Below are 104,302 nucleotides of genomic sequence, written 5' to 3'. Positions count from 1 at the left end.
GCGACGGCATCCGCGCGACTCAACTCCACAGCACTCATCAGGTCCCTCCGCCAAGTCACCCTAACGGAACCCGTGATCGCCCGGACAGCTCCTAGCTGAGCGCGAACGCGATCCTCCACACGGCCTGCGGCGGGGTAGGCAGCTTCCACCTGGCATGGGCACGGCCCCGAAGGTCGAGCAGCCGAGCGAGGACGCCGTGCACGGCCGCGGCTTGGGCATGGTCAGCGTCATCGCACACCGGGTCGTCGTCCACGGCAGCCACAGCGACTACACCGTCACCGCCGAACTCTTCACGGACCCCCAGCCGGGAGGACACCCGTGCTGATGGACAAGCCCCAGCGGGGATTCTGGTGCGAGTGCTGGACGCAAGACGTCAACGACCAGGCAGGGTTGCCGGCACGCAGGGTTGCCGGCAGTCCGAGCATCCTTCGACGGCCGCATCGATACGCGACTGGCCGCACGCACGGAAACTAAGAAAGCCATTTTTTAATTGCGGCGACTTGCCGATTGCTCGGATTCGCCACGCTATACAGTCTCTTAATCGTCCACGTCGAGTAGATAGACTTCACCTCATCTTCCGACAAGGGGCGTCCAAGGTTTCCAGAGAAGAGAAGCGCCTTCGCAATATAGTCAAGATGAGTTCGCGAGATAGCAAGATCTTCCGAGTTCAACTCCCGAGCTCTACGGGTCATCTCATTGAGACGCCCAATATCATTTGTAGTCTCATCGCCCCAATTGACGCTTTGTGACGCTTCCGCAAGCTGCCTATAGGCCGCATTCAGGCGAGCCGAATCAAGCAGCGGGAAAGACCGGTCCAGATCCCTGAGGGTCGTTGCGGCAGCCGGAATCCCGGGAGGAGTCGAGGCTTTGGTAGTCACCCCGCTCTGATAATCTCCCGGCAGAACGTAAGACGGCGGCTCATCCGTCACCCTGACATTCGGAATCGACTCCTTGAGGAAGCTCTTAAAGTTTCCGAGGCCGAACCACCCCTGACTCACCTCTTGACCAAATTTTCTGCTCAATTCCCATGCCAGGCTGGCCAGGTCCATAGGCCTTTGAAGCTGAGCTACGCGGGCACGCAAATACTCCGATGCCGCGTCACGGATGGCGGGCTGAAATGCGACTTCATCGAGCCTCCCAGCCGCTGAAGCGGGTACGACGGTGCCACTTTCCGGGGAAGTCTCAATATCTTTCGTGGACAGGCGGTCCAGTTCCTGCCTTAGATCTTGCGCAATGTCATCCACTGCGGCCAGCAGGTCAGCCATCCGGCGACTCAGGGTTTCAACGAGTACAGGCGGAGTACTGCCGGGCTTGTAGGTGTCCTCGTGCGTCAGTTCACCCCAACCGTCCTGAAGGAGAGTTCGAATCTGGAGTTCGCACGTAATAACCTTCCATTTCAATCCGGCAGGCACTGATGTACATAGATTGATGTGCATAGCCCGATAACCGCTGGACTTTGGCTGTTCCAGGTAGTCCCGAAAAGACCCTTCCTGCTGCTCCAATACAGGCTCCTGGCCCACTTGGAATGTTTTCAGCGCTCTCACAATATCCACTACTCGCTGAACGTCAGATTTATTGTTGCACGTAACTCTCAGTCCAACGAGGTCGTCAATTGCTTTGGGAATCTCCTCAAGGGACGTCACCTTGCCCCTGTACTTCTCGAGCTCAAGCTTCTTCCAGGTCCTCTCTTTCCCCTTGACCCGTCCGGGGGAGACCTTCATTCGCACTCGTTCAATTTCCGGTAGCTCCGCGTCCAGGTGTTCACTCAGGGCTCGCGATGCGGAGTCTTTCGCCGGTTCAAGATACTTCTTGCAATAGGCGTCGAACCAGTCGCTGAATTCTTCGTACGTGAAAGGAAGCCCGCTCACTGATCCCCCTTGCAGAGAGTTAGCCACGAAGGTTGTACGGAGTGTAAGGGTATGGGAAGAGAGTCCTGCATCGCTACAACTTCGGGGACATCCGCCGTACAGGGGCAGCGACTTGCTACCCCTGAGTAATGCGCGTCAGGAGCACTCAGGGGGAGATAGGCTTCGAGTGGTCGAAATCTCTTTCGAAGTCGACCAGTGTGAGGACCTGTCCCACGAGATCGCCCAATCGCTGCGGCGCCGACCAGTAGCCTGCGACCGTCAACCGTCACGTCTGGAGGCTTCATGGACGCGGCCGCTCTCATCAGTCCGGACCGGCTGTGGTCGGCCCGGGAGGTCTTGTTGCGCCCGAGCCCTGTACCGGCGGCGGCAGGTGTCTACGGTTGGCACTTCGAGCAGGCGCCCCACGCGGACCTGGACGCCGGGCGCCTGCTCTACGTCGGCATAGCCCCGCGGTACATGGCGAACCGAACCAGCACGCAGAACCTGCGCAAGCGGGTGCGCTACCACTTCCGAGGGAACTCGGCCGGTTCGACCCTGCGGCTCACCCTCGGCTGCCTGCTCGGGCTTGAGCTGCGCCGCGTGGGTAGTGGCAAGCGGATGACCTTCGGCAAGGCCGGCGAAGCCACCCTGAGCCAGTGGATGGCGGACAACGCGCGAGTGTGCTGGATCGAGCAAAGCGAACCGTGGACCCTGGAGTCACAACTCATCTCCCGACTCGACCTCCCCCTGAACCTCGACCAGAACCGTCACAACGCGTTCCACAGCCGCTTGAAGGAACTACGGGCCCAGGCACGCCGGCGAGCGCGGGAGTTGCCCATCAGCTCGTAGGCCGGCGGATGGGTCGACGGACCGTTGTCTGGGCCGTCTCTGGGCCGTCCGAGGCCGCCCAACAAGGACCACCAACGACCAATGAGCCCTTTCGATGTGGCATGGGTGCCGTCGTCGGCCGTGGAGAGCGCCAGAGCCGTACGGGAGCCGGCGCGTTTCCAACCACGTCCTCGACACCCCCGGCCAACCAAACGCGCGTCCTGGTCCAGCCGCTGACTCGTCACCCGCACCGTCAGCTCCCGACCCCGTAGGCTGAACCGCATGACGCGGCTGATGGTCGCAGCAGGAGGAGGGGGCGACGCAGTCGCCGCCGCAATGCTTCACGCCGCCCTCTACGGCGGCGAGGACCGGGCGGTGATCCTCACGTACGCGTGGGACCGCCTTCTGATCGATCCCGTTCCGGGCCCACGAGGTCCCGGCAATTTCACTGGCCTCCGCCCCCTCACCCCAGCGGTCTGGGTAGTGCCGGCCGAAGCTCGCCCGATCGCTCCGGCAGGAACCACCCTCCCCCGACTCGCGGCAGAGCTCCCACACACCTTCGCGCTGATCGACCCGCGCCATGGAGTCGAGGGCATCACACACCAACTCGAAGAGCTCGTGGACCACTTGGCACCGGAATCGATCGACCTCCTGGACGTAGGCGGCGACATCCTCGCCCGAGGAGACGAGCCGACGCTGAAGAGCCCACTCGCCGACGCCGTCACGCTCGGGGCGTGCTGCCAGGTGAACGCACCGATCCGTCTCTTGGTGGCAGGTCCCGGCCTGGACGGCGAACTGCCTCTCGACGGACTGCGCAGCACGCTTGGCCCACTGGTCCTTACCTTCACCGCGAAGGACGCTGAGCCGATCAGCTCGGTCCTGGAGTGGCACCCCTCCGAGGCAACCGGGATGCTCGCGGCGACAGCCCGAGGCGTACGCGGCACGTGCGAGATGCGCGACGCCGGCCTCCCCGTCCCCCTCAGCGACGAAAGCCCCACCGTCCACGAGGTCGACTTGGACGAGGCTCTGAACCGCAACCAGTTGGCCCGCGCCATTCTGACGACCGCCGCCTTGGACGAGGTCGAGGCACACAGCCGCGAAATCTGCGGCTACTCGGAGATCGATTACGAGCGCAACAAGGCCGCACGTCTCAAAGACCAGCCATCGGTGCCGCTCGACCCTGAGGCCGTACTGTCCCGACTCGACGAGTTCGAAGCCGAAGCCCGGAACCGCGGAGTCACCCACACGACGTTCCGCCGCATCACCGAGGCGTTGAATCTCAACGGCTCCCTGCGCGAGGACCTGCACCGACTGCTCATCGACAGCCGTCCGGAGCAGTACGAAGCGCCTCTGTGGCGCATCACGGCCGAGGGCGTCGAAGGCCCGCACACCCGCTCCTAGGCGCCGAAGACCTCTCCCCACCGCGCATACCCGCCGCCTTCCCAGCCGCCAGGCCGCTGACCAGGACAAACACAGAAGTCCAGGTGGAGTGCTAGCCACTGTGCGGAGTGATGTCAACGCACGACACTCCAGCAGCAGCGTGAAGGAGCGTCAGCCCGATCCCTCGGGCGGCCCAACCTCCTCAGCAACGGGCTTTTAATCGCATGTTTTTGACTGATCATCACAACAGGATCCTGACGCCTTCGAACACCCGATCGGCCCCTTTTCGGCACCCCTCCGACTTTCCTGAGGTGGCGACAGAAATAGGCATGAGTAAGTTCATTCATGGTCGGCGCCTCAGCCGGCATCCCTGAGAGATGGAGAAGCGGAATGTTGGAGAGAAGGAGAAACGGAATGCGTAGGCGTACCGTTATCGCGATCGCAGCGTCGGTGGGCATCACGGCCCTGGCTGCAAGCAGTGTGAACTACGCCTCGGCTTCCAGTTCCGTCCCGCAGTCCGCCCGGTCGGTGCAGGATGCCGCTGCCAATGCTCCCCTCGGAGGCGACGGCCGGACGGACTACAACTACAGGAACGACGACGACGGACGGATCCACGTCAACGAGCGGACGTATTCAGCCGAGCCGGGTGTGTGCACCGCTGTGGTCAGTAGTCCCGCCACCAGCTTCAACGTCCGAAACGAGAGTGACAGGACCGTCGAATTCTTCAGCGGGATCACCTGCGACGCCGGCGCTGCGATTGCGACGATCGGGCCCCGAAACTCCAGCAGCGCAATCCCCGGCACGACGGTCTTCGACGGGGCCGCGGCGCCATTCGCGCTCGTAGGCAGCTTCCGAGCATTCGACAGTCGCCACTGACCCCCACGCGGACCAAGGGCAGCGACAAGCTTGCCCGTGTGGCACCTGGACCCCGGCCCGACGCAATCGGGCCGGGCCCGTGCCGCTCCGTTCAAGTAGTGGAGTGGTAACGATGCTCATCGACCTTCTGCGCGAGCTGATCGACGGCCGGGGCGGGGCGGGGGACCTCAGTGCCGGTCAGCCGCTCATTACCCCTCGGGTAATCGACCGCTCTTCCCTTCTCCGGCAGGATCGGACACGTCCCCACGAAACCCGTCCGGGACCCGGCCGCAGTCGCGAGGAGAGTGCCATGTCCGTCAAGTCCAGCCCGGTGAAGCCGGCTTCCGTCGCCGAGTCCACCCGGGCCGTCGTGCAGGAGTTCCTCACCGCCCGGCTCGCCGGGGACACCGAGCGGCTCGTCGAGCTGTTCGCCGACGAGGTCGACTGGGTGCTCGCCGAGAACCCGGGTGTCCCGTGGATCCGGCCCCGGTCCACCGCCGCCGAATGCGCCGCGCAGTTCACGGAGTTGATGGAGCACACCGTGCCCGAGGACGCCCGCGCCTCCCTCGACGCCTTCCTAGTCGACGGCGCCGACGCCGTGCTCATGGGGCACCTGTCGGGGACCGTACGGGCGACGGGGAAGTCCTTCGAGGGGCCGTTCGCGCTGCGCCTCACCGTCGAGAACGGCCGTATCACCCGGCACCATCTCTACGAGAACAGCCTGTCCATCGCCGAGGCCTGCACTCCCTGAGCGGTGCGGCCGCGTCAGTTCTGCCGGGCCGGCCGCCAGTACTGCCGCTTCTCCTCGTCCCGTACGACCACGCCGAGCCGCAGCAGCTCGAGGCGCAGCTCACGGGCGTCCTCGGCGTCGTCGTCGCTCTTCCGGGCCTGGGCGCGGGCCCGCAGGAGGGCGTCCGCGCCCTCCGGGAGGCCCGGGGTGCCGGGGACCCAGCGGCGGAACTCGGCGCGGTACGGGTCCTCCTCCACCCAGCGGTAGCCGTGCTCGGCGAGGGTGTCGGCCAGGCGGGGCCAGGGCAGACCGCAGTGTTCCCGGGCCAGTTCCATGCCGTCCGGGGCCAGCACCACGAGTTGCTTGCCGTCCCTGCACAGCAGCGCGATCTCCTCGCGGGTGAACTCCTGCGTGCTGTCCCTGATCGTCAGGGACAGGTGGGTGTCGGAGACGCGGACCGACAGCGACTCGTGCACGGCGGCGAGGCCCAGGAGCAGGCCGCCGAGCGCGCCGACCGCGACCGCGCCGAGGGTGAGGGCGGGTTCCGGGACCGAGGTCAGCAGTTCGGCCGGGCCCTCCAGCGGTGCCCACGGCAGCTTCAGCAGCAAGCGGGCGACGAGCGGGAGCACCGCGCCGATGCCGGCGCCGCAGGCCACGCAGAAGAGTGTGATCACCCAGGCCGACTCGGCCAGTTCCGTGTCCTTGCCCGCCTGCGGCACCCGCTGCTTCCCCATCTGAACGTTCCTCGCGTCCTCCATGAGGCGAGCCTCGGCGGGCGGGGCATGCGCTGTCATCAGCCGTTGGTCTACGCGTCCGCGACTTTGGTCGCCGCCACGGTCACGCCCGCCTCACGGGTGCATCCGCGCCCCCTTCACCACCTTGTCCACCGCGTTCTTCGGGCCGTGGACCGCGAGGCCGACCAGATCCAGGTCCGCCGTCGGCACCGACCGTACGGCCGCGCGGTTGTCGCGGTCGTTGCCCGTGGTGAAGAGATCCGAGGTGAAGATCGCACGGGGCAGGGCGCGGGAGAGAGCACGGGCGTGGGCCGTGGTCAGGGTTTCCTTCGTGGCCTCGAAGACCATGACCGGCTGGCGGAACATCGGCAGGTAGGGCACGCCGTCCGCATCCTCGTACGGTTCGCCGATCACCTCGGGGATCTGCGTTCCCAGGCCGCTGACCAGGAATGACGTCACGTTGAGGCGCTGCCAGGGCTCCAGGTCGGCGCGCAGCAGTACGGCGATCTTCGTGTCGAAGCGGATCGGCTCAGGAGCCGGTTCGGTGTGCGTGTTCATGATGCGAGCGTGCCCGGCGGTTCTCGCCAGGGTCTTGTACGTTCTTTGCATGGCCTCACAGCCCGTCGGCACGAACCGGCCGGACCAGCCGGACCGGCAGCGGATCGTCTCGGCCTGGCAGCCGGCCGTTCCGGGCGTCGTCGAGGTCTTCCACGCCCGCTTCACCGAGTACGCGTATCCGATGCACGTCCACGAGGCCTGGACGCTGCTGATCGTCGACACCGGCGCCGTCCGGTACGACCTCGACCGGCACGAGCACGGCACCCCGCACGACACCGTGTCGCTGCTGCCGCCGCACGTGCCGCACAACGGCTCCCCCGTCACCCCGGAGGGCTTCCGCAAGCGGGTGCTGTATCTCGACGGGACGTATCTCGGGGACGAGCTCATCGGGGCCGCCGTCGACCGGCCGGACCTGCGTGATCCGCTGCTGCGGCAGCGCGTCGGGCAGTTGCACGGCGCGCTGGTGCGGCCCGGTGAGGAGCTGGAGGCCGAGAGCAGGCTGATGTTCGTAGGGGAGCGGCTGCGCGGCCATCTGCGGGCCGACAGCGACCGGACGTCCTCTCGTCCCGCCGACCCCGTCCTCGCGCGCCGGCTGCGGGAGTTGCTGGACGAGCGGGTCGTGGAGGGGGTCGGGCTCCGGGAGGCGGCCGGACTCGTGGGGGCCCATCCCGCCCATCTCGTACGGGCGTTCAGTGCCGCTTACGGCATCGCACCGCACCAGTACCTGACGTCCCTGCGTGTGGGCCGCGCCCGGCGGCTGCTGCTCGAAGGGCGCTCGCCGGGAGAGGTGGCGGCCGAGACCGGGTTCTACGACCAGTCGCACCTCACCCGGCACTTCCGCAGGCTGGTTGGTGTGCCGCCGGGGCGTTACCGAAGGGGACGGCCTGGTGTCCCGCGCCAGTAGTCGATCCTTGGTTGTGGTGTGACCTCTGCTGCCGGCGCGTCAGTTCCTCGTCGGGGGCCCGAAGCTGGATCCGTTGCCGCTGTCCGCTGATGAGCGACGGTGCCGGCGCCGCAGACAGAACACCGGTCACCGTCGGCATCGCAACGGTCAGCAGCCCAGCCGCACCGACGGCGGCCAGGGCTGCCGGCCCACCCTGTCGGCGCCGAGCGCGCTGGATCAGGGGTTCCTGCGGCTTCTCCTGCCGACGAGTGCGGCGGCCGCTCCGCCCACGGTGACCAGCACCGCTCCGCCTGCCAGGAGGTACGGCGTCATGGGGCTGCCACCGGTCTCCGCCAGATCGGTCTTCCGGGAAGGCGCGACCGACTGCGTGCCCGACTGCGTGCCCGACTGCGCGAGGGGTGCCGACCTGCCGGACGTTGCCGGGGAGGCCGACTGCCTGTCGGACGGTGCCTGGCTCTCGGAGGCCGGCTGAGGAGACCGGCAGGTGGCCTGCGCCAGGGTCACGGTGCCTTCCACCTTCTCGACGCCCAGCCGCAGGGGATCCACGGACACCTGCAAGCGCAGTGCCGTAGCGGCGGCCGTGGCATTGGTCGTCTCCCTCTGGGACAGGGAAAGACGGACCGTGCCGACACCTGGGACCTCGACGGTGGCGGTGCCGTCGGCTGCCAGCGGCACCCGCTTGCCAAGAACGGTGACGGGGCCCAGTACCTGGGACTCGGCGACCGGTTTCCGTCCGGCGACACACGTTGCCGTGCCGGTGACCTGCTCGACCTCCACCAGGGACAACACAGGCAGCCCGGGCACATGGACTCGCGCCCGTACGAGACGGGACGTCCCCTCGGCTCGGCCGTCGGCGACTTCGGCTTTTGTCCTGGCGACGTCGGCCTCAAGCAGACGGACCGGTCGGTCGCCGTTGACGTGGTCGAGGGTGACGTCGAGGGTCTTCTTCTCCGCGGTCCCCGGAGCTCGAACCTCATTGAGCGTGGCCCGCAGAGGCGTCGTTCCGGCCGACTCGGCCCGGGAGACGTCCAGCGCTGCGCGGAAAGCCACTGCCGTGGCGCTGCCCCGGGAAGTGTCGGCCGCGGGAACCGCAGTGGCGTCGGCGGCGAGTGCTGAGCCGGCCAGGAGAAGGCCAACGGCCGGCACGGCAGCGAGGCGACGGGCGTATGCAGTCCGAGGCGAAATTCTGGTCAACGCGGTGTCCTTGCGTACGGAGAGATGGGGGCCACCCGGAACCAGCCGGTGACCGGCCGGCCGGGCAGCAAGGCTCCATCCTGCTCGGGCGAAAGCCGCCAGTCAGGTGCAACACGGATTCTTCACTACAAGGAAGACGTTTACGGTCAAGAGTTCTAACCATGGCTTTCCGGGCCGGGCTACCACGGCGCGGCGAAGTCCGCACGGGTCATCGCATCCACGACGCCCTGGTCCTGCTCGGGCCCCAAGACGTCCCCCGGCCCCCGGCACCGGCCTCCGGACCCCTCTTTGGGGCACAGCAGCCATGCGAGTAGCGCGTGGCGTCGTGTTCCCCGGCGCCACGCGGGTGAGCATGTGCGGACTCAGCCCTCCTCCCGCACCGAGGCGATGCGATGTCCGACCGCGCCGACCAGGTCCGCCCCGAGAGCGCCGCCCGACGGTGGATCATGCGGCATCGGCCGCCGGAGCAGTCGCTGTTCAGCGGTATCTACGGACTGGTGCTGGCCAGTGCCCTGGTGGCCGCCCTGGACGCGACGAGCGAGAAGGCCGAGCCCGGCCAGGACGCGCTGTGGGTCCTGCTCACCGCGCTGGCGTCGGGCGCCGCCCACGGGTACGCGCACGTCATCGCCCAGCGTGCGTCCGACGACGGAGCTGCCACCAGCAGACTGCGGTCGGTGCTCGCCGAGTGGCCACTGGTCGCCGCCGTGCTGCCCACGGCGGCGATCCTGCTCGCCGCGGCAGCCGGGTGGTGGGCGGAGGCCACTGCTGTGGACGCGGCCCTGCTGTTCAACACCGTCGCCTTGTTCGGCTGGGGCGCCTGGGCCGCCCGCATTGCCGGGCACGGATGGCCGTCCTCGTGCCGGGCAGGGGGCATGGACATGCTGATCGGCCTAGTGATCATTGTCTTGAACGCCCTGATCAAGTAGCCAGGCCGTCGGGTTCCGTGTCGGCGGGAAAGGCCGCACTTCCCCCGACCGGACCGCCTAGCTGTCGGGGCGTTGCGTGAGGTGGGCGAACGCGTCCAGGTTGCTCGTCGGCTCCCCGCGGGACACCCGCCACTCGTACTCCTTGCGGATCGCCGAGGCGAAGCCCAGCTCCAGAAGGGTGTTGAAGCTGCCGTCCGCGGCCTCCAGGACCTGGCCGAGCAGGCGGTCGATCTCGTCGGCGGTGACGGCGGACAGGGAGAGCCGACCGGTGACGTAGACGTCGCCGTGCTGGTCGACGGCGTAACTCACGCCGTAGAGCTTGAGGTTGCGTTCCAGGAGCCAGCGGTGGAAGGCCGGTTCGTTCTCGTCGGGGTGACGGATGACGAAGGCGTTGAGCGAGAGGGAGTGGCGGCCGACGATCAGGGAGACCGTCGTCTTGAGCTTGCGGGTGCCGGGGAGCTGCGCCACGTAGGTGCCGGGTTCGGGGCTCTCCCACTCCAGGTCGGCGTCCTTCAGCACTCCCTCGATGACCTGTGCCGCACGCTGTTCCAGATCGGTTTCACCCATGCTGCGAGCGTACGCGACGGCGGTGTGCCTGCATCGCGGCCGTGTAGACGTCCGCCGTGGTGGCGGCCGCGGTGTCCCAGCCGAAGGACTGGGCGTGGCGGGCGGCCTGCCCGCCCAGCCGGGGCGACAGCCGCGGGTCGTCGGCGAAGTCGCGCAGCACGCGCGCGTAGTCGGCGGGATCGTGGCCGCGTACCAGGAAGCCGGTGTGTCCGTCGCGCACGGCGACCGGCAGGCCGCCGACCGATGCCGCCAGCACGGGGGTGCCCGCCGCCTGCGCCTCTATGGCGACCAGGCCGAACGACTCACTGTAGGAGGGCATGACCAGGACGGAAGCGGCGCGGAACCAGTCCGCCAGCTGCTCCTGGCCGACCGGCGGGTGGAACCGGACGACGTCCGCGATGCCGAGGCGTGCGGCCAGCTTCTGGAGGCCCTCGGGCTTGGCGAGGCCGCTGCCGCTGGGGCCGCCGACGACGGGGACGAGGATGCGCGAGCGCAGCTCGGGGCGCTCGTCGAGGAGGGCGGCGACGGCGCGCAGCAGCACGTCGGGGGCCTTCAGGGGCTGGATGCGGCCCGCGAAGAGCGGGATCAGCGCGTCCTGGGGCAGGCCGAGACGGGCCCGGGCGGCGGCACGGCCGTCGGCGGGCGAGAAGCGGCTGAGGTTCACGCCGGGGTGGACCACGGCGACCTTGTCGGTGTCGGCCGCGTAGTGCCGCACCAGTTCGTCGGCCTCTTCGGTGGTGTTGGCGATGAGGCGGTCGGCGGCGCCGACGATCTGGGTCTCGCCGATGACGCGGGCGGCCGGTTCGGGGGTGTCGCCGTCGGCCAGGTTGGCGTTCTTGACCTTGGCCATGGTGTGCATGGCGTGCACCAGGGGGACGCCCCAGCGCTGGGCGGCCAGCCAGCCCACGTGGCCGGAGAGCCAGTAGTGGGAGTGGACCAGGTCGTAGTAGTCGGGGCGATGGCCGGCCCAGGCCTGCATCACACCGTGCGTGAAGGCGCACAGCTGGGCGGGGAGGTCCTCCTTGTTGAGGCCCTCGTAGGGGCCGGCGTCGACGTGCCGGACAAGGACGCCGGGGGCCAGCTCGACGGTCGGCGGGAGGGCGGCCGAGGTCGCGCGCGTGAAGATCTCGACCTCGATGTTGATCGCGGCGAGGCGCTGCGCCAGCTCCACGATGTAGACGTTCATGCCGCCGGCGTCGCCGGTGCCCGGCTGGTGGAGCGGGGAGGTGTGCACGGAGAGCATGGCCACCCGGCGGGGCCTGCGGTGCAGCCGGAGGCGCGCGGGCGCGGACGCGGAGCGCCGCCCGAGCCTGCCGATGTACTGGCTCACGTGGCGTTCCTCCTCGCTCCGGGCATGCCTTTGCAGGGCTCACGTGCCCTTCAGGGGTGGAACACCGGAGGGGCAGCCTCCATTTCCTGATTCGCGACTTTTACCGAATCATTACCGCTTCTCGCTCAACTGTTCGAGAGCGTGGGGCGTAGGCCGGGGGTACCGGGGTTCTTGGACGTACGGGGCCGGGGCCCAGGGAGCCGTTCGACGCCGGGGGCCGCTTAACCTCGTACGCATGACATCCCGCGCGGCGACCCGCCCCCTGGGAACGGTGACGCGCGGGACGACCAACCCCAACCGCCTGCGCCGTATGGACCGCTGGATCGCGGCCACGCACGGCGCCGAGCTGCGCCGTGCCGCCGACCCGGTGGCGGTCGACCTCGGGTACGGCGCCGCCCCCTGGACGGCCGTCGAGCTGCTGCACCGCCTCCGTACGGTCGCGCCACGCGCGCGCGTGGTGGGCGTCGAGATCGAGCCGGCCCGGGTCGCGGCGGCGCTGCCGTACGAGCGGGCGGGGCTCGTCTTCCGGCACGGCGGTTTCGAGGTCCCGATCCCGCAGCGGCCCCTGCTGGTCCGGGCGGCGAACGTGCTGCGGCAGTACGAGGAGGGCGAGGTCGCGGCCGTCTGGCACCGGCTGTGCGGGCGGCTCGCGCCCGCCGATCCGGCGACCGGTTCGCGCGGCGGACTGCTGGTCGAGGGGACCTGCGACGAGATCGGGCGCCGGCACGTGTGGGTCGCGCTCGGCCCGGAGGGACCGCGCACGGTCACCTTCGCGACCCGGCTCGGCTCCCTGGAACGCCCCTCGGACCTGGCGGAACGCCTGCCCAAGGCGCTCATCCACCGCAACGTCCCGGGCGAGCCGGTGCATGCCTTCCTGCGCGACTTCGACCGCGCCTGGGCGGCCGCCGCGCCCTATGCGTCCTACGGCACCCGCCAGCGCTGGATCCGGGCGGTACGGGACCTGACCGCCGACTGGCCGGTGGCGGACGGGCCGGTGCGGTGGCGGCAGGGCGAAGTGACGGTGCGGTGGGAGGCGTTGGCGCCGCGGGACTGACCTCCGGGGCCGAGCGGCTGAAACTCCTCGGCGGGGCCCGCAGGGAACGATCTCTTTGAGTCGTTCGTCACACAGGTGGGGAGATCATCATGCCGGGGGCATACCGGGGAGGGGGCCACGGGAAAAACTACCCCTGTCGCTTCGCGCGCCGACGTGGCAGCATCCCCAGGCGAACCGTACATTACTGACGGTTAATCAGTTTGGGGGCTGAAGTATGGGAACGGGCAAGCGTGGCCTGATCGCGACGGCCATGGCCGTGATCTGCGCGGTCACCGTGCTGGCGGCACCGGGCACGGCGTTCGCGAACCCCAGCCCCACTCCCACCCCGAGTGCGGGCCCGACGCTCGGGTCCGGCAAGGACCTCGAGGCCGTACGCAAGAAACTCGACAAGCTCTACCGCGCCGCGGCCCGCGCCACCGACGAGTACAACGCCGCCGAGGAGAAGGCGGACAAGCAGTCCGCCGAGATCGTCAAGCTGGCCAAGAAGATCGTCAAGGGCAAGGAGAGACTGGCGAAGCTGAAGGACCGGGCGGGCGCCTCGGCCGCCGCCCAGTACCGCGGCGGCGGGCTGCCGCCCGAGGTCCATCTGATGCTCAGCGACGATCCGCAGGAGTTCCTCGACGGGGCCGGCCGGGTGCGCCAGGGCCAGCACGCGGCCAAGGGCCTGATCGGCGAACTTGCCCGCACCCAGGAGGACTTGGAGCAGTACGCGCAGGACGCCTCCGCCCAGTGGAAGAAACTGGAGGCGGGCCGCAAGGCCAAGGCCGCCGCGCAGAAGAAGATCGAGAAGCAGATCGCGCAGGCGGAGAAGCTCGAATCCGAGCTCCAGAAGGAGGAGCAGGAGCGCCTCGCCGAGCTGGAGAAGGAGGCGGCCGGCAAGGCGCAGACCGCCTGGCTCGGCTCCGGCATCCTCGACGAGATCAACGGAAAGGCCTCCGAGCAGGGCAAGAAGGCCGTCGCGTACGCCACGGCCCAGATCGGCAAGCCGTACCAGTGGGGCGCCGAGGGCCCGAAGACCTACGACTGCTCCGGCCTGACCTCACAGGCCTGGATATCCGCAGGACGCGGCATTCCGCGCACCTCGCAGGAGCAGTGGAAGCGGCTGCGGCACATCGACGTCCAGGACATGCGGCCCGGCGACCTCATCATCTACTTCGACGACGCCAGCCATGTCGCCATGTACGTCGGCGACGGGGCGATCGTGCACGCGCCGCGGCCCGGGCGGACGGTGACCATCGCGGGGGCGGGGACGATGCCCATCCTCGGGGTGGTTCGGCCGGACGCCGACGCCGGCAACGACTGAGCCGGGTGCCGGCACCGACCGAGCGGCGCCGACCGAACCGAATATCGGACAACGGGTCGCAGTGGCCCTGCCGGTGACCTGGGCCACGTGAGCCAGTCCACCCCGAACCCGCCGCCAAACCGCGTGCTGACGTGACGTTCGTCATCCCCGCAGCATCCCGGCGGTGTCCAACTGGGGGGCATATCGCGGCATATGACACTGGCCGATGGCGCAGCGGCGTGGCTCACACCATTCCAATGCGGCGCCGACACCCGCTATGGTCCCCGTCGGTGGGTCGAGGTCCCTCGCCCCCGCCATGCCCTCGGGGGGAGGGAAGGAACCCAAGACGATGCCCGTACCCATACCGCGGCAGAGAGCGATCCCGGCCGTGGAGAGTGGTCAGGCGCAGGCCGAGTCCCCGTGCGACGGCCCCGCCGAGCAGTCCGTCACGGACGCCTCGGCAGCGGCCCCGCGCACGCCGGGCCCGGCCGGGAACACCACGGACAAGGTGGAGAACAACACCGCCCACACCAACCTGACCCTGCTGCTGATCGAGGACGATCCGGCCGGTTCGCCGATCGTGCCCGACATGCTCGACCAGGCAGGCAAGCCGATCCGCGTCCGCACGGCCCGCAACCTCACCGAGGCCGGGCGGCTGCTGACCGACGACGTCCACTGCATCCTGCTGGACCTCGCGCTGCCGGCTCCGGGCCGCAGCGACACCGATGACGAGCTCGCCGTGCTCAAGCACGTGCTGGAGCTCGCCCCCCGGCACGCCGTCCTGGCGCTGACCGCCTCGGGCGACGCCGAGCGCGGCGCGGAGGCGGTGCGCGTGGGCGCCCAGGACTATCTCTTCCGCGACGAGCTGGACGGCCGGCTGCTGAGCCGGGCGATCCGCTACGCGGTGGAGCGCAAGCGCTCCGAGTCGGCCGAGCGCCGGCTCGCCGAGGGCCGGCTGCGCGCCCAGGAGAACCGCCGCCTGGAGCGCGGTCTGCTGCCGACCCCGCTGCTGGACGGCTCCCCGCTCCGGTTCGCCGCCCGCTACCGCCCGGGCCGCTCGCGCGCCCTGCTCGGCGGCGACTTCTACGATGTCGTGCGCACGCCGGACGGCACCGTGCACGCCATGATCGGTGACGTCTGCGGGCACGGCCCGGACGAGGCCGCCCTGGGCGTGGAGCTGCGGATCGCGTGGCGCGCGCTGACGCTGGCCGGCCTGTGCGGGGATCAGCTGCTGGGCACGCTCCAGCAGGTGCTGGAGCACGAGCGGGCCGACGACGAGATCTTCGCGACCCTGTGCACGGTGGACATCGCGCCGGACGGCCGCCGCGCCGGCCTGTGCCTGGCGGGCCACCCCTCGCCGCTGCTGGCCCGCCCGGGCAAACCGGCCCGCCTGCTGCCGTACGACAACAACGGGCCGGCCCTCGGGCTGCTGCCGGGTGCCCGCTGGCCTCGTATGCAGGTGGAGCTGGGTGCCGAGTGGAGCCTGATGCTCTACACCGACGGCCTGATCGAGGGGCATGTCGGCGAGGGCCGGGAGCGGCTCGGCCAGGACGGCATGACGGAGATGGTGCGCCGCCAGATCGCCGAGGGACTGCGGGGCGAGGAGCTGCTGCGGGCGGCGGTGAACGAGGTGCGCAAACTCAACGGTGGCGAGCTGACGGACGACGTGGCGGTACTGCTGCTGGACCGGGTGCCGTAGCCCCGGATCCAGTGCTGCCAGGGGGTCTTACCGGCCGCCGTTCCAGGGGCCGTACGGACCGTCGCTGCTGGAGCCGCGCCGGCTGCGGCCGCCACCGGGGAGAGCCCGGATCGCGGGACGGACGTCGACCATGTACACGATCGTCGCGATGAGCCCGATGATCGGCAGGAACGACAGGATGTCGAAGATCAGGTTCACCACGAAGGCCAGCCCGAGGATGATCAGCCAGAACGGCTTGGTCTTCTTGTCGGCCGCGCGGTAGGCGTCCTCCCGCCGCACGGCGGCGTCGAACAACGCGAAGCCGCTGAAAATGACCAGGGCCATGTTCAGAAGCCACAGGAACCCTTGGAAGCCCTGCATCAGCACTACGGTCCACCACCTGACTCGGCTCGTCCCTACGCGGTCACCGTACCCGTACAACGGGCCGGACACCCCCAGGGTGCCCGGCCCGTGTGCTCGCTCTGCGCCCTCTGCCGTCCTACTTGGCCGGCGGGGTGGTCTTCTTGGCGGTGGGCTTGCGCGCCGGGGCCTTCTTGGCGGGGGCCTTCTTCGTCGGGGCGGCCGTGGCGGCGGCGGGCTTCGCCGACTCCTCCTTGACCTCGACCGGCTCGGCCTTCGGCTCGACGGCCACGGCCAGCTCCTCCACGCCCTCGGCGACGTCCTCGATGCCCTCGGCGGCCTCGCCGCGCCAGGTGCGCACGGCCTGCTCGCCGTGCTCGGCGACCTTCTCGTAGGTCTCCCGGGCCTTGACGGCGTACTCGGCGGCCACGCCGACCCCGCGCAGCGCGAAGTCCTGGGCGGTCTCGCCGACCTTCTTCAGGTCCGCGTCGATCGTGCTGCCGAGCTTCTTGATGTCGACGTCGATGGAGCCGATGAACTCCGTGACCTTGTTCTGGAGGGTCTCCTGCGTCTCCTTGACGCGGGCGGTGGCCTCCTTGGCCCGGGCGGAGGCCTTCTCCTGGACGGCCTTGGTGTCGGTGTTGCGTACGGCCTCGATCCGCGCGGGGGCCTCGGAGCGCAGCTGCTCCACCAGGGCCGGCACCTTCTTGGCCTGCTGAAGGGCGAGGTCGGCGGTGCCTGCGGCGAAGTAGAGCGGCGTCGGGTCGCTGAGGGTCTTGCGCAGGTCGTCGGTGATGGCCATGGTGATGGTCCTCCCGGATTCTTTTCGCTTGAGGGTTCGGCTGAGGGTTGTGTGATCCGCGGCGGTACGGCCGGTGCCCTGGTCCGGCTCAGCCGGCCGTCCGCTGCGGGTCGGTGTCACTGCCGCCGGGGTCCTTGCGGGCCCGGCGGGTGGCGGACGTACCGCCGTTGTCCTTGCGAGCACGACGGGCGGGCGACGGTGGCGTACCGCTGTCGTCCTTGCGCGTACGGCGGGTCGCCGACGGTGACGCGGACGCGCCACCACCGTCACTGTCGCGGGTACGGCGCTCGGCGGGCCGGCCGCCGTCGGCCGTGCGGGTCCGTCGTATCCCGGTGCCGCCGTCGGGAGCGTCCCCGTCCCCGTCCGCCTCGTCTTCTGCGACCACGAGGTCGACGATCGCGGAGCCATCGCCGGTCCCGAACCCGTTCTCCTTGCGGAAGGACTCGTAGATCTGCAACAGCACCTGCTTCTGCCGCTCGTTCAGCGTCGGGTCCGCGAGGATGACGGCACGCGTCTCGACCTCGTCCCGGTCCCGCTCGGCGTCGAGGATGCCGGCCCGGACGTACAGCGTCTCGGCGGAGATCCGCAGGGCCTTGGCGACCTGCTGCAACACCTCCGCACTGGGCTTGCGCAGCCCGCGCTCGATCTGGCTGAGGTACGGATTGGACACCCCGGCGGCGTCGGCGAGCTGCCGAAGCGACAGCTGCGCGTTGCGCCGCTGTTCGCGCAGGTAGTCACCGAGATTGCCGACGTTGAGCGTTGCCATGCCTCCACAGTGCCGCACCCCGCTAACTATTGCAAGCACCTGCTTGCAATAGTGCGCCACACCACGCGCCCCGGCGTCACACCAAGTGCCCGTTCCCGCGCCCCGCACAGCGCTAGCGTTGGGCCCATGATCGTATGGATCAACGGCACCCACGGCGCGGGCAAGACGACGACCAGTGCACTCGTGCAGCAGCTGATCCCGGACTCACGGGTGTTCGACGCCGAGAAGGTCGGCGAGACACTCATGGACATCAAGCCCGGGCTGCCAGGGACGGACAACTTCCAGCACTGGCCACCGTGGCGGCCGCTCGTGGTCGAGACCGCCCGCCGCGTACTCGACTACACCGGCGGCACCCTGGTGATGCCCATGACCGTCCTGGTCGAGCAGTACTGGCGCGAGATCAGCACGGGCCTCGCCCGACACGACATCCCGGTGAGGCACTTCGTCCTCCACGCCGACCAGGACACCCTCCGCGGGCGCATCTTGGGGGACACCGTTCTCGGCCCCTCCTCATTCCGTCTCGAATACCTCGAGCCCTACGCCGAGGCGGCCCGCACGTGGCTGCACACCGAGGCCGAGGTCGTCGACACCACGCACATCACGCCTGCCCAGGCCGCCCAGCGGATCGCAGAGGACGTCAAGGGCTGAGGCCCGCCCGCCACTCGAACAGCCCACGGGGAGCTGGCATGATCGCGTCTCATGGATGGGTTGCCGTTCGACGCGGTGCTGTGTGACTTCGACGGCGTCGTGCACCTGTGGGACCCCGACGGAATGAACGCGCTGGACCGGTCCTGGGGACTGGCCGAGGGCACGCTGGCCGGCGCGGCCTTCGACGGCGAGCTTCTTCAAGCAGCCGTCACGGGCCGGCTCAGCGACGAGCAGTGGCGGCACCGGGTCGCGGAGGTCCTGGCACCCGCCTGCGGATCGCTCGCCCGGGCCCAGGACCTGGTCGGGGCGTGGAGCGGGCTCACCGGCCGGATCGACGCCGATGTCGTCGAACTGCTCGCCGCACTCCGCGGCAAGGTGCCGGTGGTCCTGGTCTCCAACGCCACCACCCGGCTGGAGACGTATCTCGCCTCAGTGGGGCTGGCGGAAGCCTTCGACGCGGTGATCAACACCGCCCGGATCGGAGTCGCCAAACCCGACCCGCGCGTCTTCGCGACAGCCGCCCAGCGGGTCCGGGCCGACGTGAAGCGCTGCCTGTTCGTCGACGACACCCTCACCCATGTCGACGCGGCCAGGGCGGCAGGCCTCACCGGCCTGCACTACCAACGCTTCGACCAGCTGCGGGACATGGTCGCGCCGCTGCTCGGCTGACGTCACCGGACCCCGGCGGCGAGCACCGTACGGCAGTCCGACCACGCGGGCCGGCTCAGCAGGGGCCGGAATCGGGTGAACAGGGCGAGGAGTTCGGCTCCCCACTTCTCGCGGAACGCGGAGTCGACGCGGGCGAGGTCGAGTTCGTTGGCGGCGGACAACTCGGCGAAGTCCCGCCGAAGTCGCGGCTCCGGAGTGTGGAGACGGCCCGTGAACCGATTCCGGAAGGCCCCGTCGGCATCCGCGAGCGTCGGATAGGTGGCCTTCCGGTCACACGACGCGTAGAGATGCACGATGGCTTCAGCCTCGGCACCGATCACCCCCGCGAGTTCGGTGCGGCTGTCCGGAGACAACAAGGCGGTGGGGAAGCCGTCGGTGCCGTAGAAGGCGTGACACAGGCCCGCGACCTGGAGGGCGGGCCGGGCGCCCCATACGGCGAGTTGTCCCCGGACGCGCTGGAGGTGGGCGAGGAGAGTGCCGCCCGGATGGGCGACGTCCGCGGCACCGAGCTCGCGCAGTAGCACCATGGCCTGGTCGGCAGCGGCAGAAGAAGCAGGCACAGGGTGGTGTCCTTCCGTCGCTACGGCGCCGGCACGCGGCCCGAGCAGCAGCAGGCCCGGCCCCATGCCCCTCTACCCCCTCACCCCCCGACAATGCAGAAGGGATGCCCCGCAGGATCCGTCAGCACCCGCCACCTGCCCTCGTTCGGCTGCTGCTCCGGCCTGCCCGCCCCGAGCTCCAGCAGCCGGGCCTCGGCCTCCTCCAGGTCCGTGACCCTGAAGCAGCAGTGCAGTTGCTGGGGCACGTCCTGGCCGGGCCAGCTCGGAGCCCGGTGGTCGGCGACCCGCTGGAAGCCGAGGGAGAGTTCGTCCCCACCGCCCAGCGAGGCGAATTCGGCGTTCGACTTCGGGTGCGGTTCGAGGCCGGTGGCCGCCTGGTAGAACGCCGCCAGTGCGAGAGGGTCAGGGCAGTCCAGGGTTATGGCGCTCAACTTCATCTGCACGGACATGCCGCCTCCAGGCCGATCATCGGTGGACACTCGCGATCACCCTAGAAGTGCCCCGGCCCAAAATTGTTCGACTGACAGGCCGAACGCGGCCATGATCCGCACTCGTGACGACTTCGCAGCAGGTTCTGGTCCGGGCCGCCGCCCGCAACAACGCCGGGTGGTGTGCGGCGATGTGCCGGGCGCACGGGGTGGCGGGCGAGTTCGGGAGCGAGGCGTGGGCCGCTGCGGGGCGGCCGCCGCCCTACTACCCCGACGCGGTGACGCTGGAGCCGGGCGCCGACCCGGACGCGCTCGTGGCGCGGGTCGACACGGACTCGCCCGGTGCCTCGGTCAAGGACAGCTTCGCCGATCTCGATCTGACGGGGGCCGGGTTCCGGGTGCTGTTCGAGGCGCGGTGGATCCACCGTCCGGCGGGTGCGGCCGCGCCCGCCCGCGCCCCCGGGCCGACGGATCTCGCGTGGGAGGTGGTGCGCGATCCGGACACGCTGCGCGCCTGGGCACTGGCCTGGGACGGCGGCGCGGGGAACGCGGACCTGTTCCGGAACGGGCTGCTCACCGACCCGGAGACCTTCGTGATCGCGGGGCGGTCCGGCGACGGGCGAGTCGTCGCCGGAGCGGTGGCCGGCCGCAGCGAGCACGTGGTCGGCGTATCCAACGTCTTCGGGCGGGACGGCGGGCCCGACGCCGCCTGGCCGGTCGTGCTGCACGCGCTCGACCGGCTCTTCCCCACCCTGCCCGTGGTCGGATACGAGAGCGGCGACGACCTGGAGACCGCCGTCCGGCACGGCTTCGAGCCGGTCGGCCCGTTGCGGGTGTGGCTGCACGGCGGGTAAGCGGCGGGGCCCGCCTCCGCTACTGCGGCTTGTACGCCAGGAACGTGCCGATCTGCCTCTTGGTCCCCTCGTCCGGCTCCTGCACCACCCGCGTCGTGACGACCAGTCCGGCCCGGTGGAGCAGTTCGGCGATCCGGTCCGGCGGCAGCAGGTACGACTCGTAGGACACCGGATGGTCGCCGTAGGCGTGCGACGGGCGCAGGTGCTCACCGGTGCCCACCGGGCCGGCCAGCATCAGCCGGCCGCCGGGTGCGAGGGTGCGGTGGAACTCGGCGTACACGGTCGGCAGCCACTGCGGCGGGGTGTGGTGGGTGGCGTAGTAGGCCAGGATGCCGCCGAGTTCGCCGCTGCCCATCTCCAGCGCGGTCATCGAGCCGACGGTGAAGCGGAGATCCGGGTACGCCGCCCGGGCCAGCTCGACCATCTCCGGCGACACGTCCACGCCGAACACCGGCACTCCCAGGGCGGCCAGGTGTGCCGTCACCTTGCCCGGGCCGCAGCCCAGGTCGGCCACCGGCCCGGGGTGAGGCGGCCGTACGAGCTCGACGAAGGCGGCCAGCATCGCGCGGGACACCGGGTCCAGCTCGGTCGGTTGCTTGACGAGTCGGGCGTAGTCGGCGGCGACGGTGTCGTAGGACTCTCGGACGGCTGTGAGATGGGAGGGTTCGGTCATGCCGTGAAGCTAGACGACGGCACCGACAGGGCCGGTCCGTCACGCCGAGGGAGTACATCCCGGTGCCCCGCCCGTACGCCGACGCCGGTACGCCGGTCTACTCCCGCCGTAAGACGCCTTCGCCACCCCCTCCCGGCACGGTGGCAGCGTGAAGCCGAAGCAGAAGTCCCACCCGATTCCGAAACTCGGCCGCCCGGCGCGCCGGGCCGTTCTCGTCGTCCACGTCACCGCCTCCGCGAGCTGGCTCGGGCTCACGCTCGGGCTCCTCGCGCTCGGGATCACCGCGGCCACCACCGGGTCCGCCGTGACCGTGGAGGCGTCCGTCCGGGCGATGAAGCTCTTCGCCGACCGGCTCCTGCTCCCCGCCGCGTTCCTCACGCTGCTCAGCGGACTGGTGCTGTCCCTGGGCACGCCGTGGGGACTCGCCCGGCACCGCTGGGTCTACGTGAAGTTCTGGCTGAGTCTCGCCACGACGAGCGCCACGGTGTTCGCCCTGCGCCCCGGGGTGAACTCCGCGGTCATCGCCGTCGCCGCCGGCGGGCCCCTGCCCGATGCCGGTGACGTGCTGTTCGGGCCGGTCGTCTCGCTGTCCGCCTACGTCTTCATGACGGCGATCTCCGTCCTGAAGCCCTGGGGGCTGACCGGGCGGGGAAGGAGGCTGCGGGCACCAGCCCGGCGTGCTCTTCAGGATGCCTAAGGCCATACTGGATTTGCCTAATACCATTAGGCAGATGCACACTCCCTTCTGGCAGAAGGGAGTGTCCGTATGGCACGCGTAGGACTGACACCGGAACGTCTGACACAGGCAGGTGCCGAGCTCGCCGACGAGGTCGGCTTCGAGCAGGTGACCGTCTCGGCGCTCGCCCGCCGGTTCGACGTCAAGGTCGCGAGCCTGTACTCGCACGTGAAGAACTCCCAGGACCTCAGGACCCGGATCGCCCTGCTCGCGCTCACGGAACTCGCCGACCGGGCCGCCGACGCCCTGGCCGGCCGGGCGGGCAAGGAAGCCCTGGCCGCCCTCGCGAACGTCTACCGCGACTACGCCCGGGAGCACCCCGGCCGGTACGCCGCGGCCCAGCTGCGGCTCGACCCGCAGACGGCGGCCGCGAGCGCCGGGGTGCGGCACGCGCAGATGACCCGGGCGCTGCTGCGCGGCTACGACCTGACGGAACCGGACCAGACCCACGCGGTCCGGCTGCTGGGCAGCGTCTTCCACGGGTACGTCAGCCTGGAGATGGGCGGCGGGTTCAGCCACAGCGCCCCCGACACCGACGACACCTGGGCCCGGATCCTCGACGCCCTCGACACGCTGCTGCGCAACTGGCCCGCGCCCCCTACCGACCCCCGAGGCTGAACACCATGCACACCGAGCACGACTGGATCACCACCCCCCTCACGGCGGACCTGCTGCGCGGCGCCCTCGACCTGGAGCGCACCGAACAGGGGCTGCTCCCGCACCGGCTGCCCGCCCGGGCCCGCGCGCAGAACACCAACGCGCAGCTGGCCATGGCCGAGGCCCAGCCCTCCGGGGTGCGGCTGGCGTTCCGTACCGCCGCGACCGCCGTCGAGCTGGACACGCTGCGCACCAAGCGCGACTACGTCGGTTTCCCGCCCCGCCCGGACGGCCTGTACGACCTCCTCGTCGACGGCCGTCCGGCCGGCCAGGCGGCGGGGACCGGTGGCAACGTCCTCACGATCGACATGGCCACCTGGGACGGCGAGGTGACGCAGGGCGCGGTCGGTACCGTCCGCTTCACCGGCCTGCCCGCGCGCGAGAAGGACGTCGAGATCTGGCTGCCGCACAACGAGACCACCGAGCTCGTCGCCCTGCGCACCGACGCGCCGGTGGAGCCCGTGCCGGACCGGGGCCGCAGGGTGTGGCTGCACCACGGCAGTTCGATCAGCCACGGCTCCGACGCCGCGAGCCCCACGGCCATCTGGCCCGCGATCGCCGCGTCCCTGGGCGGGGTGGAACTGGTCAACCTCGGTTTCGGCGGCAGCGCGATGCTCGACCCGTTCACCGCCCGTGCCATGCGGGACGCCCCAGCCGACCTGATCAGCGTCAAGTTGGGCATCAACATCGTCAATGGGGACGTGATGCGGCTGCGCGCCTTCGGTCCGGCCGTGCACGGTTTCCTCGACACGATCCGCGACGGGCACCCCGACGCACCCCTGCTGGTCGTCTCCTCCATCCACTGCGCCATCCACGAGGACACGCCCGGGCCCACGGCCCCGGACGTCAGCGCGCTCGGTGAGGGCCGGCTGCGGTTCGCCGCGATGGGCGACCCGGCGGAGGTGCCCGCCGGGAAGCTGACGCTCGGCGTCATCCGGGAGGAACTGTCCCGCATCGTCCGGCAGCGCGCCGCCGACGACCCGAACATCCACTACCTCGACGGCCTCGACCTCTACGGCGCGTCCGACGCGGCCCGACTCCCCCTCCCCGACGAGGTCCACCCGGACGCCGCCACCCACCGCCACATCGGCGAACGCTTCCACGAACTGGCCTTCACCGGAGACGGCCCCTTCACCCCGGGCTCCTGACTCGTGCGGCGGTGTCCACACCCTGTGGACACCGCCGTGACTGAGGGCAGGACCGGCCCCGACTACGACCGGCTCATCGACACGCTCGCCGACACCTGCGCCGGTGACGACCAGGCGGCCCTGGCCCGGCTGTTCGCCGACCCCCACCTCGCGGTGCCGGGGCATCTGACCGGCTGACGAGCCGGACAGGGCCGAACACCCACTTTTTTGTGGGTACTTGGCAGCGGGCCGACGTGGGGCGAACCTGGTGGTGGGCGTCGGTGAGGGCCGGATACCGAAGGGACGGAGGTGACGTGGACGTCAGGAGGCCGAGCGGGCGGCCTGCGTCTCGGCCAGGTTCTCCAGGCGCCGGTGGCCCCAGTCGGACAGCGGAGCCAGTGCCTCGGCGAGTTCACGGCCGAACGGGGTCAGGGAGTAGACCGTCTTCGGCGGCAGCACGTCGTACACCTCCCGGCGCACCAGCCCGTCCGTCTCCATCTCCCGCAGCGCCTCGGTCAGCACCTTCTCGGTGAGGCCCGGCAGCCGCCGGCGCAGTTCCGCCGGGCGGTGCGGGCCCGACTCCAGCAGCCAGATCAGGGTCGTCTTCCACTTGCCGTCGATCACGGCGATCGCGGCGGTCACTCCGCAGACGTTCAGGTCCTGGCGCCGACGCGTCATCTTTTAATCCCATTCATCATCAATTGTTCATGCCAGCAAGGAAGTTCAACCGTGTCCACGTACAGCACGCCCTCGTCCCCGGAACATTCCGCCCGGCCCGCCGTCACCGCCCTCGGTCTCGGCCCGATGGGCCGCGCGCTGGCCGGTGCCCTCCTGGACGCGGGGCTGCCGACCACGGTCTGGAACCGCACCCCGGGCAGAGACCGGGAACTCGTCGACCGTGGGGCGGTGGGCGCCGGCTCGGCGGCTGAGGCAGTCACCTCCGGTGAGGTGGTCGTCGTCTGCGTGGTGAACTACGACGCCGTCGACGCCGTCCTGCGCCAGGACGACGTGGCCGCCGCCCTCAAGGGCCGTACGGTGGTGAACCTGACCGCCGACACCCCGGCCCGGGCCCGCGACACCGCCGACTGGGCCGCCGCGCACGGCGTCCGCTACCTGGACGGCGCGATCATGACCCCGACGACGACCATCGGCACGCCCGACGCCGTGTTCCTGCACAGCGGACCGGCGGACCTCTTCGAGGAACTGGCGCCCGTGCGCCAGGCGTTGGGCGGCACCCACACCCACCTCGGCGAGGAGACCGGCCGGGCCGCGGCCTACGACATCGCCCTGCTGGACATCTTCTGGACGGCGATGGCGGGCTACGCGCACGCCCTGGCGGTGGCCCGCGCCGAGGGCATCACCGCCGGCGAGCTGGCGCCCTTCGCCCAGGGCATCGGCGCGATCCTGCCGCCGCTGTTCGCTGAGACCGCGGCGGACATCGACGCCGGCACGTACTCCGGCGAGGGCAACCCGCTCACCTCGGCGGTGTCGTCCATGGCCCACGTCGTCCACGTCTCCGAGGCCCACGGCATCGACGCCGGCGTCATGCGCGCGGCCGAGGGCATGGCCCGCCGCGCGATCGGGCTCGGGCACGGGACGGACGGTTTCATCCGGATCGCGGAGGTCATCGGGCGAGGGTGAACCCTCAGGAGGGCCGGACCTCCTCGGCCGGCTCGGCCCGGGCGGCGCCGCGCAGGGCATGATCCGCCGGACAGGCCCTGATCCTCCCGGCCTAGAACGGCAACGGCCTCCCCCGCACCACCTCCAGCCGTGACACCGCCCGCGTCAGCACCACGTACAGCCGGTGCAGCCCCCGTTCCTCCGCCTCGGCGATCGTCGCCGGCTCGACGGCCACGACATGGTCGTACTCGAGGCCCTTGACGACGCTCGCCGGTACCAGGGACACCCGCGCGCCGAGTTCCTCCGGGCCCGCCGCCTCGATGCCGGCCGCTTCCAGGGCCGCCCGCATCCGGGGTACGTCCGCGTCCGCCGCGACGATCCCGACCGATCCCTCCCGCGCCAGTGCGTCCCGTACAGCCTCCACGACCGCTCCGGGCACGCCGTCCGGGGGCGTCTCCCGCATCCGCAACTCCCCGTCGACGCGCAGCGAACGGGCCGCCGGAACGTCCACGTCCAGCCGTTCCAGCAGCCGGTTGGCGAGGCCGACGACCGCCCGTGGCACGCGGAAGCCGGTGGTCAGCTCGACCACGGCCGCGTCCGGTTTCCCCAGGTGCGCCAGGACCGTCCGCCACGACCGTGCCGCCCACGGTGTCGTCCCCTGCGCCAGGTCGCCCAATACCGTCAGCGAGCCGAAGGGGGCCCGGCGGGCGATGGCCCGGCACTCCATCGGGGACAGGTCCTGCGCTTCGTCGACGACGACGTGCCCGTATCCCTCCGGGTGCTCGATCAGCCCGGCGACCTCGTCGAGGAGTACCAGATCGGCGGCCGACCAGCGCGCCGACTTCCACGACCGGGGCGGCTTGCGCCACAGCAGCGCCCGCTGCTCACCGGGGTCCAGCAGCCCGTCGGCGGCCTCGGCCAACACCGCGGGATCGCTGAGCAGTCCGGCCACGACCTCCTCGGGCCGCACCCGGGGCCAGACGGCGTCGACGTACGCGGACAGCGGCCGCGCCCGCTCGACCCGGCGCACCCAGGCGTTGCTCTGCGGCCCGGCCCGCCGCTCGGCCTGCTCGCGTACCGACCGCACGATCCGCGACCGCACCCGCTCCCGTCCGACCCCGTACGGCGGTTCCTCCTCCCGCACCCGGGCCACGATGCGCGCCAGCTCCGCCGCCGGCACCCGCCACCGATACGCCCCGTCGGGCACGGCGAGCCCTTCGCCGCCACCGCCGTCGGCGCGCACGCGCGCGTACAGGGCCCGCCGCAGCACCTCGGCCGTCCGGGCGTCGTGCTTGACGGCGGCAGCCGCCGGCTCGTCGCGGCCGCCGACCGGGTGCCGTGCGATCTCCTCGGCCAGGGTCGACTGCCGCACACCGGACTCGCCGAGGGACGGCAGGACCTCCGCGATGTACGACAGGAAGGTGCGGTTGGGCCCGAGGATCAGCAGACCGCCGCGCCGGATGCGCTGCGGGTGCGTGTAGAGCAGATACGCGGCCCGGTGCAGCCCGACGGCGGTCTTGCCGGTGCCGGGCGCCCCCTGCACGCACACCGACACCGCCAGGTCCCCGCGTACGAGGTCGTCCTGCTCGGGCTGGATGGTCGCGGCGATGTCCCGCATGGGCCCGACCCGGGGCCGTTCGATCTCCCGGGCGACGATCTCACTGGTCCGCGCATCGCCCTCCCCGAGGTGCTCGTCCTCCAGGCCGGTGAGGTCGTCGGAGTCGCCCCGGCTGCCGGGCGCCCACCCGAACCGCCGGCGCACGGCGACGCCCTGTGGATCGCGTGCGGAGGCCTGGTAGAACGCCCGCGACACGGGGGCACGCCAGTCGACGACGAGAGGCGGTTCGGCCGGATGCTCGGTGATCCGCAGCCGCCCGATGTGCAGCGCCTGCCCGGCGGCTTCACCACCGTCGTAGTCCAGCCGTCCGAAGAACAACGGGCCCTCGGGCAGTTCGCGCAGCGCCTTGGACCGGCTGCGCAGCCGGTACCCGAGAACCTCGGCGTCGGCACCCGACGCGGAGACGTCCTCGCCGATGACGACCTGCTCGTCGGCTCCCTCGACCATCGCGGCGAGGGCGGCCCGGCAGCGGTCGTGGTGGGCGCGTTCACGGCTGAGAGTGTGCTGAAGGTCGGGTTCGGTCGACGTCATTCCACCGAGCGTACCGAAAGAATGTAACCGAGTTAAATTTATTACTCAGTATCGCTACCGAGCCGGCCCGCCCGGACTCGCGGCGGCAGCCCCGCCGCCAGCCATCCGAAGGCCCGCTCCGCCGCCGCCACCGCGTCCGCCCGTACGTCCGCCACCCCCTCCCCCGCCGCGATCCGCCGCCAGTTCTCCATCGCGAGGATCCGCCGCACGGCCATGATCTGCCCGGCCGCGAGCCGCGCGTCCAGATCACCCCCGAGCACCTCGGCGAGCGCGGCCTCGGCCCGCTCCTGATGCGTGTGCGCCCGGGCGACCAGGGAGGGCGTCCCGTAGAGCAGTCCGTGGAAGGCGAGCACCCGCGGATCGTCGTTCAGCCCGGTCACGGGATCGCACCGCTCCAGCCCCTCCAGAAAGTGCCGCCGCAACGCCTCCACGGGCTCCCCCTCCGCCTCGGCAACCACGCGCGCGGCCTCCCCCTCGTGGTCGGCGATCCGGTACAGCACCAGATCCTCCTTCGCCGGGAAGTACCGGAACAGCGTCGGCTTGGAGATCTCGGCCGCCGCCGCCACCTCGGCGACGGACACCGCGTCGAACCCCTTCTCCAGGAACAGCCGGATCGCGATGTCCGACACGACCTGGTACATCCGCTGCTTCTTGCGCTCACGCAGCCCGATCTCACTCATGCGGCGAGCCTACGCAGTACGGCGAGGCGGGAGTCCGCGTCAGGAAGCGCCCGACTCGGTGAGCACGGGCCGATCCTCCTGCGCCGCCTCCCGATCCCCCTCCACGGCCTCCCGTTCGCCGCGCCAGCGGATCAGCGCGGCCATGATCTGCGAACGGCTCGGCACCTGTGCAAGGCCCAGCGGTTGTGCGGCGGCGGCGAGGATCTTCTGCAGCTTGCCGGCGGCCACGGGCAGCGCCACCCAGTTGAAGCCCGCGTCCTCGCGCAGGGACAGCGACACCCGGATGACATCGGTGAAGACCGACTGCGCCCGCTTGAAGTCCAGGATCAGTGACAGGTCCCTCTCCCACCCGGACGAGCTGCCCGGCCGGATCCTCTCGGCCAGGTCGCACCATTCACGGACCATACGGCTCTCCTGATCGCCCGGATAGCGCATCAGGTAGAGGTGGGTGGCCAGGTCGTAGAGCGGATCGCCCAGCATCGCCAGCTCCCAGTCGATGGCCCAGAGCCGGCCCTTCGGATCGAGGACGAAGTTCTCACGGTGCAGATCCGCGTGCAGGAGACAGAACGGACGCTCCTCAAGCCCCAGCACGTGCTTCTTCAGCAGGGTGAACGATTCGTCCGAGAGACCGAGCGCGCGGAAGAGGCCGGCGAACGCCGTGTGGTTCTTCCTGTAGACCTGTTCCTCGACGAAGACGATCAGACGTTCCAGAAAGCCGTCGCTGTCCCCGTCCTCGGCGCGGTCCCGGTCCTCACAGCGCCGCTCCACGCTCAGCATGTCCGGCGTGACCCGCACCATCTCCCGGAAGAGGTCGACGATCTGGTCGAACGCCGCCTCGGGAACGCGCCGCCCCGGCCGCCGCTGCTCACCGAGCGTCCGCCCCTCGATGAAGCCCTGAAGTGCCATGCCGGCGACATCGACGATGCCGGGGACACGGCTGATGTGCCCCTGGAGGGCGCGCAGCAGCTCCTCCTCCGACCTGAAGCACCTCCGGTCGAACCACAGGATCTCGGAGCGCGGCTCACGGACCTTGACGGTGCGCGTCCCACCGGGCAACGCGAGGACGTAGGTCTCGTGGTGGTACCCCTTGAGCGGCCCCTCGACCAGGTTCGGGTCGCCGCTCATCTCGACTGCTCGCTGCCGAGCACCGGAGACCGATGGGGGTGTCATTGGGTGGTTCAGCCTGCCCCGGTGGTGCGGATGGTGTAAGGGGGAAGGCACGTTACTCCACCGGACGCCGTGATCAGGGGAGAACCCGGCCATCGAGCCGAACTCGTCCCCTCCCGGGTGACCCGGGCGCCCGCACGAACAGCGGGCCTAGCCGCGCAGCAACTCCAGGAGTGGCTCCAGGGACTCGACCACGGTGTCGGCTCCCGCTTCCCTCAGGCTCTTGGCTTTTCGGGGGTTGCTCGCGTACCCGAGGAACGGCACCCCGGCCCGTGCCGCGGCCTCGCGGTCCGAGGGGGTGTCGCCGATCATCAGGGCGTCGGCCGGGGCGGCACCCATGGCGTTCAGCGCCCGGTTGAGGCAGTGAGGGTCCGGCTTCAGGTGGCGGAGTTCCTGCATGCGGCCGTAGATATGGGGGGCGAAGCAGCCGACGAGGCCCCGGCCTTCGAGGTACTTGCGCACCACCCGCGGGGAGTTGTTGGTGGCGATCGCGAGGCCGGAGCCCACCGCCGACCAGGTGCGTATCAGCGGATCCGCGTACGGGGTCGGCATCGCCGAGGACGCGGCCCGCAGCTCCTCCTGGGTAAGGCGTTCCTCCAGCTCCGCGACGAGATCGCTGCCGGGATGTCTGCGGTCCACGGCGCGCAGGACGACCTGCGGGTCGAGCGACTCGCGTTCCGTCTCCGTCAGCAGGCCGTGCAACCCCCGGCTCTCCAGCCAGGACACCAGGTCGCTCGCCACCCGGTCCGCCGAGTGCCCGGCGAACAGCCGGCAGATGGGCCCGTCGAAGTCCCAGAGCACGACACGGGCGCCTTTGATCAGAGTCAGGAGGTGGTGCTGATCGTTCTCGGTGTCGACTGTCACCGAACCAGTCTGCGTCGTATCAGAAGTCACTAGGAGAGTGTCAGGTCCGTGGTGATGGTTTCCCAGAGGGCGTCGAACCACTTCTGGGATTCCTGCACGAACGCCGCGTCCCGCAGGCCCGCCTGTTTCACGAAGGAGAAGAGGAGCGACTGGGAGCCGAGGACGTCGTACATGTCCAGGGTCTGGCTGCCCCACTCCTCCGCGCGCCTGGTCAGCATGTAGTAGCCGATCAGTGCCTCCTCCTGGTTGAGCAGGTACAGCTTCACCGGTGGGGTGAAGGGCAGCGCGCGGAACGTGACGTGGACGTCGATGCCGTGGGTGGAGCGCAGGGCGAGCAGGTTGTGCTGGAGGACCTGGCCCTGGGCGTTGCGCATGGACAGCCAGCGCTGGTGGACGGGGTTGTCGTCCCCGTGCGCCTCCACGGGGACGGGGAAGGCCAGCTCGATGTCCCGGGAGGGGACCAGGATGCGGACGTCGATCGACTCGGGGTGGATGCGGCCCTCGTGGATCAGGCGGAGCGGCTCGCCGATGGCGACCATCAGGGTCTCCGCGGTGTGGCAGACGACGTCGACGCGGACCCGGCGGGCCGAGAACGCCTGGGTGAGCCGCGGTGCCAGGCCCACCATCGTCGGCTGGGGCTCGCCGCGGGCCGGGGCGGGCGCGGCGATCCGCGGCGGACTGCCCTTGCTGACGTTGGTGAGGAGGCCGTCCTCCTGGAGCGCCCGCAGGGCCTGGCGGACGGCGCCGCGTTCCACGCCGAACTCCTCCGCCAGTTCGGCCTGGGTGGGCAGGCGGTCGCCCGGCTTGAGCTCACCGGCGCGGATACGTTCCCGCAGGATGTCGGCGATCTTCTGGGGCGAGAGCCTGCTGCTGCCGTTCACTGCCACGTTCTCCTGGGTCACGACCAAACGCTACAACTCTGATCCATCTGACGGGAGTTGTTTGAAAGTTGTTTATTACTAGCGACCAAGTGGGGACAACTTAATCAGAGTTGGTTGCCAACTTACCCGAGTTGGCGGAAGTTTTGCTTCCGAAGGGGGAACTCCGATGCCCGCCCTCGCTCTCCTCTCCGCCGCCTTCGTCGTCGCCTTCGAGCAGCTCGTCCAGTGGAAGTACGGTCCGGCCGGAATCGTCGGCCTGATCCTTCTCACCGTAGGCATCAAGGCCAAGAGCCCGGCCGTCAGCTCCGCCGGAGCGGTCGTGCTCGCGCTGCTGATGACGGGCCCCGCCCGATGAGTCACCGCGCCACCCCGGATCAACCACCGTGGGAGACGTCAGCTCGTGAGCACCAGCTCCGAACTGATCGTCTCCCACAGCGCGTTGAACCACAGGTGCGACTGCTCGACGAGCGTCGTGTCGCGCAGGCCGGGCCCCTGCTGGAAGGAGAACAGCATCGACTGGGTGCCCTGGGCGTCGTACATCTCCAGGTGCTCGTGGTCGATCTCGGCCTCCCGGCGCATCAGCGTGTAGTACGCGAACAGCGCCTCGGTGTTGTTGAGCAGGTACAGCTTCACCGGCGGGGTGAAGGGCAGCGCCCGGAACGTGACGTGCACGTCGATGCCGTGCGTGGAGCGCAGGGCCAGCAGGTTGTGCTGGAGGACCTGCCCCTGGGCGTTGCGCATCGCCAGCCACCGCTCGTGCACCCAGTCGTCGTCGCGCCCCTCGACCGGTACCGGGAAGGCGAGGTCGATGTCCCGGCTCGGCAGCAGGACCCGGACGTCGACCTTGGCCGGTTTCAGCCGTCCGGCGTGGATCTGCCGGAGCGGCTCACCGATGGCGAGCGTGAGGGAGATGGAGGTCAGGCACACGGCGTCGATCTCGACGTGCTCCGCCGCGAAGGCCGCGGCGATCCGGGGCGCGAGGGCCACCGTGGTGGGCAGCGGCGGGGCTTCCGGGCCGGTCAGCGCCCTGGCGGGGTCGGGGGCTACGGTCGCCGGGCTGCCCTTGGACACGTTGGTGAGCAGCCGCTCGGACTGGAGGGTGCGCAGGGCCTGGCGCACGGCACCGCGCTCGACTCCGAACTCGTGGGCCAGCTGGGCCTGGGTGGGCATGCGTTCGCCCGGCCGCAGTGCTCCTGACCTGATCCGGGCGCGCAGTTCGTCGGCCACCTCGTGATGTGTTCTCTGTGGCCGTTGCGACCTCTTCCGTCCATGGACGGGGGTGTGTTCCGGGTCCACATCCAAACAGTACAACTTCCCGCCATCTTCCGGCAGTTCAGCACCAGGTGGTTATGAGCCGCTTCCAAGCGGAGATAAGTACAGTGAAGTTGGTCGCCAACTTGAGCGACATGGTCAGACCTTCAAGGGGTTGGCCATCCACCGTGGGGCTCCCTTCCGGAGGGGAGCCGGGAGCCCCGGCCGGCCGGCGTCACCGCCGGTCGACACCACCGCACAACAACCACAACCGAACAGCTCGCTACGGATGCGGGATCCCTGTCGTCGGCGGAAGGGGGCGGCTCAGAACACGTCCGGGCACCAAGGCCGCCTGGACGTACGCAGCAGGGCGTCGGCCTTCCGGGCGGCGCCCGCTCGTTCTTCCTGGACCCGGCCCAGCGCCGCCAGCCGCACCGCCGACTCGTCCCCGAGCCACAGCGCCCCCAACTCGGCCGGCCCGAGCGTGATGTCCGCACTCTCGGTGGTCGGCGTGCAGGACGCCCCGTCGGCCGAGGCCTCCAGCCGGTAGCGCCCCCCGGTCAGACCGTCCACACCGGCGACCTCCAGCACCAGCGTCCCCTCCCCCTCGTACGTCCGCGCCTCCAGCGCCCGTACGACGTCGAGGATCCGCACCCACAGCCAGTCCGCCAGCGAGGTGATCCTGGCCGCCCGCGGATCCGGCAGGAGGAACGGGAGCAGGTCGTCGGGCGCCCGCCAGCCGCTCTTGACGTTCACGACCCAGTCGATGGAGCACAGGTACTGCCACAGGGCGCGCTCCGCGGCCGGTGTCGCGCCGAGCAGCCACTTCACGGTGGCCGTGTTCAACGGCTGCTTGGCGTCACCCCAGTTGTCGTCGACCTCGTAGGCGGCCATGCCCTCGACCTCGCCTGACGCCGAGCGGTACACGGCGAAGAAGGGCAGCTTCCATGTCGGGTCGAACCGCAGGACGCCGGTGTTGAGCTTCCACCACACCTCGTCGCGGGTGATGAGGCCGGGCTGGGTGCGGCGCAGCCGCTCGTGCAGTTCCGGGCCGAGCTTGCGGACGTCCTCGCCGTCCACCAGGTCGATCCGCCCGCCGTCCGCCGGGCCCGCCCAGCGGGCGTCGAGACCGGCGCGCGGCACGTCGACCGTCCACTCGGACATCCAGGTCGCCGGCCCGAAGCCGTACCGGCCGTAGATCGGGTACTCGGCGGCGATCAGCGTCGCGACGACGTCCCCGCGCTCCTTCGCGGCCGCCAGGTCCCGCGCCATCATCCGGCTGAGCAGCCCGCGGCGCCGGTGCGTGGCGGTGACGGTGACGCCCGAGACGGCGTCGGCCGGGACGGTCGCCCCGCCCACGGCCGTGAGCTCCTGGCCGAAGGACCGGAAGGTCGCCACACACCGGCCCCCGTCGAAGGCACCGAGGTAACGGCCGGGGACGAACTGCCCGCGACGCCCCTCGATCTCCTCCTCGGACAGGACCGGCACCCGCAGGAAGCCGGTACTCACGGCACGCAGCCAGTCGGCGAACTCGGCTTCGGTGATCGGGCGTACGTCGATGCCGTCGGCACGGGAAGTGGGGGCCATGGAATCACGCTAGGCGGAGGGCCGGTCGGTGTCGCGCAAATATCCGACCCGCCGGCCCTCCCCCTGGGCCCTCGGAGCGACTCACACGAGCAGGTCGTCGACCTGAGCCTCCCCCTCGCGGTACCGGCGCGCGATCTCCGCGCTGCACTCGTCGGCCGTGCGCTGGAGCCGCTGCCGCCGCCGGGAGACCTGCTGCTCGTAGCGCACGAGCCGCGCCATCGCGGTGTTCAGCTCCAGGTCCGTCCGGGCGTCCAGGTCGGACAGCTCGACCTCGGCGAGCATCTCCGCGGCCAGCCGCCGGTACTCCTCGCCCTGCGGTGTCCCCAGGGTCACGTGGCGGGCGGAGGAGCGGTGCCGGGCCGGGGCGTCCCGCAGGATCTCCGCGAGCCGCTCCACGACGGACGCCTCCGCGGGTACGGCGACGGAAGCCGCGTCCACCGGGGTGCGCCGCGTCAGCTCCGCCCGCAGGATGTCGATCCGCCCCTGGAGCAGCCGCCGTACGTAGCTGAGGTCGGCTTCGTCGCGCTGGGCCTCGCGGCGCAGCCTGCGCAGCTCGGGCAGGCTCAGCGCGGCCAGACCGGGTTCGGGTGCGTCGGAGGGCAGCGGCGGACTGTCGGTGCGCTGTGTGGGCGGCCGGTGGTACTCCGACGCCCCGATCCCCGTGTGGCTCGTCCAGACAGCCCCCAGCGGATGCCCGGTGCTTGATGTGCTCATGTGCCTCAACCGTCCCCTCGACCGGTGTGTGAAAGCATCGTGCCACCCCAAGTGGCCGCTATGGGAACGAGTGCCCCCGATAGACCCCAGATGGGCTGTTAAGCAGCAAAATACGGCCGTGCGCGGCCTGTTGGAGCCTCGCGCAAACCACCCTTTAGGGCCATGCGCGAACCACCGGCGGCCGCGCGTTCACCGCCCTGCATGATGGACCTATGCGAGCAGTGGTGCAGAGGGTCGACGGCGCGAGCGTCGTCGTGGACGGCGAGACCGTAGGGGCGATCGAAGGCGAGGGACTGTGTGTCCTCGTCGGCGTCACGCACGAGGACACCAAGGAGAAGGCGGCCCAGCTGGCCCGCAAGCTCTGGTCGATCCGCATGCTGCACGACGAGAAGTCGTGCAGCGACATCGACGCCCCGCTCCTGGTGATCAGCCAGTTCACCCTTTACGGCGACGCCCGCAAGGGCCGCCGCCCCACCTGGAACGCCGCCGCCCCCGGAGACGTCGCCGAACCGCTCGTCGACGAGGTGGTCGCCCAGCTGCGCTCGCTGGGCGCGACGGTGGCCACGGGCCGCTTCGGCGCGGCGATGCGGGTGTCCCTGACGAACGACGGCCCGTTCACCGTGCAGATCGAAATCTGACCCGAAAGGTCTACAAGTCCTACGGCTCGACGACGACTTCCTGGGCCGCGGCGGTGTCCCCGGCCACCAGGCGCGCGTCCACGGCCACGTTCCGCTTCACCAGCGCGAGGGCGACCGGGCCGAGCTCGTGGTGGCGTACGGAGGTCGTGATGAAGCCGACCTTCCGGCCATCGGGACCGTCGTCCGCGAGCCGGACCTCGGTGCCGGCCACCGGCAGGTGGACCTCGCTGCCGTCCAGGTGCAGGAAGACCAGCCGACGCGGGGGCTTGCCCAGGTTCTGCACCCGGGCGACCGTCTCCTGGCCGCGGTAGCAGCCCTTCTGGAGGTGCACCGCCGAGCCGATCCAGCCCAGCTCGTGCGGGATGGTGCGGTGGTCGGTCTCGAAGCCGAGCCGGGGCCGGTGCTGCTCCACGCGCAGCGCCTCGTAGGCCAGGATCCCGGCGGGCGGCCCGGCCTGCTCGGCGTACGCCTCCAGGTCGGCGCGCGGCAGGAACAGGTCCCGGCCGTACGGCGTCTCCCGTACGGCCACGCCCTCCGGCACCTCGGCGATGGAGCCGGCCGGCAGGTGCACCACCGCGATGTCGGCCGTCCGGTCGGCGACCTCGACCTTGTAGAAGAACTTCATCGACTCCAGGTACGCGATCAGCGCGTCCTGGGTTCCGGGCTCCACATGGGCCCAGACCGTCTCGCCGTCGTCGACGAGATAGAGGGCGTGCTCGATGTGGCCGTTCGCGGACAGGATCAGCGCCTCGGTGGCCTGGCCCGCCGGGAGGTCGCTGACGTGCTGGGTGAGCAGCAGGTGCAGCCAGGCGAGGCGGTCCTCGCCGGTGACGGTGACGACGCCCCGGTGCGAGAGATCCACGAAACCGGTGCCGTCGGCGAGGGCACGCTGCTCGCGGAACAGATCGCCGTAGTGGGCGGCGACGCCTTCGTCCACGCCCTCGGCGGGGACGGCGCCGGGCAGGGTCAGCAGGGGGCTCTTCATATCCGTAAGCCTACGACTCGGTAGTTGAAGCCTTGAGGGTGCAGTCCTCGCACCGGCCGAAGATCGCGAAATGCTTCATGTCGGTGTCGAATCCGAACGTCTGCCGCAGCTTCGCGGTGAACTCGGCGGCCACGGAGACGTCCGCCTCGATGACGTTCTGGCAGTCACGGCAGACCAGGTGGAGGTGGTGGTGCCGGTCCGCGAGGTGGTACGTCGGCGCCCCGTGTCCCAGATGGGCGTGGCTGACCAGGCCGAGCTCCTCCAGCAGCTCCAGCGTCCGGTACACCGTCGAAATGTTGACCCCCGACGCCGTCTTCCTCACTTCCACGAGGATGTCGTCGGGGGTCGCGTGCTCAAGTGTGTCCACGGCTTCGAGCACGAGTTGCCGCTGCGGGGTCAGCCGGTAGCCGCGCTGCCGCAGATCGCTCTTCCAGTCGGTGCTCACCACACCGGCCAGTCTAGAACTACTTGAAGAAGGCGATGCCGTCGTCCGGCATGTCGTCGGGCAGGGCCTTGGCCCAGCGCTCGACCTCTTCCGGGGTGACGACCTTCTTCAGGTGGGCCGACATGTAGGGGCGCAGCTCGACCTCGGGGGTCTGCTTCTCGCCGACCCACATCAGGTCGCTCTTGACGTAGCCGTACAGCCGCTTGCCGCCGGTGTAGGGCTGGGAGGCGGCGGTGCGGGCCACCGCGTCCGTCACCAGGTCGATCTGCGGCTTCTTGTCGGCCAGCTCGCCGTACCAGATCTCGATGACGCCGTCGTCACGGGTCATCGTCACCTCGACCTTGCGGTCGGCGTCGATCCGCCAGTAGCCGTGCTCGGACTCCAGCGGCCGGACCTTGTTGCCGTCCTTGTCCAGCACCCAGGCGTGGGAGCTGTACTCCAGGAAGTCCCGGCCGTCGTGGGTGAAGGTGACCTCCTGCCCGAAGTTGCACTTCTCGGAGCCGGGGAAGTCGTGCACCCCGGCGCCGGCCCAGTTGCCGAGCAGGAAGGCGAGCGGGACGAGGTCCTTGTGGAGGTCGGACGGGATCTCGATCATCAGCAGCTTTTCGTCGTGGAGGTACGTCGGGTCTCGGGGGTCAGCGCTGGCCCTGGTACAGCTTCTTCACGGTGAGCCCGGCGAAGGCGAGGACGCCGACGGCGACCAGGACCAGCAGGATTTCGAAGAAGAGTTCCACGGGTGCTCCTTGAGCGGGGTGCGAATGGGTGCGCAGGGCCGGGCCCCAGCTTACGCGGCCGGGGCCCGGGCCTCTGTGTGAGGTAAGCCCGGACCGGAGTCAGCCGAGCAGTTGGCTCTGCAGGGTCACCGTCTGCTGGAAGGGCACGGCCCGCGCACCGCCCTTCCGGGACTGGACGACCAGCGCGAGGGTGTCACCGGCGGAGAGGTAGGCGTGGCGGACCTGTTCGCCGCCGTACGGCCTGGCCTCCTCGTAGACCACGCGCTCGACGTCGTCCACCACGGCGTCGTCGGGGAACGTCTTGTCGTTGGCGGACGTCTCGGCGCCGCGCAGGGGGAACTTCGGCGCGCTGTAGGGGGCGAAGTAGGGCGCGAGCAGTTCGTCGACGACGGCCGCGGTGTCGAACCGGAGCAGGTAGATCCGTGTGCGGGTGCCGTCCGGCATGGTCCAGCCGCGGGCGGCGATGTGCCGCAGACCGTGGTCGGTGAGCTGCTGCCCGAGTTCTTCGCGGTCGTCCTTCGCGGCGTACTCCGCAAGGAAGTCCTTCTTCGCCAGCCAGCCGTCCGCGCCCCGCAGCGCCTTGTCGTCCCTGGCGCCCTCCGGAGCAGGCAGGAGGAGGGCACGCGGGTCGGCGTAGTGCGCGCCGGCCGTGTTCGCCTCGGCGAAGGGGCCCGGGCTGCCGGAGGGCAGCGGCGGTCTGGTGAGCACCGGGTACTCCCAGCGCCCGTCCGGCTCCGTCGCGAGCCCGGGTAGGTCGGTTCGCTCCATCCGTGTGATGCCGAACGCCGTGGCCGCGCCGACCGCCGCGCAGACGGCCACGGCGGCGGTCCAGCGCAGGACGGCCCGCTGCACCCGGCGATCCTTGCGCACCGGGTCCGGTGGCACGTCCGGCTGCATTCCGGGCACGGCCGGCACGGCTGTCTGCTGCTGCTGCTGCTGCTGCTGCTGCTCGGTCATACCGCTTCCCCCGGCTCGGCGATACGGTCGAGCTGCTCGCGCAGCAGCATCGCGACCCCCTTGGTGTCGAGTGGCCTCGCGCCGTCCGCGACAGCGGTGACCAGGACGTTCCCGACGTAGGCGGAGCAGTACATCGTCTCCAGGTCCCCGTCGGCCTCCTTCGGCGGCAGGAAGCAGTGGGCGTTCTTGTGGCCCTTGATCTTCGGGCCCTTGCGGAAGACGTCCAGGGCGTCGAGGACCGCACTCCGGAAACGCGAGGCGTCCCGGACGGCGGCCCTGTTGTCCATCTGGGAGAGCTCTACGCGCACCGTGAAGGCGTCGTCGGTGTAAGCGTCGGAGAGCTTGGTGGTGCTGAGATAGCTGCGCATGGCGATGCCGGTGATGCGCTGCTGGTCGACCGCCTTCTCCAGCCGCTTGCGCTGGCTGCGCGGCAGGCCGCTCAGGGACTCCTTGCGCAGGGCCGTGGCCTGCTCCCCGCTCAGCGCGGCGTCCGAGCCGTACTCGCCGAGGTCCGGGCCGCGCCCCCACCCGTTGGCTCCGTAGGTCCCGTACGGCACGAGCATGCCGGCGAGCCCGGAGGGGGCGGCCTTCTTGTCCGCCTCGGCCTTGGTCTTGTTCTTGGGAAACGTCCAGACGGGTGCGCCCGCGTCCCGGTCGGCGCCGTTCACGGCCACGACGGTGTAGCCCGCGCCGCCGACGACGGCGACCGCCAGCAGCGCGGACGCGGTGACGGCGGCGACACGACCACGGCGTACGGGCTGCTTCTGCGGCTGGGGGGCGGGCTCGGACACGGCTCCCGGCTCCACGTGGTTGTCGCTCACAGCCGCTCCATCTGCCGCTCGGCCAGGTCCATGATCTTCGCCTTGGGAATCGGCTTGGTGTCCTTCACCCAGATCTCCACGGCGATGTCGCCGCGCCAGGCGTGTGCCTCGGCGGAGTACACCGGCACGTAGCCGGGCTCGGTGTCGGGCCGGTTGTGGACGTAGGCCCGGCCGTCCCCGGTGCCTGGCACGGCCCAGCTGTCGGTGCCGTCCTCGTCCTCGGCCCAGTACTGGCTGTTGCCGGCCCTGTCGGCGGCGGCTAGCACCTCTTCCTGCCGGTACTGCAGCAGGCGGATCTCCACCTGGTACGTGCCGTCGACACGCCAGCCGGTGACGGCCGCGCGCCGGAACTCGTCGCTGACGATCTTGCCGAACATCTTGCCCGGCTCCTTGTAGTACTGCGCGTAGCCCGCCAGGTCCAGCCAGCCGTCGTCGCCCATCTGGTACTCGGCGTCCCGCGCCCCGCGCGGCTTCTTCAGCAGCAGCTTCCGCAGGTCCGCGTCGGTCTTCACGCGCCTGTCCCGCGCGGCCGACAACGGCTCGGGCCCGTCGCCCCTGGCCTGCGCGATCGACGGCTGCGAGAGCGAGGGCAGCTTCGTGGGCGCGCGGTCCACCTGTACGAGGTAACCGGCGCAGGTGCCGGCGACCAGCCCGAGCACGGCGGCGGCACCGATCAGCGCGGCCGTACGCCCCCGCCGACGGCGACGCGGCCCGGGCTCGGCCTCGCCGGCCACTTCTTCGGGTACTTCCAAGACGTCCCCCACAGAACGTGAAGCGCGCATTCCGTATGCGCGCGCACTGGAGACCTCCAGGCAATGCCCGGAGTTGTAGAAGCGTTGATTACGATTCGGCCATGGCGAAAAAGCTCGTGATCAAGGTGACGGCGGGGGCCGACGCCCCCGAGCGGTGCTCCCAGGCGTTCACGGTGGCGGCGGTGGCGGCGGCCAGTGGCGTCGACGTCTCCCTGTGGCTGACCGGCGAGTCCGCCTGGTACGCCCTCCCCGGCCGCGCCGCCGAGTTCGAGCTCCCGCACGCGGCCCCGCTCCCCGACCTGCTCGACTCGATCCTGGCGGCCGGCCGCGTCACCCTGTGCACGCAGTGCGCGGCCCGCCGCGAGATCACGGAGCAGGACGTCATCAAGGGCGTCCGCATCGCCGGCGCGCAGGTCTTCGTCCAGGAGTCCATGGCGGACGGCACCCAGGCGCTCGTCTACTGAGACGGCTCCGCCGCCTCCGTGTAGAGGCAGAAGGGGTGGCCCGCCGGGTCCAGGAGCACCCGGACGCCGTCCTGCGGCTGGTACGCGGCGAGCCGCGCGCCCTCGGCCAGGGCCCGCGCGGTCTCGCGTTCCAGGTCGTCGACCTCGATGTCGAGGTGGAGCATCATCTGCTGCCGGTCCGGCGCGCTCGGCCAGACGGGCGGCCGGTAGGCGGGCTCGGTCTGGAAGGACAGTCCGGTACCGCCGTCCGGCGGCCGGATGTGCACCCAGTCCTGCCCGTCCTCCCCGCGCCACACCCGCCACCCGGGCAGCAGCCGCAGGTAGAAGGCGGCCAGCTCACGGGCGTTCGGGGCGTCCAGAGTCGCCGCCGTCAGGCGCACGGTCGCTCCCCCCTCGTCGGTTCAGTGCCGGCGCTTCTTGCCGTCCAGTTCGTCCCACCACTCGTCGGACTTGGGGTCCCCGGAGGGGTCGTCCCACCAGCGGTCGTCCGGGCCACGCCGGTTCGCGACCATCGCCGCGACGGGCGGGATGACCATGGCGACCAGACACATCCCGACGGCGACGGGGACGGACCACAGGCGGACGACGCCCCAGGCCAGGACGAACAGCCCGATGCAGCCGCCCATCATCGCGAAGTACGTGCGCCGCCGTCGTGCGTACATACACCCAGCGTAGGTCCGGGCATGCCGAAGGGCCGCACCCCAGGCGTCCAACCCGTGGGATACGGCCCCTCGTGGCACTGCCGCCGTCAGACGGCGATCGCGACCTCCGCCAGGCCGCCCTTCTGGGCGACGACCGTGCGGTCGGCGGTGGCTCCGGGCACGAGGGCACGGACGGTCCAGGTGCCCTCGGCCGCGTAGAAGCGGAACTGTCCGGTCGCCGAGGTCGGCACCTCGGCCGTGAACTCGCCGGTCGAGTCCAGCAGACGGACGTAGCCGGTCACGGGCTCGCCGTCCTTGGTCACCTGACCCTGGATCGTGGTCTCACCGGGCTTGATCGTCGAGGCGTCCGGGCCGCCGGCCTTCGCTCCACACATGTCGTACTCCTGAAGAGAGGTCTTGAAAAGGTCGGTCGGTTTGCTTACTTGTTGGCGCCGAGCTCGATCGGCACGCCCACCAGGGAGCCGTACTCGGTCCAGGAGCCGTCGTAGTTCTTGACGTTCTCCACGCCGAGCAGCTCGTGCAGCACGAACCAGGTCAGCGCGGAGCGCTCACCGATACGGCAGTAGGCGATGGTGTCCTTGGCCAGGTCGACGCTCTCCGCGGCGTAGAGCTCCTTGAGCTCCTCGTCCGACTTGAAGGTGCCGTCGTCGTTGGCGTTCTTGGACCACGGGATGTTGCGGGCGCTCGGCACGTGGCCGGGGCGCTGGGACTGCTCCTGCGGCAGGTGGGCCGGGGCGAGCAGCTTGCCGGAGAACTCGTCGGGCGAGCGCACGTCGACGAGGTTCTGCGAGCCGATGGCCGCCACCACGTCGTCGCGGAAGGCACGGATCGACGTGTCCTGCGCCTTGGCCTTGTAGTCGGTCTTCGGACGCTCCGGCACCTCGTCGCCGGCGACCAGCTCGCGGGCGTCGAGCTCCCACTTCTTGCGGCCGCCGTCGAGGAGCTTGACGTTGTCGTGGCCGTACAGCTTGAAGTACCAGTACGCGTAGGAGGCGAACCAGTTGTTGTTGCCGCCGTACAGGATCACCGTGTGGTCGTTCGCGATGCCCTTCTCCGACAGGAGCTTCTCGAAGCCCTCCTGGTCGACGAAGTCACGACGGACCGGGTCCTGGAGGTCCTGGGTCCAGTCGATGCGGATCGCGTTGCGGATGTGGTTCTTCTCGTAGGCGGACGTGTCCTCGTCCACCTCGACGATGGCGATGGTCGGGTCGTCCAGGTGCTCCTGGAGCCAGTCGGCGTCGACCAGGACGTCGCTGCGGCTCATGCTCTTTCTCCTCCGGGGCAGTTGCGGCGGGGCGTGCGAGATCTGCGGGGCGCGCGCCCATGAGGAGGGCGGCGCACGAGTGCCCTTGATGCAGGGCGGCGGGGATGCGCGCGCCGACGCATGGGCCGACGCGGTCGCTCAGAAGGTGCGACAGAGCATGGCGGCGACGCGGCACAGGTCTACTGCCCGCCGCTTCGTGAGATCCGCCTGTCGCTTCATGCCGTCGATCGTAGGGACGGTCAGGCACGCGTGTCACCGGCGTGTCGCATACTGAGACGGAAGAATCCACGATGTGGGATCGAGAGGGTGCGAGGAGGCACAGGACAAGGGTTGTGTCCGAATGTATCCGCCGTCACATCTGCGCTACGGACATCACTGTCTCGCCCACCGGACACCCCAGGTCCACCTGGCGCCTTTCCTACCCGGCCAGGCGGACGTCGGAACCCTTCACCGTGATCTCGACGCCGCCCGGCGCGGCCTGGACCTTGTCCAGCTGGATGCCGCCGGGCAGGCCGTCGATCTTCTGCTGGAAGTCGGTGATGGCCCGGACCCGGGACTCGGCGATCTCGACGCCGCCGAACTTGGGCAGGCCGTCGGCCTTCACCCGCACGGTGCCGTCGTTCACCGTCACCGAGCTGAGCACGGAGACCGGTTCGGGCAGCTTGGTGCCGAGGACGGTGGCCTCGACGGTAACCTTGATCTTGCCGTTGCCGCCGTCGGAGAGGCCGACGACCTTGGCGGTGACGCCCGGGGCGACCTGGGTGGGCTCGGACTTCGCCGTCTTCAGCAGCTCGTCGTAGGCGATGGTCGCGGTGCCGGTGGCGCTGGTGGCGGTGGCGGAGCTGTAGTCGCCGGAGAACTCGACTCCCCGCATGTCGGCCCGGAGGTCGTCGATACGGATCTTCTCGGCGCCGTTGCCCGCGGCGGCCTCGTAGTTCGTGATGCCGACCTCGATGTCGTCGAGGGAGCCACCGACGACCTGGGTGAGGAACGGGAAGCCCTTGATGGACACGTCCGGGGTGGCGGAAAGGTTCTCGGTGGCCTTCAGGCGGTCGGCGGCCTCGCCCTCGGCGAAGTTCACGGCGACGCGGTCGGCGATCACGAAGAGCCCGCCCAGGATCACGACGACGATCAGCAGTATTCGCAGTGCGCGCATGCGGTGTTACCCCCACCTAGGCGGTTGGACGTCGGTCTGGTGTTCGACGACCGAGCGGCCGTCCTTGCGTGAGGGTAACTCCGTGGACGGTGAGGGCCCTGGGTTTGTCGATCATCTGTGACAGGTCAGGCGCTCGGCGCGGGTGCCGGTGCCGGGTGGGCCCACCCCAGCGGCACGACTGCCCGCGGCCAGGACAGCCGAGCACACCCGCGAGCAGGCGCTAGACCAGGGCCCGGCCCAGTACGTAGACCGCCGGGGCCGCGGTGGACAGGGGCAGGGCCACTCCCGCCGTGAAGTGGACGAAGCGGGACGGGTAGTCGTAGCCGGCGACTCGGTGGCCGATCAGGGCGCAGACTGCCGCGCCCGCGCCCAGGAGGGCGCCCGACGTGCCCAGGCCCGTCATCGAGCCGGCCGCGAGACCGCCGCCCGCCGCCGCGAGCAGCGCCACCACCACCGAAGCCGGCGTCGGCAGCGGCAGAGCGCGGGCCAGGACCGCGACCGCCACCGCGATCGCGCCCACGGTCACCGCGTCCGCGTCGGCCGCGAGGTAGCCGCCCGCCACGATCGCCAGGGCCGACGCCGCGACCGTCGCCATCAGGCCGTACATCCGCTCGTCCGGGTCGGCGTGCGACCGCAGCTGGAGCACCAGCGCCAGAAGCACCCACACCCCGAGCGTGCCCAGGATCGCCGACGGCGAGCGGTCCGACGCCAGCAGCGCCGCGTCCGCGGCCAGCGCGCCCGCGAAGCCCAGCGCGATGCCCTGCCGCGCCGGCCACATCCCGTTCAGACGGAACCAGCCCGCCGCGGTGACGGCCTGGAGGACGACGAGCGGCACCAGCAGCGCGTACGTGCCGACCGCCGCCGCTCCCGCCAGCAACAGCCCGAGAAGCGCCGTCAGCGCGGCCGGCTGCAGCCCGGGCTCGATGATCGGCGAGCGCCCCTCCGCCCGCGCCCGCTGCGCGTCCGTGACCCGCGCGTTCCCGGCGACGGTGGCCGGGCCGTACCCGGCAGCGGGAGTGGGAGCGGGAGCAGAAGCGGGAACCGCCTCAGAAGGAGCCTGGTACCCCTGCGGTGGCAGATACGCCGTCTCCTCCGCCGCCGTCGCCTGCGCGGACACCGGCGACTGCGTCTGCGTCTCCCAGGTCTGCCCCTGCCACTGCTGCGTGTACTGCTGAGCGGCGTACGGATCGTCGTACCCCTGGTGCCCCTGCCCAGGCCACCCCTGGGGCGTCTGGGGCTGCTGGGGCTGCTGTCCGTAAGGGTCGTAGCCGTCGTACGGCTGGTTGGTCATCGCTCACCCTCCTGCGAACGGCGGGAGCACCTCGACCGTGCCGCCGTCGGCCAGCCGTACCGTCTCATGTCCGCGGGTGCCCACGGGGTCACCGTCCACGAGGAACGAGCATCGCCGCAGCACGCGCTCCAGTTCGCCGGGGTGTCGCTCACGCACCCCGTCGAGCGCCTCGGCGAGCGTGGCCGCCTCGTACGGCTCCTCGGCCACCCCGGCCGCGGCCTTGGCGGCGGCCCAGTAGCGCACCGTGACCTTTGGCATCTGCTTCCTCGTTTGCTTGTCGGTGAACCCCGTCAGGCTAGCCCGCCCGGCCCACGACCCACTCCCCGATCCGGCCCAGCAGTTCGTCGCTCGCCGCGTTCTCGGCATGTCCCATGCCCGGCTCGAGCCACAGTTCGCCCTGGTCAGCGGCGGCCGCGGCCAGCATGCGGGGATGGTCGACGGGGAAGTAGCCGTCGGCGTCGCCGTGCACGATCAGCAGCGGGGTCGGAGCGATCCTCGGTACCGCCTCCACCGGCGAGAGCGGGACCGGGTCCCAGTCCCGGTGGTGGATGCGCGTACGGAAGCCGTAGCGGCTCACCACCCGGCCCTCCGGCCGCGTCACCAGCCAGTGCAGCCAGCGCATGGGGGCGGTTCCCCGGTAGTACCACCGGGCCGGCGCGCTCACCGACACCACCGCGTCGGTCTGCCGTGGATACAGCGCCGCATGCCGCAGCACCACCGAGCCCCCCATGGAGAACCCCACCGTCCCCACGCGCGCGTGCCCGAGCTCCCGGGCCCACCGGACCGCCGCCCCCAGGTCGAGCACCTCCCGGTCCCCGACCGTCGACCGCCCGCCGGACGCCCCGTGCCCCCGGAAGGAGAACGTGACGACGGCCCCGTACCGGGCGAAGGCCTGCGCCACCCGCCGCACGTGCGGCCGGTCCACGGCACCGGTGAAGCCGTGGGCGACGACGAACACGGGGTGATCGGCAGGCGTCCGGGAGATGTCGTATACAGCGGCACCCGGGTCGTATACGGCGTCGATCGTCACACCGTCGGACGTGCGCAGAAACGTCCGCATTTGCGTCCGCACAGGCGTTCCCCGAGTCGTCTCGGAATGCGGACGAACGGTGGAACGCGCCACATGACCTGCCGGACCAGAGCTCATGTGGGCTATTCTGCTGGGCAGAGGACTCGGGCAGCGTAGCCCCCGGGTCCTTTTGTGCTTTCGGAAGCGTTGTATACGACGCGGGAAACCGCAGGTGTACGGGGCCTTCGGGATCGCAGAGCCCAGTGCTGTGCCAACAAACGTCCTCGCAGGGACCGAGGAGGAACCAGACGTATGAGTTCTCTGCTGCTCCTGACCAACGCCCTCCAGCCGTCGACGGAGGTGCTCCCCGCCCTCGGCCTGCTCCTGCACAACGTGCGAGTGGCCCCCGCGGAGGGCCCCGCCCTCGTCGACACCCCCGGCGCCGACGTCATCCTCGTCGACGGCCGCCGCGACCTGCCACAGGTCCGCAGCCTGTGCCAGCTGCTTCGCTCGACCGGACCCGGCTGCCCGCTCGTCCTCGTCGTCACGGAGGGCGGTCTCGCCGCCGTCACCGCCGACTGGGGCATCGACGACGTCCTGCTCGACACCGCCGGCCCCGCCGAGGTCGAGGCCCGGCTGCGGCTGGCCATGGGCCGGCAGCAGATCGTCAGCGACGACTCCCCGATGGAGATCCGCAACGGCGACCTGTCGGTCGACGAGGCGACGTACTCCGCCAAGCTCAAGGGCCGCGTCCTCGACCTCACGTTCAAGGAGTTCGAGCTCCTGAAGTACCTCGCGCAGCACCCCGGCCGCGTCTTCACGCGCGCCCAGCTGCTCCAGGAGGTCTGGGGCTACGACTACTTCGGCGGCACCCGCACGGTCGACGTGCACGTACGGCGACTGCGCGCCAAGCTCGGACCCGAGCACGAGTCGCTGATCGGCACCGTCCGGAACGTCGGTTATCGATTCGTTACGCCGGAGAAGGTGGAGCGCGCCGCCGAGGAGGCGAAGGCCAAGGCGGCCAAGGAAAAACCGGACAACGAGGATGAGTCGGCCGCTCTGGACGCCGCCGAGGCGCGTACCAAGGCGTAAAGCGGCGTATAGCGGTGCCCATCTGGGCATCGCTTTCCGGAAGGAGTGCGCGGGCCGGCACCGGACGGCGGTCGGGATATCGTACGGAACCCCCTTTACGCCCTGCCCAGAGCGGGTATATCCGCGTAGACTCCGCGCGTGGCCAAGGTGACTCGGGATGATGTGGCGCGGCTGGCAGGGACTTCCACTGCCGTGGTCAGCTATGTCATCAACAACGGACCCCGGCCGGTCGCCCCGGCCACGCGCGAGCGTGTCCTCGCCGCGATCAAGGAACTGGGGTACCGGCCCGACCGGGTCGCCCAGGCGATGGCGTCCCGGCGTACGGACCTCATAGGCCTGATCATCCCGGACGCGCGCCAGCCCTTCTTCGGGGAGATGGCGCACGCGGTCGAGCAGGCCGCCTCCGAGCGCGGAAAGATGGTGCTCGTCGGCAACACGGACTACGTGGGCGAGCGCGAGGTCCACTACCTGCGCGCCTTCCTGGGGATGCGGGTCTCGGGCCTGATCCTCGTCAGCCACGCGCTCAACGACCTCGCCGCCGCCGAGATCGAGGCCTGGGACGCCCGGGTCGTGCTGCTGCACGAGCGGCCCGAGGCCATCGACGACGTCGCCGTCGTCACGGACGACCTGGGCGGCGCCCAGCTCGCCGTACAGCACCTGCTGGAGCACGGTCACGAGTACGTCGCCTGTATGGGCGGCATAGCCGAGACCCCGGCCGTCGGCGACCCGGTCTCCGACCACGTCGAGGGCTGGCGGCGCGCGATGGACGAGGCCGGCATCTCCACGGAGGGCCGCCTCTTCGAGGCCCTCTACAACCGCTACGACGCCTACCAGGCCGCCCTGAAGATCCTCTCCGGTCCCGAGCGCCCGCCCGCGATCTTCTGCTCCACCGACGACCAGGCGATCGGCCTGCTGCGGGCCGCGCGCGAACTGCGGATCGACGTGCCCGGCGAGCTGGCGGTGGCCGGCTTCGACGACATCAAGGAAGCGGCGCTGACCGACCCGCCCCTGACGACGGTCGCCTCCGACCGTTCGGCGATGGCGCGTGCGGCGGTGGACCTCGTCCTCGACGACGGAGTGCGCGTGGCGGGGGCCCGGCGGGAGCGGCTGAAGGTGTTTCCGTCACGACTGGTGGTGCGGCACTCCTGCGGCTGCGCCCAGGGCCCGTCGGACAAGCCCTGACACCCCTTCCCGGGGCGCCTTTATATCGGGCATACGAGGTTCTGTCGGGCTTCTCAGGGAGGACTCAGGAAGCTCTCATGCTCGGGTTCCAAGCTCTGAGACATGACCGAGAGCTTCCACCGCAGTGGCGAGTACGAGAACCCTTACGAGGGTCAGCAGCAGGCCCCGGTGAACCCCGAGTGGCCGCCTCCGCCGGCGTACGCCCCGGCACCCGCTCCGAAGAAGCGCAACCGTGGCACCGTCGCCCTGCTCGCCGCCGTGGCGATCGTCGCCGCGGCGATCGGCGGCGGCACCGCCTACGGCATACAGGAGCTGACGGGCAACGACACCGTCTCCTCCAGCTCCACCAGCACCAACGTGGTGCCGTCCAGCCAGAAGGGCACGGTCGCCGGGGTCGCCAAGGCGGTCAGCCAGAGCATCGTCGAGATCAGCGCCGACTCCAACGCCGGTTCCTCCACCGGCTCCGGCGTGATCATCACGAGCGGCGGCGAGATCATCACCAACAACCACGTGGTCTCCGGTGCCTCGCAGATCAAGGTGACGACCAGCGACGGCAAGTCGTACTCCGCCAAGGTCGTCGGCACCGACAGCAAGAAGGACCTGGCGCTGATCAAGCTGGAGAACGCCTCCGGCCTGAAGGCGGCGACGCTCGGCGACTCCTCCGGAATCCAGGTCGGCGACCAGGTCGTGGCGATCGGCTCCCCCGAGGGCCTCTCCGGCACCGTCACCAGCGGCATCATCTCGGCTCTCGACCGTGACGTCACGGTCCCGACGGACGAGGACCAGGGCCAGCAGCAGCCCCAGCAGGGCGACGGGTGGCCGTTCGAGTTCGGCGGGCGGCAGTTCAACGGCGACACCGGCTCGGACACCACGACGTACAAGGCGCTCCAGACCGACGCGTCCCTCAACCCGGGCAACTCCGGCGGCGCGCTGATCGACATGAACGGCAACATCATCGGGATCAACTCCGCGATGTACTCGCCGGCGGGCGCCGCCTCCTCGTCCTCCGACGCCGGCAGCGTCGGCCTGGGCTTCGCCATCCCGATCAACACCGTCAAGGCCGACCTCGCCAAGCTGCGGGCCGGCTCCACCGACTGAGTTCCCTCGAGTGAGTTCCTTCCAGTGAGGAGTACGGCGATGATCCAGCAGGTTCCGCACACGGTGCCGGGGGCCGGCCCGGCGGCGTTCGCGCTGGCGCTGGCGGTGGCGTACGAACTGCACGCGCCGGCGACGGCATCGGCGTCGGCGACGCGGGCGCCCGAGGTGGCGACGGCCAAGGCCCGGCCCGCGCGCAAGGCCGCCGCCCGCCGGGCCGCAGCCGCCCGGCGCCGCAAGGTACGGGGCTGATCCTTCTCCCGGCCCGCCCCACCGACGTGCGAGGCTGAGAGCGTCAGCGACACCCCGTCCCGCCACACCACACCACACCCGAGGACCCCGCCCCATGAGCCCCGCAGACGGCGACCGTGACCCCCAGCGCATCCTGATCGTCGACGACGAGCCGGCGGTACGCGAAGCACTCCAGCGCAGCCTCGCCTTTGAGGGGTACGGGACCGAGGTCGCCGTGGACGGCGCGGACGCGCTGGAGAAGGCCGCGGCGTACCGCCCCGACCTGGTCGTCCTCGACATCCAGATGCCCCGCATGGACGGCCTGACGGCAGCGCGCCGCATCCGCGCCACGGGCGACACGACCCCGATCCTCATGCTCACGGCCCGCGACACGGTCGGCGACCGGGTCACGGGCCTCGACGCGGGCGCCGACGACTACCTGGTCAAGCCCTTCGAACTCGACGAACTCTTCGCCCGCATCCGCGCCCTGCTGCGCCGCAGCTCCTACGCGGCGGCCGTCGGCGCGGGCTCTCCGGACGACGAGGACGTCCTCGCCTTCGCCGACCTGCGCATGGACCTCGCGACGCGCGAGGTCACCCGGGGCGGCCGCCAGGTGGAGCTGACCCGCACGGAGTTCACGCTGCTGGAGATGTTCATGGCGCACCCGCGCCAGGTCCTCACCCGGGAGCAGATCCTCAAGGCGGTCTGGGGCTTCGACTTCGAGCCGTCGTCGAACTCCCTCGACGTCTACGTCATGTACCTGCGCCGCAAGACCGAGGCGGGCGGCGAACCGCGCCTCGTGCACACGGTGCGCGGTGTGGGCTACGTGTTGCGGCAGGGCGGCGCGGAGTGAACAAGGTCGTACGCCGGTTCCGCTCCCTGCCGATCCGGTCCCGGCTGGCGCTGCTGGTGGCGGCGGCGGTGGCATTCGCGGTGGCGGCGGTTTCGGTGACGTGCTGGTTCATCGTGCAGGGGAAGTTGTACGACCAGGTGGACGGCGATCTGAAGTCGTCGTTCCGGACCCTTCAGGCGGACGATTTCGACGCGCTGACGAAGACGTGTCCCCAGAAGCCCTCGAACACGCTCGGCGGGGCCCCGCGCCCGCAGACCTACGCGCAGGTCGTCAGGTCCGACGGCAGGGTCTGCCTGTTCAGCAACCTCATGCCCCAGGTGAAGGTCACGAGCGGTGACAAGGCCGTGGCCAAGGACCCCGACCCCACGACGGCCCAGCTGCGCAACGGCACCGACAGCGACGGCAACTCGGTGCGGGTGCTGACCACGGCGGTCATCGTGAAGGACGGGCCGTTCCAGCAGGGCGTGGCCGCCGACTACGCGCTGGTCATCGCGGTCCCTCTCAAGGGCACGGAGTCCACGCTCAACGAACTGGCGCTGATCCTGCTGCTGGTGTCGGGCGTAGGGGTGGTCGGCGCCGGAGCGGCCGGCCTCGCGGTGGCCCGGGCGGGTCTGCGCCCGGTCGACAAACTCACGGAAGCCGTCGAGCACGTGGCCCGCACGGAGGATCTGGACGTCCGCATCCCCGTGGACGATGCCGACGAGGACGAGGTGGCCCGTCTCTCCCGCTCGTTCAACTCGATGACCTCGGCCCTGGCCAGCTCCCGGGTGCTCCAGCAGCAGCTCATCGCGGACGCCGGCCACGAACTCCGCACACCGCTCACATCGCTGCGCACCAACATCGAACTCCTCACCCGCAGCGAGGAGACGGGCCGTCCCATCCCCGAGGCCGACCGCAAGGCGCTCCTCGCGTCGGTGAAGGCACAGATGACGGAGCTGGCCGCACTCATCGGCGACCTCCAGGAACTGTCCCGCCCGGACACCGGCCAGCACTCGGCCCGGACACAGATCGTCGCCTGGCAGGACCTCGTCGACTCGGCGCTGCGGCGGGCACGGCTGCGCGGCCCGGAATTGACGATCACGGCGGACGTCCAGCCCTGGTTCGTCCGAGCGGAACCCTCCGCCCTGGAACGGGCGGTGGTCAACATCCTCGACAACGCCGTGAAGTTCAGCCCGGAGGGCGGCACGATCGACGTGCGTCTGTCCGAGGGTGTCCTGACGGTCCGCGACCACGGCCCGGGCATCCCCGACGACGAACTCCCCCACGTCTTCGACCGCTTCTGGCGCTCACCGAGCGCGCGAGCGCTGCCCGGCTCGGGCCTCGGCCTGTCGATCGTGGCACGCACGGTGCAGCAGGCGGGCGGCGAGGTGTCGCTGTCCCACGCCGAGGGCGGCGGCACGGTGGCGACGGTACGGCTGCCGGGGGCGGCGGTGCCTCCGCCGGACAGTCCGGCCTTCGCCGCCGAATAGGACGGATTCGGTATCGAGATATCGTGGTGTGTCGGACTGTAGGGCGGGAAAGGTGACGCATGGCCGCGACGGCGGGGCTGGATTCGGGTGAACTGATCGAGGTGTTCAAGGCCCTCGGAAACCCTGCCCGCCTGCAGATCATGCAGTGGCTGAAGGATCCCGACGCGCACTTCGGTGAGTACGAGCCGATCGCGGACCGTCGGACGGTCGGCGTGTGCGTCACGCACATCCAGGCGAAGGCGGGACTCGCTCAGTCGACGGTCTCCAGCTACATGAGCACGCTCGAACGGGCGGGACTCGTGCGTCCCACCCGGGTGGGCAAGTGGACCCACTACCGGCGCGACGAAGAGCGGCTGGCACGGCTGGCACGGGCGATCGGCACCACCCTCTGATGTCAGCACCATCTTCAAATTGACGAATCGCGATACGTCGATATGATCTCTCCATGTCGACCTTCGCCGCTGCGCGCACAGCTCTGATCGTTCACGCTCACCCCGAGCCCCACTCGTTCAGCACCGCCCAGATGGCCGCCGCGGCTCAGTCCCTGGGCGAGGCCGGGTACCGGGTCGACGTCCTGGACCTCTACGCCGACGGCTGGGCGCCGGTGCTCGCCCGCGAGGAGTTCGCACCGGTGGAGGGCCCGTTCAAGCCGCAGGCCGAGCAGCTGCGGGCAGTCGAGGAAGGGACGCTCGACGCGGCGGTCAAGGCCCATCTCGACCGGCTGCTCGCCGCTGATCTGCTCGTGCTGTCGTTCCCGATGTGGTGGTTCTCGCTGCCGGCCGTCCTCAAGGGATGGGTGGACCGGGTCTTCGTGATGGGCGGGGTCTTCGGCGGCGACCACGGGCTCTTCGGCGACGCGGCGCTCGCCGGGAAGCGCGCCATGCTGCTGTTCACGACCGGCGGGCCCAGCGAGTCGTTCCGGCCCGGTGGCGCCTTCGGCCCGATGGACGACTTCCTGTTCCACATCCACCGGGGAATGCTGGAGTTCGTCGGCTTCCAGGTCCTCGATCCCGTGATCACCTACGGCCCGGCCCGCATGACCGACCGGGAACGAGCCGCGGCGCTGGAAGCGGTCAGGGAGTCCGTCGCGCGCACCGCGGCCGATGCCGGAATCACCGTGGGCTGACGCCGACGCCGACTGGAACCAGCGCCGTCACGTCTCCGTCCGGTACATCAGATCCGCCTCGTGCGTCACGAACCCCAGCCGCTCGTACACCGACACCGCCGCCTTGTTGTCGGCGTCGACGTACAGCATCGCGGTCGGCGCCCCCTGGCTCGCCAGGTGCCGCAGGCCGATCGTGGTGAGGGACTTGCCGAGGCCGCCGCCCTGAGCGCCGGGGGCGACGCCGAGGACGTACACCTCGCCCAGGCCCTCCTCGGCGTGCACCTTGGTCCAGTGGAAGCCGATGAGCTCGTCGCCCCGGAAGGCGAGGAAGAAACCCGCGGGGTCGAACCACGGTTCGGCCTTGCGGTCGTCGAGGTCCCGCTGCGTGAGTGAGCCCTGCTCGGGATGGTGGGCGAAGGCGGCGGCGTTGACGGCGAGCCAGGCCGCGTCGTCCTGGCCGGGGACGAAGGTGCGGACGGTGACACCCTGGGGGAGGGCCGGCTCGGGCGCGTCGAAGCCGGTCAAGGGGCGGCGCATCTGGCGCAGTTCCCGGAACAGGGTCAGACCGAGGACCTGCGCGAGGTGCCGGGCGGCGGAGTGGCCGCCGTGCGCCCACACCCGCAGCCGCTTGCCGGACGCGGCCAGCAGCGCGGAGCCCAGCGCCCGCCCGTGCCCGTGGCCCCGGTGCCCGGGGTGCACGACCAGTTCGGCGGCCGGCGGCTCCACCGGGTCGGTGTCCTCCAGTTGGGCGTACCCGACGAGTTCGCCGTCGACGGTGAGCAGCAGATGGGCAACGCCCTCTCGTTCGCCGCCGCGCAGCTGCAACCGGCCCTGTTCGGAGACCGCCTGCTGTCCGTCGGTGCCGACGGCGTCGGCGAGCAGGGCGAGGACAGCCTCGGTCTGCTCCGGGGAAAGCGCGGCATATGTGTCGATCGAGCGGGTGCGTCCGGGCCGTGCGGTGTCGTCGCTGGTCATGCGTACGAGGGTACGGGGGACTGCCGGTAAATCGGCGGCAAGAAGCAACCAGGATGTGATCCGAAAGCTCTGTCGCGCTACGCGCGTTGACTCTAGGCTGCGCCGGACGACATCACTGTCCCAGCAGAACCACAGGGGGGCGTATGCCAGCCACTTCACCGGCACCGGCGCACCAGGAGCGCCGCAGACGTCGCACGAACCGTCTCGTCGCTCTCGCCGCCGGTGTCGCCACCGTCGGCGCGCTGGCCGCGGCGACGGTGTCCGGGTCGGCGTCGGCCGGCGAGAACCACAGCGGGGGCGGCCACTGGCCGGGCCGCTACCAGGACGTCCAGCTGCTGTCCTTCAACGACCTGCACGGCAACCTGGAGCCGCCCACCGGCTCCTCCGGCCGGGTCACCGACGGCACGACGGAGCCCATCGACGCGGGCGGTGTCGAGTACCTCGCCACCCATCTGCGTCAGGCCCGCGAGGGCGAGAAGTACTCCATCACGGCGGCCGGCGGCGACATGGTCGGCGCCTCCCCGCTGATCTCCGGCCTCTTCCACGACGAGCCGACCATCGAGGCGCTGAACAAGCTCGACCTCGACGTCACCTCCGTCGGCAACCACGAGTTCGACGAGGGCGCCGAGGAGCTGGCCCGCCTCCAGAACGGCGGCTGCCACCCCAAGGACGGCTGCTACACGGACGAGAAGTTCCAGGGCGCCGACTTCCCCTACCTGGCCGCCAACGTCCTCGACGAGAAGACGAAGAAGCCGATCCTCAAGCCCTACTGGGTGTGGAAGAAGAAGGACGTCAAGGTCGGCTTCATCGGCGTGACCCTGGAGGACACCCCGGGCGTCGTCTCCGCCGAGGGCGTCAAGGGCCTCTCCTTCAAGGACGAGGTCGAGACGATCAACAAGTACGCCAAGGTGCTCCAGCGGCAGGGCGTGAAGTCGATCGTCGCGCTCATCCACGAGGGCGGCTTCCCGGCGTCGACGTCGTACAACTACGACTGTGACGCCCCGGGCGCCGGCGACGGCATATCCGGCCCGATCGTCGACATCGCCAAGAACATCACCCCGCAGGTGGACGCGCTGGTCACCGGCCACACCCACGCCGCGTACGCGTGCACCATCAACGACCCGGCGGGCAACCCGCGTACGGTCACCTCGGCCGCGTCCTTCGGCCGGCTGTACACGGACACCACGCTGACGTACGACCGTTGGACGGGTGACATCGCCCGTACGGCCGTGGCGTCCGCGAACCACGTGGTCACCCGGACCGTCCGCCCGGCGAGCGACATGACCGATCTGATCGTCAAGTGGAACGACCTCGCGGCGCCCATCGGCAACCGCCCGATCGGATACATCGCCGCCGACATATCCAGCACCGGCACCGAGTCCCCGATGGGCGACCTCATCGCCGACGCGCAACTCGCGTACGGCAAGGGGCTCGACCCGGAGACGGACCTCGCGCTGATGAACCCGGGCGGAATCCGGGGTCCGGGCCTCACCTACGCGGCCAAGGGGACCGAGGGCGACGGCGTGGTGACGTACGCCGAGGGCTTCACGGTCCAGCCGTTCGCCAACACCGTGAACCTCCAGGACTTCACGGGCGCCCAGCTGATCCAGGTGCTCAAGGAGCAGGTGACCGGCCCGAACGCGGCGGCGCCGAAGGTCCTCCAGGTGTCGTCCGGCCTCACCTACACGCTGGACCTCACCAAATCCGGCGCCGACCGCGTGGTCACCGACTCGATCAAGCTGAACGGCGCGGCCATCGACCCGGCGGCCACCTACCGCGTCGCGACGAACAGCTTCCTCGCGGGCGGCGGCGACGGCTTCCCGACCCTCGGCCAGGGCACGAACGACGTCGTCGGCGCCGACGACCTGAGCGCGCTGGAGCAGTACCTGACGGCCAACTCGTCGGCCACGAACCCGATGGCACCGCCGAAGGCGGACCGTATCGCGATCGTGAAGTAAATCGCATACAGGGGATTCAAGTTGCGGGCAGGGGCGGTGCGCATGGTCGGATGAGACGATGCGCACCCCCCACCGCGTAGACACGCAACACCTTCCCCACGACCGCTCCGAGCAGCCCCGCAACCCCTACGACGAACTCGGCGCACTCGACGACGGCCCGCTGGAGGAGACCCCTCTGGAGGACTTCCTCGGCGAGGACGCCGAGCGGCGGGACGAGCAGGAACCTCAGTGGTCGCCGCCCGACCACCGTCGTGGCGGCCGGCGTCGGCGGAATCGTTTCGCCGGACTGCCGCTCGCGATCAAGGCGGTGGTCGGGCTCGTCGTGCTCGCCGCCTTCGTCGCCCTCGCCGACCGCTGGGCCCTGCTGTACGCCGAGCACCGGGCCGCCGACACGCTCAAGGACCGACTCGACCTCGCGGCGGCGCCCGAGGTGGAGATCGGCGGGTTCCCCTTCCTCACCCAACTCGCCGACAAGCGACTGGAGTCGGTGAAGGTGACCGTCCCGGACGTCGCCGCCGACCGGGTCTCGCTGGCGAGGGTGTCGGCCACGGCGCACGACATCCGGCTGGAGGCCGACGGTCTCACGTCCGTGCGCGGCGCCCACGTCCCCCGGTTCGACGGGGACGTCCTGCTCTCCTTCGAGGACCTCAACCGCGAACTGGGCGCCTCCCAGGTGACGTTCACCGGCGAGGGCCGCGACCGCGTCCGGGCCCGCGGCACCCTGCCCGTCGCCGGACACGACCTGCGGCTGCGCGCCGAGGCCCGGATACAGCGGCAGGGCGAGCGGGGCATCGCCACGGAGATCGGCGGAATGCGGCTCGACATCGGAGACCTGGCCACCTACCGCCCCGGCACCCGCCCCGCGGAGGGCCTGCACCTGACCCCCAAGGGGACCGCCGACCTCTCCCGCCAGACCCGCAAGGCCAAGGCGCTGCTCTCGGTCCCGGCCATCGTGCAGCGGATGGGTGTGCCCGAGGCGACCGTGCGCGAGGCCCTGGCCGACGACGGCAAGCTCGCCGAGCTGACCGGCTCCCCGAAGTTCGCCCGCCAGGCCGAGCGCCTCAACCTCATCGACCTGGCCCTGGACAACCCCGACGTGCTCCGCCGCCTCGGCCTCGACCCCAACCTCCTCGACGAGCTGTCCGGCCTGACCCGCCCGGTCCTGGCCGACCGGCTGGCGCTCGCGTTCGAACTGCCGAAGCCGGAGCAGGGGGACGTACGGCTGGACGACGTACGGGTGGAGGAGGACGGCATCCGGGTGCGGGTGTCGGGCTCGGGGCTGACCTTGGGGCGGTGAGCACGTGGAATCCGATCCTCCTGTCCTACAGGGCACTTACCATGCCTGACAGCGACAGCAGGAGTGCCTGGGCAGCGCCCCGGCGGGGGAGGGGAACATGGAGATCAGACTCGCGGACGCGCTGAAGGCGCTCCGGGACGAGCTGGGCGAAGCCGCGCTCCAGGCACAGGGGCAGCCTGTCCGGTTGCACGTGGAAAACGTCAACCTGGATCTTCAGGTGACGGTCACCCAGGCCCGGGAGGGCGGCGGCGGGGTGAAGTTCTGGGTCCTGTCGGCGGACGGAAAGGCGTCCGGGAGCACGTCCACCACGCATACAGTGTCGCTCCAGCTGAAGGCGGAGACATCCGACGGTGGCCGGGTGCTCACCGGCATGGACGGGGCGACCCCCGTCTCTCTGCCGGACTGAGGCACCCAGGGCTGACGGGTGCTGGGCATGACGGGCCGGTTCGAGCGGGTTGCGCAGGTCGTCGGTACGGGAGACGACGGGCGGCCGCGGTTGATGGGGTCCGGCTTCCTGCTGGTGGGTGACCTGGCGATCACCGCCGCGCACGCGGTACGGGACGGAACCAGGCGGTACGAGATACGGACCGTGGCGTCGGCTCGCCGTGCCGTGGTCCGGACAGTGGTGCCGCATCCCGGTCGTGACCTCGCCCTTCTGGTGCTGGACGCGGAGCGGGGCTCGCTGCCACCGGCCCGGTTCGCGGAACTGCCGTGTGACATGGGGCAGATCGCGGTGCACGCGGTCGGCTTCCCGCAGTTCACGCTGGAGGAGGCCCAGCCGCGGAGCCATCAGATGAACGGAACCATCCAGCTCGGATCGGACCGCACCGCTCACCAGATACAGATGGCGGTCGGTACGAGCGATCCGTGGCCGTCCCCCGCCGGCGGATCGCCGTGGTCCGGTTACTCGGGAGCGGGCATCCTCACCGTCTCGGAGGGGCTGCTGGCCGGTGTTGTCACCAGCCATCGCCCTGCTGGTGACCGCAGGGTTCTGACCGGAACCGGCCTGGATGACCTGCGGGACCCCGAGTTCCGGAGAGTCCTCGCCGAGCACGGTGTCGAGGCGTCCCCTCTCCCGGCCCGGCAGGTCGCCCCTCCTGCCACTGCGCCCCCGCACTGGCTGCCGTCCGGCGTTGGCGCGGTGCTGGACCGCCAGCGGGAGGAGGCGGACGAGCTTCCGTACCGCTTCCGGCAGGACCGACGTCCGCGTCGGCTGACCGCCGTGTACGTCCGACAGGTGCTGAGCCGGCCAGAGGCCCGGGAGGCGGAGGGCGCGGCGGGGCGGGAGAGCGCGGAGAGCGGGACCGCGACCAGCAGTGCGCGGGAGGCCGGGCCACCGCAGCGGCTGGAGGACGTCCTGGCGGAAGTGATGGGCCGTGGCACCGGCGGCCATCTGCTCGTCGAGGCCGGGCCGGGCGTCGGGAAGTCCACGCTGTTGAACAGCTGCGCTCTGAACATGGGCGGCTCCGTCCGCACGGCTCCGAGCGCATCCGGTGCTCTGGTCCCCCTCCTGGTCACCGCCTCGCGGCTGGCCGAGACCGGACACTCGCTGGAGAGCTCCGTGGCGCGGGCCACCGGTCTCGACACCGGAGACGGCACGCTGCCGCGGCTGCCGCCCGGAGCCCGCTGGTTGGTCCTGGTCGACGCGCTGGACGAGGTGCATCACGACCAGCGCGGTCGGCTCATCCACCGCCTGGCCGACCATGCCGGGAGCGACGCGTCCGACGCGCCGTGCATGCTGCTCACCACCCGCCCGGACCCCGAGGCCACGGAGGTACTCAAGAAGGCCGGCTTCCCCACCTACCGCCTGGACCCCTTCAGCCGGCCGCGTCTGGAGGACTTCGCCCGCACGTGGTTCACGGACTCCGGCTGCCCGGAGCTGGCCGAGGACTTCCTCCGCCAGCTGGACGAGGGCGGACTGAGCGATCTGCTGCGCAATCCACTGCTGGCGACCGTCACCGCCATCGTCTTCGAGAACGCGCCCGGGACTCCGCTGCCGGACCACCGCTGGGGACTGTACGAGCAGTTCCGGATGCAGTTGCTGGCAGCCAAGCGCGATCGGGCGGAGGAGGGGTGGCGACGGCTGATGGCCCGCGCCGACGGTGTGCCGCGCGCCCGGGGTGCCGTGGGCTGGCTCAGGGAGCATCTCGAGGAACTGGTGCTCCATCTCGCCCACGCCCGGGTCGCCGACGGGGCACAGGACCTCCTGCGGGCGGCGCTGCGCTGGTGGGAGGAGCACGCCACGGACGAGCAGGGCCAGCGATTCGGTGCGGTCCCGCCCCTCGACGGCTGGTCCAACGCCGTCATGGACGCGCTCCTGACGACGGGGCTGGTGGTGCGGGAAGGCAGCGGTGTGGAGTTCCTGCACACCACGTTCGCCGAACATCTGGCGGCGGAAGTACTCGCCGCGGGTCTTCCGGAGGCCTTCGATCTCCGGGACGAGAGCTGGCGTACCAGCCTGCTGGCCGCGTCGGGCCACACAGGCCATCCGCTCAGCGCTCTGCACCGGGACGCGCTCGTCCACTACTGCCACCGTCACCGGGCCGGCGGACGGCGGCTGCTGGAATGGTTGTTGGCGGAAGGATGCGGAACCCAGGACCTGACCAGCGCTCTACTGGCGGGGCGCTGCCCGGCCGAGGACACCCACTATCAGCGGTTTCTGGAGATCGCCGAGGCGCGGTCCGGCCCTGCCGTCTGGAAGATGCTGTCCGGCATTCGGCACCCCGCCATCGAGGCCCACCTCCTTGACCGGGCGTATCGTGCCGGAACGCCGTACCAGGTGAAGGCCGCCACGGCACTGATGGCCCACCGTCCGGCGGATGCCGCGCAGGCTCTTGTGAGGATCTCCGCAACGCTGAACGCGAGCGTGGTGGACCTACGGCACGCGGCGAGCGCCCTGCTCGACAGCCACCCGGAGCAAGCGGACGAGGCCGCTACGATTCTCCGGGCCGTCCTGAGCCACCAGCGGGCCGAGGATTACGATCGGCAGCAGGCTGCCACCCTCCTTGCGGAACTCGGTGACAACCACGCCGCTCAGGCCGCGCGCCTCCTCACCGAGATCGCAGGCGACTCCCTGCTGGACCGTGACCACCGCCTTTCCGCCGCCATGGCGCTGCCCCGCTTCGGTGAAGGGCACCGCCCGGTCGCGGCTCAGGTGATCCGGGACCTGGTGTCCGATCCCCTCAGCCCTTCGTCTTTCCGTCGGCACGCCGCCGGTCAGCTCGCCTCGCTCGGCCCGGCGTACGCCGACCCGGCCGCACAGGTGCTCCAGGACATCGCGGCCGACCCGAACGTCGATCCACTGCAACGGACACTGTCCGCGATGGAGCTGACCCACTTTCCCCCTCAGCACAGGGAGTACGCTGCCCGGGCCTGCCGGGCGATCATGGACGACGTCACCCTGGAAACCCGTGACCGCGCCTACGTAGGGGGGTATCTGGCACGGCTGGGCGGCGCCTACGCGGAAGAAGCACGTCATCGGGCGCAACGCATCCTCGAAGCGCGTGACAGCGGTAAAAGCGCGCGCAGGGTGGCGCAGCAGATCATTGACAGCGCGCCGAAGGAAACGCCGGAGGATCAGCTGACGGCTTGGCGGCGCATCCTGGCCGCCCGCCGGACCAGCCCGGCGCTGCGCCTGCGCACTGCGGCTCTCATGGCGGAGGCCGGAAGTGGTACCGCCGACGAGGTGGCGTGTGCGCTGTATTCCGTGCTCGTCGACCGGTACAGCAGCCCCCATGAACGGGCAAGGGCTGCCGTGGCGTTGCAAAGGCTCGGCACTTCAGAACGGGAAACGACCGTCCGGAGGATCCGGTCCCGGCTCATGGACACCAGGACGGCGCGGAAGGATCGCCTCGTCGCGGCACGCGCGTTGCTCGAGCTCCAGGTGCCCGTGCCGGTGAGCGATCCGGCGCTCTGGCAGGACCTTGTGGCCGACCATGAGGTCGAGCCGGGTGACGCGGTGAAGGCGCTGCAGGCCCTGCGCGGAACAGGTGGTGGTCAGGTCGGGGAGACAGCAGCCGCCCTGCGTCGCCGACTGAGCGATTCCCGGCTGGATGCGGAGCAGCGGGAGCAGATCGCACAGCGGCTTCACTCTCTCGGTGAACCCTGGCTGGATCTGATCGTGACCGGGTTGCGGGCCGACCTCGAACGCCCTGACTGCGACAGCAGGCCCCGACGGAACGCCGCACGGGCGTTGTTGGCGCTCGGTGGCAGCCATGTGCCCACGGATCCGGCCGTCCTGTTCGCCCTCGTCACCGATCGTCGGACCAGTGGCAGCGAACGGCTGCTGGCCGCCCGCGCCCTGCTCTGCCTCGACAGTCGACGGGCCGCAGAGGTGGCTCGAGTGGTCTGCAGGATTGCCACACGGCGCAGTTCCGGTGGGATGGACTGGACCACCAGCGGGAACAGGAGCCTCGCCGAGGACATCCTGGTCGATCTGGGTGAGTCGCATGCCGATGCCAGCGCCCGGGCCATCCGCAGGGCGGCCAGACGGCCGTGGACCCGTGCCGGCGACCGCATCGCGCTGGCCGGCCTCCTGACCGCGCTGGGGGAGACGCACGAGCCCGCGGCGGCCGGGATCCTGAAAGGTCTCATCAGACGCCGCTCGACATCCCGCCCGGACCGTGTGCACGCAGCGGAGGAACTGGCCGGACTCGGTGGCCCGTACGCCGACGAAGCGGTGGCGGTCTTCAAGGCATTCGCCCGTGGCCGGCTGGTCGTCGCCGGTAACCACCGCGACCTGGCCCGCTTCATGGTCACGGTCGGCGGCAGGCACCGGATGTCGGCCGCCGACATCCTGGCCGGTCTCATCACCAGCCCGTGGACGACTGCCGAGGACCGCGGCCGGGACGTCAGGGACCTGCTCAGCCTGGGTGGGGAGTTCCGGCCAAAGGCCGTGCGCCTGCTTCGTGCCGTGATCGACGGGGACGGGTACGACCCAGAAGCCAAGCGGGGTGCCGAGCAGTTGCTGGCATCGCTGACTGCGGATGCGCGCGTAAGTTCTGTGTGAATTGTGGTTCGGCTCCCGGGTCGCCTGAAAATCCGTCTCAGCCGCAATCAGCTCGGCCACCGCCGGTGCCCAGCGCCTCGGCGAAATCCTGGACGCCCGCCCGGCCGTCACCGACCCGCCAGCCCCGGTCACTCCCTGACCGGTCCACGGCTGGGTCGGCTTCCACGACGTGACCTTCCGTTACCCGGGGGCGGACCGCGACTCCCTGGAGGGACCACCTTCACGGCCGCGCCCGGCGAACTGGTCGTCGTCACCGGCCCGAGCGGCGCCGGCAAGTCCACGCTGTCCAAGCTCCTGACCCGGTTCTACGATCTGTCCGCGGGCGTGATTCCGCATCAGGGCGCTGCCCGGGGGCTACGACACTCCCCTTGCCCCCGGCACCGCCGCCTCTCCGGCGGCCAGCCCAAGCGCGTCGCCATCGCCCGGGCGATACTCCGCTCCGCCCCCGTCCTGGTCCTCGACGAACCGACGGCCGGTCTCGACTCGTTGGCGACCCGCCAGGTGGTCCGGCCGCTGCGCCGTCTCATGTCCGGCCGTACGACCATCCTGATCACCCACGACCTGAGCCTGGCGGCGGACGCGGACCGGGTGCTGGTCGTGGACGGCGGTCAGCTGATGGAGTGCGGCACCCATGCGGAACTCCTCGCCCGGAGTGGGTCGTACACGCGACTGGCGGGACCGCTGTCGGGAGCTCCGGCCGGTCCGTGAGGCGGGAGAGACCGCTGCTGATCAGCGTTCTTGATGAGATTTGGTGTGCAGATGTGTTGACCTCTGTTGGAGTCCTCTTCTAGTTTGCGGGAGCCAACGAGCCGCCGATCTGTATGCGAGTTCCGCGGACGCAACTGCTCAGAAGGGGACGTCGTGCCACGAAAGACTCATCGGGGGACAGCCGGTCTGGGGGCGCTGCTCGCCTGTGCCACGGCATTCGGCGGGGCTCTCGCCTCCCCCGCCGCCGCCTCCCCCGCCGCCCCGCCGCCCGTCAGCGACTTCAAGGGCGTCAACTGGGCCGACCCGCGCGACAACTACGCCGACGACGCGGTCGTGCCCTCGGGCCTGTCCACCTCCGACGGCTACGCCACGACCTACGCCAAGTCCAGGGCGATCATCGGCGGGTTCTCCAAGCTGGGCGCCAACACCGTCCGCCTCCCGGTGAACCCGACCTCCGTGAACGGCCCGTTCTGGAAGTCGTACCGGGGCGCGATCGACGCCGCCACCGCCAAGGGCTTCAAGGTCATCCTGGGCTACTGGGAGGCCGACAACGCCAAGGACGGCAAGATCGACAACCAGGCCTCCTGGGACCAGATGTGGGCGCGGATCACCTCTGCCTACGCCGGCAACTCCAAGGTGTACTTCGAGCCGATGAACGAGCCGTTCGGCTACACCGCCAAGGAGTGGACCGACATCGCCGCGAAGTGGGTGACCACCCACCGCAACGTGCCCCGCGACCGGATGCTGATCGGCGGGTACAAGTACAGCGAGGACGTCAAGCCGGTCTGCGCGGACCCGCGCCTCGACGGCACCCGGATCGCCCTGCACAACTACGGCTTCTGGCACACCGACTGGACCAGCGTCGACCAGTGGAAGCAGGATTTCAAGGCGCGCATCGGCGACTGCGCCTCGCGCACGATCCTCGACGAGTTCGGCGCCTCGATGACGACCGGACTGGACTACAACGGCCCGGTCAACGGCTCCAACGAGGTCGCGTACATCCAGGCCGCGACCGACATCATCCGCGACCTGGGCCTCGGCTCGGTCTACTGGCCCGGCCTGCGCAACGGTGACACCTACTCCCTCACCACGCTCCAGGGCACGGGCACGAACCTCAGCCTGAAGGTGAACAACCAGAGCGGCCTGGACCGGCTGCACTGGGCCTGGAAGCAGTAGACGTCCCCACGGGAATCACCATGGTGACCCTTCCGGGTCCGGCGCCGCTTGTCAGCCGGACCCGGAAGGGAGCCGTCAGGACGCCGAAGGCGTCCAGCCCGCGAGCCAGTCCACGACCTCCTGGTTCGCGGCCTGCGCGTCGCTCAGGTGCGGCCGGTTGGTACTCGCCGGACCCGCACCCGCGCCGTAGTTGCCGTACTCGGCGAACCGGTCGTCCTTCCACGAGAAGCCGCTCATGTCGGTCCACGGGGTCGACTTGATCGCGTTGCTCAGGTTCGTGTTGCGGACCGTGGCCTGCGGGTCGAGCGTGGCGTCACCGCCCGCGTGCCAGGGCCGCCCGAGGTAGAAGCTGCCGGCCGAAACGTCCCCGTTCACCGTGGAGTTGGCGATCAGGATGCCCCTGCGGTTCGCGGCGGTGCTCGGGGCGGCGATGTAACCGGCCGAGGTGCCGTTCCAGCGCTTCTTCAGCGTGATGATGGACTTGTCGAGGACGGCCGTGGCCCGCCCGAAGATGAAGTCGACGTTGCCGATGACGTAGGAGTTGCTGACGTAGACCCGGCCCAGCCGGTCCTTCGACGCGGTGTCGAGCAGCAGAGTGTCCTGGTCGCCGCTGACGATGATCCCGTCCAGGAACACCTTGTCGGCGGCGGTCCGCAGCGCGACGGCCTGCTGCCCGCTGAGGTGCTGGTTCTTCGCTTCGTCGAAGTCGTTGGAGATGGTCAGGTTGCGGGCCTGGAAGTCGTCGGCCTCGACGGCGACGGTCGCGCTGCCGCCCGTGCCGTACGTGCCGCCGCCGGGCTTCGGCGTACCCGAGGCGTTGTTGTAGACGATCGTCGTGTCCTTGCGGCTGCTGCCGGTGCCCCGGATGGTGACGTGCGGCTTGTTGGACGGCACCTTCACCAACTCCCGGTACGTCCCCGGCTTGACGGCGATCACGACCCGCGACGGATTGTTCGCCGGTACGGCGTTCACGGCGGCCTGCACGGTCGTGTACTGCCCGCTGCCGTCCTTGGCCACGGTGAGGGTGGTGGCCTTGGCGGCCTTGGTGGAGGCGGCAGTCGTACCGATGGAAGCGCGGGGCCCGGCACCGGACTTGAGGATCGACGGAAGGTCGGCGGCCTTGTCGAGGGTGTACCGGTAGTAGGCCTTCGGGTCGAAGGCGGTCCCGCCGCTCTCGTTGCGCCCGCTGGTGCCGGAGAAGGAGTTCCCGCGCTGGACGATGGCGGCGCCGCTGTCCTTGATGACGGGGTTCATGACGCCCTTGAAGAGGGAGTTCTCCAGGACCATCTTCGTCGCGCCGCGCGAGTAGTTGCCGTACGACGACTTGATGTCCGTGCCCGGGGCGTCCTCGAGGAAGTTGTTGTAGAGGTGGGCGTGGGCGGCGTTGTCGGTGGACGGGTTGCGCTGCTCGGTCTCGCGGATCCAGTTGTGGTGGATCGTGATGTCGGTCTTGACGTTCTCGGTCCAGCCGATGCCGAAGGTCTTGTTGTTGTCGCTCAGCTTGTTCCAGGAGACGGTGACGTTCGTGCTGTCCTTGCGGACGTCGATGAGCCCGTCGGCCATGTGCCGCAGATCGTTGTGATCGATCCAGACGTGATGCGCGCCGTCCATCTGGATCGCGTCGAAGTCGTGGTCCTTGTCGTTCCAGATGCCCTGGTACGCGTCCCGGATGGTCAGATTCCGGATGATCACGTTGTGAACCCCGGACCCGAGGAAGAACCCGCCGCCGACGATGTGCCCGGAGGTCCCGGACCCGACGATGGTCTTGTCGGACTGCACCTTGATCTCTTTGCCGACCGGGTTCATGTTGATCGTGCCGGCGACGACGATGACGTACGGCTCCTTGGCCGTGGCGTACTTCTCCAGGTCGGCCTGCGTCTTCACGGTGACGGTCTTGCCGTCCCGGCCGCCGTACGTCCCGTTCTGGCCGAGGGAGTTGACGGAGGCGAACCCGTCGGCGGTGTCGGCGGCCCAGGCCGGGGCGGCGGCGGAGGCCTGCTGGGCGGTGGAGCCGAGGACGCCGAGGTCGGTGCCGTAGGCGAGGGTGCCGGCGGCGGTCAGGGCCAGTGGGACACCGACCGCCAGGGCCGTGCGGCTTCTGCGGTGCCGGGGCTTGCTGCGCAGCTCACTCATGCGGCGAATCCGTTCCATGCGGGGGGATGGTCCGGGGGTGGGTTGCCGCTGGGCGCGAAAAGGTTGCCGGGTCTTCATGTGCCGTATTCGGTCGGGGACTTGGGGTCGGTGCGTTCCCCACGACTGACCGCGACGCGCAGCACGTCCCCCAGCGACTCCAACGTCCTGACCAGCGCGAAACGCACGGCACGTTCACCGGCCCCGGTGTCGCGGAGTACGGCCTGGGCGCCTGCGAGGACCTGTTCGGCGGAGGCGAGTTGAGCGGCCTCGACGTCGTCGGCGAGCCGTGAGAGGAGGCTGTCCGGGTCGTCGGTGCTGAGGTAGCAGGGTTTGCCGTCGGTGCCGGTCCAGGGGAGCAGCCTCATACGAACACCTCCACGGTGCGGAGGTACGGCCTTACGAGCGGGGTGTCCATCACCAGGGGCTCTTCCACATCGAGGGGTTGGGGTGTGGATGTCGGCGGGGAGTGGGGGATGGTCCACGACCGTTGGGCCGGCACCGCCCGGTGACGCCCCCGGGCGGGCAGCAGGATCCGCACGAGGAGGAGCAGGACCGACTCGCAGAGTTCAGCGATGCGCAGGCGCACGGGGGTGTCCCTTCTCAGGGCAGGAGGCAGGGGTGTGACGAGCGGTGATTACCGTTCGTGCCTTGATGGTCACTGGTCGCACGTACGCTGCGGAAGGGGCCAGGTGTTGCCTGGCGCTCCAGGCAACGGTGAGGGGTGACGTGGGCGAAGTGGTTGACGGGGAGCGGGAGTCGGGGCGGGCTGCACTCGGCCGGACGCTGAGGTTCCTGAGGGAGCAGGCGGGCAAGTCGCTCGGGCAGTTGGCCGAGGACACCGGGTACGACAAGAGCTACTTGAGCCGCTTGGAGAAGGGGGAGCGACTCTCCAAACGGGCGGTCATGGAGGACCTGGACAGCTACTACGGGTCCGGTGACCTGCTGGTTCGTGAATGGCGGGACGCACGCCGCGAAGTCATCAAGGACAAGTACAAGGCGTTCATGGACCTTGAGGCCACGGCCCAGATCATGTGGATGTTCCAGCTGCGCGTGCCGGGTCTCTTGCAGACCGAGGACTACGCCCGAGCGGTGTTGTCAGGGTTGTCTGGCGCCCAGACAACAGCAGGCAACAGTGAGGACGTCGAGGAACAGGTGGCCGCGCGGATGGGGCGGCAGGAGTTGCTCTTCCGTGAGTCGGCACCGGACGTACGCGTGATCCTGGACGAGGCGGCTCTGCGGCGGCCCGTTCCCAACGCGAAGGTGTGGGCGGAGCAGTTGTCACACCTCCTGGATGCGGCCGAGTTGCCTAACGTCGCGATCCAGGTACTGCCCTTCGCGGTCGGGGTGCACGACCTCATGGACAGTCACCTCTGGCTCTTCTGGCAGCGCGTCGGCGATCCAGTTGCCTGGACGGAGGGCAACGGTTTTGGTGCGCTGATCCAGGATCCGGACAAGGTTCTGCACTTCCGTTTGTCCTACGATCGCGTCAGGGACGCGGCGCTGACTCCCGTGGAGTCGACGGCGTTCATCAAGCGCCTTCTGGAGGAGTGCAGAGAATGAACCGAGCCCCTGACCTCACCACCGCCGTGTGGCGCAAGTCGTCCTACAGCGACGGGGGTGGCACCAACTGCCTCGAGGTAGCCGACAACCACCCTGGCACAGTCCCCGTCCGCGACAGCAAGCAGTCCGACGGCCCGATACTCGTGTTCGGCGCGAGCCCCTGGGCGTCGTTCCTGACGTACGTCACCGAGTAACCGCCCACGCCGGTTTCCAGACCTCCCCCTCGGTCAGCCGCGGGCGCGTCGCCAGCAGGTGGTCGCGCAGTGCCGCCAGGCCGGGATGCGGATTGTCCGTGCGCCAGAGGAGGGAGTGCGGGTAGACCGGGGTCGGGTCACGCAGGGGCACGAGGCGCAGGTCGTGGTCGGCCGGCCAGACCAGCGGGGTTCGTTCGCTGAGGAAGGTCGCCAGGGTCGGGGAACCCGCGATGGTGTCGAGGAGGGCCTCGATGCCGAAGTTGGGACCGATCGTGTCGATGGCGGGGCCGAAGGCCTCGGCGAGTTCGTCGTAGTAGGCCGACCACTCCGTGCCGGGTGCGTTGCCCGGCATCCAGATCCTCTGCCCGGCCAGTTGCGCGGGTGTCACCGAGGCGGCTCGGGCGAACTCGTGGTCGGGGCCGACGCACAGGCGCAGCGGCTCGTCCAGGACGGGGACGGCCTCGATGCCGTCGGGGAGCCGGCGCCCGGGCATGGTGACGGCACGGAACGTGGCGTCGACGGCCCCGTCCCGCACGGCGGCCACCGCCGTATCCGCGTCGAAGAGCGTGACGACGTCCAGGGCGATCTCCGGATGCGCCCGGTGGAAGTCCCGCACCAGCCCCGCCGTGGCCACCCGGCGCCCCACGACGTCCACCCGCAGCGCGCGCTCCCCGGGGCGCACGGCTGCCACCGCCCGCTCCTCCGCCTGGAGCAGGGCCCGGGCGTGCGGCAGGAGCACCTGCCCGTCGATGGTGAGCTCCGCGCCGCGCGGCGTACGCACCAGCAGCCGCACCCCCAGGTCCCTCTCCAGCGCGGCGATCCGCTTGGAGACCGCCTGCTGGGTGAGCGACAGGTCCACGGCGGCCTTCTGGAACTGCCCGGCATCGGCGATCGCGACGAAGGCCCGCACGGCTTTGAGGTCCACGCCGTCACCCTAGGGTTCCTGAACGACGGCCCGGCACCACGCGCCAGGACCTCCGCCGCAACGGTTCCACCACACCCAGCACCCCCACGAGCACGGCCCCTGCCAGCACCACCGCCCACCGGTCGTGCGCCGCCGCCCATCGCTCGTCCGCCACCGGCACGAACAGCGCCCACCGCCCGGGCCAGAACACCATGGCCAGTACCGCCGAGGTCAGCAGGCCGGCCGCGACCCGCGGTCCGGGCCGCGTGACCTCGGTGAAGCGCACCGCGACCGCCGCACCGGCCACCGCCAGGGCGAACGCCGCCCCGGCCTCCAGCGTGGTGTCGGCGACCGGCGGCCGTAGCTCCGGCGGCACGAGCAGCAGTGCCGCGGTCCACCAGGCCGCCGTCGCGGGGACGACGAGGGCCACCCGCAGCGCGATGCGGACCGGGCGCGGGGTCGGCACGGTGGCCGTGGTGTGCCGGGCGGGGTCGTCCAGGAGGAACACCAGGCCCATCGCGAAGGCCAGGACCGCGGCCCGCAGCAGGTGCAGGGAGAGCTGTTCGCCCGTCTCACCGGTGATCCGGGTGAGCGCGGCGAGCAGCAGTCCCGCCCCGCCGGCCGTGCCGACCACGCCCCACGGCAGGGTCCGGCAGGCCATGACGACCAACTCCGTGCTCAGTCGAGGCACTTGTCGTCCCCCTCGGGTGCCTTCACGCCCAGCAGCCTCGCCGCCCGGGCCGCCGTCACCTTGGGCTCGGTCAGTTCGGCCCAGTGGGACTTCACCCGGGCGGTGACCTCGCCGCGGGGCCGGTCCAGCAGTTCGCGCAGGACCTCCGTCTGGGCGGCCGTCATGTACATCCCGTCCGTCGGCTGGAGCACCAGGGCCGAGCCGGTCACGCTGTCGTCGAGGCGGACGCGGCGCAGGGCCGCCACCGGGTCGGACTCCCAGCCCAGGGCCAGCCACATGACGGTGACCATGCGGCCGTCGCACATCGAGGTGGACGCCTTCTCGTTGCCCGCGACCAGCACGCCGGCCACGGCCGCCGAGAACTCGGGGACGCGGTTTCCGCCCCACCGAGTGCCCACGGTCACCTCGTGCGGACGCTCCAGGGGCGTCAGCGCGGCATCGCCGGAGAGCCCGTAACTGGCCTCGATCCGTTGCCGTACGACGATTTGCTGCTCATGGGCGCTGCCACCGGCCAGGGACCTCACCCGGTCCACGACCCCGGCCCAGTCCGCGACCCGCGGTCCCCACTCGGGGAACGCGCAGTACGTCGACCCGTCCCGCCGGACACAGGTCTGCACCTGGTCCGGGTTCGCCGTGGCCCGCTCCCGGGCCCGGACCAGCTCGGGCGAGTCGCCGCCGGCCTGGGCGACCCCGCCCACCAGCGTCATGGCCACCGCCCCGGCGACCCCGGCCATCACCAACGGCTTACGGCCGCCGTCGACCAGCACCGCCGCCAGGCCCGCGCACAGCGCCAGCCCGGCCAGATACAGCGCGTGCCAGGCGGCGGGCCTGCCCAGCAGGTCGGACGGCAACGTACTGGCGGTCGGCTCGACGACCACCGGCATGAGCCACCGGGTCCCGCCGTCGCTCGGGCCGCCCGAGAAGAACATGAACAAGAACAGGAAGAACACGACCGTCAGCGGTGCGGCGATCGCCGACCTCACCAGCCCGGCCATGAGCAGTCCGACCAGCCCGGACAGCAACACGATCAGCGGCCCCACGAGCAGTTCGGCCACCGAACCGTGCCCGATCGCCCCGGGCCTGAGCGCCTCCCGGCCGAACTGCGCGGCCACACATCCGGCGGTGAGCAGGGCCGCGCCCACGACCGACAGCGCGTGGGCGACCGTACGCCGCCACGGCGGGAGGACCAGCACCGAGAAGTGGTGCTCCGTACCGTGCCGTCGCGAGCGCAGCGCGGCGTGGTTGACGGACAGCAGGACCGCGAGGCCGACCAGCATCGGCGCGCTCTGGGTGGCGCGGTCGACGTCCTGGAGGGCCGGGTAGCCGTCCCAGTCCTTCCCGCCGCGCCACACGGTCCAGCCGAGGTACACGAGGAAGGCGATGACCACCGGCACTCTCGTCAGCAGCCGGCGCGTCTCGAACAGGGCCAAGGCCGCCACGGCCGCTCCCGAGGACCCGGGCCGTACATCGGACACGACCGGCTTCTCCACCACCGTCGTCATGCCGCCACCTCCACGGCGTCACCGTCGAGGGTGAGCAGGTAGCCGTCCTCCAGGGTGGGTTCGAGCAGCTCGGCACCGTCCGGCGGATCCCCCACGTTCCGGAAGGCCCCGGTTCCCGTACGCCACCCCGCCTTGGCGTCCGGATCGCGCTCCGTGCTGCTCCACACCCGCCCGGCGGCCCGCGCCGTCAGCTCGGCCGGAGTGCCCTCGAACCGGACCCGGCCGCCGGCCATGACCAGCACCCGGTGACAGAGCATCGCCACGTCCTCCGTCTGGTGGGTGGACAGCAGCACCGTGCGCCCCTCCCCGGCCCCCGCGATCAGCTCCCGGAACCGCATGCGCTGTTCGGGGTCCAGTCCGACGGTGGGCTCGTCCAGCACCAGGAAGCCGGGGTCACCGACCAGGGCGGCGCCCAGGGCGACCCGCTGCCGCATGCCGCCGGACAGCTTGCGGATCCGCTTGCCCCGCACGTCGGCGAGCCCCACCTCGTCGAGCACCCGCCGCACCTCGCGGTGCCGGGCGGCCCGGTCGGTCATCTCCTTGAGGATCGCCACGTAGTCGACGAACTCGAAGGCGGTGAAGTCCGGGTGGAACCCCGGTGTCTGCGGCAGATAGCCCAGCCGGCGCCGCACCTCCTGCCTGCCCCGCGCGGTGCCCGGGTCGTGCCCGAGCACGGTGAAGGCGCCCCGGTCGGCGGGCAGGGCCGTGGCGAGGACCCGCAGCAGCGTGGTCTTTCCGGCGCCGTTGGGCCCGAGCAGCCCGGTGACGCCGCCGGTCAGCCGCAGCGACACGTCGTCGAGGGCCCGGGTGCCGCCGTAGTGGAGGCTGAGCCCGGAGGCGGACACGGTCGGAGTCATACGGCACGTCCCTGGAAGAGGTCGAATCGGTCACGGAAGAGGAAGAGCAGCCCGGCGGCGAGCGCGGCGACCAGCGCCGCCACGCCCTGCCCGGCGGGGGTGAACGGCGCGAGCGGCACCTCGGGCCCCGCCCGCAGCGCCTCGGCCAGCACCAGCAGCCCGACCCACGCCCCACCGACCAGCGACGGCGCGAGCACCGGCCCCAGCCGGGGCGTCAGCGCCAGCCCGGTCGCGGTGAGCGCGAGCGAGGGCAGCAGCCAGGCCAGCGCACGCAGCCCGTACTCGGGCAGCGCGAGCGTCGCGAGCCCGTTCAGCCCCAGCACCACGCCCAGCACGGCCACCGTCCGGATCATCAGCAGCCGGAACCCGTGCATCGGCGCGACGACGGCCATCTCGTACGTCGGATCCAGCGCGGGCCCGTACGACAGCGCCACCCCCGCCAGCGGCAGCAGCGGCGCGAGAGCGAGGAACAGCGTGGGGAACTCCCCGTTCCGCACGGCGTGCCCGGCCCCGACGCTCAGCAGCAGCACGGCGACGACGGCCCCCAGCCACGACCGCCGCAGCACCGGCGCCGCCGCCAGCAGCCGCGCGGTGTGCCCGGCCACCCCGACCCGGACCAGCAGCGACTCCAGCACCCCCACCCGGGGCGCGTCGAGCTCGGCGTCGAGTCGCTCCCACCCCGCGTCGAGCGCGACCGGATCACTCACCTCGGCGAGCACGCCCCGGCACGCGGCACAGGCACCCAGGTGCGTATCGGCGGACCACAGAGCCGGTGCCGCCAGCTCGCCGCGCGCATAGGCGCGCAGATCCTCTTCAGGCACGTGCCAGCTCATGCCAACGCCTCCCGCAACTGCTTCCGGGCCCGCATCGCCCGCGTCTTGACCGTCCCCGGCGGAATCCCCAGCAGCACGGCGGCCTCCCGGGTCGACAGCCCGTCGATGACGGTCGCCTGCAACACCGCCCGCAGCTCGGGCGACAGCCGGACCAGCGCGCCGGCGAGGTCCCCGTGCTCCACCCCCGCGAGCACGCGCTCCTCCGCCGACACCTCGTCCCGGTGCCTGAGCCGCGCCAGCGCCTGCCGCAGCCGCCCGCGTGCCCCGTCGCCCCGCAGCGCGTCCACCAGCCGCCGCGACCCGATGCGCCACAGCCACCCGGCTGCGTCCCCGGAGTAGCCCTCCTCCCGGTAGCGGGCCTTGCCCCGCCACACCGCGAGGAACGTCTCCTGTACGACGTCGTCGACGACACTCACGTCGGCGCACCGGCCCCGCAGCCGGGCGCGGAGCCACGGCGCGTACCGCCGGTACAGCTCCTCGAAGGCACGCCGGTCGGCGTCCGCGGCAACGGCCCGCAGCAGCTCCCCGTCGCTTCTCGTTTCGCTCACGTCTCCTCATCGGACGACCCCGTTCGACCGGTTCACGAAAGCACGCCCGGTTTTCCGGCCGGCACCGAACGCACCCCCGCGAGCCGCCCCCCGCTATCCCACACGTCATGTCTCCGTAACCATCGATTCAGACGGGCTTGCGAGGCTCGGCCAATGACTCCCGCCGTGCCAGAGCCTTCACCGCCCCGAGAGGGGCCTGGGGGGAACGGGAACACTCATGTGACGCCCCCGCTCCCACCCGCGCTTTCCGACGCGCCCGTGATGCTCGCGGCGCGGAAGAATGGGTCCATGAGCCAGCCGAACAACCAGGCACAGGTCCAGCACGCGCAGCCCTCCGTGGGCTCCATAGCAGCCCACCGCCCGCACACCATCGCGGCGGCCGTCTCCGAACTCGAACCCGACATCGATGCCGACCTCGACGCGTACGAGGAGTCGCCGTACGACGGACCCCAGCTGCCGCACGGCCGTTTCCTCGACCGGGAGCGAAGCTGGCTCGCGTTCAACGAACGCGTCCTCGAACTCGCCGAGGACCCGAACACGCCCCTGCTGGAGCGGGCCAACTTCCTCGCGATCTTCGCCAGCAACCTGGACGAGTTCTTCATGGTCCGGGTGGCCGGTCTGAAGCGCCGTATCGCCACCGGCGTGGCCACCCGCTCCGCCTCCGGTCTCCAGCCGCGCGAAGTGCTGGAGATGATCTGGGCCCGCTCCCGCGAGATCATGGCCCGGCACGCCGCCTGCTACCACGAGGACGTCGCCCCGGCACTCGCCGAGGAGGGCATCCACCTGGTCCGCTGGAGCGAGCTCCAGGAGAAGGAGCAGGCCCGCCTGTTCACCCTGTTCCGGCACCAGATCTTCCCCGTGCTGACCCCGCTGGCGGTCGACCCGGCCCACCCCTTCCCGTACATCTCCGGCCTGTCCCTGAACCTGGCCGTCGTCGTACGGAACCCGGTCACGGGCCACAAGCACTTCGCCCGCGTGAAGGTGCCGCCGCTGCTGTCCCGCTTCCTGGAGAGCTCCCCGGGCCGCTACGTCCCCATCGAGGACGTCATCGCCGCCCACCTGGAGGAGCTGTTCCCGGGCATGGAGGTGCTGGAGCACCACGCCTTCCGCCTCACCAGGAACGAGGACCTGGAGGTCGAGGAGGACGACGCCGAGAACCTGCTCCAGGCGCTGGAGAAGGAGCTCATGCGGCGCCGCTTCGGGCCGCCGGTGCGCCTGGAGGTCGAGGAGTCCATCGACCGCGAGGTCCTGGACCTGCTGGTGCGCGAGCTGAAGATCAGCGAGGCCGAGGTGTACCCGCTGCCGGGCCCCCTCGACCTCACGGGCCTGTTCCGGATCGCCTCCCTCGACCGGCCGGAGCTGAAGTACCGCAAGTTCGTCGCCGGCACCCACCGCGACCTCGCCGAGGTCGAGTCGGCGTCCGCGCCGGACATCTTCGCCGCCCTGCGCGAGCGGGACGTCCTGCTGCACCACCCGTACGACTCGTTCTCCACCTCCGTCCAGGCCTTCCTGGAGCAGGCGGCCGGCGACCCGGACGTCCTCGCGATCAAGCAGACCCTGTACCGGACCTCGGGCGACTCCCCCATAGTCGACGCCCTCATCGAGGCCGCCGAGACCGGCAAGCAGGTCCTCGTCCTGGTCGAGATCAAGGCCCGCTTCGACGAGCACGCCAACATCAAGTGGGCGCGCAAGCTGGAGGAGGCCGGCTGCCACGTGGTCTACGGCCTGGTCGGCCTGAAGACCCACTGCAAGCTGTCGCTGGTGGTCCGCCAGGAAGGCGAAACGCTCCGCCGCTACAGCCACGTCGGCACCGGCAACTACCACCCGAAGACGGCCCGCCTCTACGAGGACCTCGGTCTGCTCACGGCCGACCCGCAGGTCGGCGCCGACCTCTCGGACCTCTTCAACCGCCTCTCCGGCTACTCCCGCCGCGAGACCTACCGCCGTCTCCTCGTCGCCCCGAAGTCGCTGCGCGACGGCCTGGTCTCGCGGATCACCAAGGAGATCCAGCACCACCGCGCCGGACGGCCCGCGTACGTCCGTATCAAGGTCAACTCGATGGTCGACGAGGCCGTCATCGACGCCTGCTACCGCGCGGCCCAGGCGGGCGTGCCGGTGGACGTGTGGGTGCGCGGCATCTGCGCGCTGCGCCCGGGCGTGACGGGCCTGTCGGAGAACATCCGGGTCCGCTCCATCCTCGGCCGCTTCCTGGAGCACTCGCGGGTGTTCGCCTTCGGCAACGGCGGCGAGCCCGAGGTGTGGTTCGGCAGCGCCGACATGATGCACCGCAATCTCGACCGCCGGATAGAGGCCCTGGTCCGGGTCACCGACCCGGCGCACCGGGCAGCCCTGAACCGGCTGCTGGAGACCGGCATGTCCGACACCACCGCCTCCTGGCACCTCGGCCCGGACGGCGACTGGACGCGGCATGCGACCGACGCGGACGGCCAGCCCCTGCGCAACGTCCAGGAGATGCTCATAGACGCCCGGAGGCGCCGGCGTGGCACAGCGACACCTTGACCCGACGGACCCGATGGCCGGCCCTGCCCCCACCGGGGACGCCCTCGCGGGCTACCTGCGGGCCCAGGCCACGGAGTTCCTCCGCGCGCTGCGCCTGCACCGGGAGACCGGTTCCGGGGCGAGCGGCGCGGAGGGGTCCGCCGACGCGGCCCGCGCGCTCCGCCGCTCGGCCCGCCGCATCAGCGCCAGCCTGCACACGTTCCAGGCCCTCCTCGACACGGACTGGTGCGAGGGCATGCGCCCCGAACTGGCCTGGGTCTCAGGCACCCTGGCCATGGAACAGGCGTACACGGCGCGCCTGGAACGCCTGCTGAGCGCCCTGCACCGCTTGTCGGGCTCCACTGCGTTGCCGACACAGACGGCAGGCGCGGCCGCCGGCGCACGTACCGACTCAGCTGCGGGCAGTCGTGCCGCTGGGGCGGCACGGGTGGGCGCAGCGGCACCTGGCAACGCCAGCTCCCCGACCCACCCGACCAGCACCACGGAGCGCGGCAACCTCACAGTGGGAGCAGCAAAAGCCGGCGCTCTCTTGGACCGCCAACTCACACTCGCGCGCACCCGAGCCCACTCCACCGCCCTGCAAGCCCTCGGCTCCAGCCGTTTCCACGCCATCGCGGACAAGGTCGCCGTCCTGGCCAGCGAGGTCCCCCTGACCCGGACCGCGGCCACCACGGACCTCCGCCCCCTGGCCACCGCCGCGAAGGACCGCCTCGCCGACGCCGTAAGCGTCCTGCCCCTCGTCACCGCAGGCCACCCGTACAACGCCGCCGCACTCATCCACGGCCTGTCCCCGGACACGGTCCCGCACCCGCAGGACGCCCCCTGGCACCAGGTCCGCCTGCTCCTGCGCCTGCACCGCTACGCCCGCGAAGCGGTCCGCGGCGAACCCGACGGCACCTCCGTCGTCGACCTGCGTCTGCTCTCCGCCGGCCAGGCCCTGAACCGCCACCGCGACGCCTCGGAGGCGGCGGCAGCGGCGGCCCAGGCGGCCCGCACCCCTCGTATCGCCCCGGCCACGGCGTACGCCCTCGGCGTGCTCCATGCCGACCAGCGGCACGAGGTGGAGGCGGCACGCTTCGCCTTCCAGCAGGCCTGGCAGAAGGAGACGGTGAGTACCCGGTGAGCTCCGGCTCCCCCGAGGACACCACGGTTCAGGCGGCCGGCTGCGTCCTGTGGCGCCGCTCCCCCCTCACCGGCGGGCTGGAGCTCTGCCTCGTGCACCGGCCGAAATACGACGACTGGTCCTGGCCGAAGGGCAAGCTGAAGCGCGACGAGGAGCCGCTCGCCGGCGCCCTGCGCGAGGTCGCGGAGGAGACGGGCTGCCGGGCCGAGCCGGGCGCCGAGCTGCCCACCCAGCGCTATCTGGCCGACGGCCGCCCCAAGCAGGTCCGCTACTGGGCGGCCGAGGCGATGTCCTGCGCGTTTTCCCCGACGGCTGAGGTGGACCGGGTGCTGTGGCTGACACCTGTCGCTGCCCGCGCCCGCCTCACCCAGCCCCACGACCGCCCCTTGATCGACGCGCTGCTCGCCGTGCTGAACCGGCCACGACCCGCCGGAAAACCGGACTGAACCCCTCAGGTCCGGAAAGCGGAACCCGTGCGTACTCTCCCCGTGAGCATTCCGTGACCTAACCACACCGTCGGCAGGGGTTCACCCCTCGTTCACTCGCGGCCATCGGCGCCTTCATCTGATCTGCCTAATTTCAGCCGTACCAGATGCGAGCCGCGCCTGCCGTGCGCGGCCTCGTCCCGCGACACCAAGACTTCGCACGCCGCCGATCAGGACGGCGGCTCCTGGAAGGAACTCAAGTGAAGCTTCAGCGCATGAACCGGCGGGCCCTCGCTCTCGGTGCTCTTGCCGTCTCCGGCGCCCTGGCCCTCACGGCGTGCGGCTCCGACGACACCGGCGGCAACAGCGGCGGTGCCGCCGCGGCCCCCAAGCCCGGCAGCATCAAGTGCGACGACGCCAAGGGCCAGCTGCTGGCCGACGGCTCGTCCGCGCAGAAGAACGCGATCGACGCCTGGGTCAAGCAGTTCACCTCTGCCTGCCAGGGCACCCAGATCAACTACAAGGGCGGCGGCTCCGGCGCCGGTGTCACCGCGTTCACCCAGGGCCAGGTCGCCTTCGCCGGCTCCGACTCCGCCCTGAAGCCCGACGAGGTCACGGCCTCCAAGAAGGTCTGCTCCGGCGGCCAGGGCATCGACCTGCCGATGGTCGGCGGCCCGATCGCGGTCGGCTTCAACGTCAGCGGCGTCGACAACCTCGTCCTGGACGCCTCCACCCTGGCGAAGATCTTCAACAACGAGATCACCAACTGGAACGACCCGCAGATCAAGAAGCTGAACCCCGACGCGAAGCTTCCGAACCTCAAGATCCAGGCGTTCCACCGCTCGGACGACTCCGGCACCACGGACAACTTCACCAAGTACCTGATGGCCACCGCCAAGAAGGACTGGCCCTACGACGGCGGCAAGACCTGGCAGGCCAAGGGCGGCCAGTCCGCCTCCGGCTCCTCCGGTGTCGCCCAGCAGGTGAAGCAGACCAACGGCGCCATCGGCTACTTCGAGCTGTCGTACGCCAAGGACGGCCTGAAGACCGTCGACCTCGACACGGGCGCCGCCCAGCCGGTCAAGGCCACCGTCGACAACGCCACCAAGGCCATCTCCGAGGCCAAGGTCGTCGGCACGGGCAAGGACCTCTCGCTGGAGCTGAACTACGGCACCAAGGCCGAGGGCGCCTACCCGATGGTCCTCGTCACGTACGAGATCGTCTGCGACAAGGGCAACAAGGCCGACACGCTGCCCGCCACCAAGGCGTTCCTGCGCTACATCGCCTCCGAGGAAGGCCAGAAGGTCCTCGCCGAGAACGACTACGCGCCGATCCCCGCCGACATCATCTCCCAGGTCCGCACCACCATCGAGGGCCTGAGCTGATCCGAGTGCGGTCCGGCCCCCTTCCCGGGACCGGACCGCACCGTCCGGTGCACCGCCGCCAGTGGCCGTACGGCGTGTACGGCTCCGCAGAGCCGCCGCACACCGCGTACGGCTCCGCAGACCGGAGAACCTGATGGACACATCCACGCAGACAACCGACGCACCTCCCCCCGTTCAGCAACCCACCGCCGACAAGCGCGCCGCGCGCGGAGCCACCCGGCCCGGAGACCGGATCTTCCTCGGTCTCTCCCGCGGCTCGGGCATCCTGCTGCTGGTGATCATGGCCGCGATCGCGGTCTTCCTCACCTACCGCGCCTCCCTCGCCATCAGCAAGGACCAGGGCAACTTCCTCACGACGTTCCAGTGGGACACCAACCTCGTCCCGCCGAACTTCGGCATCGCCGTCCTGGCCTTCGGCACGGTCGTCTCCTCGATCGTCGCCATGGTCATCGCGGTCCCGATCGCCGTCGCCATCGCGCTGTTCCTCACGCACTACGCCCCGCGCCGGCTACGCGGCCCCATCGCGTACGTGATCGACCTGCTCGCCGCCGTGCCGTCCATCGTCTACGGCCTCTGGGGCGCCCTCGTCCTCGTGCCGCACATGAACGGCCTCTTCGGCTGGCTGAACGACTACCTCGGCTGGACCGGCATCTTCTCCTGGCAGGGCGGCGCCCCCCGCTCCATGCTGACCGTCGGCATCCTGCTCGCGATCATGATCCTGCCGATCATCACCAACGTGAGCCGCGAGGTCTTCCGCCAGGTCCCGCAGATGCACGAGGAGGCGGCCCTGGCGCTCGGCGCCACCCGCTGGGAAGTGATCCGCATGGCGGTCATCCCCTTCGGCCGCTCCGGCGTGATCTCCGCCTCGATGCTCGGCCTCGGCCGCGCCCTCGGCGAGACCATGGCCGTCGCCACGGTGCTGTCCCCGACCTTCCTGATCCAGACCAGCCTGCTCGACCCGGGCGGCGGCACGTTCGCCCAGAACATCGCCAGCAAGTTCGGTGAGGCCACCGAGTTCGGCCGGGACGCGCTGATCGCCTCCGGCCTGGTCCTGTTCGTCATCACCCTGCTGGTCAACGGCGCGGCCCGCGCGATCATCGCCCGCCGCAAGGAGTACTCGGGGGCCAACGCATGAGCACCGCAACCATCACCCCCAAGGGCCCCAGCACCCTGCGCGGCGCCCGTCTGCCCAAGTGGTCCCCGTTCGCCATCGCCGCCGGCTCCGTCGCCGTCGCGATCGGCATCGGCATCGCCGGCGGCCTGCACAGCCGCGTCCAGTGGGGCCTGATCGCCGCGATCGTCTACGTCGTCGCCACGTACGCCATCGCCGCGGGCGTCGAGGGCAAGCGCCAGGCCAGGGACCGCATCGCGACCTCCCTCGTCTGGGTCGCCTTCCTGCTCGCCGTCGTCCCGCTGGCCTCGCTGATCTGGTCGACGGTCGCGCGCGGTGTGAAGGTCCTCGACGTCTACTTCCTGACGCACTCCATGGGCGTGGTCGCCGACACCGAACCCGGCGGCGGCATCTACCACGCCATCCTCGGCACCCTGGAGCAGGTCGGTCTCGCCACGGTGATCGCCGCGCCGATCGGTGTGCTCACCGCGATCTACCTCGTGGAGTACGGCCGGGGCAACCTCTCCAAGGCCATCACGTTCTTCGTCGACGTCATGACCGGCATCCCGTCGATCGTCGCGGGTCTGTTCATCCTCAGCCTCATGCTGATGTTCGACATGGAGCCCTTCGGCTTCGCCGGCTCGCTGGCCCTGGCGATCCTGATGATGCCGGTGGTCGTCCGCTCCACGGAGGAGATGCTCAAGCTCGTCCCGAACGAGCTGCGCGAGGCCTCCCTGGCGCTCGGCGTCCCGAAGTGGCGCACCATCCTGAAGGTGGTCCTGCCGACCTCCATCGGCGGCATCACCACGGGCATCATGCTGTCGATCGCGCGCATCACCGGTGAGACCGCCCCGGTCCTGCTGCTGGTGTGGGGCAACGCGTTCATCAACGCCAACCCCTTCGAGGGGGCGCAGGCCTCGCTGCCGCTGTACATCTACCAGCAGTACGCGAACAGCGCGGGCTCCGGTGCGGCGTACGACCGCGCCTGGGCGGCGTCGCTCACCCTCATCGCCTTCGTGATGCTCCTGAACCTGGTGGCCCGCGGGATCGCCCGCTGGAAGGCCCCTAAGACCGGTCGCTGACGGCGGCCACAGCGACTGACTGAGTCTGGAAGTGAAGCAGTAATGGCCAAGCGAATCGACGTAAGCGGACTCACCGCCTACTACGGCTCCCACAAGGCGATCGAGGACATCTCGATGACCGTCGAACCGCGCTCGGTGACGGCGTTCATCGGCCCGTCCGGATGCGGCAAGTCGACGTTCCTGCGCACCCTGAACCGGATGCACGAGGTGACCTCGGGCGGCCGGGTCGAGGGCAAGGTGCTGCTCGACGACGAGGACCTCTACGGCACGGGCATCGACCCGGTGTCGGTCCGCCGTGAGGTCGGCATGGTGTTCCAGCGGCCGAACCCGTTCCCGACGATGTCGATCTTCGACAACGTGGCGGCGGGGCTGCGGCTGAACGGCAGCTACAAGAAGAGCGAGCTCTCCGACATCGTCGAGCGGTCGCTCAAGGGCGCGAACCTCTGGAACGAGGTCAAGGACCGCCTGAACAAGCCCGGCTCGGGCCTCTCCGGTGGTCAGCAGCAGCGTCTGTGCATCGCGCGGGCGATCGCGGTCGAGCCGAACGTCCTGCTCATGGACGAGCCCTGCTCGGCCCTGGACCCGATCTCCACCCTGGCGATCGAGGACCTGATCGGCGAGCTGAAGGAACGCTTCACGATCGTCATCGTCACGCACAACATGCAGCAGGCGGCGCGGGTCTCCGACCGCACGGCGTTCTTCAACCTCTCGGCGGTCGGCCAGCCCGGCAAGCTCATCGAGATCGACGAAACGGAGCGCATCTTCTCCAACCCGTCGGTCCAGGCCACGGAGGACTACATCTCCGGCCGCTTCGGCTGAGCCACCCTCGCCGAGACCCCTCGCGGTGCTGCATGGCGGTGCCACCGCGAGGCCGAAAAGGGCCCGCCCCTACTCCCAGGGGCGGGCCCGTTCGCGTACTACCCGGCTCCAGCACAACGCCCAGCAGCACCTACATGAACGCCAGATTCACGATCCCGTACGACGCCGCGGCCACCAGCGCAGCGGCCGGCATCGTGATGAACCACCCCAGAATGATGTTCTTGGCGACACCCCACCGCACGGCGTTCACGCGCTTCGTCGCCCCGACCCCCATGATCGCCGACGTGATGACGTGCGTCGTCGAAATCGGCGCCTTGAACAGGAACGCCGTGGCGAACATGATCGACGCCCCCGTCGTCTCCGCCGCGAATCCCTGCGGCGGATCCAGCTCGATGATCTTGCGCCCCAGCGTCCGCATGATCCGCCACCCACCGGCGTACGTCCCCAGCGACAGCATCACCGCACAGGCGATCTTCACCCACACCGGAATCGGATCGCCGTAGTCCTCGACATCCGCGATGACGAGCGCCATCACCACGATGCCCATCGTCTTCTGCGCGTCCTGAAGCCCGTGTCCCAGCGCCATACCGGCCGCCGAGACGGTCTGCGCTATGCGGAACCCGCGCTTGGCCTTGTGCGGGTTCGCCTTCCTGAATATCCACATGATCGCGGTCATCACGAGATAGCCGGCCAGCAGACCGACCACCGGAGACACGAACATCGGGATGACGACCTTCTCCAGCACCCCGTGCCAGTAGACCGTCGTCCCACCGGCGAGCGCCGCCCCCACCATGCCGCCGAACAAGGCGTGCGAGGAGGAAGAGGGCAACCCGAAGTACCAGGTGATGAGGTTCCAGACGATCGCCCCCACCAGCGCGGCGAAGAGGATGCCCATCCCCTTCGACCCCACCGGCGTCTGGATCAGCCCCTCGCTGACGGTCTTGGCGACCCCGGAGCCCATGAAGGCACCGGCGAGGTTCATCACCGCGGCCATGGCCAGCGCGGCCTTCGGCGTCAGCGCCCGCGTCGACACGGACGTGGCGATCGCGTTCGCCGAGTCGTGGAAACCGTTGGTGTACGTGAAGAAGAGCGCGACCCCGATGGTCACGACCAGAGCAAAGGTGTCCATGAAGGGCTCAGGACTCCTTGACGGCGATGGTCTCCACCGTGTTCGCCACGTGCTCGAACGCGTCCGCCGCTTCCTCCAGCACGTCCACGATCTGCTTGAGCTTGAGGACCTCCATGGCGTCGTACTTGCCGTTGAAGAGGTGCGCGAGCAGCTTGCGGTGGATCTGGTCGGCCTGGTTCTCCAGCCGGTTGACCTCGATCCAGTACTCGGTGAGGTTCTCCATCGTCCGCAGGTGCGGCATCGCCTCGGCCGTCAGTTCGGCCGCGCGCGCCAGTACCTCGATCTGCTGGTCGACGCCCTTGGGCAGTTCCTCGACGTTGTAGAGGACGACCAGGTCGACGGCCTCCTCCATGAAGTCCATGATGTCGTCGAGGGACGAGGCGAGGGAGTAGATGTCCTCGCGGTCGAACGGCGTGATGAACGAGGAGTTCAGCTGGTGGAAGATCGCGTGCGTGGCGTCGTCACCGGCGTGTTCCGCTGCCCGCATACGCTCTGCGATCTCGGCCCGGGCGGAAGCGTCCGCCCCGAGCAGTTCCATGAGGAGTTTCGAGCCCGTGACGATGTTGTCCGCGGACGCGGCGAACATGTCGTAGAAGCTCGTCTCCCTGGGGGTCAGACGAAAGCGCACGTGGGGTCCTCGGCTTGCTTCGGTTTCGGTCAGGCTGATGCTAGGCGCATCATCCGGCCACTGCTATCGGGCCGCCCACCAGTGTCGCCCATCGGGCACAGTGATGAGCACGGGGGCGGTCCAGGGGCCGGATCAGGCCGTTGCGCAGGGCACCGGCCAAGGGTCGTATACCCAGCAAAGTTCGGTACCATATACCCACCAGGGGTATATGTCGGCTCACAGCCCACCAGGAGGACGCGATGACGGACGTGACCGACGTAACGAACGCCGGGGATGCGGCAGATGTCGCGAGTGTCGCCGACGCCACCGCCGACACGGACCTCGTGACGGAGCACGACCACGGGGTGCACGGGTACCACAAGCAGAAGGACGAACACCTCAAACGCCTGCGCCGGATCGAGGGCCAGATCCGCGGCCTGCAGCGCATGGTCGACGAGGACGTCTACTGCATCGACATACTCACGCAGGTCTCCGCCTCCACCAAGGCCCTTCAGTCCTTCGCCCTCCAGCTGCTGGAGGAGCATCTGCGTCACTGCGTCGCCGACGCGGCCCTCAAGGGCGGTGACGAGATCGACGCGAAGGTCAAGGAGGCGACCCAGGCGATCGCCCGCATGCTGCGGACCTGATCCGGGCCGGGAGGGCCCGGCCGGCTAGCCCCTGGAGGCGTCCCGCTCCTCGGCCACTTTCAGCACCTCGTCGATGCTCTCCAGGCTGAGCCGCTCCTCGTCGGCGGCCGAGGCCGCGATGATCAGCTCTCCGCACAGCTCGATCTCGGCGAGGGCCACGTGGTCCTGTACTGCCGTACCGCCGACCGGAGCCACGTGCATCACCTCATCTCTGCCGTTACCGACTTCCTAGAGTAGGGAGCGGCCTACACACCGCGCATGGCACGGACGGGCTAGTTCGCGCCGGTCACTCCTGGGCGATCTTGCCCGCGTAGATGTCGTCGGTGTCCGGCAGCCGTACGCGCACCGAGGCCCCGAAATCGTAGAGCAACGTGGTCGAGGCGACGGCCACGGGGCTCTTCTGCTGCCCGCCCACGAAGCTGAACCGGTGCCGAACCTTACGGATCCGCCCCTCGTCGTCGAGGTAGACGTCGAACGGCACTTCGGCCGTGGCGAACCCTTTCGCCGCCGCGTTCAGGGACTCCTTGTTGCCGTCGGAGGCCTTCTTCGCGGCGGCACCGAGATCCGCCGTGCCCCGGTAGTGCCGCACCCCGGTGCCCGCGACCTCGGTCCTGCCCACGAACTTCACCGACCGCGTCCCGCGCAGCACCTCGGCCGCCGCGAACGGATCGGTGGCCCCGCCGGTGACGAGGTTCCCGTCGGACAGGGTCCGCGTGTCCACCCGCACCCACTTGTCCGGGGGCACACCGGCGCCCCGGTTCTTCATGAAGAGCGCTCCCGGCGCGAGCAGTTCGGTGATGGGCCGCCGCTCGGTGATCCCCGCGGGATCCTGCGGCAGCAGCACCTTCAGCCGCCCCATCCGCTTCCGGTAGTCGTAGACCCCCGCGCCCCGGATGGTCACCCGGGTCCCGCCGGCGGCCATCTCCATCGACGTACGGGCCTTCGAACTCCCCGCCTCCACCAGCCGGTCCGCGGCCCGGTGCAGCGCGACGACCGCGTCGCCGCCACGGGCATCACCGGCCACCGCGTCACCGCCCGCGCACCCTCCGGCCCCCAGCCCCACCCCGGCCATGACGCCGGCCGCGACGACCGCCGCACCCGTCCGCCTGTGCCGCTGTTCCCGCTGCCGCCCAGTCATCGCCTGCCTACCCCCAGCCGGTACGTCCGTCACGGGCCCCCTTGTTGTTCCGGTTAACGACCGGTAAGTGCCCCCGTCACGCGAGCCCGCAGGAGCCGGCATACGAAGCCTTTCCCCGCGCTGGGTAACGTGGTCGTCGTGGCGCAGCAGGACGGGCTGGAACCTCCCCCCAACCTCCCGGAACACCGCACGACGACAAAGGACAAGGGCCCCTTCTGCATGGCCCACTGCACCTGCGGCTGGCGCGGCCCGGCCAGAAGAGCGAGAAGCCAGGCCCGCACGGACGCGGAGAACCACGTGGCCGGCTGACGCCGTCGTGCCGGGCCGATGGGGTCCCCATGGAACCCCCGCCCCCACCGCCCCGTCTCCCCCGACGGAACCACCGGGAGGCCCCATGGAACGGCGCACATTCCTCGCAGTCGGCACGGCGGGCATCGCCGCGGCCGCGACCCCCCTCACCACCGCCTGCACACATTCAGACACCCGCTCCGGGGCGACGACGACCACCACCTACGCCACCACCACGAAAACCGCCACGGCCGCCAACTGGTCGGCCCTCGCCCGCGACCTCGACGGCCCCCTCATCCGCCCGGGCGACACCGCCTGGCCGACGGCCCGGCAGCTCTACAACACCCGGTTCGACGCCCTCAAGCCCGCCGCGGTCGCGTACGTGGCCCACCCGGACGACATCCGCACGGCCGTGGCCTACGCCCGCGCCCACGCCCTGCGCGTGGCGATCCGCAACGGCGGCCACTCCTACGCCGGCTGGTCCTCCGGCGACGGCCGCCTGATCATCGACGTCTCGAAACTCAACCGGGTCAGGGCCTCCGGCGACACCGCGGTGATCGGCGCCGGCGCCAAACTCATCGACGTCTACCGCGCCCTGGCCGCGAAGGGCGTGACGATCCCCGCCGGCTCCTGCCCCACCGTCGGCGTCTCCGGCCTCACCCTCGGCGGCGGACACGGCGTCGTCTCCCGCGCCTACGGCCTGACCTGCGACAGCCTCACCCAGGCCACCCTGATCACCGCGGACGGCAAGCAGCTCACCGCGGGCGCCCGCGAGCACAAGGACCTCTTCTGGGCCCTGCGCGGCGCCGGCAACGGCAACTTCGGCGTGGTGACGGAACTGCACTTCAAGACCCACCCGGCCCCGCAGGGCGTCTCGGCGTACCTGTCCTGGCCGGGGTCGAAGGCGGCCGCGGTGGTGAAGGCCTGGCAGGAGTGGGGCCCCTCGCAGCCGGACGAGATCTGGTCCTCCCTCCACCTGGCGAACGCCGCCGGCGGCAATCCGACCGTCTCCGTCGCGGCCTTCTCCCTCGGCACCCACGGCGAGCTCCAGAACGCGGTCGACCGCCTCGCCGACCGCGTCGGCGCCCCGGCGAGCAGCGTCTCCCTGCGGCGCCGCTCGTACGAGGAGTCGATGGAGGTGTACGCCGGCTGCTCCTCGTTCCCGACGGACGCCCAGTGCCATCTGCCCGGCTCGACCCCGGGCCGATCCCCGAAGGGCGCGCTGGGCCGCGAGACGTACGCGGCGGCGTCGGACTTCTTCGACCGCTCCCTCTCCGCGGCCGGCATCCGCACGCTGCTGTCCCAGATCAGGTCGGTACGCGGCGGCACGGGCAGCATCGCGCTCACCGCCCTGGGCGGAGCGGTGAACCGTGTCTCCCCGACCTCCACGGCCTTCGTCCACCGCCGCTCCCGCATGCTGGCCCAGTACATCGCCTCCTGGCGCCCGGGCACGACGGGCTCCACGGCCCGCGACTGGCTGGCCTCCGCCCACAAGTCCATGCGCCCGTACGCCTCAGGCGCGGCCTACCAGAACTACACGGACCCGACCCTGACCAACTGGCGCAAGGCGTACTACGGCGACGCGGCAACCCGCCTGAAGAAACTGAAGACCGAGTACGACCCCAGCCGTTTCTTCACGTACCCGCAAGCACTCTGACGGAGCTGCGGGCAGTCGTGCGCTGGGGCGATGGGGTCCCCCCTGCTCGAGCGAAGTCGAGAGCTTGGGGGAGGGTGGGCGCTGGGGGTGCCCCCTGCTCGAAGAGCTTGGGGGAGGCACCCCGCAACGCCGGGCTGCGCAACCCCCCGCCCTCAGCACCAACGCCGAGAACTACGCAGCGAGGTCCCGCTCGGACGCCCCCGCGGCCCGCTCACTCCGAGCCCCAGGAACCACCGCATCCGACCCGTCACCGGCGGCCACGCGCCCGCGGGCCCGCACAAGCCACCCCACCCGAGGCGACCGCTCGATCGCCCGGGTGACCGGCGTCAGCAGCGCCATCGCCAACGGCGACAACAGCAACGCCACAGCCGTCCCCAGCGCGAACCCACCCACGACATCCGTCGGGTAATGCACACCCATGTAGACGCGAATGAACCCGCCGAACACAGCCAGCACCAACGCGACCAGCCCGAACTTCCGGTTCGCGACGAACAGCCCGACCGCCATCGCCATGACGATCGTCGCGTGGTCACTCACGAACGAGTAGTCGCTCTTGCCGCTGACGAGCACCTCGAGCCCCTGATGGTCGAGGAACGGCCGGGGCCGCTCCACGAAACCCCGTATCGGCACGTTGACCAGCACGGCGATGCCCGCCGCGAGCGGCGCCCAGACCAGCGCCGCGACGGAGGACGCCGCGTCCTCCTCGCCCCGGCGCCGAACGGACCACCAGCACCAGACCACGAGCAGGACGATGGCGAGCAACAACCCGTACTCGCCCACGAACTCCATGACCCGGTCGAACCACGGCGGCGCGTCCTTGGCCAGGCCATTGATGTCATAGAGCAGGTCGACGTCGGGGTTCGACCCGGATTCAGCGAGTCCAGCCATGATGCTGCGGCCCCTTCGTCGTCTCTCCCGGCGCACCTGTGTGTGCGCCGCTCCCGCCACCCCCGTGGTTGTAGATCCGCTTCCGCTGCACGCGTGCGTGACACGTGCCGACTCACGTCTGCTCGGCTACGTCACCAGGAACGCATGGTCCCCGCTGATACGTTCCACACTCCACCGAATGATCACCCAGACGTTATCGAAGAGAGACACGTCTTCGCAGCTCAGGGGGTGGGTTCACGCTCGGCTCACACCGTCGTGGGCAGTGCTTTCGCGCCATCTTCGGTCACCCGGGTGGCCCCGAAGTAGTCGGGGGTGTCGATCGGGTCGAACCGGATCACCGCGCCCGTTCGCGGCGCGTCGATCATGTACCCACCTCCGACATAAATGCCGACATGCCGGATGGCACGCGAATTGGTGAGGTCGTCCGAGAAGAACACCAGGTCGCCCGGGAGCAGTTCGTCCCGCTCGGGGTGCGGCCCGGCGTTGTACTGGTCGTTGGCGACGCGCGGCAGCTTGACGCCCACGGTCTCGTACGCGGCCTGGGTCAGTCCCGAGCAGTCGAAGCGTCCGCCCTGCTCAACGGTGCCGGTGCCGCCCCACAGGTAGGGCGTGCCGAGCTTCTTCTGCGCGTACTCGATGGCGCCGGCGGCCTGCTCGGAGGGGTCGACCCGCCCGACGGGTGCCGCGAAGCTCTCGGAGAGTGTCGTGATCGTCTTCACGTAGTTCCGGGTCTCGCTGTACGGCGGCACGCCCCCGTACTTGATCACCGCGTACGCCCCCGCGTTGTACGCGGCCAGCATGTTTTCGGTCTGATTCCCGCCAACCTTCTTCACGTACGACGCGAGTTCGCAGTCGTACGACGCGGCAGAGGGAATCGCGTCCTTCGGGTCCCACACGTCCCGGTCCCCGTCCCCGTCGCCGTCGATGCCGTGCGTGGCCCACGTGCCGGGGATGAACTGCGCTATCCCCTGGGCGGCGGCGTGGCTCTGTGCCTTCGGGTTGAAGCCGCTCTCCTGGTAGAGCTGGGCGGCGAGCAGGGCCGGGCTGATGGCGGGGCAGAGGTTGCCCCACTTCTTCACGAGGTCCGAGTACGCGGCGGGCACCGCCCCCTTGGCCAGCGCTTTCGCCCCACCGCCGACCCCGTTGGCCAGGTTTCCGGCGACGATGTAGACCCCGACGACGAGCAGCATCACGAAGGCCAGGGCGGAGCTGATCGCAACACTCGCCACGATCCATGCCTTACGCACCGTCAACCGCCCCTCGCCGGCCAGGAGTCCGTCGCCTGGTCAGTGTAGAGGCGGCCGCGGTGCGCCGGAATGATCACGGAGCGGAGAGTCGGGGCGGAAAGGGGAACGGCCGAGGGCACCGGGCGGCACGCCGGGGGCAACCGGCGCACGGACCGTCACGGGTCGCCCGCCGCCTCCCGGTACAGCCGCTCCGCAGCCGCGCCGAGGACGACGCTGTAGGACACGTCGGGGGTGGTGCCGCCGTGGTCATGGCCGCCGAGGATCCCCACCACCTGCCCGTCCCCGTTCACCCAGGGGCTTCCGCTGGTGCCACCGGCGAACCCCGGGCACTCGATGCGCTGCTGGGTGGGGCTGTGCGCGGTCGGCTTGTTGGTGCAGCTGATGGGCGTCTCGCGGGAGTCGGGGTACCCGGTGAGGGTCACGGCCGTCGCCCCCGTCGCCGTACCCGTGGCGAACCGGTACCCACCGACGGCGTCCTCGACCCCCTTCCCGCCCTGCGGCGCGACCACGGCGAACGCCACGTCACTGTCCTCCCGCCGCCCCTCGACCCACCCGCGGGGCATGAACCGCCGCTTCACCTTCCACACCCCGTACGGCGCACGGCCGTCCCGATACCCGGGCACGAACACGAGCTCCCCGCGCCCGTCCAGGCAGTGCGCCGCGGTGACGACGAGATTCCGGTACGGCGCCCGCACCACGGACGCGGTACAGAAGTGCCCGCCGGCCGGCCGAGTCGCCCGGTCGGCGGGGACGAGCACCCCTGCCCGCGCGCTCCCCGCGCCCGCCCCCGCGGTGACGGTCACCCCGAAGGGCCCGGCCCCGTCGTCGGCCACCGCGGTGGACGCGGAGGTGAGGGCGACAAGAACCACGGCAATGGAGAGGACGCGCTTCATCGGCGCCACTGTGCCCGGCGAAGGTGAGAAAAACGTGTACCGGCGGCCTCAAGCCCCGCTGACCCGGACCCCTTGGGTCAAGCCGCGCCCATCCCCCGGCCATCGGCCCGTCACCGATCGGTAAGCCCGGCACCCGCTTCGGTAAGGCGGAGGTCAGGATTCCGAGAGCCGTCTTGTTGTCACGTACTCAACAAGGCGATCGTCGTCGCGGGTCGCCGCCCCCGCCGGGAACCGCACCGGCGGAACCCCCACCCGCAGGCCTCTGTCCACCACTGCCAGGAGGCTGTACCTTGCGCACGACACCGCACAACTCCCTCGTCGGCCGCCACAGATGGCGCCGCGTAGGCGCCGCTGTCACCGCCACCGCCGCGCTCCTCCTCACCGGCCTCACCAACGCCGCCCACGCGGAGGCGGCCCGGCCCGCCCCCTCCAAGGTCACCTGGACCCGCTCCTGCGCCCTCCCCCGGCACCAGGGCGAGATGGCCTGCAACGCCCTGCGCGTCACGGGCGGTCTCACCGCCTTCCAGAAGCAGCGGGCCGAGCGCGACGGCATCACCCCGAAGGCCGCCGACGCCTCCACCCCCTCCGGCTACGGCCCCTCCGACCTCCAGGACGCCTACGGCCTGACCTCCGCCGCCGCGAGCAACGGCACCGGCCGGACCATCGCCATCGTCGACGCCTACGACGACCCCAACGCCGAGTCCGACCTCGCCACCTACCGCTCGCACTACGGCCTGCCCGCCTGCACCACCGCGGGCGGCTGCTTCAAGAAGGTCGGCCAGACCGGCTCCACCACCGCCCTCCCCGCCCCCAACAGCGGCTGGGCCGGCGAGATCTCCCTCGACCTCGACATGGCGAGCGCGGTCTGCCCGAACTGCCACATCCTCCTCGTCGAGGCCAAGTCCGCCACCATGGCCAACCTGGGCACCGCCGTCAACGAGGCCGTCAGCCTGGGCGCCGAGTACGTCTCCAACAGCTACGGCGGCGGCGAGTCCTCCTCCGACGCGACGTACGACTCCGCGTACTTCAACCACCCCGGCGTCGCCATCACCGTCAGTGCGGGCGACGCGGGCTACGGCGCCGAGTACCCGGCGGCCTCCACGTACGTGACGGCCGTGGGCGGCACCAGGCTCTCCGCCTCCTCCACCACCCGCGGCTGGACAGAGAGCGTCTGGAAGACCAGCAGCACCGAAGGCACCGGCTCCGGCTGCTCCGCCTACGACGTCAAGCCCGCCTGGCAGACCGACACCGGCTGCGCCAAGCGCGTGATCGCCGACGTCTCCGCCGTCGCCGACCCGGCGACCGGCGTCTCCGTCTACGACACCTACGGCGCCGACGGCCAGGGCTGGGCCACCTACGGCGGCACCAGCGCCTCGGCCCCGATCATCGCGAGCGTCTACGCCCTGGCGGGCACCCCGTCCGGCGGCTCCTACCCGGCGAAGTTCCCCTACGCGAACACCTCCGCCCTGAACGACGTCACCAGCGGCTCCAACGGCACCTGCACCACCAGCTACTTCTGCACCGCCCGAACGGGCTATGACGGCCCGACCGGCTGGGGCACCCCGAACGGAGTCGGCGCCTTCACCGGCTGACCCCTCCACCTCGTGACGGACCGTCACTGAAAGAACGCCGCCTGGGGCCGTGGGGGCCCGAGGCCGGCAGGGGACGAACGGGCCGCGGCTGCGTTGCCGCGGCCCGTTCGCCGCGCCAGGTAGCCTTCACCCGGAGAACACCGGGACGACCGCTCACCCGACCGACCGTCAGAAACGGTCCGGAAAGGTGACGCAGGTCATAAAAGGGCGCAACGACGGAACCACACGACAGGTTTCGCTCAGGCCTCATTGCCCGGCGTGACCTGCCGTGATACACAGAGTGACCATACGATCCTTCGCACACCGTCCGGCACCTCCCTTAGGGTCCAGCGCGGAGCGGTGGCAAGGTATTCGTACGAAACCCGCCAATCAATGACGCCAAGTCGACATACGACAGCGTCATCGTCGGCGAGAATGAGGCCTGACCTCTGCACGACCGCAGAGGGTGCGGAACTACCCAACAGGGGCGGTGACTTACATGCTCTTTGCGGCCGACAAGGGAGACATCAACACCATCATCGGCGGGATCGCTCCGGACTGGGGCCCCTTCGGCAGCCTGGGCAACGAGGCCAAGGTGATGATCGAGGTCGTGATGGCGGTCGCCATTCTCCTCTGCCTCGGCATCGCCATCTGGGGCGCCGCCAAGCAGCGCATCGGTGCCACCGCCCTGCGGGACACCTTCAGCGCGGAGCAGGGCAAGGGCCTCATCATCGCGGGCCTGACGGGCGTGTTCATCATCGGCTCACTCGGCACGCTCTTCACCATCGTGTACGGCATGGCCGTGTAGGCCGGGCCCCACCCGCCCCGGCCGGGCACGCCCGGCTCCCCCCTCCACCCCACCCGCCCGTCGTGCCCACCGGCGAAGGTTGCGTTTCCCTGATGTCGAGTCACCACACCGCGCCCGCGCGGGAACCAGCACGGCTACCGTCGTACGAGGAGTACGACCGGTACGAGGTGTTTCCGCACGACGTCGAGGGGGCGTACGCGGCATGAGTCTCGGTGACGAGCACGAGGCCTCCGGCGGCTACGGCGGCACGGGCCAGACCCGCACCCGCCTGCCCGACACCGGAGCCGACCCCTACGGCACCCCCCGCCGCCCGCGCTCACCGTCCCGCAGCCTGGTCACGGTGGTCGGCGTAGTGGTCCTCCTCATCGCGGCAATCGCCTTCGCGAACCGGGGCGGCGACGATTCCTCCTCTTCGGACGACGCCGGCACCAAACCGGACACAGCAGCGACGGCCCCCTCCGGCCAACGCCCCGTCCAGTCCAAGTCGGCCGCCGGCATCCCATCGGGCTTCGCCCAGGACCGGGAGGGGGCGGAGAGCGCGGCGGCGAACTACGCGGTGGCACTCGGCTCCGCCGAGATGTTCTCCAAGGCCAAGCGGGACGCCATCCTGCAATCGATCACCGCCCCCTCCCGGGTGGCGGACTTCGAGGCCACTCTGGACAGGGCTTACACGCCGGAGTTCAACAAGAATGTGGGCCTGAACGAAGACGGCTCGACACCACGGGGCTACACGTTCGTGTCCCGCACCAGTCCAATCGGCACCAAGGTCACCGAGGCATCCCGCGAGAGCGCAACGGTGGAGGTCTGGTGCAGCGGTCTTCTGGGCCTTGCGGGCGAAAACTCCACCACCCCCGTCACGAACAGCTGGTTCACCATCACCATGAAACTCGAGTGGACCGGCGGTGACTGGAAGATCGTGACCCACTCTCAGAAGGATGGTCCAGCGCCCGTTCCCGGCGACGACAGAGCCTCCAGCGCCGACGAGATGGCAAAGGCAGTCGAGGAGTACGGAGGGTTCTCTTATGCCCGTTAACCATCGCGTACTCAAGCTGACCGGCGCCGTCGCAGCCGTGCAGACCACTGCGGTCCTCTTGGCCACGCGTGCCTTCGCGGCACCCACGCCGTCGCCCACTCCCAGTGACGACCCCTGTGACCTGATCCACGGCCCCGCCAAGGACTACTGCGAACGAGGCGACGGTGCCAACCGATCCGGTGGCACCTCCCGCCTCGACCCCACCTCCACCCTCGACCCCCTCTCCTCCCTCGCCAAGGGCTGTGCCGACGCCGCCTCCTGGACCGTCGGCAAGCTCAGCGAGGCCGTGAAGGAGACGGCGAACGTCGACTTCACCAACCCCAAGTTCCTCCAGCAGTACGCCGTCGTCTTCGCCGCGTCGACGATCCTCACGCTCCTGCTCTGGCTCCTGGCCGTCGCCAAGCGAGCCGTCCGCGGCGTCCCCCTCACCACCGCCCTCTCCGAAGCCATCGGCTTCCTCTGGCTGACCGTGCTGGCCTCCGCCTTCACCCCGCTGATCCTCTACACCGTCGTCTCCGCGACGGACGGCATCACCGAGGTCCTCGCCAAAGCCACCGGCGACCAGACCGACGCCTTCTTCGGCACGTTCTCCGAGGCCCTCAAGAAGGGCGAGGACATCGGCGGCGGCCCGATCATGCTGATCGTCGTCTCCCTGGTCAGCATCCTCGCCGCCGGCGTGCTGTGGCTGGAGCTCGTCATCCGCGCCGCCCTGCTCTACGTCGGCGCCCTCCTCGGCACCGTCGTCTACGCCGGCCTCGTCGACAAGAACCTGTGGGGCCACGTCCGCCGCTGGGCGGGCATCATGATCGCGGTTATCCTCGTGAAACCCGTGATCGTGATCGTCCTCGGCCTCGCCGGCGCGCTCTCCGCAGACGACGGCCCCGACGCCTTCTCCGCCGTCGTCTCCGGCCTCGCCATCATCCTGCTCGCCATCTTCGCCAGCGCGATGATCTACCGCTTCGTCCCCGGCTTCGGCGACGAGATCGCCGGCTCCCGCAACAACCGCCTCATGCAGGGCGCCGAGGGCAAGGCCGCCGCGGTCATCAGCTCCCCGGCCACCCTGGTCGCGCAGGGCATCAAGACCCACAGCTCCCGCGCCGACAACAACGGCGGAGGCAGCCAGTCCTCCGCTCCCCGCCCCAGCAACCCCGCCTCCGGCGGAGTCGCCGCGCACAGCTCGCGCACCTCGAACGGCGGCGGCGGATCTGTCCCCTCCGCCGCACCCGCACCCCGTTCGGGCAGCGCCGTCAACACTCCCCACGCCAGCAACACCCGCAACAGCAGTACCAACCGCACGGGAGGTGAAGGGCGTTGACGACCGAGTCCCACGTGTCCCATCCGGTCACGCCCCGCCGTACGTATCTGATCGGCCGCGCCCGGCCGAACGCGATCATCGGCCGCAACCGCGAGACCGGCGAGATCGCCCTGATCGTCGTGGGCGCGTTCCTCGGCATGATGTGCGGGCTCCTCGTCCCCGTGCTGTCCCTGCGCATCGTGCTGCTCGCCGGGTTCCCGATGCTGGCGCTGGCCGCCGTGTACGTGCCGTACAAGCACCGCACGTTCTACAAGTGGTTCGAGATCAACCGCAGCTACAAGCGGACCCTGAAGCAGGGCACCGCCTACCGCTCCGCCGTCATCGAGGCCGGCACCCGGCTGGACGGACGCGAGGTGGAGATCGGCCCGCCCCCCGGAATCGGCCGCATCACCTGGCTGGCCGCCCCCTTCGGCCCGGACGAGATCGCCGTGCTCCTGCACGCCGACCGCAAGACCGTCACCGCCGCCATCGAGATCGAGGGCCCCGGCGTCGGCCTGCGCGACTCCGAGGACCAGGAGGCCCTCGTCGACCGCTTCGGCACGCTGCTCAAGCACGTGGCCAACGGCGACGGCTTCGTCACCCGCCTCCAGATGCTCGCCCGCACCCTCCCCGCCGACCCCGACGCCCACGCCAAGGACGTCGCCGTCCGCGGGGACGACAAGGCACCGCCGTGGCTCCAGCAGTCGTACGAACAGCTCCAGTCGATGGTGTCCACGAGCAGCGAGCAGCACCGCGCCTACCTCGTCGCCTGCATGCACTACACCCGCGACCTCGCCGCCGAGGCCAACGCCATGGCCCGGGCCGCCCGCGCCCACGGCGGCAAGGTCGACCGGGACGCCGGACTCGCCGTCGTCATGGCCCGCGAGCTCACCGACATCTGCTCGCGCCTCCAGGAAGCCGACATCCGCGTACGGCAGCCGCTCGGCCAGAGCAGACTGTCCTCGCTGATCCACTCCATGTACGACCCGGACCACCCGATCGACCACATCCAGGCGATGACGCAACGCAATGCCTGGCCGGCCGAACTGGACGCCATGGAGCCCACCTACCTCCAGGCCAAGACCCGCGAGTCCAGCACCCGCGCCCCCTGGTGCCACGCCACCGCCTGGGTGAAGGAGTGGCCGATGACCCCCGTCGGCGTCAACTTCCTGGCCCCGCTGCTCGTCCACACCCCGGACGTCATCCGCACGGTCGCCGTCACCATGGACCTCGAACCCACCGAGGTCGCCATCGAGCGCATGCTCACCGAGAAGACCAACGACGAGGCCGAGGCGTCCCGCGCCGCCAAGATGAACCGCACCCTCGACCCGCGCGACGTGGCCGCCAACTCCCGGCTCGACCAGCGCGGCGAAGACCTCGCCAGCGGCGCCGCCGGCGTCAACCTCGTCGGCTACATCACCGTCTCCTCCCGCTCCCCCGACGCCCTCGCCCGCGACAAGCGGACGATCAGGGCCTCGGCCGGAAAGTCGTACCTGAAGCTGGAATGGTGCGACCGCGAGCACCACCGCGCCTTCGTGAACACCCTTCCCTTCGCCACCGGCATTCGGAGGTAGGACCTGATGCGGGACCCGCTGTCCGTCCTCACCGACGCCTTCACGTCCTTCCTCTTCGGGAAGGTCGAGACGACCCGGCTCCCGGTGCGCACGTCCACGGGCCAGGCCCAGGCGGTCTACCTGCCGACCGCCGCCCCTGGCCTCGGCGACTCCGGCGTCATCATCGGCCGCGAGGTGTACTCCGGAAAGGGCTACATCTACGACCCCTTCCAGCTCTACGGCCAGCAGCTCCCCGCCCCCCACTGGCTGGTCCTCGGCGAGTCCGGCAACGGCAAGTCGGCACTGGAGAAGACGTACGTCCTGCGCCAGCTCCGCTTCCGCGACCGCCAGGTCGTCGTCCTGGACGCCCAGGGCGAGGACGGGGTGGGTGAATGGAACCTCGTCGCCCAGGAGCTGGGGATAACTCCCATCCGCCTGGACCCGATGGCGGCCCTCGACCACGGCATCCGGCTCAACCCGCTCGACCCGGCCATCACGACGACCGGCCAGCTCGCGCTGCTCCGGACGATCATCGAGGTCGCCATGGGCCACGGCCTGGACGAACGCTCCGGCTTCGCCCTGAAGGTCGCGCACGCCTACGTCAACGAGACCATCGTCGATCGCCAGCCGGTCCTGTCCGACATCGTCGAGCAACTGCGCCACCCCGAGCCCGAGTCGGCCGTGGCGATGAACGTCGCCATAGACGACGTACGGGCCTGGGGTCTGGACGTGGCACTGGTCCTGGACCGTCTCGTCGACGGTGACCTGCGCGGCATGTTCGACGGCCCCACCACGGTCGGCATCGACCTGGACGCCCCGCTCATCGTCTTCGACCTGTCCCACATCGACCGCAACTCCATCGCCATGCCCATCCTCATGGCGATCGTCGGCGTGTGGCTGGAGCACACCTGGATCCGCCCCGACCGGAAGAAGCGCATCTTCCTGGTCGAGGAGGCCTGGCACATCATCAACAGTCCCTTCGTGGCCCAGCTGTTCCAGCGCCTGCTGAAGTTCGGCCGGCGACTCGGCCTGTCGTTCGTGGCGGTGGTCCACCACCTGTCGGACGTGGTGGACGGCGCGGCCGCGAAGGAAGCGGCGGCGATCCTGAAAATGGCGTCGACGAGAACGATCTACGCCCAGAAGGCGGACGAGGCGAGGGCGACGGGCCGCGTCCTGGGCCTGCCTCGCTGGGCGGTGGAGATCATCCCGACCCTCACCCCCGGCATCGCCGTATGGGACGTCAACGGCAACGTCCAGGTCGTCAAACACCTGGTCACGGAGACCGAACGCCCACTGGTCTTCACCGACCGCGCGATGACCGAGTCCTCAGCGGACCTCGCGGACGACGACGCCCTGCACGCCGCCGAACTGGAGGCGGAGGAACGGGCGGCGGCCTTCGTGGAGCACCACCTGGGCGACTCCGAATCCACGGTGGCGTAGGGGGAGGACGCGTGAGACCGGACGACCGCCGCATCCAGCGCGACACCCAGGGAGGCATCCCCGACGGCCTGCTGGTCGGCATACTGGCGTTCCTCCTCGGCATGACCGTGCTGGTGTGGACGGCCACCGGTCTCGCCGCCCTGTTCGCCCACGGCTCCTGGCCGTCCGGCGTCACCTTCGCCCGCACGCCCCTGGCCATGCGCGGCCTCATCGCCCAGCCCCACGACATCCCCGGCGCCTGGCCCGACACACCCCCAGGCGAACTCTCGGGCTACGGCCTGTTCTGGGGCCTGTTCATCGGCCAGCTGATGATCCTTGTCGTCCTGACGGTGTTCGTGATGGGCACGTTCGCCCGATGGCGGGCGGTCCGGGCGAGGCGCCGGGCGGAGAGGATGGCGGCGGAGGAACGGCCGGCGTCCGCGGGAGGGGCCGCATACGAGGCACCGACACAGCAGGAGGTGCCGGCGCGGGCACAGGGCCCCGCACCCACTCCGGTGCAGCACGACGCACCGACGCGCACACAGGACCCCGTGCCCACGCCGGTGCAGCACGAGGTACCGACGCCCCGCTCCGCCCCCAGCCCCGCACACTCGCTGGAGCCGACGCCAGGCCCCACCGACCTCCCCCATCCGGCGGCGACCATCCCCACCGCCCCGGCTCCTCTGTTCGGCCTGGAACGGGCGGGCAGGTGGGAAAGGATCCTCGTAGCCCCGAGGGAAACCCGCCAGACAACCGCCACCCAGGCGGTACGCGACGCGGAGGGCCCAGCCCTCGTCATCACCTCGAACCCAACCCTCTGGCAGGAAACCAAGGACGCCCGGGCAAAACTGGGCCCCACCCACCTCTACGACCCCACCCACCTCTGCACCACCCCGGCCCGCCTCCACTGGTCCCCCACAGTCGGCTGCGAGGACAAGGAGACGGCAACCGGAAGGGCGACCGCCCTCCTCACCCCCGTCCGCCCCACCGCCAAACTCGACCAGGCCCTCAGCGACACCGCCGAGACACTCCTGCGGAGCTACCTGCACGCCGCCGCCATCGACGGCCGCACCATCCGCCACGTCCACCGCTGGTCCCAGGGCACCCAGATCCAGGACGCCGTACGCATCCTCCGGACCAACCCCAAGGCCGCCCCGGGTTCCGCGGGCGAACTCGAAGGCGCCCTCACCGCCCACCCCGAACGCCGCGACATGGCCCAGCAGCTGACGACCCGTGCCCTCGCGGCCCTCTCCACGGTCAACATCCGAGAGGCGTGCACTCCCAACCGAACTGATGCCCTCGCCCTGGATTCCTTCGTCCATGAAGGGGGCACGCTTTATGTGGTGGGTGAATCCATCGAGGACCCCAGGACGAACCCGGGCGCGATGCCCCTCCTGACGGCCCTCGTCTCCAGCGTGGTCGAGCGCGGCCGGCACATGGCCGAACGGTCATCCTCCGGTCGCCTCGACCCACCATTCACGCTCGTCCTGGACGATGTCGCCGCCGTGGCCCCGCTCCCCCAGCTCCCGGAGCTGCTGGCCACCGGAGCGGACCGGGGCATGCCGACCCTGGCCCTGCTCCGGTCCCGCGAACAGGGCCGCGCCCGCTGGCCGCACGACGAACTACCGGTCTGAGAAGGGCACCCCCGCAGAGCTCCGCTCGAGCACGAACTCCAACTCCCGCTCCCCGGCGTCCCCCAGCGGCACGGTCAGCCCGCTCGGCAGGAACCCCGCCCGGCGATAGAACCGCTGCGCCCGCCCGTTCTCCTCGTGCACGATGAGCCGCACCCGCTCCAGCCCCCGCCCCCACGACCACTCCAGGGCAGCGTCGAACAGCACCTCGGTCAGCCCGCTCCCGCGCTCCTCGGGCCGTACGAACACGCCGACCACGTGCCCCTGCTTCCGCTCCACCGGAAATCCGGCCCAGTCCGTCGTCCCGGGCTCCTCCACGAGCACGGTCAGCGTCCCCACCCACCGCCCGTCCGGCCCCTCGGCGATGATCTGCTGCGCCCGGTCCGCCCCTTCGGCGGCCCCCGCCGTCCGCTCCTGCCAGAAGGAGTCCGGCCTGGCCGCGGCCTCCTCGTACGTCTCCAGGAAGGCGAGGTGCGCCACCGGGTCCCGCAGCGCCGCGAGCCGCAGCTCCTTCGCCGCAGGCCACTCATCAGCACGGACGGACCGGATCACATAGCTCATGCCGGCCACGGTAGTACCCGGGTACGACACCCCTCACCCCGATTACCACCACCGGTCCGACGCCCGCCGCCCCCGCACGCACGAGCATCGAAGCATGCTGACGGCACACAAACTCACCAAACATTACGGCGACCGGACGGTCGTCACGGACCTGTCCTTCACCGTCCGCCCCGGCACCGTCACCGGCTTCCTCGGCCCGAACGGCGCCGGCAAGTCCACGACCATGCGGATGATCCTCGGCCTCGACGCCCCCACCCGCGGCCACGCCACCGTGGGCGGACGCTCCTACGCCGCCCACCCCGCGCCCCTCACGGAGGTCGGCGCCCTGCTGGAGGCCCGCTCGGTCCATCCCGGCCGCACGGCCTACCACCACCTCCGCGCCCTCGCCCACACCCACGGCATCCCCCGGGCACGAGTCGAACAGGTCCTCGCCCTCACCGGCCTGACCGACGTGGCCCACCGCCGCGTCAAGGGCTTCTCCCTCGGCATGGGACAGCGCCTCGGCATCGCCGCCGCCCTCCTCGGCGACCCGGCCACACTCATTCTCGACGAACCGGTCAACGGCCTCGATCCCGAGGGCGTCCTGTGGATCCGCAACCTCCTCAAGTCCCTCGCCGCCGAGGGCCGCACGGTCTTCGTCTCCTCCCACCTGATGAGCGAGATGGCCCTCACGGCCGAGCACCTGGTCATCATCGGCCGCGGCCGCCTCCTCGCCGACACCACCGTCACCGACTTCGTACTCGACTCCGGCGCGGGCACCGTCAAGGTCGTCACCCCGCGCGCCTCCGACCTCGTACGCCTCCTCACCGCACCCGGCGTCGACCTCACCACCGAGACCCCCGGCACCCTCCAGGTCCGCGGCACGGACGCCGAACACATCGGCCGCACGGCAGCGGCCCACGGCATCCCCCTCTACGAACTGACCCCCGGCACCGCCTCCCTGGAGGAGGCCTTCATGGACCTCACCCGCGACGCGGTGGAGTACACGGCGACCCTCGAAGGAGCGGCAGCATGACCACGGCGACCCTCCCCTACCGCGTGACCCCGGCCCGCGTCCTGCGCTCCGAGTGGCACAAGCTCTGGACCCTGCGCTCCACCTGGATCACCCTCATCGCCACCAGCGCCCTCACCGCCGCCATGGGCGCGGGCCTGGGAGCCGCCTACGACGGCACCGGCGAGGGCGGGATGGACACGGTCGTGTTCGTCCTGCTCGGCACCCAGTTCGCCCAGATCAACCTCGGCGTGCTGGGCATCCTCGCCACGGCCGGCGAGTACTCCACAGGCCAGATCCGCGCCACGATGACCGCCGTCCCACGCCGCCTGCCCGTCCTCTGGTCCAAGGCAGCCGTCCTGGCCGCGATCGCCTTTCCCCTCACCCTGCTGACGAACCTCCTCACCTTCCCCCTCGCCCAGTCCTTCCTCTCCGGCACCGACCAGTCGGCCTCCCTCGGCGATCCCGGCGTCCTGCGCGCCCTCGTCGGCAACGCGGCCGGCCTCACCCTGCTCGCCGTCCTCGCTCTCGGCATCGGCGCCCTGGTCCGCTCGGTCCCGATGGCCATCGGCGCCTTCATCGGCCTCCTCATGATCGTCCCGGAGGTCCTGGCCATGCTCCCGTACGAGATCGTCGACGACGCCGTCCGCTACTTCCCCGGCAAGGCCCTGGAGACCCTCACCACCGCCCAGCCCCTGCCCGGATCGGCCTCCCCGGGCGCCGCCCTGCTGGCCATGATCCTGTGGACGACGGCGACCCTCACGACGGCCGCTACGGTCCTACGACGCCGAGACGTCTGACACATGGCCTCGGAAGCCCTCACGATGGACCCCGTGACGGAAGACCGGGCGCCGGAGCCCCTCACCGAGTACGCCCACCGCCTCACCCGCAGGGTGCGCGCCTTCGACCGACGCCACCCCCTGCTGTGGGACCTGCACATCACCGGTTTCTGGGTGACAGCGGCACTGATCGACTACGTCGGTGGCGGCTGGCGCCACAACGCCCACGATCTCGACGTCCCCGGCTGGCTTCTCCTCACTCTGAGCCTCGGCCTCTCGATCCCCCTCCTCTGGCGACGCACCCACCCCCGGACCGTCCTCGCCGCCGTGGCCCTGTTCGCCCTCGTCAACGCCTGGACCGGCACGGCCCTCCAGGCAGCCCTGCTCCAGCTCGCTGTCGTCTACCACATCGCTCTGCGCCGGGCCCTGCGCAACCTGTGGTGGGCGACGGCCTTGGTGATCACCCCGGTCCTGGTGTCGGTCGCCCGCCACGGGGAGGGCACCTGGGACCAGCAGGTCGGCTCCCAGCTGATGTCCTTCACCGTGGCCGTCCTGATCGGCATCACCGTCCGCACCCGCCGCAACTACACCGAGGCCCTGGAAGACCGCGCCCGCCGCCTGGAGACCGAACGCGACCAGCAGGCCCGACTCGCCACCGCCGCCGAACGCGCCCGCATCGCCCGCGAGATGCACGACATCATCGGCCACAACCTCTCCGTCATCACAGGCCTCGCCGACGGCGGAAGATACGCGGCCGCCAAGTCCCCGGAACGCGCCGCCCAGGCCCTCGACGCCATCGCCACCACCAGCCGCCAGGCCCTCACCGAGCTCCGCCGCCTCCTGGACGTCATGCGGGAGGAGGAACAGGACGACCAGGCCGAGCTGACCCCCCAGCCCGGCCTCACCGACCTCGACCAGCTCCTCGACGGCGTCCGCTCCGCAGGCCTCCCCGTCCACACCGTCACCCACGGCAGCCCCACCCTCCCCCCAGGCCCCCAACTCACCGTCTACCGCGTCATCCAGGAAGCCCTCACCAACACCCTCAAACACGCCGGCGCGGGCGCCACCGCGGAGATAGAGCTGTCCTACGAGGACAAGGGAGCCGTGACAGTGACGATCACCGACACAGGCAACGGCAGCCCAACCGACGGCCCGTCCCGAGGCGGTCGTGGACTACCCGGAATGCGCGAGCGAACCGCCCTGTACGGCGGCACACTTGAGGCCGGCCCCCGCCCGCACCCCGAGCAGGGCTGGCGCGTCCGCCTACACCTCCCGGAGGAAACCCCGCAGTGACCACAGTCCTCATCGCCGACGACCAGCCCCTCCAGCGCTTCGGCTCCCGCATGCTCCTGGAGAGCCAGGACGACATGACGGTCGTGGGCGAGGCGGCGAACGGCAGTGAAGCGGTCCGCTTGGCGGCGGAGCTCCACCCCGATGTCGTCCTCATGGACATCCGCATGCCCGGCCTGGACGGCATCGAGGCGACCCGTCGCATCACCTCCGCCGGCGACCGCACCCGCATCCTGATCGTCACCACCTTCGACCTGGACGAATACGCCTATGCCGGCCTCCGCGCAGGCGCCTCGGGCTTCCTCGTCAAGGACGCCCAGCCCGAGGAACTCCTCTCCGGCATCCGCTCGGTGGCCACCGGCGACGCGGTCGTCGCCCCCAGCCTGACCCGCCGCCTCCTCGACGCCTACGTCCACCACCTGCCGACCGACCCGAATGCGGAATCCCCGCCCCAGGAGGACCCGCGCCTTGCTTCCCTCACCGACCGGGAACGGGAAATCCTCACGGTCATCGGCAAGGGCTGGACGAACACGGAGATAGCCATGCGCCTTCACCTGGCCGAGTCGACGGTGAAGACCCACGTGGGCCGCATCCTCGCGAAGACCGGTTCCCGCGACCGCATTCAGGCGGTGATCCTGGCGTACGACACAAAGCTGGTACAGCCGTCATGAAACGCAAAAAGGCCCACACCATAAGGTGTGGGCCTTTTTCAATATTTGTTCGGCGGCGTCCTACTCTCCCACAGGGTCCCCCCTGCAGTACCATCGGCGCTGTAAGGCTTAGCTTCCGGGTTCGGAATGTAAC

General features: G+C 70.4%; 110 protein-coding genes, 1 rRNA gene and 2 pseudogenes. 58 read left to right on the top strand and 55 right to left on the bottom strand.

All coding sequences use genetic code 11. From position 1 onward, the window contains the following. Positions 1 to 95: 95 nt before the first annotated feature. A pseudogene (locus ACZ6TU_RS37730) lies at positions 96 to 325 on the top strand (ATP-binding protein); the annotation flags it as partial. Between the two features lie 145 nt (positions 326 to 470). On the opposite strand, the gene ACZ6TU_RS37725 reads toward ACZ6TU_RS37730, so the two are convergent. Beyond that, positions 471 to 1,895, bottom strand: coding sequence for a GTP pyrophosphokinase (locus tag ACZ6TU_RS37725; protein ID WP_469553292.1), 1,425 nt, complete (start codon positions 1,893 to 1,895; stop codon positions 471 to 473). Between the two features lie 255 nt (positions 1,896 to 2,150). On the opposite strand from ACZ6TU_RS37725, the gene ACZ6TU_RS37720 reads away from it, so the two are divergent. The 4 genes from ACZ6TU_RS37720 (at position 2,151) to ACZ6TU_RS37705 (ending at position 5,661) form a co-directional block, all read left to right on the top strand. Further along, positions 2,151 to 2,696, top strand: coding sequence for a GIY-YIG nuclease family protein (locus ACZ6TU_RS37720; protein WP_469553291.1), 546 nt, complete (start codon positions 2,151 to 2,153; stop codon positions 2,694 to 2,696). 261 nt (positions 2,697 to 2,957) lie between these two features. Then, a complete protein-coding gene (locus ACZ6TU_RS37715; protein ID WP_469553289.1) occupies positions 2,958 to 4,076 on the top strand; it encodes a DUF1152 domain-containing protein in 1,119 nt (372 codons plus the stop codon). 393 nt (positions 4,077 to 4,469) lie between these two features. Beyond that, the gene (locus tag ACZ6TU_RS37710) at positions 4,470 to 4,931 is read left to right on the top strand and encodes a hypothetical protein (protein WP_467681534.1); all 462 of its coding nucleotides are present in this window, start codon (positions 4,470 to 4,472) and stop codon (positions 4,929 to 4,931) included. A gap of 289 nt (positions 4,932 to 5,220) precedes the next feature. Continuing rightward, the gene (locus ACZ6TU_RS37705; RefSeq protein ID WP_467681532.1) at positions 5,221 to 5,661 is read left to right on the top strand and encodes a nuclear transport factor 2 family protein; all 441 of its coding nucleotides are present in this window, start codon (positions 5,221 to 5,223) and stop codon (positions 5,659 to 5,661) included. A 14-nt stretch (positions 5,662 to 5,675) separates the two neighbouring features. Here the strand turns inward: ACZ6TU_RS37705 and ACZ6TU_RS37700 are convergent, their stop codons facing one another. Together ACZ6TU_RS37700 and ACZ6TU_RS37695 are read right to left on the bottom strand one after the other, a co-directional pair. Next, the gene (locus ACZ6TU_RS37700; RefSeq protein WP_469553288.1) at positions 5,676 to 6,374 is read right to left on the bottom strand and encodes a YqeB family protein; all 699 of its coding nucleotides are present in this window, start codon (positions 6,372 to 6,374) and stop codon (positions 5,676 to 5,678) included. A 114-nt stretch (positions 6,375 to 6,488) separates the two neighbouring features. Next, positions 6,489 to 6,932, bottom strand: a complete 444-nt coding sequence (locus ACZ6TU_RS37695; protein WP_467681528.1) for a DUF2000 family protein — start codon at positions 6,930 to 6,932, stop codon at positions 6,489 to 6,491. A gap of 49 nt (positions 6,933 to 6,981) precedes the next feature. Between ACZ6TU_RS37695 and ACZ6TU_RS37690 the strand changes: the two genes are divergently transcribed. Continuing rightward, positions 6,982 to 7,836: a helix-turn-helix domain-containing protein gene (locus ACZ6TU_RS37690; RefSeq protein WP_469553286.1), complete on the top strand. Its 855-nt coding sequence runs from the start codon at positions 6,982 to 6,984 to the stop codon at positions 7,834 to 7,836. Positions 7,837 to 8,052: 216 nt separating this feature from the next. Here the strand turns inward: ACZ6TU_RS37690 and ACZ6TU_RS37685 are convergent, their stop codons facing one another. Further along, positions 8,053 to 8,982: an SCO1860 family LAETG-anchored protein gene (locus tag ACZ6TU_RS37685; RefSeq protein WP_469553284.1), complete on the bottom strand. Its 930-nt coding sequence runs from the start codon at positions 8,980 to 8,982 to the stop codon at positions 8,053 to 8,055. A gap of 440 nt (positions 8,983 to 9,422) precedes the next feature. Here ACZ6TU_RS37685 and ACZ6TU_RS37680 point away from each other — a divergent pair, with 440 nt between their 5' ends. Beyond that, positions 9,423 to 9,956, top strand: coding sequence for a hypothetical protein (locus tag ACZ6TU_RS37680; RefSeq protein WP_467681522.1), 534 nt, complete (start codon positions 9,423 to 9,425; stop codon positions 9,954 to 9,956). A gap of 57 nt (positions 9,957 to 10,013) precedes the next feature. Here ACZ6TU_RS37680 and ACZ6TU_RS37675 read toward each other — a convergent pair whose 3' ends face one another. Together ACZ6TU_RS37675 and mshA are read right to left on the bottom strand one after the other, a co-directional pair. After that, positions 10,014 to 10,523, bottom strand: coding sequence for a type III secretion system chaperone family protein (locus tag ACZ6TU_RS37675; RefSeq protein WP_467681520.1), 510 nt, complete (start codon positions 10,521 to 10,523; stop codon positions 10,014 to 10,016). Continuing rightward, complete coding sequence (mshA, locus tag ACZ6TU_RS37670; protein ID WP_469553282.1) at positions 10,516 to 11,853, bottom strand: D-inositol-3-phosphate glycosyltransferase; 1,338 nt, start codon at positions 11,851 to 11,853, stop codon at positions 10,516 to 10,518. Before mshA ends, ACZ6TU_RS37675 begins: the two co-directional genes overlap by 8 nt. Positions 11,854 to 12,088: 235 nt before the next feature. Between mshA and ACZ6TU_RS37665 the strand changes: the two genes are divergently transcribed. From ACZ6TU_RS37665 to ACZ6TU_RS37655, 3 genes are all read left to right on the top strand, one after another. After that, complete coding sequence (locus ACZ6TU_RS37665) at positions 12,089 to 12,907, top strand: class I SAM-dependent methyltransferase (RefSeq protein ID WP_467681516.1); 819 nt, start codon at positions 12,089 to 12,091, stop codon at positions 12,905 to 12,907. A 214-nt stretch (positions 12,908 to 13,121) separates the two neighbouring features. Beyond that, complete coding sequence (locus tag ACZ6TU_RS37660) at positions 13,122 to 14,210, top strand: C40 family peptidase (RefSeq protein WP_469553279.1); 1,089 nt, start codon at positions 13,122 to 13,124, stop codon at positions 14,208 to 14,210. 328 nt (positions 14,211 to 14,538) lie between these two features. Next, on the top strand, positions 14,539 to 15,888 hold the full coding sequence (locus ACZ6TU_RS37655; protein ID WP_467681512.1) for a PP2C family protein-serine/threonine phosphatase: 1,350 nt from the start codon (positions 14,539 to 14,541) through the stop codon (positions 15,886 to 15,888). Positions 15,889 to 15,915: 27 nt separating this feature from the next. Here the strand turns inward: ACZ6TU_RS37655 and ACZ6TU_RS37650 are convergent, their stop codons facing one another. The 3 genes from ACZ6TU_RS37650 to ACZ6TU_RS37640 all read right to left on the bottom strand — a co-directional run bounded on the left by ACZ6TU_RS37650 (position 15,916) and on the right by ACZ6TU_RS37640 (position 17,795). Continuing rightward, positions 15,916 to 16,248, bottom strand: coding sequence for a DUF2516 family protein (locus tag ACZ6TU_RS37650; RefSeq protein WP_467681510.1), 333 nt, complete (start codon positions 16,246 to 16,248; stop codon positions 15,916 to 15,918). A gap of 118 nt (positions 16,249 to 16,366) precedes the next feature. After that, positions 16,367 to 17,029 carry a hypothetical protein gene (locus ACZ6TU_RS37645; RefSeq protein WP_467681508.1) on the bottom strand — a complete coding sequence of 221 codons (663 nt, stop codon included), beginning with the start codon at positions 17,027 to 17,029 and terminating at the stop codon, positions 16,367 to 16,369. 88 nt (positions 17,030 to 17,117) lie between these two features. Continuing rightward, positions 17,118 to 17,795: a helix-turn-helix domain-containing protein gene (locus ACZ6TU_RS37640; protein WP_467681506.1), complete on the bottom strand. Its 678-nt coding sequence runs from the start codon at positions 17,793 to 17,795 to the stop codon at positions 17,118 to 17,120. Positions 17,796 to 17,921: 126 nt separating this feature from the next. Between ACZ6TU_RS37640 and ACZ6TU_RS37635 the strand changes: the two genes are divergently transcribed. Beyond that, positions 17,922 to 18,443, top strand: a complete 522-nt coding sequence (locus tag ACZ6TU_RS37635; protein WP_467681504.1) for a P-loop nucleotide/nucleoside kinase family protein — start codon at positions 17,922 to 17,924, stop codon at positions 18,441 to 18,443. Between the two features lie 51 nt (positions 18,444 to 18,494). Further along, positions 18,495 to 19,112, top strand: coding sequence for an HAD family hydrolase (locus ACZ6TU_RS37630; RefSeq protein WP_469553276.1), 618 nt, complete (start codon positions 18,495 to 18,497; stop codon positions 19,110 to 19,112). A 2-nt stretch (positions 19,113 to 19,114) separates the two neighbouring features. Here the strand turns inward: ACZ6TU_RS37630 and ACZ6TU_RS37625 are convergent, their stop codons facing one another. After that, positions 19,115 to 19,639: a DUF6817 domain-containing protein gene (locus ACZ6TU_RS37625; protein ID WP_467681550.1), complete on the bottom strand. Its 525-nt coding sequence runs from the start codon at positions 19,637 to 19,639 to the stop codon at positions 19,115 to 19,117. Between the two features lie 113 nt (positions 19,640 to 19,752). Next, a complete protein-coding gene (locus ACZ6TU_RS37620) occupies positions 19,753 to 20,121 on the bottom strand; it encodes a VOC family protein (protein ID WP_467681501.1) in 369 nt (122 codons plus the stop codon). Between the two features lie 170 nt (positions 20,122 to 20,291). Between ACZ6TU_RS37620 and ACZ6TU_RS37615 the strand changes: the two genes are divergently transcribed. Then, positions 20,292 to 20,954 carry a hypothetical protein gene (locus ACZ6TU_RS37615; protein ID WP_469553295.1) on the top strand — a complete coding sequence of 221 codons (663 nt, stop codon included), beginning with the start codon at positions 20,292 to 20,294 and terminating at the stop codon, positions 20,952 to 20,954. 19 nt (positions 20,955 to 20,973) lie between these two features. Here ACZ6TU_RS37615 and ACZ6TU_RS37610 read toward each other — a convergent pair whose 3' ends face one another. Continuing rightward, positions 20,974 to 21,627 (bottom strand): class I SAM-dependent methyltransferase, encoded by a 654-nt coding sequence (locus ACZ6TU_RS37610; RefSeq protein ID WP_467681499.1) that lies wholly within the window; start codon positions 21,625 to 21,627, stop codon positions 20,974 to 20,976. Positions 21,628 to 21,775: 148 nt separating this feature from the next. On the opposite strand from ACZ6TU_RS37610, the gene ACZ6TU_RS37605 reads away from it, so the two are divergent. The 4 genes from ACZ6TU_RS37605 to ACZ6TU_RS37590 all read left to right on the top strand — a co-directional run bounded on the left by ACZ6TU_RS37605 (position 21,776) and on the right by ACZ6TU_RS37590 (position 24,345). After that, positions 21,776 to 22,324: a DUF2269 domain-containing protein gene (locus ACZ6TU_RS37605; protein ID WP_469553273.1), complete on the top strand. Its 549-nt coding sequence runs from the start codon at positions 21,776 to 21,778 to the stop codon at positions 22,322 to 22,324. Positions 22,325 to 22,393: 69 nt separating this feature from the next. After that, complete coding sequence (locus ACZ6TU_RS37600) at positions 22,394 to 22,981, top strand: TetR/AcrR family transcriptional regulator (RefSeq protein WP_307176024.1); 588 nt, start codon at positions 22,394 to 22,396, stop codon at positions 22,979 to 22,981. A 5-nt stretch (positions 22,982 to 22,986) separates the two neighbouring features. Then, complete coding sequence (locus ACZ6TU_RS37595; RefSeq protein ID WP_469553271.1) at positions 22,987 to 24,168, top strand: GDSL-type esterase/lipase family protein; 1,182 nt, start codon at positions 22,987 to 22,989, stop codon at positions 24,166 to 24,168. A 36-nt stretch (positions 24,169 to 24,204) separates the two neighbouring features. Then, complete coding sequence (locus ACZ6TU_RS37590) at positions 24,205 to 24,345, top strand: hypothetical protein (RefSeq protein ID WP_467681493.1); 141 nt, start codon at positions 24,205 to 24,207, stop codon at positions 24,343 to 24,345. A 123-nt stretch (positions 24,346 to 24,468) separates the two neighbouring features. Here the strand turns inward: ACZ6TU_RS37590 and ACZ6TU_RS37585 are convergent, their stop codons facing one another. Continuing rightward, positions 24,469 to 24,825, bottom strand: coding sequence for a winged helix-turn-helix transcriptional regulator (locus ACZ6TU_RS37585; RefSeq protein WP_467681492.1), 357 nt, complete (start codon positions 24,823 to 24,825; stop codon positions 24,469 to 24,471). Between the two features lie 51 nt (positions 24,826 to 24,876). Between ACZ6TU_RS37585 and ACZ6TU_RS37580 the strand changes: the two genes are divergently transcribed. Continuing rightward, positions 24,877 to 25,788 (top strand): NAD(P)-dependent oxidoreductase, encoded by a 912-nt coding sequence (locus ACZ6TU_RS37580; RefSeq protein WP_467681490.1) that lies wholly within the window; start codon positions 24,877 to 24,879, stop codon positions 25,786 to 25,788. Positions 25,789 to 25,879: 91 nt separating this feature from the next. Here the strand turns inward: ACZ6TU_RS37580 and ACZ6TU_RS37575 are convergent, their stop codons facing one another. The 5 genes from ACZ6TU_RS37575 to ACZ6TU_RS37555 all read right to left on the bottom strand — a co-directional run bounded on the left by ACZ6TU_RS37575 (position 25,880) and on the right by ACZ6TU_RS37555 (position 31,535). Further along, positions 25,880 to 27,916, bottom strand: coding sequence for a HelD family protein (locus ACZ6TU_RS37575; protein ID WP_469553268.1), 2,037 nt, complete (start codon positions 27,914 to 27,916; stop codon positions 25,880 to 25,882). Between the two features lie 41 nt (positions 27,917 to 27,957). Then, positions 27,958 to 28,596 carry a TetR family transcriptional regulator gene (locus ACZ6TU_RS37570; protein WP_467681486.1) on the bottom strand — a complete coding sequence of 213 codons (639 nt, stop codon included), beginning with the start codon at positions 28,594 to 28,596 and terminating at the stop codon, positions 27,958 to 27,960. 39 nt (positions 28,597 to 28,635) lie between these two features. Then, positions 28,636 to 29,721, bottom strand: coding sequence for a phosphotransferase (locus tag ACZ6TU_RS37565; RefSeq protein ID WP_467681484.1), 1,086 nt, complete (start codon positions 29,719 to 29,721; stop codon positions 28,636 to 28,638). A gap of 192 nt (positions 29,722 to 29,913) precedes the next feature. Then, entirely contained in the window at positions 29,914 to 30,627 is a 714-nt protein-coding gene (locus ACZ6TU_RS37560; RefSeq protein WP_467681482.1) for an HAD family hydrolase, read from the bottom strand. Between the two features lie 29 nt (positions 30,628 to 30,656). Next, a complete protein-coding gene (locus tag ACZ6TU_RS37555; protein ID WP_467681480.1) occupies positions 30,657 to 31,535 on the bottom strand; it encodes a winged helix-turn-helix domain-containing protein in 879 nt (292 codons plus the stop codon). A gap of 139 nt (positions 31,536 to 31,674) precedes the next feature. On the opposite strand from ACZ6TU_RS37555, the gene ACZ6TU_RS37550 reads away from it, so the two are divergent. After that, positions 31,675 to 31,863, top strand: coding sequence for a hypothetical protein (locus ACZ6TU_RS37550; protein WP_010036177.1), 189 nt, complete (start codon positions 31,675 to 31,677; stop codon positions 31,861 to 31,863). Between the two features lie 38 nt (positions 31,864 to 31,901). On the opposite strand, the gene ACZ6TU_RS37545 is transcribed toward ACZ6TU_RS37550, so the two are convergent. The 3 genes from ACZ6TU_RS37545 to ACZ6TU_RS37535 form a co-directional block, all read right to left on the bottom strand. Next, entirely contained in the window at positions 31,902 to 32,810 is a 909-nt protein-coding gene (locus ACZ6TU_RS37545; RefSeq protein WP_467681478.1) for a FadR/GntR family transcriptional regulator, read from the bottom strand. A 273-nt stretch (positions 32,811 to 33,083) separates the two neighbouring features. After that, a complete protein-coding gene (locus tag ACZ6TU_RS37540; protein ID WP_467681476.1) occupies positions 33,084 to 34,346 on the bottom strand; it encodes a GNAT family N-acetyltransferase in 1,263 nt (420 codons plus the stop codon). Positions 34,347 to 34,427: 81 nt separating this feature from the next. Beyond that, positions 34,428 to 35,060, bottom strand: coding sequence for an RsiG family protein (locus ACZ6TU_RS37535; protein WP_467681474.1), 633 nt, complete (start codon positions 35,058 to 35,060; stop codon positions 34,428 to 34,430). Between the two features lie 212 nt (positions 35,061 to 35,272). Between ACZ6TU_RS37535 and dtd the strand changes: the two genes are divergently transcribed. After that, entirely contained in the window at positions 35,273 to 35,698 is a 426-nt protein-coding gene (dtd, locus tag ACZ6TU_RS37530; protein WP_030242984.1) for a D-aminoacyl-tRNA deacylase, read from the top strand. Positions 35,699 to 35,717: 19 nt separating this feature from the next. On the opposite strand, the gene ygfZ is transcribed toward dtd, so the two are convergent. The 6 genes from ygfZ to ACZ6TU_RS37500 form a co-directional block, all read right to left on the bottom strand. Next, positions 35,718 to 36,683, bottom strand: coding sequence for a CAF17-like 4Fe-4S cluster assembly/insertion protein YgfZ (gene ygfZ / locus ACZ6TU_RS37525; protein ID WP_467681471.1), 966 nt, complete (start codon positions 36,681 to 36,683; stop codon positions 35,718 to 35,720). A 10-nt stretch (positions 36,684 to 36,693) separates the two neighbouring features. After that, the gene (locus ACZ6TU_RS37520) at positions 36,694 to 37,131 is read right to left on the bottom strand and encodes a Fur family transcriptional regulator (RefSeq protein ID WP_010036186.1); all 438 of its coding nucleotides are present in this window, start codon (positions 37,129 to 37,131) and stop codon (positions 36,694 to 36,696) included. A 16-nt stretch (positions 37,132 to 37,147) separates the two neighbouring features. After that, complete coding sequence (locus tag ACZ6TU_RS37515) at positions 37,148 to 37,723, bottom strand: heme-binding beta-barrel domain-containing protein (RefSeq protein ID WP_467681469.1); 576 nt, start codon at positions 37,721 to 37,723, stop codon at positions 37,148 to 37,150. A 238-nt stretch (positions 37,724 to 37,961) separates the two neighbouring features. Beyond that, a complete protein-coding gene (locus tag ACZ6TU_RS37510; RefSeq protein ID WP_469553265.1) occupies positions 37,962 to 38,819 on the bottom strand; it encodes a hypothetical protein in 858 nt (285 codons plus the stop codon). Continuing rightward, positions 38,816 to 39,640, bottom strand: a complete 825-nt coding sequence (locus ACZ6TU_RS37505; protein WP_469553264.1) for a hypothetical protein — start codon at positions 39,638 to 39,640, stop codon at positions 38,816 to 38,818. The genes ACZ6TU_RS37510 and ACZ6TU_RS37505 overlap by 4 nt, the downstream gene beginning before the upstream one ends. Further along, positions 39,637 to 40,392: a hypothetical protein gene (locus ACZ6TU_RS37500; protein WP_467681463.1), complete on the bottom strand. Its 756-nt coding sequence runs from the start codon at positions 40,390 to 40,392 to the stop codon at positions 39,637 to 39,639. The genes ACZ6TU_RS37505 and ACZ6TU_RS37500 overlap by 4 nt, the downstream gene beginning before the upstream one ends. Before the next feature lie 101 nt (positions 40,393 to 40,493). Between ACZ6TU_RS37500 and ACZ6TU_RS37495 the strand changes: the two genes are divergently transcribed. Next, positions 40,494 to 40,856, top strand: a complete 363-nt coding sequence (locus ACZ6TU_RS37495) for a DsrE family protein (protein ID WP_467681461.1) — start codon at positions 40,494 to 40,496, stop codon at positions 40,854 to 40,856. Here ACZ6TU_RS37495 and ACZ6TU_RS37490 read toward each other — a convergent pair. The 9 genes from ACZ6TU_RS37490 to ACZ6TU_RS37450 form a co-directional block, all read right to left on the bottom strand. Continuing rightward, entirely contained in the window at positions 40,850 to 41,236 is a 387-nt protein-coding gene (locus ACZ6TU_RS37490; protein WP_467681459.1) for a VOC family protein, read from the bottom strand. The two genes, ACZ6TU_RS37495 and ACZ6TU_RS37490, sit on opposite strands and share 7 nt — an antisense overlap. Positions 41,237 to 41,257: 21 nt before the next feature. Then, positions 41,258 to 41,518 (bottom strand): DUF3099 domain-containing protein, encoded by a 261-nt coding sequence (locus ACZ6TU_RS37485; RefSeq protein ID WP_467681457.1) that lies wholly within the window; start codon positions 41,516 to 41,518, stop codon positions 41,258 to 41,260. A gap of 86 nt (positions 41,519 to 41,604) precedes the next feature. Then, entirely contained in the window at positions 41,605 to 41,892 is a 288-nt protein-coding gene (locus tag ACZ6TU_RS37480; RefSeq protein ID WP_010036201.1) for a DUF1416 domain-containing protein, read from the bottom strand. Positions 41,893 to 41,936: 44 nt separating this feature from the next. Next, a complete protein-coding gene (locus ACZ6TU_RS37475; protein ID WP_184985335.1) occupies positions 41,937 to 42,782 on the bottom strand; it encodes a sulfurtransferase in 846 nt (281 codons plus the stop codon). A gap of 138 nt (positions 42,783 to 42,920) precedes the next feature. Continuing rightward, entirely contained in the window at positions 42,921 to 43,001 is an 81-nt protein-coding gene (locus ACZ6TU_RS37470) for a putative leader peptide (protein ID WP_350310325.1), read from the bottom strand. Between the two features lie 199 nt (positions 43,002 to 43,200). Beyond that, positions 43,201 to 43,938 (bottom strand): LmeA family phospholipid-binding protein, encoded by a 738-nt coding sequence (locus tag ACZ6TU_RS37465; RefSeq protein WP_467681454.1) that lies wholly within the window; start codon positions 43,936 to 43,938, stop codon positions 43,201 to 43,203. A 220-nt stretch (positions 43,939 to 44,158) separates the two neighbouring features. Further along, positions 44,159 to 45,229 carry a hypothetical protein gene (locus tag ACZ6TU_RS37460; RefSeq protein ID WP_467681452.1) on the bottom strand — a complete coding sequence of 357 codons (1,071 nt, stop codon included), beginning with the start codon at positions 45,227 to 45,229 and terminating at the stop codon, positions 44,159 to 44,161. A gap of 3 nt (positions 45,230 to 45,232) precedes the next feature. After that, positions 45,233 to 45,487 (bottom strand): MoaD/ThiS family protein, encoded by a 255-nt coding sequence (locus ACZ6TU_RS37455; RefSeq protein ID WP_010036212.1) that lies wholly within the window; start codon positions 45,485 to 45,487, stop codon positions 45,233 to 45,235. A gap of 37 nt (positions 45,488 to 45,524) precedes the next feature. Further along, positions 45,525 to 46,376: an alpha/beta hydrolase gene (locus tag ACZ6TU_RS37450; RefSeq protein WP_469553261.1), complete on the bottom strand. Its 852-nt coding sequence runs from the start codon at positions 46,374 to 46,376 to the stop codon at positions 45,525 to 45,527. 174 nt (positions 46,377 to 46,550) lie between these two features. Between ACZ6TU_RS37450 and ACZ6TU_RS37445 the strand changes: the two genes are divergently transcribed. The 8 genes from ACZ6TU_RS37445 to ACZ6TU_RS37410 all read left to right on the top strand — a co-directional run bounded on the left by ACZ6TU_RS37445 (position 46,551) and on the right by ACZ6TU_RS37410 (position 53,286). Then, positions 46,551 to 47,330, top strand: coding sequence for a winged helix-turn-helix transcriptional regulator (locus ACZ6TU_RS37445; RefSeq protein WP_467681448.1), 780 nt, complete (start codon positions 46,551 to 46,553; stop codon positions 47,328 to 47,330). Positions 47,331 to 47,468: 138 nt separating this feature from the next. Further along, complete coding sequence (locus ACZ6TU_RS37440) at positions 47,469 to 48,512, top strand: LacI family DNA-binding transcriptional regulator (protein ID WP_469553260.1); 1,044 nt, start codon at positions 47,469 to 47,471, stop codon at positions 48,510 to 48,512. A gap of 102 nt (positions 48,513 to 48,614) precedes the next feature. After that, positions 48,615 to 49,610 (top strand): S1C family serine protease, encoded by a 996-nt coding sequence (locus ACZ6TU_RS37435; protein WP_467681444.1) that lies wholly within the window; start codon positions 48,615 to 48,617, stop codon positions 49,608 to 49,610. Positions 49,611 to 49,649: 39 nt separating this feature from the next. Then, positions 49,650 to 49,859 (top strand): hypothetical protein, encoded by a 210-nt coding sequence (locus ACZ6TU_RS37430; protein WP_467681442.1) that lies wholly within the window; start codon positions 49,650 to 49,652, stop codon positions 49,857 to 49,859. Between the two features lie 94 nt (positions 49,860 to 49,953). Next, the gene (locus tag ACZ6TU_RS37425; RefSeq protein WP_467369999.1) at positions 49,954 to 50,691 is read left to right on the top strand and encodes a response regulator transcription factor; all 738 of its coding nucleotides are present in this window, start codon (positions 49,954 to 49,956) and stop codon (positions 50,689 to 50,691) included. Beyond that, the gene (locus ACZ6TU_RS37420) at positions 50,688 to 52,160 is read left to right on the top strand and encodes a HAMP domain-containing sensor histidine kinase (RefSeq protein WP_467681439.1); all 1,473 of its coding nucleotides are present in this window, start codon (positions 50,688 to 50,690) and stop codon (positions 52,158 to 52,160) included. The genes ACZ6TU_RS37425 and ACZ6TU_RS37420 overlap by 4 nt, the downstream gene beginning before the upstream one ends. Positions 52,161 to 52,219: 59 nt before the next feature. Next, positions 52,220 to 52,552, top strand: coding sequence for an ArsR/SmtB family transcription factor (locus ACZ6TU_RS37415; protein WP_469553258.1), 333 nt, complete (start codon positions 52,220 to 52,222; stop codon positions 52,550 to 52,552). Positions 52,553 to 52,605: 53 nt separating this feature from the next. Further along, the gene (locus tag ACZ6TU_RS37410) at positions 52,606 to 53,286 is read left to right on the top strand and encodes an NAD(P)H-dependent oxidoreductase (RefSeq protein ID WP_467681435.1); all 681 of its coding nucleotides are present in this window, start codon (positions 52,606 to 52,608) and stop codon (positions 53,284 to 53,286) included. 27 nt (positions 53,287 to 53,313) lie between these two features. On the opposite strand, the gene mshD is transcribed toward ACZ6TU_RS37410, so the two are convergent. Continuing rightward, complete coding sequence (gene mshD / locus ACZ6TU_RS37405; RefSeq protein ID WP_467681433.1) at positions 53,314 to 54,240, bottom strand: mycothiol synthase; 927 nt, start codon at positions 54,238 to 54,240, stop codon at positions 53,314 to 53,316. Positions 54,241 to 54,383: 143 nt separating this feature from the next. Between mshD and ACZ6TU_RS37400 the strand changes: the two genes are divergently transcribed. The 6 genes and pseudogenes from ACZ6TU_RS37400 (at position 54,384) to ACZ6TU_RS37375 (ending at position 64,387) form a co-directional block, all read left to right on the top strand. After that, positions 54,384 to 56,198, top strand: coding sequence for a bifunctional metallophosphatase/5'-nucleotidase (locus ACZ6TU_RS37400; RefSeq protein ID WP_467681431.1), 1,815 nt, complete (start codon positions 54,384 to 54,386; stop codon positions 56,196 to 56,198). A gap of 58 nt (positions 56,199 to 56,256) precedes the next feature. After that, the gene (locus ACZ6TU_RS37395; RefSeq protein WP_469553256.1) at positions 56,257 to 57,495 is read left to right on the top strand and encodes an LmeA family phospholipid-binding protein; all 1,239 of its coding nucleotides are present in this window, start codon (positions 56,257 to 56,259) and stop codon (positions 57,493 to 57,495) included. A 97-nt stretch (positions 57,496 to 57,592) separates the two neighbouring features. After that, positions 57,593 to 57,901, top strand: coding sequence for a trypco2 family protein (locus ACZ6TU_RS37390; RefSeq protein WP_467681427.1), 309 nt, complete (start codon positions 57,593 to 57,595; stop codon positions 57,899 to 57,901). Positions 57,902 to 57,928: 27 nt separating this feature from the next. Further along, on the top strand, positions 57,929 to 62,503 hold the full coding sequence (locus ACZ6TU_RS37385) for a trypsin-like peptidase domain-containing protein (protein ID WP_469553254.1): 4,575 nt from the start codon (positions 57,929 to 57,931) through the stop codon (positions 62,501 to 62,503). 46 nt (positions 62,504 to 62,549) lie between these two features. Beyond that, positions 62,550 to 63,211: pseudogene (locus tag ACZ6TU_RS37380) on the top strand (ATP-binding cassette domain-containing protein); the annotation flags it as partial. Between the two features lie 153 nt (positions 63,212 to 63,364). Further along, positions 63,365 to 64,387, top strand: coding sequence for a glycoside hydrolase family 5 protein (locus tag ACZ6TU_RS37375; protein WP_467681423.1), 1,023 nt, complete (start codon positions 63,365 to 63,367; stop codon positions 64,385 to 64,387). A 75-nt stretch (positions 64,388 to 64,462) separates the two neighbouring features. Here the strand turns inward: ACZ6TU_RS37375 and ACZ6TU_RS37370 are convergent, their stop codons facing one another. From ACZ6TU_RS37370 to ACZ6TU_RS37360, 3 genes are all read right to left on the bottom strand, one after another. Next, on the bottom strand, positions 64,463 to 66,520 hold the full coding sequence (locus tag ACZ6TU_RS37370) for a pectinesterase family protein (RefSeq protein ID WP_469553252.1): 2,058 nt from the start codon (positions 66,518 to 66,520) through the stop codon (positions 64,463 to 64,465). Positions 66,521 to 66,594: 74 nt separating this feature from the next. After that, positions 66,595 to 66,885 (bottom strand): hypothetical protein, encoded by a 291-nt coding sequence (locus ACZ6TU_RS37365; protein WP_469553251.1) that lies wholly within the window; start codon positions 66,883 to 66,885, stop codon positions 66,595 to 66,597. Then, a complete protein-coding gene (locus ACZ6TU_RS37360; RefSeq protein ID WP_469553249.1) occupies positions 66,882 to 67,106 on the bottom strand; it encodes a hypothetical protein in 225 nt (74 codons plus the stop codon). The genes ACZ6TU_RS37365 and ACZ6TU_RS37360 overlap by 4 nt, the downstream gene beginning before the upstream one ends. A gap of 140 nt (positions 67,107 to 67,246) precedes the next feature. Here ACZ6TU_RS37360 and ACZ6TU_RS37355 point away from each other — a divergent pair, with 140 nt between their 5' ends. Both ACZ6TU_RS37355 and ACZ6TU_RS37350 read left to right on the top strand, forming a co-directional pair. Next, complete coding sequence (locus ACZ6TU_RS37355) at positions 67,247 to 68,080, top strand: helix-turn-helix domain-containing protein (protein ID WP_467681546.1); 834 nt, start codon at positions 67,247 to 67,249, stop codon at positions 68,078 to 68,080. Continuing rightward, positions 68,077 to 68,274 (top strand): DUF397 domain-containing protein, encoded by a 198-nt coding sequence (locus tag ACZ6TU_RS37350; protein ID WP_467681415.1) that lies wholly within the window; start codon positions 68,077 to 68,079, stop codon positions 68,272 to 68,274. The genes ACZ6TU_RS37355 and ACZ6TU_RS37350 overlap by 4 nt, the downstream gene beginning before the upstream one ends. On the opposite strand, the gene ACZ6TU_RS37345 is transcribed toward ACZ6TU_RS37350, so the two are convergent. Genes ACZ6TU_RS37345 through ACZ6TU_RS37320 form a run of 6 tightly spaced genes read right to left on the bottom strand, consistent with a single transcriptional unit; the run spans position 68,264 to position 73,609 of the window. After that, positions 68,264 to 69,199 (bottom strand): LysR family transcriptional regulator, encoded by a 936-nt coding sequence (locus ACZ6TU_RS37345; protein WP_467681414.1) that lies wholly within the window; start codon positions 69,197 to 69,199, stop codon positions 68,264 to 68,266. The genes ACZ6TU_RS37350 and ACZ6TU_RS37345 overlap by 11 nt on opposite strands. A 4-nt stretch (positions 69,200 to 69,203) precedes the next feature. Beyond that, positions 69,204 to 69,839 (bottom strand): ABC transporter, encoded by a 636-nt coding sequence (locus tag ACZ6TU_RS37340; protein WP_469553294.1) that lies wholly within the window; start codon positions 69,837 to 69,839, stop codon positions 69,204 to 69,206. Between the two features lie 17 nt (positions 69,840 to 69,856). Continuing rightward, positions 69,857 to 71,371 (bottom strand): ABC transporter permease, encoded by a 1,515-nt coding sequence (locus tag ACZ6TU_RS37335; protein WP_469553247.1) that lies wholly within the window; start codon positions 71,369 to 71,371, stop codon positions 69,857 to 69,859. After that, complete coding sequence (locus ACZ6TU_RS37330; RefSeq protein WP_467681411.1) at positions 71,368 to 72,228, bottom strand: ABC transporter ATP-binding protein; 861 nt, start codon at positions 72,226 to 72,228, stop codon at positions 71,368 to 71,370. The genes ACZ6TU_RS37335 and ACZ6TU_RS37330 overlap by 4 nt, the downstream gene beginning before the upstream one ends. Next, positions 72,225 to 73,061: a cupin domain-containing protein gene (locus tag ACZ6TU_RS37325; RefSeq protein WP_469553246.1), complete on the bottom strand. Its 837-nt coding sequence runs from the start codon at positions 73,059 to 73,061 to the stop codon at positions 72,225 to 72,227. Before ACZ6TU_RS37325 ends, ACZ6TU_RS37330 begins: the two co-directional genes overlap by 4 nt. Then, entirely contained in the window at positions 73,058 to 73,609 is a 552-nt protein-coding gene (locus tag ACZ6TU_RS37320; RefSeq protein ID WP_467681407.1) for an RNA polymerase sigma factor, read from the bottom strand. Before ACZ6TU_RS37320 ends, ACZ6TU_RS37325 begins: the two co-directional genes overlap by 4 nt. Positions 73,610 to 73,762: 153 nt before the next feature. Between ACZ6TU_RS37320 and ACZ6TU_RS37315 the strand changes: the two genes are divergently transcribed. The 7 genes from ACZ6TU_RS37315 (at position 73,763) to pstB (ending at position 82,074) form a co-directional block, all read left to right on the top strand. Further along, positions 73,763 to 76,129 carry an RNA degradosome polyphosphate kinase gene (locus ACZ6TU_RS37315; RefSeq protein WP_467681405.1) on the top strand — a complete coding sequence of 789 codons (2,367 nt, stop codon included), beginning with the start codon at positions 73,763 to 73,765 and terminating at the stop codon, positions 76,127 to 76,129. Beyond that, a complete protein-coding gene (locus ACZ6TU_RS37310) occupies positions 76,110 to 77,252 on the top strand; it encodes a CHAD domain-containing protein (RefSeq protein ID WP_469553244.1) in 1,143 nt (380 codons plus the stop codon). The genes ACZ6TU_RS37315 and ACZ6TU_RS37310 overlap by 20 nt, the downstream gene beginning before the upstream one ends. Beyond that, a complete protein-coding gene (locus tag ACZ6TU_RS37305) occupies positions 77,249 to 77,698 on the top strand; it encodes an NUDIX hydrolase (protein WP_467681401.1) in 450 nt (149 codons plus the stop codon). The genes ACZ6TU_RS37310 and ACZ6TU_RS37305 overlap by 4 nt, the downstream gene beginning before the upstream one ends. A gap of 239 nt (positions 77,699 to 77,937) precedes the next feature. Then, positions 77,938 to 79,062: a phosphate ABC transporter substrate-binding protein PstS gene (pstS, locus tag ACZ6TU_RS37300; RefSeq protein ID WP_467681399.1), complete on the top strand. Its 1,125-nt coding sequence runs from the start codon at positions 77,938 to 77,940 to the stop codon at positions 79,060 to 79,062. Between the two features lie 133 nt (positions 79,063 to 79,195). After that, the gene (pstC, locus tag ACZ6TU_RS37295; RefSeq protein WP_467681397.1) at positions 79,196 to 80,197 is read left to right on the top strand and encodes a phosphate ABC transporter permease subunit PstC; all 1,002 of its coding nucleotides are present in this window, start codon (positions 79,196 to 79,198) and stop codon (positions 80,195 to 80,197) included. Continuing rightward, positions 80,194 to 81,255 carry a phosphate ABC transporter permease PstA gene (gene pstA / locus ACZ6TU_RS37290; protein ID WP_467681395.1) on the top strand — a complete coding sequence of 354 codons (1,062 nt, stop codon included), beginning with the start codon at positions 80,194 to 80,196 and terminating at the stop codon, positions 81,253 to 81,255. Before pstC ends, pstA begins: the two co-directional genes overlap by 4 nt. Positions 81,256 to 81,297: 42 nt before the next feature. Then, positions 81,298 to 82,074, top strand: a complete 777-nt coding sequence (gene pstB / locus ACZ6TU_RS37285; RefSeq protein WP_467681393.1) for a phosphate ABC transporter ATP-binding protein PstB — start codon at positions 81,298 to 81,300, stop codon at positions 82,072 to 82,074. Between the two features lie 130 nt (positions 82,075 to 82,204). Here the strand turns inward: pstB and ACZ6TU_RS37280 are convergent, their stop codons facing one another. Both ACZ6TU_RS37280 and ACZ6TU_RS37275 read right to left on the bottom strand, forming a co-directional pair. Next, positions 82,205 to 83,203 (bottom strand): inorganic phosphate transporter, encoded by a 999-nt coding sequence (locus ACZ6TU_RS37280; protein WP_469553242.1) that lies wholly within the window; start codon positions 83,201 to 83,203, stop codon positions 82,205 to 82,207. 7 nt (positions 83,204 to 83,210) lie between these two features. Continuing rightward, complete coding sequence (locus ACZ6TU_RS37275; RefSeq protein WP_059418711.1) at positions 83,211 to 83,831, bottom strand: DUF47 domain-containing protein; 621 nt, start codon at positions 83,829 to 83,831, stop codon at positions 83,211 to 83,213. Between the two features lie 239 nt (positions 83,832 to 84,070). On the opposite strand from ACZ6TU_RS37275, the gene ACZ6TU_RS37270 reads away from it, so the two are divergent. After that, positions 84,071 to 84,457, top strand: a complete 387-nt coding sequence (locus ACZ6TU_RS37270; RefSeq protein ID WP_467681389.1) for a metal-sensitive transcriptional regulator — start codon at positions 84,071 to 84,073, stop codon at positions 84,455 to 84,457. A gap of 24 nt (positions 84,458 to 84,481) precedes the next feature. Here ACZ6TU_RS37270 and ACZ6TU_RS37265 read toward each other — a convergent pair whose 3' ends face one another. Then, positions 84,482 to 84,652, bottom strand: a complete 171-nt coding sequence (locus tag ACZ6TU_RS37265; RefSeq protein WP_469553297.1) for a hypothetical protein — start codon at positions 84,650 to 84,652, stop codon at positions 84,482 to 84,484. Positions 84,653 to 84,743: 91 nt separating this feature from the next. Further along, a complete protein-coding gene (locus ACZ6TU_RS37260) occupies positions 84,744 to 85,595 on the bottom strand; it encodes an SCO4651 family lipoprotein (protein WP_467681385.1) in 852 nt (283 codons plus the stop codon). A gap of 138 nt (positions 85,596 to 85,733) precedes the next feature. On the opposite strand from ACZ6TU_RS37260, the gene ACZ6TU_RS37255 reads away from it, so the two are divergent. After that, positions 85,734 to 85,904 carry a hypothetical protein gene (locus ACZ6TU_RS37255; RefSeq protein WP_467681383.1) on the top strand — a complete coding sequence of 57 codons (171 nt, stop codon included), beginning with the start codon at positions 85,734 to 85,736 and terminating at the stop codon, positions 85,902 to 85,904. 85 nt (positions 85,905 to 85,989) lie between these two features. Next, positions 85,990 to 87,540: an FAD-binding oxidoreductase gene (locus tag ACZ6TU_RS37250; protein ID WP_467681381.1), complete on the top strand. Its 1,551-nt coding sequence runs from the start codon at positions 85,990 to 85,992 to the stop codon at positions 87,538 to 87,540. A 171-nt stretch (positions 87,541 to 87,711) separates the two neighbouring features. Here ACZ6TU_RS37250 and ACZ6TU_RS37245 read toward each other — a convergent pair whose 3' ends face one another. From ACZ6TU_RS37245 to ACZ6TU_RS37235, 3 genes are all read right to left on the bottom strand, one after another. Continuing rightward, on the bottom strand, positions 87,712 to 88,428 hold the full coding sequence (locus tag ACZ6TU_RS37245; RefSeq protein WP_467681379.1) for a phosphatase PAP2 family protein: 717 nt from the start codon (positions 88,426 to 88,428) through the stop codon (positions 87,712 to 87,714). A 245-nt stretch (positions 88,429 to 88,673) separates the two neighbouring features. After that, positions 88,674 to 89,681 (bottom strand): C40 family peptidase, encoded by a 1,008-nt coding sequence (locus tag ACZ6TU_RS37240; RefSeq protein WP_467681377.1) that lies wholly within the window; start codon positions 89,679 to 89,681, stop codon positions 88,674 to 88,676. A 149-nt stretch (positions 89,682 to 89,830) separates the two neighbouring features. Next, on the bottom strand, positions 89,831 to 90,568 hold the full coding sequence (locus tag ACZ6TU_RS37235; RefSeq protein WP_467681375.1) for a trypsin-like serine peptidase: 738 nt from the start codon (positions 90,566 to 90,568) through the stop codon (positions 89,831 to 89,833). Positions 90,569 to 90,858: 290 nt separating this feature from the next. Here ACZ6TU_RS37235 and ACZ6TU_RS37230 point away from each other — a divergent pair, with 290 nt between their 5' ends. The 7 genes from ACZ6TU_RS37230 (at position 90,859) to ACZ6TU_RS37200 (ending at position 99,880) form a co-directional block, all read left to right on the top strand. Next, positions 90,859 to 92,160, top strand: coding sequence for a S53 family peptidase (locus tag ACZ6TU_RS37230; RefSeq protein WP_467681373.1), 1,302 nt, complete (start codon positions 90,859 to 90,861; stop codon positions 92,158 to 92,160). Between the two features lie 478 nt (positions 92,161 to 92,638). Then, on the top strand, positions 92,639 to 92,947 hold the full coding sequence (locus ACZ6TU_RS37225; protein ID WP_003991275.1) for a hypothetical protein: 309 nt from the start codon (positions 92,639 to 92,641) through the stop codon (positions 92,945 to 92,947). A gap of 202 nt (positions 92,948 to 93,149) precedes the next feature. After that, entirely contained in the window at positions 93,150 to 93,980 is an 831-nt protein-coding gene (locus ACZ6TU_RS37220; RefSeq protein ID WP_467681371.1) for a DUF8175 domain-containg protein, read from the top strand. Continuing rightward, positions 93,970 to 95,295: a hypothetical protein gene (locus tag ACZ6TU_RS37215; protein WP_469553236.1), complete on the top strand. Its 1,326-nt coding sequence runs from the start codon at positions 93,970 to 93,972 to the stop codon at positions 95,293 to 95,295. The genes ACZ6TU_RS37220 and ACZ6TU_RS37215 overlap by 11 nt, the downstream gene beginning before the upstream one ends. After that, positions 95,292 to 96,848 carry an SCO6880 family protein gene (locus tag ACZ6TU_RS37210; RefSeq protein WP_469553235.1) on the top strand — a complete coding sequence of 519 codons (1,557 nt, stop codon included), beginning with the start codon at positions 95,292 to 95,294 and terminating at the stop codon, positions 96,846 to 96,848. Before ACZ6TU_RS37215 ends, ACZ6TU_RS37210 begins: the two co-directional genes overlap by 4 nt. A 6-nt stretch (positions 96,849 to 96,854) precedes the next feature. Then, positions 96,855 to 98,267, top strand: coding sequence for an ATP-binding protein (locus tag ACZ6TU_RS37205; RefSeq protein WP_467681365.1), 1,413 nt, complete (start codon positions 96,855 to 96,857; stop codon positions 98,265 to 98,267). A gap of 11 nt (positions 98,268 to 98,278) precedes the next feature. Then, the gene (locus ACZ6TU_RS37200) at positions 98,279 to 99,880 is read left to right on the top strand and encodes a TraM recognition domain-containing protein (RefSeq protein WP_469553234.1); all 1,602 of its coding nucleotides are present in this window, start codon (positions 98,279 to 98,281) and stop codon (positions 99,878 to 99,880) included. On the opposite strand, the gene ACZ6TU_RS37195 is transcribed toward ACZ6TU_RS37200, so the two are convergent. Further along, the gene (locus ACZ6TU_RS37195; RefSeq protein WP_469553232.1) at positions 99,869 to 100,438 is read right to left on the bottom strand and encodes a GNAT family N-acetyltransferase; all 570 of its coding nucleotides are present in this window, start codon (positions 100,436 to 100,438) and stop codon (positions 99,869 to 99,871) included. The genes ACZ6TU_RS37200 and ACZ6TU_RS37195 overlap by 12 nt on opposite strands. 94 nt (positions 100,439 to 100,532) lie before the next feature. Between ACZ6TU_RS37195 and ACZ6TU_RS37190 the strand changes: the two genes are divergently transcribed. From ACZ6TU_RS37190 to ACZ6TU_RS37175, 4 genes are read left to right on the top strand one after another with little or no spacing between them, the layout of a single operon-like run. After that, on the top strand, positions 100,533 to 101,453 hold the full coding sequence (locus ACZ6TU_RS37190; protein WP_469553230.1) for an ATP-binding cassette domain-containing protein: 921 nt from the start codon (positions 100,533 to 100,535) through the stop codon (positions 101,451 to 101,453). Then, positions 101,450 to 102,229, top strand: a complete 780-nt coding sequence (locus ACZ6TU_RS37185) for an ABC transporter permease (RefSeq protein ID WP_469553228.1) — start codon at positions 101,450 to 101,452, stop codon at positions 102,227 to 102,229. The genes ACZ6TU_RS37190 and ACZ6TU_RS37185 overlap by 4 nt, the downstream gene beginning before the upstream one ends. Before the next feature lie 24 nt (positions 102,230 to 102,253). Next, on the top strand, positions 102,254 to 103,501 hold the full coding sequence (locus ACZ6TU_RS37180) for a sensor histidine kinase (protein WP_467681542.1): 1,248 nt from the start codon (positions 102,254 to 102,256) through the stop codon (positions 103,499 to 103,501). Further along, positions 103,498 to 104,169: a response regulator gene (locus tag ACZ6TU_RS37175; protein WP_469553227.1), complete on the top strand. Its 672-nt coding sequence runs from the start codon at positions 103,498 to 103,500 to the stop codon at positions 104,167 to 104,169. Before ACZ6TU_RS37180 ends, ACZ6TU_RS37175 begins: the two co-directional genes overlap by 4 nt. 47 nt (positions 104,170 to 104,216) lie before the next feature. Here the strand turns inward: ACZ6TU_RS37175 and rrf are convergent. Then, positions 104,217 to 104,302: ribosomal RNA gene (rrf, locus tag ACZ6TU_RS37170) — 5S ribosomal RNA — on the bottom strand; the annotation flags it as partial.

The sequence above is a fragment of the Streptomyces sp. NPDC052064 genome (assembly GCF_055585925.1).
The sequence above is the reverse complement of the archived record's forward strand: the minus strand, read 5'-3'. Positions and strand labels throughout refer to the sequence as shown.

Excerpts from the sequence above, each read along its gene's own strand:
- ACZ6TU_RS37720 (WP_469553291.1), top strand. The coding sequence starts at position 2,151 with ATGGACGCGGCCGCTCTCATCAGTCCGGACCGGCTGTGGTCGGCCCGG.
- ACZ6TU_RS37715 (WP_469553289.1), top strand. The coding sequence starts at position 2,958 with ATGACGCGGCTGATGGTCGCAGCAGGAGGAGGGGGCGACGCAGTCGCC.
- ACZ6TU_RS37710 (WP_467681534.1), top strand. The coding sequence starts at position 4,470 with ATGCGTAGGCGTACCGTTATCGCGATCGCAGCGTCGGTGGGCATCACG.
- ACZ6TU_RS37705 (WP_467681532.1), top strand. The coding sequence starts at position 5,221 with ATGTCCGTCAAGTCCAGCCCGGTGAAGCCGGCTTCCGTCGCCGAGTCC.
- ACZ6TU_RS37700 (WP_469553288.1), bottom strand. The coding sequence starts at position 6,374 with ATGGGGAAGCAGCGGGTGCCGCAGGCGGGCAAGGACACGGAACTGGCC.
- ACZ6TU_RS37695 (WP_467681528.1), bottom strand. The coding sequence starts at position 6,932 with ATGAACACGCACACCGAACCGGCTCCTGAGCCGATCCGCTTCGACACG.
- ACZ6TU_RS37690 (WP_469553286.1), top strand. The coding sequence starts at position 6,982 with ATGGCCTCACAGCCCGTCGGCACGAACCGGCCGGACCAGCCGGACCGG.
- ACZ6TU_RS37680 (WP_467681522.1), top strand. The coding sequence starts at position 9,423 with ATGTCCGACCGCGCCGACCAGGTCCGCCCCGAGAGCGCCGCCCGACGG.
- ACZ6TU_RS37675 (WP_467681520.1), bottom strand. The coding sequence starts at position 10,523 with ATGGGTGAAACCGATCTGGAACAGCGTGCGGCACAGGTCATCGAGGGA.
- ACZ6TU_RS37665 (WP_467681516.1), top strand. The coding sequence starts at position 12,089 with ATGACATCCCGCGCGGCGACCCGCCCCCTGGGAACGGTGACGCGCGGG.
- ACZ6TU_RS37660 (WP_469553279.1), top strand. The coding sequence starts at position 13,122 with ATGGGAACGGGCAAGCGTGGCCTGATCGCGACGGCCATGGCCGTGATC.
- ACZ6TU_RS37655 (WP_467681512.1), top strand. The coding sequence starts at position 14,539 with ATGCCCGTACCCATACCGCGGCAGAGAGCGATCCCGGCCGTGGAGAGT.
- ACZ6TU_RS37650 (WP_467681510.1), bottom strand. The coding sequence starts at position 16,248 with ATGCAGGGCTTCCAAGGGTTCCTGTGGCTTCTGAACATGGCCCTGGTC.
- ACZ6TU_RS37645 (WP_467681508.1), bottom strand. The coding sequence starts at position 17,029 with ATGGCCATCACCGACGACCTGCGCAAGACCCTCAGCGACCCGACGCCG.
- ACZ6TU_RS37640 (WP_467681506.1), bottom strand. The coding sequence starts at position 17,795 with ATGGCAACGCTCAACGTCGGCAATCTCGGTGACTACCTGCGCGAACAG.
- ACZ6TU_RS37635 (WP_467681504.1), top strand. The coding sequence starts at position 17,922 with ATGATCGTATGGATCAACGGCACCCACGGCGCGGGCAAGACGACGACC.
- ACZ6TU_RS37630 (WP_469553276.1), top strand. The coding sequence starts at position 18,495 with ATGGATGGGTTGCCGTTCGACGCGGTGCTGTGTGACTTCGACGGCGTC.
- ACZ6TU_RS37625 (WP_467681550.1), bottom strand. The coding sequence starts at position 19,639 with ATGGTGCTACTGCGCGAGCTCGGTGCCGCGGACGTCGCCCATCCGGGC.
- ACZ6TU_RS37620 (WP_467681501.1), bottom strand. The coding sequence starts at position 20,121 with ATGTCCGTGCAGATGAAGTTGAGCGCCATAACCCTGGACTGCCCTGAC.
- ACZ6TU_RS37615 (WP_469553295.1), top strand. The coding sequence starts at position 20,292 with ATGTGCCGGGCGCACGGGGTGGCGGGCGAGTTCGGGAGCGAGGCGTGG.
- ACZ6TU_RS37610 (WP_467681499.1), bottom strand. The coding sequence starts at position 21,627 with ATGACCGAACCCTCCCATCTCACAGCCGTCCGAGAGTCCTACGACACC.
- ACZ6TU_RS37600 (WP_307176024.1), top strand. The coding sequence starts at position 22,394 with ATGGCACGCGTAGGACTGACACCGGAACGTCTGACACAGGCAGGTGCC.
- ACZ6TU_RS37595 (WP_469553271.1), top strand. The coding sequence starts at position 22,987 with ATGCACACCGAGCACGACTGGATCACCACCCCCCTCACGGCGGACCTG.
- ACZ6TU_RS37585 (WP_467681492.1), bottom strand. The coding sequence starts at position 24,825 with ATGACGCGTCGGCGCCAGGACCTGAACGTCTGCGGAGTGACCGCCGCG.
- ACZ6TU_RS37575 (WP_469553268.1), bottom strand. The coding sequence starts at position 27,916 with ATGACGTCGACCGAACCCGACCTTCAGCACACTCTCAGCCGTGAACGC.
- ACZ6TU_RS37570 (WP_467681486.1), bottom strand. The coding sequence starts at position 28,596 with ATGAGTGAGATCGGGCTGCGTGAGCGCAAGAAGCAGCGGATGTACCAG.
- ACZ6TU_RS37565 (WP_467681484.1), bottom strand. The coding sequence starts at position 29,721 with ATGAGCGGCGACCCGAACCTGGTCGAGGGGCCGCTCAAGGGGTACCAC.
- ACZ6TU_RS37550 (WP_010036177.1), top strand. The coding sequence starts at position 31,675 with ATGCCCGCCCTCGCTCTCCTCTCCGCCGCCTTCGTCGTCGCCTTCGAG.
- ACZ6TU_RS37540 (WP_467681476.1), bottom strand. The coding sequence starts at position 34,346 with ATGGCCCCCACTTCCCGTGCCGACGGCATCGACGTACGCCCGATCACC.
- ACZ6TU_RS37535 (WP_467681474.1), bottom strand. The coding sequence starts at position 35,060 with ATGAGCACATCAAGCACCGGGCATCCGCTGGGGGCTGTCTGGACGAGC.
- dtd (WP_030242984.1), top strand. The coding sequence starts at position 35,273 with ATGCGAGCAGTGGTGCAGAGGGTCGACGGCGCGAGCGTCGTCGTGGAC.
- ygfZ (WP_467681471.1), bottom strand. The coding sequence starts at position 36,683 with ATGAAGAGCCCCCTGCTGACCCTGCCCGGCGCCGTCCCCGCCGAGGGC.
- ACZ6TU_RS37515 (WP_467681469.1), bottom strand. The coding sequence starts at position 37,723 with ATGATCGAGATCCCGTCCGACCTCCACAAGGACCTCGTCCCGCTCGCC.
- ACZ6TU_RS37510 (WP_469553265.1), bottom strand. The coding sequence starts at position 38,819 with ATGACCGAGCAGCAGCAGCAGCAGCAGCAGCAGCAGACAGCCGTGCCG.
- ACZ6TU_RS37495 (WP_467681461.1), top strand. The coding sequence starts at position 40,494 with ATGGCGAAAAAGCTCGTGATCAAGGTGACGGCGGGGGCCGACGCCCCC.
- ACZ6TU_RS37485 (WP_467681457.1), bottom strand. The coding sequence starts at position 41,518 with ATGTACGCACGACGGCGGCGCACGTACTTCGCGATGATGGGCGGCTGC.
- ACZ6TU_RS37480 (WP_010036201.1), bottom strand. The coding sequence starts at position 41,892 with ATGTGTGGAGCGAAGGCCGGCGGCCCGGACGCCTCGACGATCAAGCCC.
- ACZ6TU_RS37475 (WP_184985335.1), bottom strand. The coding sequence starts at position 42,782 with ATGAGCCGCAGCGACGTCCTGGTCGACGCCGACTGGCTCCAGGAGCAC.
- ACZ6TU_RS37470 (WP_350310325.1), bottom strand. The coding sequence starts at position 43,001 with ATGAAGCGACAGGCGGATCTCACGAAGCGGCGGGCAGTAGACCTGTGC.
- ACZ6TU_RS37465 (WP_467681454.1), bottom strand. The coding sequence starts at position 43,938 with ATGCGCGCACTGCGAATACTGCTGATCGTCGTCGTGATCCTGGGCGGG.
- ACZ6TU_RS37460 (WP_467681452.1), bottom strand. The coding sequence starts at position 45,229 with ATGACCAACCAGCCGTACGACGGCTACGACCCTTACGGACAGCAGCCC.
- ACZ6TU_RS37455 (WP_010036212.1), bottom strand. The coding sequence starts at position 45,487 with ATGCCAAAGGTCACGGTGCGCTACTGGGCCGCCGCCAAGGCCGCGGCC.
- ACZ6TU_RS37450 (WP_469553261.1), bottom strand. The coding sequence starts at position 46,376 with ATGAGCTCTGGTCCGGCAGGTCATGTGGCGCGTTCCACCGTTCGTCCG.
- ACZ6TU_RS37445 (WP_467681448.1), top strand. The coding sequence starts at position 46,551 with ATGAGTTCTCTGCTGCTCCTGACCAACGCCCTCCAGCCGTCGACGGAG.
- ACZ6TU_RS37435 (WP_467681444.1), top strand. The coding sequence starts at position 48,615 with ATGACCGAGAGCTTCCACCGCAGTGGCGAGTACGAGAACCCTTACGAG.
- ACZ6TU_RS37430 (WP_467681442.1), top strand. The coding sequence starts at position 49,650 with ATGATCCAGCAGGTTCCGCACACGGTGCCGGGGGCCGGCCCGGCGGCG.
- ACZ6TU_RS37425 (WP_467369999.1), top strand. The coding sequence starts at position 49,954 with ATGAGCCCCGCAGACGGCGACCGTGACCCCCAGCGCATCCTGATCGTC.
- ACZ6TU_RS37415 (WP_469553258.1), top strand. The coding sequence starts at position 52,220 with ATGGCCGCGACGGCGGGGCTGGATTCGGGTGAACTGATCGAGGTGTTC.
- ACZ6TU_RS37410 (WP_467681435.1), top strand. The coding sequence starts at position 52,606 with ATGTCGACCTTCGCCGCTGCGCGCACAGCTCTGATCGTTCACGCTCAC.
- mshD (WP_467681433.1), bottom strand. The coding sequence starts at position 54,240 with ATGACCAGCGACGACACCGCACGGCCCGGACGCACCCGCTCGATCGAC.
- ACZ6TU_RS37400 (WP_467681431.1), top strand. The coding sequence starts at position 54,384 with ATGCCAGCCACTTCACCGGCACCGGCGCACCAGGAGCGCCGCAGACGT.
- ACZ6TU_RS37395 (WP_469553256.1), top strand. The coding sequence starts at position 56,257 with ATGCGCACCCCCCACCGCGTAGACACGCAACACCTTCCCCACGACCGC.
- ACZ6TU_RS37390 (WP_467681427.1), top strand. The coding sequence starts at position 57,593 with ATGGAGATCAGACTCGCGGACGCGCTGAAGGCGCTCCGGGACGAGCTG.
- ACZ6TU_RS37385 (WP_469553254.1), top strand. The coding sequence starts at position 57,929 with ATGACGGGCCGGTTCGAGCGGGTTGCGCAGGTCGTCGGTACGGGAGAC.
- ACZ6TU_RS37370 (WP_469553252.1), bottom strand. The coding sequence starts at position 66,520 with ATGAGTGAGCTGCGCAGCAAGCCCCGGCACCGCAGAAGCCGCACGGCC.
- ACZ6TU_RS37365 (WP_469553251.1), bottom strand. The coding sequence starts at position 66,885 with ATGAGGCTGCTCCCCTGGACCGGCACCGACGGCAAACCCTGCTACCTC.
- ACZ6TU_RS37350 (WP_467681415.1), top strand. The coding sequence starts at position 68,077 with ATGAACCGAGCCCCTGACCTCACCACCGCCGTGTGGCGCAAGTCGTCC.
- ACZ6TU_RS37340 (WP_469553294.1), bottom strand. The coding sequence starts at position 69,839 with ATGGCCTGCCGGACCCTGCCGTGGGGCGTGGTCGGCACGGCCGGCGGG.
- ACZ6TU_RS37335 (WP_469553247.1), bottom strand. The coding sequence starts at position 71,371 with ATGACGACGGTGGTGGAGAAGCCGGTCGTGTCCGATGTACGGCCCGGG.
- ACZ6TU_RS37330 (WP_467681411.1), bottom strand. The coding sequence starts at position 72,228 with ATGACTCCGACCGTGTCCGCCTCCGGGCTCAGCCTCCACTACGGCGGC.
- ACZ6TU_RS37325 (WP_469553246.1), bottom strand. The coding sequence starts at position 73,061 with ATGAGCTGGCACGTGCCTGAAGAGGATCTGCGCGCCTATGCGCGCGGC.
- ACZ6TU_RS37315 (WP_467681405.1), top strand. The coding sequence starts at position 73,763 with ATGACTCCCGCCGTGCCAGAGCCTTCACCGCCCCGAGAGGGGCCTGGG.
- pstC (WP_467681397.1), top strand. The coding sequence starts at position 79,196 with ATGGACACATCCACGCAGACAACCGACGCACCTCCCCCCGTTCAGCAA.
- pstA (WP_467681395.1), top strand. The coding sequence starts at position 80,194 with ATGAGCACCGCAACCATCACCCCCAAGGGCCCCAGCACCCTGCGCGGC.
- pstB (WP_467681393.1), top strand. The coding sequence starts at position 81,298 with ATGGCCAAGCGAATCGACGTAAGCGGACTCACCGCCTACTACGGCTCC.
- ACZ6TU_RS37280 (WP_469553242.1), bottom strand. The coding sequence starts at position 83,203 with ATGGACACCTTTGCTCTGGTCGTGACCATCGGGGTCGCGCTCTTCTTC.
- ACZ6TU_RS37270 (WP_467681389.1), top strand. The coding sequence starts at position 84,071 with ATGACGGACGTGACCGACGTAACGAACGCCGGGGATGCGGCAGATGTC.
- ACZ6TU_RS37260 (WP_467681385.1), bottom strand. The coding sequence starts at position 85,595 with ATGACTGGGCGGCAGCGGGAACAGCGGCACAGGCGGACGGGTGCGGCG.
- ACZ6TU_RS37250 (WP_467681381.1), top strand. The coding sequence starts at position 85,990 with ATGGAACGGCGCACATTCCTCGCAGTCGGCACGGCGGGCATCGCCGCG.
- ACZ6TU_RS37245 (WP_467681379.1), bottom strand. The coding sequence starts at position 88,428 with ATGGCTGGACTCGCTGAATCCGGGTCGAACCCCGACGTCGACCTGCTC.
- ACZ6TU_RS37235 (WP_467681375.1), bottom strand. The coding sequence starts at position 90,568 with ATGAAGCGCGTCCTCTCCATTGCCGTGGTTCTTGTCGCCCTCACCTCC.
- ACZ6TU_RS37225 (WP_003991275.1), top strand. The coding sequence starts at position 92,639 with ATGCTCTTTGCGGCCGACAAGGGAGACATCAACACCATCATCGGCGGG.
- ACZ6TU_RS37220 (WP_467681371.1), top strand. The coding sequence starts at position 93,150 with ATGAGTCTCGGTGACGAGCACGAGGCCTCCGGCGGCTACGGCGGCACG.
- ACZ6TU_RS37215 (WP_469553236.1), top strand. The coding sequence starts at position 93,970 with ATGCCCGTTAACCATCGCGTACTCAAGCTGACCGGCGCCGTCGCAGCC.
- ACZ6TU_RS37205 (WP_467681365.1), top strand. The coding sequence starts at position 96,855 with ATGCGGGACCCGCTGTCCGTCCTCACCGACGCCTTCACGTCCTTCCTC.
- ACZ6TU_RS37195 (WP_469553232.1), bottom strand. The coding sequence starts at position 100,438 with ATGAGCTATGTGATCCGGTCCGTCCGTGCTGATGAGTGGCCTGCGGCG.
- ACZ6TU_RS37190 (WP_469553230.1), top strand. The coding sequence starts at position 100,533 with ATGCTGACGGCACACAAACTCACCAAACATTACGGCGACCGGACGGTC.
- ACZ6TU_RS37185 (WP_469553228.1), top strand. The coding sequence starts at position 101,450 with ATGACCACGGCGACCCTCCCCTACCGCGTGACCCCGGCCCGCGTCCTG.
- ACZ6TU_RS37180 (WP_467681542.1), top strand. The coding sequence starts at position 102,254 with ATGGACCCCGTGACGGAAGACCGGGCGCCGGAGCCCCTCACCGAGTAC.